Raw genomic sequence first — 112,597 nt, 5'->3', positions numbered from 1 at the left:
TCCTCGCCGAGTCGGCGAAGAGCCTGCGGCGCCTCGCCGACGCGATCGCCGAGCTGCACTTCGAGGGCGGACCGCCCGCCGTGCAGATGTCGTCGCTGGCGCTGGTCGAGGAGATGGGGCGGGCATGAAGTACCTCCTGAGCCACCGCACGCACTACGTGTACGACAAGCCGGTCCGCAACAGCCTCGGCGTCCACCACCTGCGCCCGCGGCAGCTGCCGTGGCAGCAGGTCGCCTCGCACGCCGTCTCCCTCGACCCGCTCCCGGCCGACTTCACGCCCGACGTCGACTATTACGGCAACGCCGTGACGTACTACCACGTGACCGCTCCGCACACCGAGCTCGTCATCGACGCCGCGAGCGAGGTAACCGTCGACACCCCGGTGTACGACCCGGCAGCGCTCGCGATGCCGTGGGAGAGCGTCCGGCCGCTCGAGGATCCCACCCTGCCGGGGGCGTGGGCGGCCGCGGAGTTCGCGCTGGAGTCGCCCCGCGTGACCCACACGGCCGAGGCCGCCGAGTACGCGGCGCAGTCGCTGCATCCGGGCCGTCCCATCGGCGAGGCGGCGACCGACCTCATGCAGCGCATCCACCGCGACTTCGACTACGACACGAAGGCGACCACCGTCACCAGCACGGTGGCCGACGCCATGCGCAAGCGCGCCGGGGTGTGCCAGGACTTCGCGCACGTGGCGCTGGCGTGCCTGCGCAGTCACGGTCTCGCCGCCCGCTACGTCAGCGGGTATCTGGCGACCCAGCCGCCGCCCGGCAAGGAGCGGGTCGTCGGGGCGGATGCCTCGCACGCGTGGCTGGCGGTGTGGCTGCCGGGCTCCGGGGAGTGGCTCGCGATCGACCCCACCAACAACCAGTGGGCGAACGACCGCTACATCACCGTGGCGTGGGGCCGCGACTACGGCGACGTGTCGCCGGTGCGCGGCATCATCTGGTCGAAGGCGAAGAAGTCGACGCTGCGCGTGTCCGTCGACGTCGCTCCGGACGAGAGGCCCTGACGTGCAGGCGTTCCGCTGCCGCGTGTGCGACGCGAAGCTGTTCTTCGAGAACTCGGTGTGCGTCTCATGCGGCACCGCTCTCGGCTACTCGCAGGCCGAGCGCGCGATCGTCCCGGTGGACGACGCCGGGCGCTACGTCGACACGGACGGCCTGGTGTGGCACGTGTGCCGCAACCTCAACCTGTCGGGCTGCACGTGGCTCGCGCGGCTCGAGGGGGGCGCGTGCTTCAGCTGCGCGCTCACGCGGGTGCGTCCCAACGACGCCGACCTCGACGGGCTCGCCAACTTCTTCCCCGCCGAGCGCGCCAAGCGGCATCTGCTGTACGAGCTGGACCGTCTCGGACTCGAGGTACGCGGCAAGGACGACGATCCCGTCGGCGGCCTCGCGTTCGATCTGCTGTCGAGCACGGACGAGCAGGTGACGATCGGCCACGTCGACGGCGTCATCACGATCGACCTCGCCGAGGGCGACGACGCGCACCGCGAGAAGGTGCGCGAGCAGCTCGACGAGCCCTACCGCACGATGCTCGGGCACTTCCGCCACGAGGTCGGCCACTACTTCCAGTGGCAGCTGGTCGTGACGGATGCCGAGACCGCCCGGTTCCGGGAGCTCTTCGGCGACGAGCGCGCCGACTACCAGGCCGCGATCGACCGCCACTACGCCGAGGGCGCTCCGGCGGACTGGAAGACCTCGTACATCTCGACCTACGCCACGATGCATCCGCACGAGGACTTCGCCGAGACGTGGGCGCACCTGCTCCACATCTACGACACGGTCGACTCGGCGGTCTCGCACGGTCTGATCGACGCCGACCGCGTCGCCGGGGCGGCCGACGTGCGCGCGCTCGTGCAGGATGTCTGGATCCCGCTGTCGACCGCTCTCAACGTCATCAACCGGTCGATGGGCAAGGACGACCTGTATCCGTTCGCGATCCCGACCCCCGTCCTCGACAAGCTCGCGTTCGCGGCCTCGCTGCTGCCGGCGCGCGGCTGACTCGGGGGCTCGCCGGCTACAGCCGCGTCACGCGGCGGATGAGGTAGCGGGCGGGCGCCAGGTCCAGGCGGGGCTCGGCGTCGCGGAGTGTCTTGATGCCCGCCAGCGGCGCCACGGCGGGGTCGACGCCCGCGGTCCGCAGCCGGTCGGCCGCCCACGCCACGGCGATCTCGTGGCTGCTGCGGGCCTCGTCGCCGGGGAACAGCTCGTCCAGCGCAGCACGCGGATCGATGTGGTCATCGGAGAGCAGGCGCTGGATGCGGGCCGAGTCCATGATGCGAGCCTAGGGCCGCGTCACAGGGTGCCGACGCCGAGGTTGACGGGACTGTCCACGATGTTGCCGACGATGCCCCGGATGATGCCGGAGCCGTCGCTGCCGCGCAGGCTCTCGTACCAGGCGGCGGTCGCCTCGGCGTCGTACGCGTGCGTCTCGTCGCCGCGCTTGCGCGCGCGCTCCACGAGTTCGCCGGCGCGCTCGGCCCGGATCTTCTCGTAGCGCTTGAGGGTGTCCTCGACGCTGACGGTGTTGGTGGCCACGGCGATGCCGAGCGCGAACGAGTCCTCGAGCGCCGAGCAGGCACCCTGCCCGATGTCGGGTGCGGTGTTGTGCGCGCTGTCGCCGAGGATCGCGACGCGACCGCGGACCCACGTGTGGAACGGGTCGATGTCCCAGATCTCGACGCGGTTGAGCGAGACGGCCGGATCGATGGCGTCGATGAGCGCCTGCACGGCCGGCGCCCACCCGGCGAAGGCCGCCTCGAGCGGCGCCTTGCCGTCGGACCGCTCGTAGGGGAGTCCGTCGGGCTGCGGCACGTCGAACCAGAAGTAGAACCGGCCGTCGGCGACGGGCATGACCGCGGCGCGCTTGCCCTCGGCGACGTGCGTCGTCCACTGGTCGGCGGGGCCGATCGCATCGTCCTGCGCGATGAGGCCGTTGAAGTTCGTGTAGCCCGAGTACGTGCGCTCGATCTTCGGACCGCCCTCCGCGGCCCCGGTGACGTAGTCGCGCGTGATCGAGCGGGCCCCGTCGGCGCCGATGAGCATGTCGGCGGTGTCGGTGGAGCCGTCGGCGAAGGTCGCGGTGACGACGCCGTCCGACTCGGAGACGGCCGTCATCTGCATCCCGAGGTGGATGTCGTCCAGGCCGAAGGTCTCCATGAGCAGCATCTGCAGGTCGGCGCGCGCGACCGGATACGGCTTCTGCCCGGTCATCTCGGTCACCGGCGCCAGGCTGAAGCGGCACATCGTCTCGCCGGTGTGACCGTCGAGGTACGACATGTACGCCATGTCCCCGCCGAGCGCGGCGACCTCGTCGGCCAGGCCCAGCCAGTTGAGGACCTTGACGCCGTTGGACCACAGCGACAGCGCGGCGCCCACGGGCTTGTTCTCGCGCATGCGGTCGTAGATGACGACCTCGTGGCCGAGTCGCCTGAGGGCGATGCCCGCGCTCGTGCCGCCGATGCCGGCGCCGATGACGATGACCTTCATATGTCAGCTCCCTCGGTAGGTGGAGTAGGCGAACGGGCTCAGCAGCAGCGGCACGTGCAGGTGCCGGTCGCCTTCGACGGTGAAGGTGATCGTGACCAGAGGGTAGAACGTCTCCACGCCCCGGGCCTCGAAGTAGGCTCCGGTCCCGAACGTGAGCGCGTACATGCCCGGATCGAGCAGGTCGGGGCCGAGCGCCAGGCGGCCGTCGGCATCCGTGAAGCCCTCGGCGACACTCTCGGCGCCGCCGGAGCGCAGGTGCCGGGCGAGCGAGACGAAGACGTTCTGCGCGGGCAGGCCGATCGAGGCGTCGAGGACGTGGGTGGTGAGGTGGGTCATGCGCTCATCCTTCCGCGAAGGCGCCGCGCAGGCGCAGCATCGCGATCTGGGCGAGCTGGTCGCAGGCTTCGGCGACCTCGCTCTCGTCGTCGTTGCCGAGACGCCTCTCGAGCTCGGTGAGCATCTCGTCGGGCGCGCGGCCGGCCGCGCGGATGAGGAAGACCCGACCGAAGCGCTCTTCGTACGCGCGGTTGCCGGCGGCGATGCGGTCCGCCACCGAGGCGTCGGCGTCCACCATGCTCGCCTGCTCGCTGCGCGACGCGGCGGCCTCGGCGCCGGAGCCGGCGGGCTTCTCGCCGATGCGGGGGTGGTGGGCGAGCGCCGCGTCGAGGTCGGCACGGCCCCACGACGCCGCGAGCATCGCCGCGGCCTCGGCGAGGGCGTCGACCGACGAGTACGGCCGGGCGGCCACGATGGCCTCGACCCACACCGGGATCGCGGCCCAGACCGCCACGACGGCGCGCGCGTCCGCGGCATCCGCTTCGTTGAACTCGTCCAGACGCACGTCGCTCCTCTCGTCCCCGACGCTACCGGTGCTGGGTTGCGCACTCGTTACACGGCGGAAACGGCTGACACCCACCGCCGAGACATGCGTGCGCGATGCTGGGGGCACCGAGGACGAAGGAGCTCCTGTGACGCCTGGGCGCAGCACCGAAGAACGCACCGTCATCCGCGCGCAGCGGACGTGGCTGGACGGCGGCTTCCGCCCGGCCGCGGTCGTGATCGAGGGCGGGATGATCGCCGCCGTCGAACCGGTGGGCGCCCGCATCCCGCGCTATGACCGCGCCGTGATCGTGCCCGACGACGCGGTGCTGCTGCCGGGACTCGTGGATTCCCACGTGCACGTCAACGAGCCCGGGCGCACCGAGTGGGAGGGCTTCCGGTCGGCGACCCTCGCCGCCGCCGCGGGCGGGGTCACCACGATCGTCGACATGCCGCTGAACTCCATCCCCCCGACGACGACGGTCGAGGCCCTCGAGATCAAGAAGGCGGCGGCCGCGGCATCCGCCTACGTCGACGTCGGCTTCTGGGGCGGGGCCGTGCCCGAGAATCTCGGGAACCTCGCGCCGCTGCACGCAGCCGGCGTCTACGGCTTTAAGTGCTTCCTCGCGCCGTCGGGCGTCGACGAGTTCGGCCACCTCGACGGGGCGCAGCTGGAGGCCGCGCTCGAGGAGATCGCAGCGATCGGCTCGCGGCTGATCGTCCACGCCGAGGACCCGGACTTGCTGCACGAGGCGGGTCCCCTCGGGCGCACGTACGACGCGTTCCTGCGTTCGCGGCCGCCCGCCAGCGAGGCATCCGCCATCCACTCCGTCATCGAGGGCGCTCGGCGCACCGGCGCGCGCGCCCACATCCTGCACCTGAGCGACGCCACGTCGCTGCCGGCGATCCGCGAGGCCAAGGCATCCGGCGTGAAGCTGACCGTCGAGACGTGCCCGCACTACCTCACGATCGCCGCCGAGGAGATCCCCGACGGCGCGAGCGAGTTCAAGTGCTGCCCGCCGATCCGCGACGACGCGAACCGCGATCTGCTGTGGGAGGGGGTCCTCGACGGCACGATCGACGCGATCGTCAGCGACCACTCGCCGAGCACGGTCGACCTCAAGCGCTCGGGCGGCGGCGACTTCGGCCTCGCGTGGGGCGGCATCGCGGGGCTCCAGGTGGGGCTGTCGGCGGTGTGGACCGAGGCGCAGTCCCGCGGCATCCCGTTCGAGGCGCTCGTGCCGCTGTTCACGACGGGACCAGCCGGTGTCGCGGGTCTGACGGACGTGGGAACGATCGCGCCCGGAGCCCCCGCGCACCTGGCCGTCTTCGGCCTCGACGACGCGTACCCGATCGACGCGCACGAGCTGCTGCACAAGAACCCCATCACGGCGTACGACCACCGGACCCTCAGCGGCAAGGTCCGCCGCACGTGGCTGCACGGCACGTCGGTGTTCGATGTCACCGAAGGCGGACCCGGCGAGGCGCCGCGGTTCCGCGGCGCAGCCGGGGGCCGCCTGCTGTCGGCCGCGGCGGAGGCGGTCGCATGAGCGCGTCGGCGGCCGCGCCCGAGATGGGCTTGGATGGGGGCATGCGCGCCACGACGTCGATCCTGCAGCCGGGCGAGGGCGACCTGCCCGGCGACCACTACCTGTCCGCCACCCCCGAGACCGTGCTGTGGGGGCGGCTGCCGTGCGAGCAGGACCCGGCGGTGCTGCGCATCGCGCCCGGCGAGACGGTCACGATCGACACTGTCAGCCACGAGGGCATCCTCGAGGACCAGGGCAAGGACCCGCTCGCGTACTTCACGGGGCACGGCGTGGCCGCATCCGACGTGCTCGCCGACGCGATCGAGATCGCCGGAACGCTGTCGCGCGACCCGCAGAACGACGGGCCGCACGTCGTCACCGGGCCGATCCACGTCGCCGGCGCCGAGCCGGGCGATCTGCTGAAGATCACGGTGGAGTCGCTCGCGCCGCGGGTGCCGTACGGCGTCATCTCGAACCGGCACGGCAAGGGCGCCCTCGTGGGCGAGCTGCCCCGCGCCCAGGGCAACGTCAGCGTCTTCTGCCCGGTCGCCGAGCGCGACGGCCGGCTCGTCGGCACGCTGCCCGTCACCGACGGCGGCCCGCGCGTCGTGGAGTTCCCGCTCGCGCCGTTCCTCGGCACGATGGGTCTGGCCGTCGCAGGCGGTGACCGGCCGCACTCGGTGCCGCCCGGCTCGCACGGCGGCAACATCGACATCAACCTGCTCACCGAGGGCGCGGTGCTGTACCTGCCGGTGCAGGTCGCGGGAGCCCTCGCCTACATCGGCGATCCGCACTTCGCACAGGGCGACGGCGAGGTGGCGCTCACCGCGCTCGAGGCGTCGCTGCGCGCGACGCTGCGCTTCGACGTCGTGGCGCGCGAGGAGGCGCTCGCCGAATTCGGCGACGTGCTCGGCCCGCTGGTGCGCACCGACGAGTACCTCGTCCCCACGGGCCTGGACCCCGATCTGAACGAGGCGATGCGCAAGGCCGTGCGCGCCGCGATCGCGCTGATCCGGGCGCGCTGGGGCCTGGACGAGCACCTCGCGTACGCCTACCTGAGCGCCGCGACCGACTTCGACATCTCGCAGGTCGTGGACATCGTGTGCGGCGTGCACGCCCGCATCCGCGAGGCGGACTTCGACGGGGTCGACCGTGGCTGAGGCATCCGCCATCCGGGGCGCCGAAGCCGTGCCCGCCGACCTCCTCGCGGCCTTCACCGCGTACGAGGCGGCGATCGTCGTCAACGACCTCGACCACCTCGACGCGGCGTTCGCGCCCGGTCCCGAGACGATGCGCGGCGACGCCGCGGGCCTACTGGTCGGCCACGAGGCGATCTCGGCCTTCCGCGGCACGCGCGGGGGCGTCCCGCAGCGCGTGATCGAGCGGATCGAGTACCGCGAGCTCGGACCGGATGCCGCGCTGCTGGTGTCGATCTCGCGCTATGCCACCGGCGGCACGGGGCTGCAGACGCAGGTGTGGGAGCATCGCGACGGCGGCTGGCTCATCACCGCCGCGCATGTGACGCCCCGCGCGCAGGCGCTCGACCGGTCGATGTGGCGCACGGTCGGCGATCCGCTCTTCCAGGGAGCGTGGGAGGGGCCGCTCGAGGGCCTGACGGTGGCCGTCAAGGACCTGTTCGCGATCAAGGGCTACCGCATCGGCGCCGGCAACCCGACCTTCCTCGACAGCGTCAAAGCCGAGACGTACACGTCGCCCGCGGTCAGCGACCTGCTGCGCGGCGGGGCGTCGCTGCGCGGCATCGCGCGCACCGACGAGTTCGCGTACTCGATCGCGGGCGACAACGCCCACTACGGCACACCCCCCAACGCCGCGCTCCCCGGAGCGCTGCCCGGCGGCTCGTCGAGCGGGCCGGCGTCCGCCGTCGCGTCGGGCCAGGCCGAGATCGGGCTCGCCACCGACACCGCCGGCTCGGTCCGCGTGCCCGCGTCCTACCAGGGCCTGTGGGGGCTGCGCACGACCCACGACCTCGTGCCCCGGCAGGGGATGCTGCCGCTCGCGCAGTCGTTCGACACGATCGGGTGGCTCACGCGCGACGGCGAGACGTTGCAGCGCGTCGCGGACTGGTGCCTCAGCTACGACGGCTCGGATTCGACCGAGTCGGTGTACGGCGAGTCGGGCCACGACCTGCCGTGGCGGTTCCTCGTGCCCGAAGAGGCGCTCGCCGCCGTCGAGGACGACACCCGCGCGGCGTTCGAGCAGATGCTCGAGGTGCTCGCCGCGCACCCGTCGGGACCCGAGATCGAAACGGTGTCGATCGGCGCCCTCGACGACTGGTTCGTGCCGTTCCGCACCGTGCAGGGAGCGGAGGCGTGGCGCAACAACGGCCCGTGGCTGCGTGAGCACCCGGGTTCGGTGGGTCCGGCCGTCGCGGAGCGCTTCCGCGCCGCGGCCCTGGTCTCCTCCGCCGACGAATCCGCCGCCCGCGCGGCGCTCGCTCCGCTCGCGGAGCGCCTGCACGAGCTCGTCGGCGATGCTCAGCTGCTGCTGCCGACCGTCCCGGGGCCCGCGCCGATGCGCACCAGCGGCGGGGAGAAGGTCGACCGCGTGCGCATGGCGACGCTGCGGATGACCACGCCCGCCGCGGTGGCCGGCGTCCCCGCCCTGTCGGTGCCGCTGCTGACCGTGCCGTCGCAGCTGGGGCCCGCGCCCGTCGGCGTGTGCGCCGTATCGCGCGCCGGCACCGACATCGCCCTCGTCCGCCTCGGCCGCCGCCTCGCGCGCGTGCTGTCCGAGGCGGCGGCCGCTTCCGAAGGAACCTCCGCATGACCCTGCCCGGACCGATCGATCCGCCCGCCCGCCTGCTGATGGGGCCGGGTCCCATCAGCGCCTACCCGAGCGTGCTGAGCGCCATGTCGGCGCCGCTGGTCGGCCAGTACGACCCGTTCATGACGGCGACGATGGCCGAGACGCAGGAGCTGTACCGGGGCGTGTGGTCCACCGCCAACGACGCCACCCTGCTGGTCGACGGCACGAGTCGCGCCGGCATCGAGGCGGCGATCGTGTCTCTCGTGCGCCCGGGCGACCGCGTGCTCGTGCCCGTGTTCGGCCGCTTCGGCCACCTGCTGGCCGAGATCGCCGAGCGCGCGATGGCCGAGGTGCACACGATCGAGGTGGAGTGGGGCCAGGTGTTCCCGGCATCCGCCATCGAAGAGGCGATCGTGCGCGTCAAGCCGCACCTGCTCGCCCTCGTGCAGGGCGACACCTCCACGACGATGAACCAGCCGCTCGACGAGGTCGGGGCGATCTGCGCCAAGCACGGCGTGCTGTTCTACACCGACGCGACCGCGTCGCTCGGAGGCAACGACTTCGAGGCGGATGCCTGGGGGCTCGACGCCGCGACCGCCGGGCTGCAGAAGTGCCTCGGCGGACCGAGCGGATCCTCGCCCATCACCCTGTCGGAGCGCGCGGTCGAGGTGGTGCAGTCGCGCAAGAAGATCGAGGCCGGAATTCGCGAGCCCGGCGACCCGGACGCGCCCGACTTCGTGCGCTCGAACTACTTCGACCTCGGCATGATCCTCGACTACTGGGGTCCGCGTCGCCTGAACCACCACACCGAGGCGACCTCGATGCTGTACGGCGCGCGCGAGTGCGCCCGCGTGCTGCTCGCAGAGGGCCGGGATGCCGTCATCGCGCGCCACCGCATCGCGGGCGAGGCGATGCTCGCCGGCGTGCGCGGTCTCGGCCTCGTCGTCTTCGGTGACGTCGCCCACAAGATGAACAACGTCGTCGCCGTCGAGATCCCCGAGGGTGTGCCGGGCGACGCCGCGCGCGGCGCGATGCTCACTGACTTCGGCATCGAGATCGGCACGTCGTTCGGACCCCTCCACGGCCGCGTGTGGCGCATCGGCACCATGGGCTACAACGCCCGCGAAGACGCCGTGCTCACCACGCTCGCCGCTCTCGAGGCGGTGCTGCGCCGCTACGGGCATGCAGTGCCCGCCGGCGGCGGGGTGGAGGCCGCGACCGACGTCTACCGGAGCGCGTGACGTGACGACGCTCCTCCAGGTCGAACGCGATGCGATCGCGGGTGCCGCGCGCCGCGTCATGGCGCGGTGCGACGAGCTCGCGCGCGTCTCGGCGACGGCGGGCGCGATCGAGCGCGTGTACCTGTCGCCCGAGCACGCGCGCGTCAACCGCCTCGCCGCCGAGTGGATGCGCGAGCTCGGCATGACGACGCGTCAGGACGCCGCCGGCAACCAGCTCGGGCGCCTGCGGGTGAATCCGGCGCCGTCCGGCCGGTCGCCGGGCGAACCCGCCGCGCGCGACGAGGCGCCCGCCCTGCTGCTCGGCTCGCACCTCGACACGGTTCCCGACGCCGGCCGCTACGACGGCATCGTGGGCGTGCTCATGGCCCTCGAGGTGGTGCGGATGCTGCGGGTGCCGGCCCCCGAGGGGACCGGCTTCCGGTCTCCGCTGCCGTTCGCGCTCGAGGTCGTCGCGTTCTCGGACGAGGAGGGCACGCGCTTCGGCAAGGCGCTGCTGGGGTCGTCCGCCGTCGCCGGCGAGTGGGATGACGACTGGTGGGCGCTGACCGACGCCGACGGGACGACGCTGCGCGAGGCCTTCCTGGAGTTCGGCCTCGACCCGGGCCGCGTCGGCGAGGCGGCGCGCCGACCCGACGAGCTCGTCGGATACCTCGAGGCGCATATCGAGCAGGGACCGGAGCTCGACGAGCGGGGCGAGTCGCTCGCGGTCGTCTCCTCCATCGCCAGCGCCCGTCGATTCCAGCTCGTCGTCGAAGGAGAGGCCCGGCACGCCGGCGGCACCCCGTACGACCGCCGGCGCGACGCGCTGCTCGGGGCGAGCGAGGCGGCACTCGCCGTGGAGCGCATATGCCGTTCGGAGCATCACATCATCGGGACGGTCGGCCAGCTCGAGGCGTATCCGGGCGCCGTGAACATCGTGCCGGGCGAGGCACATCTGAGCCTCGACCTGCGCGGGGAGTTCGACGGGGAGCGCGACCGCGTGTGGCAGCAGATCGAGCGCGACCTCGACGAGATCATGGGCCGTCGGGGGCTCCGCTGGCGCGCCCACGAGATCCACAGCGCCCCGGCGGTGTTCTGCGCCCCCCTGCTGCAGGATGCGGTGAGCGTCGGCATCCGCTCCACGACGCCCGACACCGCCGACGATCCGGCCGTGATCTTCAGCCGGGCCGGGCATGACGGCATGGCGATCGGCGCGGTGACGGACGTCGGGATGCTGTTCCTGCGCAACCCCGACGGCATCAGCCACCACCCGGACGAGGCCGTTTCGGCGGGCGATGTCGCGCGCGGCATCCAGGCGCTCGCCGAATCCGTGCTGCAGCTCGCGGCCGACCGGGGCTGATGCGGCGGCCGCCCGCGGCTGTCGCTGCCACGAGGTCGGAGGACGATGTCATGATCGCCGGGTGCACATCGCCTTCTTCCGCAACCTGAACCAGGGTCAGCGCGGACACCCGCGCACCGCCGACCTGATCGCGGCGTTCGCGGCGGCGGGCGTCGGCGATGCCGTGCCGGTGCGGTCGAACGGAACGGTCGTGTTCGACGCCGACGATCCGGTCGGCGTGCTGGCCGACGTCGCGGCGGAGCTGGGTGTGCGGGGCCTGTTCGACGACGTGATCCTCACGCGTCCGCTCGCTTTCGTCGAAGAGGTCGTCGGCCGGTACGGCGCCCTCGCCGATGCCGGCCGCTGGGAGCTGACGCTCTTCGACGCGGCGGGGTCGCCCGCGGACGAAGCGGCCGTCGACGCACAGGCGCGCCGACGGCGCTGCGAGGTCGTGGCCCGCGGGCCCGGGTGGGCGGTCGTGCGCAACGACGCCGACCGGCAGAGCAACGGCACGCCGGCCCTCGAGGCCGTGCTCGGTGTCCCGGCAACCTCCCGCGGCCTGCCGACGCTCACGCGGATCGTGGAGCGCTTCGGCCCGTGAGCGCGCGCGGCGCGGATCTTCGGGTTATCCCCCTGGCGACACCGGCGGAGGCGCCTCTACGGTCGTCGGAGAACCAGGCGTCGGACGGGTGAGAGGAGCGCCGATGGTCGAGGCGGGGCGAACGGGCGCGTTCTCGCGCGTGTACTGGATGAAGCGCCTGATCTACCGCGGCGACCGGCCAGGGCCCGTCGCGCGCGCTCTGAACGCCTTCTGGGCCCGGCAGTACGGGGCGGGGCGCCTGTCGCGCGCGCGGGATGTCACTCTCGAGGTGCGCGGGCGCACGAGCGGCCGGATGCTCCGGTTCCCGGTGGTCCTGGCCGATCTCGACGGCCGGTGGTACCTCGTGTCGATGCTCGGCGAGAACGCGAACTGGGTGCGGAACGTGCGGGCCGGCGACGGCAGCGCGGTGATCCGCCGCGGCGCCGATCACGACGTGACGCTCACCGAGGTTCCCGTCGGCGAGCGTGCGCCGATCCTGCGTCGCTACCTCGATGTCGCGCCGGGTGCGCGTCCGCACATCGCAGCCGACCGCGGGGCGCCGGCGGCGGACTTCGAACGGGTGGCCCCGGACCATCCGGTCTTCCGGGTGGACGGGCTGGATCAGACCGGCTAACGCGCCGCCGGATCGGCGGCGGCCGCAGGCAGGTGCCACCAGGCCGGATGCCCCGCGATGATCGTGCGCGCGAGCGGCTCGATCGACGTGTCCCCGGCGCCCGAACGCAGCCACTGGGCGATCGCGCCGACGGTGCCCGCCGCCGCGTAGGCGACCCACACGGCGCGAGCGCCCGCCGCATCCATGCCGTCCGGGACGGGCGGGACGACATCCGGGTTCGCTGCGAGGTATTCGTCCAGCCGCGTCGCGATCACCCGGTGCAGCACGTCGCGCAGGTGTCCGTCGCGACCGTCGACGAGGGCCGCGCGGTACAGCGGGGCGTGTGCGGCGACGTGCCGGACGAGGTCGATCTCGGCGCGGACGAACTCGTCGGCGGTGCTGCGCGCGGGCGGCTCGATGCCGGCGAGCTCCTCCTCGAGGACGCTCGCGAGCAGGTCCTCGGGGCTCGCCGCGTGACGGTAGAACGTGTCGCGGGTCACGCCCGCCTCGCGTGCGATCTCCGAGACGGTGAGCGCGCCGACCGGCCGAAGCGAGGCCAGGTCGTAGATCGCCCGGCGCAGATTCTCGCGCGTGCGGCGCTGTCTGGCGTCCATGAAGCCATCGTCGCACGGGGAACGCGTTATCCAACAGGTGTCAGATTGATGTAGTCTCGTCGGGTTTGAGCCGACAACGGCGTCATCAAGAGAGGTATAGCCACATGAAGGCAGCAGTGCTCCACGCCCAGGAGGATCTCCGGGTCGAGGACGTGACCGAACCCGCCCCCCAGCGAGGGGAGGTCAAGCTGCGCAACGCCTACGCGGGCATCTGCGGCTCGGACCTCCACGCCTACTTCGACCCGGCCGGCGCCGGGCTGAACCTGGACGAGCCCCACCCGGTGACCGGTTCGCTTCCCCCGCAGATCCTCGGCCACGAGTTCTCGGGCACTGTCGTCGAGGTCGGCGAGGGCGTCGAGAACGTCGAGGTCGGCGACCGCGTCGCGGTGTGGCCGATCTACTTCTGCGGTGAGTGCCCCGCGTGCCGTCGCGGCAGCGCGAACGTGTGCCGCACGATCGGCTTCCACGGCCTGACGTCGCACGGCGGCGGCATGGCCGAGTACACGACGATCTCGGCCGCGAAGCTGCACAAGCTCCCCGAGAACGTCGACCTGAAGATGGGCGCGCTCGTCGAGCCCATGGCCGTCGCGTGGCACGCCGCCGAGCGCACCGGCATCGAGGCGGGTCAGAGCGCGCTCATCGCCGGCGCCGGCCCGATCGGCATCGGCCTGTACTTCGCGCTGCGCGCTCGCGGCGTCGAGAACATCATCGTCTCGGAGCCCAGCGAGGCCCGCCGTCTCGCCATCGCCTCGGTCGGCGCGACGAACATCGTCGACCCCGTGAGCGAGGACCTCGCCGCCCGCGTCGCCGAGGCGACGAACGGCGACGGCGTGGACGTCGCGTTCGACGCCGCCGGTGTGGGAGCCGCCGTCGCGGGCGGCCTCGCCGCACTGACGCCGGGCGGCACGGTGCTCGTCGTCGCGATCCACGAGCGCACGATGGACCTGCACCCCACGCAGCTCGTGCTCGGTGAGACGACCATCACGGGCGCCCTCGGCTACCTGCCCGAGGACTTCGACGCCGTCATCGACGCGATGTCGAAGGGCCTGTACGACGCCGGCGAGACGTGGGTCTCGGAGATCTCGGTGGACGAGGTCCCGCAGGCCATCGACGACCTGCGCTCGGGCAGGCTCATGAAGGTGCTCGTGCGTCACTGACCCGCGCGACCGGCGAACGGCCGGCCGGACACCTGTGCGTCCGGCCGGCCGTTCGCGCATCACGGAGGCGGGAGCCCGGTGCGCATTGCGCCCGCGGGGGTCGAGGGCGCGAGAATACCGAACGTGCCATCCCGATACCCGCGCCGTCGCCTGCGGTCGGCGGGTGCCGCCGCCGTCGTGCTGACGGCGGCGCTGAGCGCGCTCCCGGGATGCTCGGAGTCCTCGGCCGACGCCGACCGCGAACTGCCCACACTGACCCACACGGCCATCCAGCATGTGCTGACGACCAGCGGCGCCGAGGCGCGGGAACTGTCGGGCACGCTCGTCGTCGAGCCGCACGGCTGCCTCACGTGGCGCAGCGTCGACGCCGAGCACGCGACGAACGGATCGTGGATCGTGTGGCCGGATGCGGCCACCCTCGACGCGGACGTGGTGCTGCTGCCGTCCGGACGGCACGTGGGGCAGGGATCGCGGCTGGACGTCACCGCGGCCTACGTCGCGCTGGACCAGCTGCCGGGCGGGGAGGACGAGGCGTCGTACCTCGGCGAGTACGGGCGCGCGTGCGATGCCGATGAGCGCGGGGTGCTGCTGATCCTCGACTTCGCCGACTGACGGTCGGTCAGTCCGTGCCCACGCCTCCGAACGTGCCGCTGGTGAACTCCGTGCCGTCCTCGCCGTCGGAGGAGAGGACATACGACACCGGGTAGCCGTCGACGTCGGCGTCCGCCAGGCGCGGGTCGCTGAGCCGCTCGTCCAGCTCGGCGACGGCGTCGGCGGTGAGGCCCGAGACGTACAGCGTCGGGTTGTGGGGGCTCTCGGTCGCGGCCTCCAGCAGCACCCTGGACTCGGGGTGCTCCAGAGCGATGCGGATCACTTCGCGCACCGCCTCGTCGCTCATGCGCGCCGGCACGTGGACGATCGTCAGGCGATCGTCGGCGGCGAGCAGCGTGTACGTGCCCCCGTCCGCGAACAGCGGCAGCTCGCGCACCGTCGTGAAGACCCACTCCAGGTCCGACATGTCGAGCACCGTGACCGTCGGCCACTCGCCGTCGAGGCTGATGCCGGTGGTGCCCGGAACAGCCGCCACCTCGAACACCTTCGCCAGCAGAGCCGTGAGTTCGTCGTGGTCTGCGGGGTAGACCTCGATCAGCCACTTCGGCGGCGCCGTCACCTCGCCGTCGAGCTGCGAGGCCGGAGGGCCTTCGAGCTCGAGCGTGGCCGTGGTCACGGACGGCGTCGCGGCGGCCACCGCCCGGACGTCGGCGGCGAACTCCAGCACCTCTTCGTCGGTCGTCGCGCCGGCGACCTCGACGACCAGCGACGACGGGCCCTGGGAGCAGTCGACGACCAGTTCGATCGCGCACAGCTCGTCGACGGTCGTCGGCGTCGCCTCCTCCACGGTCTCGGCGCTGTCGCCGCATCCGCTCAGTGCGACCAGCGCGATGCCGGCGACGGCCACGGTGGCGACGGCGCGCGCAAGAAGCGTCGACGGGCGTTCGCGCACGGGTCACCTCCTGGTCTGGGGCCTGTATTCACGGTACCGTCCGGGCGCAGGTGCGGACGCGCGTCACCGCCGCGACCAGGCGTCCGCCTCTGCCCGGAGGGCGCGGGCCTCGTCGATGCGTCCGGCATCCTCGCGCGAGTCCGCGAGCATCGCGGGCACCCAGGCCGTCGCCGCTGTCTGCTGCTCGCGCCGGAGGCGGAGCTCGTCGAGGAGATCCTCGAGCGCAGGCTCATCGAGGTCGCCCTCACGCAGCGAACCCTCGATGTCGGTCCGCCACTCCTCGAGCGACGCCCCTCGGAAGAATCCGGTCCGGTACGGGCGACGGGCCTCGATCGCCCGGGCGAAGGCCGAGACCTTGTCGGGGGAGGTGTAGGGGAACGCGAGCAGCATCGAGGTGCGTGTCGGGATGAACTCGACGTGAGCCCATCCTTGATCCTCCTCGGGGAGACGGGCGTTGACGGCGATGCCCGACGGGGAGGGCGACGAGCCCACGCCGACGATCGTCATCGCCACGGGTCCCACCTGGTCCCAGGGCAGCAGATACTGGCGGATCGGGTGGGCGCCGCCGCGCCAGAACGCGATGCCCTCGCCGTCGGCGACCACCGTCTCGAATGAGCGGACACGTGCGCGCCACCAGGGCTGTGGCGTCGAGGTGAGCCGCCGGAGCAGGTTGCCCGTCGTGATGACGTCTTCGAGGCCGAACCACCCGGTGAGCACGAGAGCCCCGGGGCGATGGGCGAGGATGCCGGCATTGCGCGCGCGGATGATCAAGGCGATGACGATCGACGGGGCGAGGATCAGGTATGCGACCGAGCCGACGATGACAGCAACGAAGGCAGCGAACTCTGCCGGGCCGGCCGGCTCGAAGCCGAGGATGGCGACCCACCCCCAGGAGAGGCCGGCCGTGGCGAGCACCAGCGTGGCCGTCCACAGGACACCGGCGTCCCGGGCGCTCTGCAGCGCATCGGGGGCCGTGACCGCCGAGACGGGCAGGTGATCGTCGATCGTCTCGCCCACTCCGACGTCGCGCGGGCGGAAGGTGGCGAGCCGCTCGAGGCGTCGGAGGTTGAACGCCGCGACGACAGCCAGGAGCGCGAGGGTGACCAGTGCTCCGTAGAGCACGGCCGCGGGTTCGCGACCGAAGATCAGCTGGAGCGCGGCGAAGCCCGCGACGCCCCAGAGATACCCTCCCCGCCACAGATGGGTCAGATATCGCGCCGCGAACGGCGGCATGGGTTCGGCGTCCGGGTCGGTCGTCATGGGTGCTCCTGCGGATCGAGACCCCACGAATCTAGGCGGTCCGGGACCCTGCCCCCGACCGCCTGTGGACAGACCTTGTGCGGCGCCGGTGTGCCGCGCTGCCCGCGGTCGTCCGACGCACCGGAGTGCCCGGACGACCGCGGGTCAGGACCAGCGCGTCACTGCTGCGCCGTGGTCATCGCCATGCGGGCGAGGACGATGTTCTCGGCGATCTGGACGATGTTGTACAGCACGAGCGTGATGATCGTGATGAGGGCGATGGAGGCCCACAGCTCGGTGAACTGCGCCTGCGCGTTGAACTTCAGGATCGAGCCGCCGATGCCGGTGCCCGTCGAGAGCCACTCGGCCAGCAGCGCGCCCGTGACCGCGCCCGGCACCGAGACGCGTGCGGCGGCGAAGACGCTCGGCAGGGCGCCGGGCATGTTCACCTTGCGCATCGTCATCAGGCGGTTTCCGCCGAAGACGTGGACGACGTCGAGGCTCTGCTGGCTGGCACGGTTGAGGCCGAAGAGCACGTTCGCGAGCGCCGGGAACAGCACCACGATCGTGCCGATGACGGCCACCGACGCCGTCGTGCCGCGCCCGGTGATGAGGATGATCACCGGGGCGATGGCGACGAGCGGGATGGTGCGCAGCAGCAGCACGAGCGGCATCACGCCGGCCTCGACCGACCGCGACAGGCTGAACAGGACCGCGAGCACGATCGCGACGATCATGCCCACCACGAACCCGAGCGCCGAGTCGGCGAGCGTCTGGGCGAGCAGCGGCGCCATCTCGGCGCGGTTCTCGGCGGCATCCGGGTCGGTCACGAGGAACTGCCACACGTCGAGCGGGCCCTTCGCGACGAACGGCGAGATGCCGGTGAGGCTGACGACCGCCTGCCACAGCACCAGCAGCACGGCCAGGGTGATCGCGGCGTTGCCGAGCGAGCGCAGCAGCGCCTTGGTCATGGCGCGGCTGCGCTGGCGGCGAAGGCGTGCCTGCGCCTCCTTGGCGGCCTGCACCTCCTCGATCGGCGACGTGATGGGGTTGGCGACCGTGTCGACGCGGGTGATCTGGTTCTGGCTCATCGTGCGGCGCTCCCTGCAACCCACGGGGTGACGAGTCGGATCAGCAGCCCCACCAGCCCGTAGGCGACCAGCGCGAAGACCGCGGTCAGCAGGAACACCGACCAGACGCCCGCCGAATCCAGCTGTCCCTGCAGGCGCACCAGCGTCGGGCCGACGCCGGCGGTGATCGCTCCCAGGTACTCGCCGAGGACGGCGCCGAGGAACGCCGTCGGCACGGCGATCTGCAGGGCGTTGAGGATCGCCGGGAGGGCGGCGATGAGTCGCACCTTGTACAGCTGCGTCCAGGCGCCTCCGCCGTACACGCGCACGACGTCGAGCGAGGCCTTGTCGGCGGACTTGAAGCCCAGGATCGCGCCGACGACGGTCGTGAACACGCACACCAGCGCCGCGAGGAAGATCGCGGTCGCGGACGGATCACCGGGGTTCTTCGCGCCGCCGAGCACGACCACCGAGATGCCACCGACGGCGACGATCGGCAGGCAATAGGTCACCACGGCGATCTGGGTGATGAGGTTCTCGGTCTTCGGGAAGATCAGCACGAACGCCGCGAGGATCAGCGCGATGCCGTTGCCCCACACGTAGCCGATCGCCGCGGCCGTGATCGTGGGCTGGAACACGTTCCAGGCGCCGGCGATGTTGCCGTCGACGAACAGCCACTCGAACACGGCCCACGGCGAGGGGACCGGCGTGTAGCTGGTTCCCTCGCCGGGCTGGAACACGACGAGTGAGAAGATCCACCACAGCGCGATCAGCGACACGCCGCCGATCACGCCGGCGAGCCACGTCGGGACGGAGCGGGCCCGCACGATCAGTTCTCCGCCTCGGAGCGCCCGTCCGTTCCGAACAGCAGCTCGCTGGCCTGATCCACGTACGCGTGGAACTCGGGGGTGCGCATCATGTCGGGCGTGCGCGGGCGCGGCAGATCGATGTCGATGATCTCCTTGATGCGACCCGGTCGCGGCGACATGACCGCGACCCGGTCGGCGAGGAAGATCGCCTCGCTGATGCCGTGGGTCACCAGCAGCGTCGTCGCCGGCTTCTCCGTCCAGATGCGCAGCAGCTCGAGGTTCAGGTTCTGGCGCGTCATGTCGTCGAGCGCGCCGAAGGGCTCGTCGAGCAGCAGCACCGAGGGCTTGAGCACGAGAGCGCGCGCGATCGACGCGCGCTGCCGCATGCCGCCCGACAGCTGCGAGGGCTTGGCGTTCGCGAAGTCGTGCAGGCCCACCAGGTCGATGAGCTCCTGCACGTAGTCCTTGTCGACCTTGCGGCCGGCGACCTCGAAGGGCAGCTCGATGTTCTTGCGGATGCTGCGCCACGGGAGCAGGGCGTGGTCCTGGAAGGCGATGCCCAGCTCGCTGTTCGCGCGCATCTGGTCGGGCGTCTCGCCGTCGACGAGGGCTTCGCCGGTCGTCGGGTGATCCAGGGCGGCGAGGATGCGCAGGATCGTCGACTTGCCGCAGCCCGAAGGGCCGAGCAGGGCCAGGAAGGAGCCCTTGTCGGTGTGCAGGTCGGTGTCCTGCAGCGCGGTCAGGGTCTTGCCGCCGCGGAGCGGGAAGGTCTTGCTGAGGCCGGAGATCTGGATGCCCGTACCACCGGTCGGCGCCGGCGACGAGGTCTCCCCCGTCGCCGGCGCCGTGGTGGCGGCATCCGTGTTGTGGATGTCGGTCATGATCCGTGAACCGTCGGCGATCAGCCCAGGTAGTCGATCAGGTCGGGGTTCTCGGCGTAGATCTCGTCGATGATCGTCGTGTCGAACAGGTCATCGGCCTCGATCTCCCAGCCCGACGCGGCCAGCGACGCGAGGGTCTGCGCCTTCAGGTCGTCCGAGATGGTGAACAGGCCGTTGGCCTCGGTCTCCTCGGTCGAGATCAGCAGCTTCTCGGCTTCGAGCGCGGCCCCGGTCTTGTCGGGGTCGAGGTCGCCGAAGGTGAGGTCGCCGGCGGCGGCCGAGGCGTTGTAGTACTCGATGATGAGGTCGACGCTGTCTTCGGTCGACTCGGTGAAGACGTCCGTCCAGCCCTTGATCTCGGCGATCAGGAAGGCCTTGATCAGCTCGGGGTTCTCGGCCAGGTACTGGTCGGTCACCGTGTAGGTCTCGGCGACGTAGGGCAGGCCGTTCTCGGCGTAGGCGAGGTTGGTGACCTCGTAGCCCGACATCTCGACGGTGATCGACTCGTTGGTGAGGTAGGCCATGAAGCCGTCGACCTCGCCGTTCATGAGCGGCGTCGGGTCGAAGTCGACCGGCACGACCTCGACGTCCGCCTCGTCGATGCCGTTCGCGGCGAGGAGGGCCGCGAACACCGACGCGTTGGAGTCCTGCACGCCGATGCGCTTGCCGATGAGGTCCTCGGGCGTGGCGATGTCGCCGCCGTCCGTGAGCGACAGGATCGTGAAGGGGTTCTTCTGGAACGTCGCGCCGATGATCTTCAGCGGGGCGTCCTGCTCGGCGACCGCGGCGCCGACCGAAGCGGCGTCGCTCAGCGCGAACTGCACGGTGCCCGACAGGAGCTTGGCGACACCGGTGTCGGGGCCGGCGATGCCGACGACGTTCGAGAAGCCGGCCTCCTCGTAGTACCCGTTCTCGTAGGCGTAGAACTCGCCGGCGAACTCCTCGTTCTTGATCCACGAGTACTGCATGGTGACCTCGCCGTACGAAGCCGCTTCGGTCTCGGTGTCGGATGCGGCGCCCGTGTCTCCGCCCGAGCAGGCGGTGAGGACGAGTGCGGAGGCGGCGAATGCCGCAGCGGCGAGCCCGAAACGGGCGCGCCCCTTCAGGTTGCTGTGAATGGCCATCGGGTCTGGCTCCCCCTAGGAAGGACGAAATGTGATCGCCAAGACGCTAGTGGCGCAACGTTTCAGCCCGACGGTCGGCGTGTTTCGGAGATATGACGGGCTCCCGTGACATGGGAACGGATGCCGCGGCGCGCGGCATCCGGTCACCCCTCGTCGTGCCCCTGAGCCAGGCGCCACACGCGCTCGCGCGTGAACGGCTGGCGGAAGGGGCGAGCGCCCAGGGCCCGTGCGATGGCGTTGCCGACCGCGGGCGCGACCGGGTTGTAGGGGGACTCGCTCATCGACTTCGCGCCGAACGGGCCGACGGTGTCGTGCGTCTCGGCGAAGAAGACCTCGGTGTCGGGGATGTCTGCCGACTGCGGCACGCGGTACATGCGGAAGACCGGGTTCGACACGGCTCCCTCGTCGTCCAGGAGGACCTCTTCGTACAGGGCGCCGCCGAGGGCCTGCGCGGCGCCGCCCTCGACCTGCCCGCGGCACTGCGCCGGGTTCATCACGAACCCGGCGTCCGCCGACTGCACCGACTGCAGCACGCGCACGCTGCCCGTGTCGGGATCGACGGCGACGCGCACGGCGTGGACGTTGAACGACGGCGAGCGCTCGGCGGCGTCCGCGCTGCCGTGGGCGACGAAGGGCTCGGCGTCTTCCGTGCCGCCGGACGCGAGGTGATCCCGCAGCGCCGCGCACGCGCGCCCCACGGCCTTGCCCGCGACGACGATGCCGGCCGAGGCGAAGGCCCCCGTGTCGTGGCCGACCAGATCGGTGTCGCTCTGGCGCAGCACGATGCGGTCCGGCGGCGCCTGGAGGACGGTCGCCGCGACCTGCCGCAGGACGGTGCTCGTGCCGTTGCCGAACTCGGCGGTGCCGGCGGCGATCTCGTACACGCCGTCCGGGCGCAGCGTCGCGGTGGCGTCGGCGAAGTGGCCGCCGGGCGCGGCGCCGGCGATCAGGGCGATCGCCATCCCCTCGCCGGTGAGCCAGCCGTCGGGCGCCGCGACGCCGTTCCCCCGCCGCAGGGCGTCCTGCGCGAGGTCGAGGCACTGGTCGAGGCCGTAGCTGCCCCACACCAGATCCTCTTCGGGCTCGTCGTGCACGGTCAGCAGCGGGTCGCCGTCGCGCACGGCGTTGATGCGGCGCAGCTCGAACGGGTCGATGCCGAGGCGCTCGGCGAGCATGTCGAACGCAGACTCGACGCCCAGGATCACCTGCCCGAGCCCGTAGCCGCGGAACGCGCCCGAGGGCACCGTGTTCGTGTACACGACCTCCGCGTCGATGTGCGTGACCGGGCAGCGGTAGACGTTGATCGACTCCGACACGCTGTGGAACAGCACGCCGGCTCCGTGGTTGCCGTAGGCGCCGGTGTTGCTCAGCACGTCGACCTTCATGGCCGTCAGCACGCCGTCGTCGGTCGCGCCGAGGGAGACCTCGACGCGATACGGATGCCGCACGGCGGTGCGCCGGAACTCGTCGGTGCGCGCGAACTCGTACGCCACCGGGCGGCCGGTCTTGAGCACCGCGAGGGTGACGAGGTCCTCGGCGAAGATCTCCTGCTTGCCGCCGAAGCCGCCGCCCACGCGGGCGGCGTGGACGCGGATGCGGTCGGGGGCGAGGTCGAAGACGCGGGCGAGCTCGTCGCGGGTGAGGAAGGGCACCTGCGTGCTGGAGCGGATGACGAGGCGCCCGTCGTCGTCGAGCCACCCGAGGGCGCCGTGCGTCTCGAGCTGGGCATGCGACGCGCGACCCGTGTGCCACGTGCCGGAGACGGTGACCGCGCTCGCGGCGAGGGCGTCGTCGACGTCGCCGCCGCGGCCGGCGTGCATGCTCGCGAGCACGTTGCGGTGCGGCTCGGCGACGCGATCGGCGGGGGTGCGGTCGGGGTGGACGAGCGGGGCGCCCGGCTGCCGCGCCTCGTCGGGATCGAAGACGGCGGGCAGCACGTCGTAGGTCACGTCGAGGAGGGCGACCGCGGCGTCGGCGGCCTCGGCGGACTCGGCCACGACCGCGGCCACCCGCTGCCCGGCGAACCGCACCACGTCATCGAGCACGCGCGTGTCGTCGGGATCGTCGGTGTGACGCTCGTGGCGCGCCGTCGAGAAGCGCGTGGCGGGCGCGTCGAGGTGCGTGAGGACGGCCACGACGCCGGGCATAGCCTCGGCGGCGGCGGTGTCGATCCGGACGATGCGGGCGTGCGCGTGGGGTGAGCCGAGCACCCGGAGCGTGAGCGCCTCGTCCGCGCGATCGGTGTCGAACGTGAACGGCTCGAGCCCCTGCACGACGCGCCGGGCCGGCTCGGGACTGACCGAGCGGCCGATGCCGGCATCCGCGGCATCCGTCGAGGGCGCGGGGCCCGTCTCGCGCACGGGGCCCATGACGGACCGGCGGATCGCGTCGCGGATGGGCCGATAGCCGGTGCACCGGCACAGGTTGCCCTTGAGGCGTCGGTCGAGGTCCTCGACGTCAGCGGCGCCGAACGTCGAGGCGGTCACGCTCATGCCCGGCGTGCAGAACCCGCACTGGAAGCCGAATTCGTCGAGGAGCGCCTGCTGGACCGGATGCAGCTCGTCGCCCGGGGCGAGGCCGGCGGCCGTCGTCACCGAGGCGCCGTCGGCCCGCATGGCCGGAATGATGCACGAATGCACCGGCTCGCCGTCGACGATGACCGCACACGCGCCGCAGTCGCCGGCGTCGCAGCCCTTCTTGACCTCGGTGTGACCGTGCTCGCGCAGGAGCGTGCGCAGGCACTGTCCGGGACGCGGGTCCGCCTCGATCGGGACGCCGTTCACATCGAGCTTCATGACGCCAGCTCCTGCCGGATGCGCTCGGCGAGCACGATGCTCACGCCTCGTCGCCAGTCGGCGGCGCCGAGCGAGTCGGTGTAGTAGCCGGATGCCGCGCCGATCGCGTCGGCGAGGGAGCCCGCGTCGGGGAGTTCGGCGAACCGGAACACGGCCGGACGGTCGACGGCCGCGGTGACGGCGAACACGGCGGCGCCGTCCTCGTCGACCCGGCCCGTGACGACGGCGCCGGAGCGGCCGAGTTCGGCGAGGGCGATCTTGCGCAGCAGCGCACGGGAGCGCAGCGCCGATGCGGGGATCTCGATCGCGCGCAGCACCTCGCCCGGGCCGAGGGCGTTCTCGCCGGCGCCCGTGATGAATTCCGTGACGGGCATATGGGCGACGCCGCCGAACGGCGTCCAGACCTCGGCGACCGCATCGAGCCCGACCGCGAGCGACACCATCGCGGCGGCGGGGAACGCGCGGCAGATGTTGCCGCCGACGGTGGCGGTGTTCCAGATCTTGAACGACGCCAGCAGAGCGTCGGCGGCATCCGGGATCATGCCGACGGCCGACCACCCGGTGGGGACCGGGACGACGGCGCGGTCCTCGGCCCACGCGCGCAGCGCCGCGATCGTGCACGTCGCGCCGATGCGCAGGCCCGCCGCGCTCACCTCGACATCCGGCCAGTCGAGCGTCGTCAGGTCGACGAACCCGGTCGTTCCGGGCTGCGGTTCGCTCATCAGCCACGTGCCGCCGGCCATGACGACCTCTCCCGGGGCGAGCGTCAGGTCGTCGCGTGTGTGCGCGCGGCGGAAGCCGGTGATGCTGGTGATGTCCATGTCAGAGCCGTTCGGCCAGTGTGCGCGATGCGGCGGCGACGTCGCGCGCGAGCGCCGCTTCGTCGGTCGTGACCAGCGTGGCGTCCTCCACGACCGCGCTGCCGCCGACGAACAGGCGCTTGAGCGGCGGAAGGGCGCCGAGACCCAGGGCTGCGACGGGGTCGAGGATGCCGGCGTGCTCGATGCGGTCGACCTCCCACACCGCGATGTCGGCGAGCTTGCCCGCCTCGAGCGAGCCGATCTCGTCCTGCCGGCCGAGGACGCGCGCGCCGCCCATCGTCGCCATCCGCAGGCCGTCGCGCACGCTCATCGAGTCCGAGCCGGTGCGCAGCCGGTTCATCAGGACCGATTCGCGCACCTCGATGCCGAGCTGCCCGGATTCGTTCGACGCGGCGCCGTCCACGCCGAGCCCGACCGGGACCCCGGCATTGAGCAGATCGCGGACGGGCGCGATGCCCGAGGCCAGCCGCGCATTCGACGACGGGCAGTGCGCGACGCCCGTGCCGGTCGCGGCATATCTCTCGATGGCGGGTTCGTCGAGGTGCACGCAGTGCGCCATCCAGACGTCGTCGCCCAGCCACCCGAGATCTTCGAGGTACTGCGTGGGGCTCTTGCCGAAGTGCTCGAGGCAGTACGCGTCCTCCTCGACGGTCTCGGACGCGTGGGTGTGCAGGCGCACGTCGAGGCTGCGCGCGAGCACCGCCGCCTCGCGCAGCAGATCGGCCGTGACCGAGAACGGCGAGCAGGGGGCGATCGCGATGCGCACCATCGCGTCGCGGGACCGGTCGTGGTAACGCTCGACCGCCTCCTGCGACGCCGCGAGGGCGGCGTCCGTCGTCTCGACCGCGAAGTCCGGCGGCAGCCCGCCCTGCGATGCGCCCAGGTCCATCGACCCGCGTGTGGCGTGCAGGCGCACGCCGACCTGCGAGGCCGACTCGACGAGGGCGCCCACGATGTCGCCCGAGCCCTGCGGGAAGATGTAGTGGTGGTCGCCGACGGTCGTGCAGCCCGATCGGGCGAGCACCGCCATCGCGCCCGCGGCGCCGACGCCGGTCAGGCCCGCGTCGATGCGCGACCACAGCGGATACAGGCTGGTCAGCCAGTCGAACAGGATCGCGTCCTGGGCGTAGCCGCGCGTGAGCCACTGGTACAGGTGGTGGTGCGTGTTGATGAGGCCGGGGGTGACGAGGCATCCGGTCGCGTCGACGATCTCGGCCCCGTCGCGGGCATCCGCCGGTGCGGGGCCGTCGCCCACCGCGACGATGTCGCCGTCGTCGATGACCACATGGCCCGAGGCGTACTCGGTGCCGGCGGCGTCGACGGTCGCGATGTGGCCGTTCTCGATGATGGTGCGGGTCATTCGCGGGCTCCTGCGGTGCGGGGGCGGGTGCCCGGCGCCGGTGCGGCGCACGAGGCGGTGTGGCGGCCGGCATCGGCGGCGGCGGGTTCGGCGTCTGGTGTCGTGCGGTCGCCGTCGGGGGAGGACGCTCCGGTGTTCCGGTGAAGCGGTCCGGTGCGCTCGCGCAGCGGCGCGCCGCTGCCGCCGTGCCGGGACGCGACGATCTCGGCGAGGACCGACAGCGCCGTCTCGTCCGGCGAGGTGCCGGCGAGGTCGAGGCCGAGCGGGGAGTGGAGGCGTGCCAGGTCGACGTCGTCGACGCCTGCGGAGCGCAGGAGGTCGGCGCGATGCGCGACCGTGCGGCGCGCGCCCATGGCTCCGACGAACCCGACCGGCATCGACAGAGCCTGGCGCAGCGCCGGGATGTCGAGGCGCTCGTCGTGGGTGAGGACGCAGATCGCCGTGCGCGCGTCGAGCTGGTCGGGGGAGAGGCTCGCGAGGTGCTCGTGGGGAGCGCCGACGACGAGGCGGGCGGCATCCGGGAAGCGTTCGCGGGTGACCAGGGTCTCCCACGCGTCGCACACGGTGACCGAGAAGCCGGCTGCCGAGCCGACGCGGCACAGGGCCGAGGCGTGCTCGCCGGCCCCGAGGATGATCAGGTGCGGGCGCGGCGCATGGGCGATCACCAGCACGTCGGCCCCGTCGTCCGCGCCGGGCAGCGCGATACCCTCGCGCAGCGCCAGCGCGCGGTCGAGGTCGATGCGCGTCGTGCGGTCGCGGCCGGCGCGCAGTCGGCCCAGGTCCAGCGCGCGTCCCGCGTGCGGACCGGTCACGCGCAGTGCGAGGGCGGCGGGGCGGTCGGCGGCGGCGTCCTCGAGCGCGCGCATGACGACGGCGTCGGCGGGGTCGAGCGCCGTCGCGAGCACGTCGACCTGACCGCCGCACGCGAGTCCGGCGGCGTGGGCGTCGGCGTCGCTGAAGCCGAAGCGTGCGGTGTGGCCGCGGCCGGTGGCGAGGGCTGTCAGCGCCAGTGCCACGGCGTCGCTCTCGACGCAGCCGCCCGAGATGGATCCGATGACGGCCCCGTCGGCGGTGACCGCCATCGCGGCGCCGATGCCCCGCGGGGCACTGCGCGCGACGTGCGTGACGGTCACGGTGGCGACGGGGGTTCCCGCCCGCACCAGCGACAGAAGTTCGTTCGCCAGCTCGAGCATGGGATTCACGCTAGACCGGCCATGTTTCGTGCGCACTACGCTGTCGTGACACAGGGCTTCGGGGCGGAGGGCGGCGCATGCGGGCATGCGGACTCGTGCTGGCGGCCGGCGCCGGATCGCGGTTCGGCGGGCCGAAGGGGCTGGCCCGGACGGCTTCCGGCGAGGCGTGGGTCGCGCTGTCGGTGCGGATGCTGCGCGAGGGCGGATGCGACGACGTGCTCGTGGCGGTCGGTGCGCGCGGCGACGAGGTCGCGGGCCTCGTCCCCGGCGGAGCGGCGGTGGTGGCGGTGCCGGAGTGGAGCGACGGGCTGTCGGCGACGGTGCGCGCGGGGATGCGGGCGGCGGCGGACACGGGTGCCGACGTGGTGGTCGTCGTGCCGGTGGACACTCCGGAGCTGCCGGCTTCCGCTGTGGCGCGTGTCGTGGCGGCCGCGCGGGGCGGTGTCGCCGCGGGTGCGGGGTCGGGGGCGGGTGCCGGTGTCGCCGCGGACGCCGCGGGTGCGGGTGCGGCGGCTGGTCCGGGGTCGGGTCCAGGTGAGGTGACTGGTGCGGGTGCGGGCTCGGGCGACGTCGCGGGGTCGCGCGGGGCCCTCGTGCAGGCCCTGTACGGCGGGCGGCCGGGGCACCCGGTGGTCATCGGCGTCGATCATCTGCAGCGTCTGGAGGCGGCGCTGCGCGGGGACCGCGGGGCCGGTGCCTACCTCGCGGAACACGGCGCGCGGCGGATCGAGTGCGGTGACCTGTGGAGCGGCCGCGACGTCGATCGGCGCTGACGAGAGCCCATCCTCTCCTCCCCAGAGCCGGTGTTCGCGAGTTGCCGGAGAAGCCTGTGGAAAACCCTCCTGATCGGGTGTTATGCCGCGCCGCGATGTCGGAGGCCCTCGCCAGAATGGACGCATGGAAGACCTCCTCGCCCGCGCCGAACAGCTCGGTGCCGACCTCCTCGATCTGGTCGAGCAGATCGTCGGCGCCGAGCGACTCGCCGGCGCGAGCGACGACGAGGCGATGCGGTTCGCGGCCGCGGCCGGGCAGGTGCTCCGCGCCGCCGAGGCGCTCGCCACCGGCGGCGTCGACGCGCTCGACCAGCGCTCGAATCCGTATGCCGGTCCCGAGCGGCTGAGCGCGCGGCTCGGGTGCCGTTCGGTGAACGAACTCGTGCAGCGCTCGATGCTGATCGGATCGGCGTCGGCCGGGCGATTCATCTCCGCGGCGCGGGCCGTGCGCCGCGACGTGTCGCCGTCGAGCGGCGAGCGGATGCCGGCGGAGTTCCCGTGCATGCGCGAGGCGCTGATCGACGGCGCTGTGGGCCTGGACGGCACCATGGCGGTCGTGAAGGCGCTCGCGGGCGTGGCCGGCATCGCGGGACGAGAGGCGCAGCGCGCCGCCGACGCAGAACTCGCGGCCTCGGCCCGGGGGTGCGGGCCTGACGACGCGCCGCCGGCGGTGCCCGACGACCTCCGCGCGCAGGCGACGGTGTGGGCGACCTACCTCGATCAGGACGGCTCCGAGCCCGCGGAGGCGCGCGCGATGCGCAAGCGCGGCATCCGGCTCGGGTTCGCGCGCGACGGCGTCGTGCCCATCAGCGGGAATCTGCTGCCCGAGACGGCCGCCCAGTTCCGCTCCATCTGCGACAGCATCGACAACCCGAAGGTCGACGAATCCGAGCTCGCACCGGGCCGGCAGCCGGACGTCGGCGGCGCCGGACCGCGGTTCCGCGTGGTCGAGTCCGGCGATGAGGGAGCGGAGTCCGGCGCGGATGACGATGCCGCGCGAGTGGACGTGCGCACGCGCGAACAGCGGCACCACGACGCGCTCGCGACCGCTCTGACGATCGCCGCGGGTTCCGGCGAGCTGCCGCAGCTGGGCGGGGCGGCCCCCACGCTCGTGGTGTCGGTGCGAGAGGAAGACCTCGAGTCCGGTCGCGGACGCGCCCACCTCGACGGCGAGGAGACGCCGGTGTCGATGGCCGTCGCCCGCCACACGGCGTGCGCGGGGCGGATCCAGCGCGTGGTCTTCGACGACCAGGGGCGCATCCTGTCGCTCGGCATCCTCGACCGCGTCTTCAATCACCACCAGCGGCGCGCGATCGCGGCCCGCGACGGCTCGTGCGTCATCCCGGGGTGCCGCGTGCGCGCGAAGTGGTGCGAGATCCACCACGTCGACGAGTACGCCGACGGCGGCCCGACGCACACCGACAACGGCGTCCTGCTGTGCTGGTTCCACCACCGCACGATCGACAGCGAAGGGTGGCGGGTCCGCATGAACGGGGGAGTGCCCGAGGTGCGCGCCCCCGTCTGGTGGGATCCGGCGCAGCGATGGCGGAGGTCCACGACCTCGCCCACCCGGCTGCGCGATCGGATAGCGCGGGCGCCGTAATGTCGGGCCCCTCGCGGACGCGGGCGTCGCAGCGGGGCGCGGGCGCGGCGACGTGTCCGCATACGATCGTGGGGTGCTGATCCTCGCCGCCGTGCTGCTGCTGGCCAATGCCGTGTTCAACGCTGTCGTGTGGCCGCGCTTCTACCCGCGCATCGCCGCTGATCCGCGTGCTCGCGACGATGAGGGCCGGCGCACGCCGTTCTACACGGTGCACGTCGTGCTGATCTCGGTCGCGCTGGTGCTCGCGGCGGTGTCCGCGGTCGCGGGGGTCGTGATCGTCGTCTCGGCCGTCGCGGGCGGATGAGCGGGCTCGGGCGCCGCGGCGCCGCGAGCATCCGTACCGCGCTACCCACGGATGCGGCCGCCATGGCTCGCGTGCATGTGGACACGTGGCGCGAGGCGTACCGCGGCCTTATGACGGACGAGCTCCTCGATGCCGCGGACTTCGTCGCCCGGCGCGAAGTGCTGTGGACACGGGTGCTCACCGACGACTTTCCCCAGCACCGCGTCGCCGTCGCCGAGTCCGCGGACGGCATCGTCGGCATCGCGATGTCCGGACCGCCGATGGACGACGACACCCCCGCGCAGCGGCAGCTGTACGTGCTGTACGTGTACGCGGCACACCACGGCTCCGGCATCGGCGCGCAGCTGCTGTCGGCCGTCACCGATGTGGGCGAGCCCACCTGCCTGTGGGTCGCCGACCCGAACCCGCGTGCCCAGGCCTTCTACCGGCGCAGCGGCTTCGCGCCGGACGGCGTCGAGCGCATCGGCGACGGCGTGCGGGAGATCCGGATGCTGCGCCCCGAGGCCCGCTGATCGCTGCGGCTATTCGGCGCCGTCGGTCGCCTCGATGATCGCCAGCGTGATGTTCCCCCCGGCGGTCGGTTGCTGCATCCGCATCGTGAGGCCGGCTTCGGCGACCAGCGTCGGAAGCCCGCCCTGCCTCACATAGGCCAGCGCGTGGGCCGCGTGCTCGCGACCGGCGAGCAGCTCCGCCACCGCCGTCACGGCCCGCGTCCACCAGCCGCGCGGGAACCGCAGTCTGCCCGACCCGAAGTCGGTCACCAGCACGCGACCGCCCGGAGCCAGCGCACGCGCCGCTTCGCGCAGCAGCGCCACGGCGTCCTCGCGGGGGATCGAATGCAGCACCAGCGAGATCAGCACGAGGTCGGCGCAGCCGTCCGCGACGGGCAGCCGTGCTCCGTCCGACAGCCGGAGATCGGCATCCGCGCCGAGACGCTCGCGCGCCGCGGCGATCATCGACGGCGAGGTGTCGACCCCGATCACCACGCACCCCACGTCGGCGTACTCGGCCAGAGCCGCCCCCGTGCCGCATCCGATGTCGAGCACCGTCCACTCCGGGTCGGGCGGGCACATCCGATGCGCGATGCGCCGCAGCGGTGCGTTCATCGGCTCGACGAACCGGTCGTACACGCGGGCGCTCCCGCTGTAGGCGTCGTCCGACATGACGTATCGCCTCCTCGACCTCAGACTGCCACGAGGCGCGGCGGCGTGGGCCGCCTCCTGCGCACACAGGCTCCGTCAGGCGGGGATGACGACGTTCAGCGGCTCCTCGCCGGCCAGCATCCGCTCGATCTGCCGGCGCACCAGGCGCGCGATGCGCGGCCGCATCGCCGACGACGCACCGCCGACGTGCGGCGCGATCACGGCGCCGGGCGCCGACCACAGCGGGTGGTCGGCCGGCAGCGGCTCCGGGTCGGTGACATCCAGCGCCGCGCGCAGGCGGCCGCGCTGCAGATGGTCCACCAGGGCGTCGGTGTCGACGAGCGAGCCGCGCCCGACGTTGACCAGCAGCGCGCCGTCGGGCAGCGCCGACAGGAACGCGTCGTCGACGAACCCCCGTGTCGAATCCCCGCCCGGCAGCGACACGATGACGATCTCGGCCGACGGCAGCAGCTCGCCGAGCTCGTCGACGCCGTGGACCGAGACCCCGTCCTCGGTGCGGGCCCGCGACGCGACCGCCGTGACATCGACCTCGAAGCCGGCCAGGCGCGCCGCCACCGCCTTGCCGACGCCGCCGTAGCCGAGCAGCAGCACGCGGCGGTCGGCGAGGCTCTGCGTGAACTGCGCGGCCCAGCGGTGCTCGCCCTGGGCGCGCACGAAGTCCGGGATGCTCCGCTGCGCCGCGAGCGTGAGGGCGACGGCGAGCTCGGCGGTCGAGGCTTCGTGCACCGACGCCGCGTTCGCGAACGTGTGCCCGGGCGGAAGATGCTCCGCGATCCCCTCGTAGCCGATCGACTGACCCTGCACGAGGCGCGTGCGCACCCCGGCGAGGCGGGGCATGATGACCGCCACGCTCATGTACGGCGGGACGACGATGTCGATCTCGGCGCGCGGCGCGGGCCCGTCCATGCCCCACGCGATGACCTCGACGCCGTCCGGCAGCGGCTGCAGATCCGCCGCCAGCTCCTCGTTCGGAACGGACACGACGAGGGGACGGATGCCGGTGCTCACCCGCTCCACGCTACCCGCGCCCCGTGGACGCCGGGCCGAAGCGCGGGAGCGATGAGCCGGAGCGGCTCCTCGCCGACGCACCATTCCGGCGCGCTCCCCGCGTCAGGTCCGTGCTCCCCGCTACGCTCGGCCCGACAGCACCCGACGCGCTCGCAGGAGGCCGACATGCAGGTTCCCGAGATCAACTACTGGGCCGTGATCCTGGCCACCCTCTCGACGATGATCGTCGGCACGATCTGGTACACCCCCAAGGTGTTCGGCACGAAGTGGGCCCAGCTCGCGGGCGTCGACATGAACCGGTCGGGCGCGACGGCGGTCATCCCGATCGTCGTGACGGTCTTCGTGAGCTTCATCTCGGCATGGGTCCTCGCCGGTGCGACCACCATCGCGTGGCACTTCTACGAGGGCAGCTACCTGTGGGCCGCGGTCCTCACGGGGATCATCCTGTGGGCGGGCTTCACCGCCGCGCGATTCATCACCCACGACGCCTTCGAGGGACGCCCGACGAACCTGACGGTCATCAACATCGCGCACGAACTGGTCACGGTCGTCGTGATGGCGATCATCATCGGCGTGTGGCCGCCCGCGGGCACCGTCTGACGCACACCGCCTCGGCGGGCCGAGCAACGGGACGCTACGAGCAGGGGAACCAGTCGGCCGCACTGTTCGCGGCGCGGCGGTAGTCGGCGAAGCGGCCGCGCACGGTCGCGATCGCATCGGCGAGCGGGAAGATCTCGCGCTGCACGAGGTACGCCTCGTCGATCGCCGAGACCGGATGCCACCACACGCCCTCGGCGGTGATGGTCACCTCGGGGATGAGCGAATCGACGGGCAGTTCGATCCCGTCCTCGGCGACGCCCTGACGCGCGACCGCGCGGATGACGCGGTTCTCGTCGCGGATTCCCAGCTCGGCCAGGAAGTCCTTGAACGGCTCCACCTGATGCGTCAGCTCGGCCGGCAGCGTCGCGGCGACCTTCACGTCGAACCCTTCGTCGAGGGCGAGGCGGATGCCGGCCACCGCGCGCTCCCAGGCTCCGTGGCCGCGATGGGAGTCGTGCTGCTCGGGGGTAGGCGAGTCGAGGCTGATCTGCAGGGTGAGGCGATCCCGGTCCATGCGGCGGAGTCGTTCGAGCCGCGCGCCGCGGAACAGCATCCCGTTGGTCAGCAGCGTCGTCGGCAGCCGCTCGGTGCACGATGAGACGAGCTCGTCGATGTCGTTCAGCAGGAACGGCTCTCCGCCCGTGAGGATCAGGTGCTCGACGCCGGCCGGCACCGCCTCGCCGGCGAGGCGCGCGACGTTCTCGGCGCCGAGGGCGCGGCGGGCCGTCTGCGGCGACGAGCTCACGCAGCAGTAGTCGCAGTGCAGGTTGCAGTCGAAGTTGGCGTACATCCACAGACGATGGCCGGGCAGCTGCTCGGGAGCGAGGTCGGCGAGCGGATCCCGCCCCCGGCCGTGCCGCACGACCACCGAGCCGGGCCGCACCTCCACGAGCTCGTTCCCGCTGGCACGGCACCACGCCGCGATCAGATCCGCGTTCGTCGCGACCTCGTCCGGATCGGCCGCTCCCCGCGCCACGTCCAGACTCACCGTCTCGCCGACGGGCGTCTGCGCCAGCCGTTCGATGAGGTCCAGGACGAGGGCGTGGTTCACCATCGGTCAGGGATCCCCTGCTCCTCGACCGCCGAGAACAGTCCCCGGTACCCCTCGAGGTTCGGCGGAACCCACGCGCGCAGACCCTCGAGCTCGAGGATCTCGCGGTGGCGCGGGTCGTCCCAGTCCATCGCGTAGAGATTGCGCAGCCACGCGTCGGCGTCGGCCTGCGAAAGCGACGGCATCGCGGTGAAGGCGCAGTGGCTGTACTCGGGCGACGTCCAGAACGCCTCGATCGCACCCGCCATCACATCGCCGCGCGCGATCGCCTCCCACGTGTTGATGCCGATGGCGGCGGCATCCGCCCGGTCGTCGAGCACGGCACGGAGCGCGTCGAGCTCGCTGCGGCCGGTGTCGCCGTGCTTGCCCACGTCGCTGTCGATGCGGAGCAGCTCGACCGAGCCGTTGCCGAGACCCGCCTCGTGCAGGAACTGCACCGGCAGGATCGCCGCCTGCGCGGAGTCGCGCGACCCGAGGGCCAGCCGGCGCCCCTTCAGCGCCTCGATCCCGGCGAAGCCGCTGCCGGCGCGGGCGACGAACACCGTGCGGAACACCAGGTCGGTGTCGCGCGACGCGAGTGCGCGGCACGCGCCGCCGGTCTGCTTCACGGTGCGGACGTAGGCGAGGTTCGTGTTCCACGCCAGGTCGACGTGGCCGGCGACGAGCCCGTCGACGAGCCGCCCGTAGTTCAGGTACAGCACGACATCGATCGGGGTGTCGGTGTCGGCGAAGTAGTCGCGCATCCCCTCCCAGATCGTCACGACGTTCGGCGTGTACGCGACCGCGCCGATGACGAGCGTGCGGGTCACGCCGCCGCCTCCTCGGCGCCGGACGTGTCGGTCTCGGCGGGCGGGTCGAACAGCGGGCGCCCCGTGATGGCCCGTCCGTAGAACTCGTACAGCGCGTCCGCGGTCGGCGCCATGACGTGTCCGGCCCGCGCATCGCGGAAGTAGCGCTCCAGTTGCAGGTGCTGCGAGAACGCCGCTCCGCCGCACACGCGCATCGCGGCATCCGTGATCCGCAGCGCCGCGTCGTTGCACGCGGCCTTGCTGCCGAGCACGAACAGCGCCGTGTCGTCCTGCGGATCGGCCACGCGCGCCGCCGCCTTCTCGAGGTACGCCGACGCGGACTCGAGCTCGATCGACATCTTCGCCAGCTGGGCGCGGATCGTCGGCAGCGCCGACAGGGTCTGGTCGAGATGCTGCAGCCGGGCGCCCGTCGTGTGCTTGAGGGCGGCGGCGACCGACGCGCGGCTGAGTCCGAGCGACACCGAGGCGTTGCCGAGGTTGAACCACGGCAGCACCACCCCCAGCATGAGGTCGGCGCCCGCGCCGCTGTCGCCGAGCCGCATGCCGTCGTCCAGCGCGACGTCGAACATCATCGGGGTCGACGCATTGCCCCGGAAGCCCAGCCCGGTGAAGCCGCCCGAGATCTCGGCGCCCTCGGTGCCGGAGCGGATGCTGTACAGATCGACGCCGGACCCGTCGGCCGTCTGCGTCCCCATGACGTAGACCTCGGCGTGGCCGGCCGAGGTCACCCAGCTCTTCTTCGCGCTCACCCGCAGCGTGCCGCCCTCGAGCCGCGGGCGCGAGACCGGCGCCCAGAAGTGCGACCGGGAACCCGCCTCCGAGAACGCCAGCGTGCCGAGGGCCCGCCCGGTCGCCATGTCGGCGAGCAGCTCCGGGTCGCCCGACGGCGCCGCCGCCGCCAGGGGGGCGCATGCCGCGAAGTGCATGAGCGTGATCATGGCCGTCGACCCGCAGGCTCCGGCGATCGCGTCCAGCACCGTGATCATGTCCTGCGGACCGCCGCCGAGCCCTCCCACGTCGGGTGGCAGGGTCAGTCCCATCAGCCCGGATTCGCGCAGCGCCGCGATGGCCTCCTCGGGGAACCTCGCGTCGCGATCGACGGCGACGGCGTGCTCGGCGGCGACGGAGATGACGGGCTCCAGACGGTCTTGCAGTTCCATGACAGCGGCCTTTCCGGTCGGACGGGAAGAGATCGACTACGGGTGTTCGGGGTCTTCGGATTCCGCGGGGCGACGAGGGGCGCCGACGGCGAGCAGGCCGATGCCGAGGCCGCCGCAGACCGCCATGAGCGAGGCGTCGCCGCCGAAGAACGCCCCGCCGGCGAGCGTCGCGACCTGGACGACGGCGGCGACCACCAGCAGGGCTCCCGCGACGATGACGAGGAAGCGCAGGTGCCGCCAGGCGGCGAGCATGGCGAGCACGCCCCCGATCAGCAGCACGAGGACGCCGGTCATGCCGCTGCGGATGAAGTTGAGCGTTCCCGGCAGGGCGAGCGCAGCGTAGCCGGCCGCGACGACGGCGCCGGCGCCGAGGGCGAGGGCGGCATGGTCGAGACGGCGGCCGAAGGCGTTCACGATGCCACCGCCAGAACGCGCGCCCACGGGCGGCGGGACTCGAGCCACAGCGGACGCAGCACGCCGTCGACGCCGAACCAGCGCCCGGCGGCGGTGGCGAACAGCGCCAGGTGCGCGAGGAGCATCAGATAGTAGGCCCAATGCCATTCGTGGGGCGCGTGAAGCACCGACAGCGTGATCGCCCCGGTCTGCGCGATGCCGATGAGCGCCCACAGGCGCGTGGCGAGCCCGATGAGCAGGAAGGCGCCGAGACCGCCCTCGACGGCCAGGATGATCCAGCCGAAGAACTCGATCCCCGGGAGGAACACCGTCTCGACGAACCACGAGTAGGGCGGGAAGACCGGATACTCCACGGCCTGGCTCGCCCAGAAGTACAGGCCGTTGTCACTGGCGCGCCCGAAGTCCAGCGGGCGCTTCCACGCGACGTTCTGGATCCACATCAGCGCGACGCCGATGCGGACGATCGCCATCATGGCCTGGGCGGACCGTGCGCGCAGCGGGTCGTGAGCGCCGTCCATACCCCGCCTCCTCGCGTCGTCGACTGGGCCCAGTCAACGACGGGACGCGCGCGAGGGCAAGAGCCCCTGGCTTACGAGGCTGTGACGGAACGCGTGGCGGAACGCGTCAGCGGGTGACGATCAGGCGGCGGCGCCGACGACGGCCTGGACCGCCGACGTGAAGAACCCGAGACCGTCCACGCCCGAGCGCATCGCGGCGGACGTGTCGGGACCGAAGCCCGGCTCGACCGCGTGCTCGGGGTGGGGCATGAGGCCCACGACGTTGCCGCGCTCGTTCGTGAGGCCGGCGATGTCGTCGAGCGAGCCGTTGGGGTTCACGCCCAGGTAGCGGAACGCCACGAGACCCTCGCCCTCGACGCGCTCGAGCGTCTCGACCGAGCAGATGTATCCGCCGTCGGCGTTCTTGAGCGGGATCACGATCTCCTGGCCCTGCTCGAACTCGCTCGTCCAGGCCGTCGACGCGTTCTCGACGCGCAGGCGCTGGTCGCGGCGGATGAACTGCTGGTGGGCGTTGCGGATCAGGCCGCCCGGCAGCAGGTGCGCCTCGACGAGCATCTGGAAGCCGTTGCAGATCCCCAGGATCGGCATGCCCTTGGCCGCGGCGTCCTTGACCTCGGCCATGATCGGCGCGTGCGCGGCGATCGCGCCCGCGCGCAGGTAGTCGCCGTAGCTGAAGCCGCCGGGGAGGACCAGCGCGTCGACGCCGTCGAGGTCGTGCGAGCCGTGCCACAGCGCGACGGGCTCGGCGCCCGCGACGCGGATCGCGCGCTGCGCGTCGACGTCGTCGAGCGAGCCGGGGAAGGTGATGACCCCGATGCGGACGGTCACTCGACCACCTCGATGCCCACGACGTCCTCGATGACCGAGTTCGAGAGCATGTCGTCCGCGATCTTCTTCGCGGCGGCCAGCACCTCGTCGGTGACCTCGCCGTCGACGGTGAGTTCGAAGCGCTTGCCGATGCGCACGGCCGAGAAGTCCTCGATCCCGAGGCGCCCGAGGGCTCCGACGACGGCCTTGCCCTGGGGGTCCAGGAGCTCGGCCTTGGGCATGACGTCGACGACGATGGTGGGCATTGCGCAAGCTCCGTGAGTCGCGGGCAGGGATCAACAAGATTCTAGGCGACCCGGATGCGGATGCCGACGGCGACTGTGATGCAACCGTGACGAAAGTCGTGGGAGCGCTCCCTTGACATTCGTGGGAGCGCTCCCGTAGCGTGTGCTCCACGGCCGTGAGAGCGCTCCCACGGGAGGGTTCACACGGACAGCGAGGTCGGGTCGGCTCGGCCTCGACCTGAAAGACTGACCTTCAATCACACAAAGGAGTGACCGTGCAATCACGCGCCATCCGGCGGGGCTTCGCAGCCGCCGCCGCCTTCTCCGCCACAGCCCTCGTCGTGACCGGATGCGCCGCAGCGACGACCGACGAAGGCTCGACCGGCGACGAGGAGATCACCCTCACCGTCGCGACGTTCAACGACTTCGGCTACACCGACGAGCTGCTCCAGCAGTACATGGACGAGAACCCGAACATCACCGTCGTCCACAACCGTGCGGCCGAGTCCGGCGACGCGCGCGCCAACTTCTTCCAGAAGCTCGGCAAGGGCGGCCTCGCCGACGTCGAGGCGGTCGAGATCGACTGGTTCGCCGAGGCGATGCAGTACTCCGACCTGCTCGCCGAGGCGCCCGACGACGTGAAGGGCCGCTGGCTCGACTGGAAGGAGGCCGCTGCCACCGACGGCGACGGCCGCCTGGTCGGCTTCGGCACCGACATCGGCCCGCAGGGCGTCTGCTACCGCTCCGACCTGTTCGAGGCGGCCGGCCTGGCGAGCGACCGCGAGGGCGTCGCCGCGCTGTTCGACGGCGACTGGGAGAACTTCCTCGACGTCGCCGACGAGTACCGCGAGGCGACCGGCAAGCCGATGATCGACTCGGCGAACTCCGTCCTCCAGGGCATCGTGAACCAGCTGGAGTACACCTACACCGAGCCGGACGGCACCGTCATCGCGACCACGAACCCCGATGTCGCCGACGCGTACAACCTCGTCGTCGAGCGGGCCGTCCCCAACTCGGCGTACTCCGGCCAGTGGTCGGACGACTGGTTCGCCTCGATGGCCAACGGCGAGTTCGCCGCGATGCTGTGCCCGGGCTGGATGCTCGGCGTCATCTCCGGCAGCGCCCCCGACGTCACGGGCTGGGACATCGCGGATGTCTTCCCCAACGGCGGCGGCAACTGGGGCGGGTCGTACCTGACCGTCCCGGCCGACGGCGAGAACGTCGAGGCCGCACTGGCCCTGGCTTCGTGGCTGACCGCGCCCGAGCAGCAGATGCAGGCGTTCGAGAACGCCGGCACCTTCCCGAGCCAGCTCGAGGCGCTCGAGAGCGACGAGCTCGCCGGCGCGACGAACGAGTACTTCAACGACGCTCCGACCGGTGAGATCCTCTCGAGCCGCGCCGCCGCCGTCACCGTCGCGCCCTACAAGGACGCGGACTACTTCAAGTACCACGACGCGCTCCAGAACGCGGTGAACCGTGTCTTCGACGGCCTCGAGGACCAGGAGACCTCCTGGAACACGTGGGTCGCCGAGGTCGAGGCCTTCTGATCCCCCGGGTGCGTGCGGGTCGTCCCGCGATCCGCACGCACCCCGGCCTCGCCTCTTCCCCCATCGAACCGACCGGAGTTCCCGTGACTGCGACCGAAACGCGATCGACGGCGTCACCGACGACGCCCACGCCCCCGAAGGACCGTCCCGTCCGCGTCCTCTCCTTCAGCCAGCGGATGAGCAAGTGGGACCTGAAGTTCTCGCCGTACCTCTACATCTCGCCGTTCTTCATCCTGTTCGCGATCGTCGGGCTCTTCCCGATCTTCTTCACGGCGGTCATCTCGTTCCAGGACTGGGACCTCGTCCGCAACGAGGGCGAGTTCATCGGGTTCGACCAGTACATCTGGATCCTGAACAACCCGCAGTTCTGGACCGCGCTGCGCAACACCTTCAGCATCTTCCTGCTCTCGAGCGTGCCGCAGCTGATCGCCGCGATCTTCATCGCAGCCCTGCTCGACCGCAACATCCGCGCCAAGACCTTCTGGCGCATGAGCGTGCTCATCCCGTTCGTGATGGCACCGGTCGCCGTCGCCCTGATCTTCAGCAACATGTTCGGCGACAACCACGGTCTCGTGAACAACGTCCTCGACAACTGGTTCGGCATCACCATCCCGTGGCACAAGGATCCGTTCTGGAGCCACGTCGCGATCGCGACGATGGTCAACTTCCGCTGGACCGGCTACAACACCCTTATCCTCCTCGCCGCCATGCAGGCGATCCCGCGCGACTACTACGAGGCGGCCACCGTCGACGGCGCCGGCGCCTTCCGCCAGTTCTTCAGCATCACGGTCCCGTCGCTGAAGGCCACCCTGATCTTCGTCATCATCACCTCGACGATCGGCGGCCTGCAGATCTTCGACGAGCCGCGCATGTACGACAACACCGGCGCCGGCGGACCCGCGCAGCAATGGCTGACGATCACGCTGTTCCTCTACAACATCGGCTGGCGCGAATGGAACTTCGGCCGCGCCGCGGCACTCGCCTGGATCCTCTTCCTCATCATCCTCGTCATCGGGCTGATCAACCTCCTGGTCACCCGCACCCTGGTGCGGGACGAGGGCGGCCGCAGTCCGAAGCCCCTCAAGAAGGGACGTGCGTCATGACCGCCCTCGACACCACCGCCGTCGTCACCGAGAACGCGCCGCGCAAGCGTCAGCGCACCGTCCGCATCCGCGGCCGCCGTGCCGGGTTCTGGGTCTATGGGGCCCTCGTGGTCGTGCTCATCGGCTCGGTCTTCCCCTTCTACTGGTCGTTCCTCATCGGCTCGGGCGACGCCTCGACGATCAACGACCCCAACATGTCGTGGTGGCCGGCGGGGAACTTCCTCGACAACGCCGCCGCCGTCGTGAGCGACCCGGCCGTGAACTTCTGGCGGGCGCTGTGGAACTCCATCTACAGCTCGGCGCTCATCGCCGCATCCGTCGTGGCGTTCTCGACGCTCGCGGGCTGGGCCTTCGCCAAGCTCCGCTTCCGCGGCTCCGGTCCTCTCCTGGTGTTCGTCGTGGCCACCATGGCCGTCCCGATGCAGCTCGGCGTCGTGCCGCTGTACATCCTGTTCGCCGACCTCGGCTGGACCGGCAGCATCGGCGCGATCATCGTCCCGGCGCTCGTGACCGCGTTCGGCGTGTTCTGGATGACCCAGTACCTGCGTCAGGCCGTTCCTGACGAGCTGATCGAGGCGGCGCGCGTCGACGGGGCGTCGTCGTTCCGGACCTTCCTGACCGTCGGCGTCGTCGCCGCCCGTCCCGCCGCCGCGATGCTCGGGCTGTTCACGTTCGTGACCGCCTGGAACAACTTCTTCTGGCCCTTCATCGTGCTCGACCGCCAGAACCCGACGCTGCCGGTGGCGCTGTCGCTCCTCCAGTCGAACTACTTCGTCGACTACTCGATCGTCCTCGCGGGAGTCCTCCTGTCGACGATCCCGCTGCTCATCCTGTTCGTCTTCACGGGCAAGCAGCTTGTGAGCGGAATCATGGCGGGAGCGGTCAAGGGATGAGCGAGACCACCACCCTCAGCACGACGAACCACCCCTCTCGAGAGGCCGCTCCCATGACCGCCACCGCCGCGCGAGCCTTCCCGTCCGAGTTCCTCTTCGGGGCCGCCACCGCCGCCTTCCAGATCGAGGGCGCCGCGAACGAGGACGGACGCACCGACTCCATCTGGGACGCGTTCTGCCGCGTGCCGGGAGCGGTCATCAACGCCGACAACGGCGACGTCGCGTGCGACCACTACCACCGCTACCGCGACGACGTGGCGCTGATGAAGGACATGGGTCTGCAGACCTACCGCTTCTCGACGTCGTGGTCGCGCGTGCGGCCGGACGGCGGGGCGCTGAACCCGGCGGGCGTCGACTTCTACAAGCGTCTGGTCGACGAGCTGCTGGGCGCCGGCATCCTGCCGTGGCTCACGCTCTATCACTGGGACCTGCCGCAGGCCCTGCAGGAGCGGGGCGGCTGGACCAACCGTGACACGGCAGACCTCTTCACCGAGTACGCCCTCGACATGCACGACGCCCTCGGCGACCGCGTGAACGTGTGGACGACGCTCAACGAGCCGTGGTGCTCGTCGTTCCTCAGCTACACCGCCGGCATCCACGCCCCCGGGCACTTCAGTGTGAAGGAGGGTGCGCTCGCCGCGCACCACCTGATGCTCGGGCACGGGCAGGCGGTGCGCGAGCTGCGGGCCCGCGACGAGTCGCTCAACCTCGGCATCACGCTGAACCTCACCGTCGCCGACCCCGTCGACGCCGACAGCCCCGACGACGTCGATGCCGCGCGCCGCATCGACGGTCAGTTCAACCGGTGGTTCCTCGACCCGATCTTCCGCGGCGAGTACCCCGCGGATGTGGTCGACGACATCCGCGCGATCGGCTCCGCCGGCGCCGAGGCGATGGACGCGCTCGCCGCCGCGACGCGTCCCGGCGACCTCGCGGCGATCTCGACCCCGTTCGACTCGCTCGGCGTGAACTACTACCACGGCGAACTCGTCGGAGCTACGGCTCCGCTCACGCCGCCCGACGGGGGCCAGGCGCCGACCGACCGTCAGACCGGTTCGCCCTTCCCGTCCTGGGAGCGCATCCACTGGCACGACCGCGGTCTGTCGCGCACCGCCATGCACTGGGAGGTGCAGCCCGAGGGCCTCACGCGCCTGCTCGAGCGCGTGTCGGACGACTACGCCGCACCGGCCGACGTCACCCTGTACGTCACCGAGAACGGCGCGGCCTACGACGACGAGGTCGTCGGCGTGGACGGCACCAAGCGCGTGCACGACGACGAGCGCCGCTCGTTCCTCCGCGCGCACCTGGGCGCGGTCCTCGACGCGATCGAGGCGGGCGTGGACGTGCGCGGATACTTCTACTGGTCGCTACTGGACAACTTCGAGTGGGCGTGGGGCTACGAGAAGCGGTTCGGCATCGTCCGCGTCGACTACGACACGCAGGAGCGCACGCTCAAGGACTCCGGCCGGGAGTACCGTCGCGTCATCGAGGCGCGCGCACTCGACGCCACCACGGACGCGCCCGTACGGTAGGCACAGAAAGGCAGGTCGCCATGAGCACGCAGGCGATGCGCGGAACGGTCACCATCGAGGAGGTCGCCGCTGCGGCGGGAGTCTCGAGGTCGACGGTGTCGCGCGTCGTCAACGGCTCGACGGCCGTCAGTCCCGAGGCGCTCGAGTCGGTGAACCGCGCGATCGCGGAGCTGAACTACGTGCCCAACCGGGCGGCGCGGTCGCTGGCGAGCCGGCAGACCCACGCCATCGCGCTGGTCGTGCCCGAGGACACCACACGGTTCTTCGGCGACCCGTTCTTCGCCGCGATCGTGTCGGGCATCAACTCCCGCATCAGCAAGTCCGACTACGTGCTCAACCTGTTCATCGCGAACGACGACCCCGGTGACAAGACGACCAGCTACCTGCGCAGCGGCGCCGTCGACGGCGCGATCGTCGTCTCGCACCACACCAGCGACACGTTCATCGACCGGATCGCGGCGGTCGTGCCGGTCGTCTACGGCGGCCGTCCCGTCCGCGAGCGCGAGCGCGACTACTACGTCGACGTCGACAACGCCCGCGGGGCGCGCGTGGCCACCGAGTTCCTCATCTCGCGCGGCCACACCCGCATCGGCACCATCACCGGACCCCTCGACATGCCCGCGGGCGTGGACCGGCTCGACGGGTTCCGGGCGGCGCTCGCCGATCACGGCCTCACCGCGGCCGCGGTCGAGGACGGCAACTTCACCGCCGCCGACGGGGCCGACGCCATGCGCCGCATCCTCGAGACCGGCGACGTGCCCGACGCGCTCTTCATCGCCAGCGACCTCATGGCGCGCGGTGCGATGAACGTGCTCGCCGGAGCGGGTCTGAAGGTGCCCGACGACGTCGCGATCATCGGCTTCGACGACTCGCCCGTCGCCACGAGCGTGACGCCGCCGCTGACCACGATGCGCCAGCCGTCGTTCGAGCAGGGCGAGGAGATGGCCGGCATCCTGCTCGACATCCTCGCCGGTCGCAGCCCGCGCCACGTGACGGTGCTGGACACGGAGCTGGTCGTCCGCGCGTCGGTCTAGCTCCCCTCGTCCCCCGCCGCCCCGCCCTCATCGCGGCGAGTCCACATCGTTTCGCCGAGTCGATACGTTCTGCGCCGTCGATGACGTATGCGGTCGGCGAGTGCATGTGCACTGGGCGGAACGGATGCGGCGGCTGCGCGGCATCCGAGGAAGGGAGAGGGCTACTGCGGGTCGCCGCCCATCGCGCCGACCGCGGGGATGGGGCCGCCGTCGTCGGCGCCGGTCCTGCGCCAGCGGGCGATGGCGTTGCCCAGGTGGTAGATCAGCAGCGCGGCCGCAGCGCCGATGACGATCGCGCCGAGCTGGAAGTCGCCCCACTGCATCGTGAACCCGGCGATCGCGATCACGAGCGCGACGGCGCCGGTGTACTGGTTGACCGGGCGTGAGAAGTCGACGCGGTTGTCGACCCAGATCTTGATGCCGATGATGCCGATGAGCCCGTACAGCGCGGTCGTCACCCCGCCGAGGACGCCCGGCGGGATGGAGTTGAACAGCGCCCCTATCTTCGGCGACAGGCTCAGCAGGATCGCAGTGGCCCCCGCGACCCAGTACGCCGCCGTCGAGTACACGCGCGTGGCCGCCATGACGCCGATGTTCTCGCCGTACGTCGTCGTGCCGGATCCGCCGAACATGCCGGCGAGGGTCGTCGCGGCGCCGTCGGCGATGAGGGCCCGCCCCGTCTGCCGGTTGACCGAGCGCGTGGTCATCGCGGCGACGCCGCGCACGTGGCCGACGTTCTCGGCGACGAGCACGAGCACGACCGGCAGGAACATCGCGATCACCGACCACGTGCCGGGCGAGGCGAAGTCGGCCACCCGGAACTCGGGCAGGCCGATCCACGCCGCCTCGTCCACGGCGCTGTAGTCGATCTCGCCCGCGATCGCCGCGACGACGTAGCCGACGAGCACGCCGAGGAAGATGGAGATGCGCCCGAGGAACCCGCGGAACAGCACGCTGAAGAGCACCACCGCGACGAGCGTGATCGTGGCCGTGAGCGGCTGCTGCTCGAAGTTCGTCCACGCCACCGGCGCCAGGTTGAACCCGATGAGCGCCACGATGGCCCCCGCGACCACCGGCGGCATGAGCCGGTCGATCCAGCCCATGCCGGCGAACTGGACGATGAATCCGACGGCGGCCAGCAGGATGCCGACCGCGGCGATGCCGGCGAGGGCCGACCCCATGCCCTGCGAGGCCGTCGCCGCCGTCACCGGGGCGATGAACGCGAACGACGACCCGAGGTAGCTCGGCAGCTTGTTGCGGGTGATCACCAGGAACAGCAGCGTCCCGACGCCCGAGAACAGCAGCGTCGTCGACACCGGGAAGCCGGTGAGCACCGGCACGAGGAACGTGGCGCCGAACATCGCGATGACGTGCTGCACGCCGACCGCGATCGTCGCGCCCCAGTTCAGCCGCTCGTCCGGGGCGACCACCTTGCCCGGTTCGACGGTGCGCCCGTTGCCGTGAAGGTTCCAGATGGGCATGGCGACTCCCTCGGATGCTTGTGACGCTGGTCACCCTAGCGCCGCCGATCCCGGCGACCGCGGCGACTGTCCGCGCACGCGTCGACTGCGCGGGCCCCCGGCATCCGTCATCGCTTCGTCACCGGTGCGCCGCGATCGGCGGGGGAGGATGGAAGACATGAAGCGAGGAACGATCGTCGGACTGGTGGTGGCGGGCGTCGTCGTCCTGGGCGTGGGAGTCGGCGCGGCCGTCGCCCTCGGGGGAGGGGCGGCCGGCGAAGCGGCCTCCGAGCCCACGACGACCGTTGCGGCGACGCCGACCGTCGTGGCCGAGCCGGAGCCCGAGCCGACCGAGACCGAGGCGGCGGAGCCGGCCGAGGACGACGCGAGCGAAGCGGATGCGGTCACCCCCGGCGCCTACGTCGAGTACAGCGAAGCCGCGCTCGCGTCGGCCGAGGGCACGCGCGTGCTGTTCTTCCACGCCACGTGGTGCCCGAAGTGCCGGTCGCTCGAAGCCAGCATCCTCGAAGAAGGGGTGCCCGACGGCGTCACGATCCTCAAGGTCGACTACGACTCGAACAACGCGCTGCGCCAGCGGTACGACGTGCGCCAGCAGACGACGGTCGTGGCCCTCGACGAAGACGGCGAGGCGACCGCGTCGTTCGTCGCCTACGACGATCCGTCGGTCGGCGCGGCACTGGCCGGTGTCGGCCTCGGCGGCTGATGCTCGCGCTCACCTTCGTCTCGTTCGCCGCCGGAGTCCTCACCGTCCTCGCGCCCTGCGTGCTGCCGCTGCTCCCGGTGATCGTCGGCGGCACGGCGGCCCGAGCGGACGCCGACGCGGGCGTCGCCGAGCGGCGCTGGTTCCGCCCGCTCGTGATCGCGGCGGCGCTCGCGGCATCCGTCGTCGCCTTCACGTTGCTGCTCAAGGCCACGAGCGCGCTGCTGGGCGTGCCGGCGTGGGTGTGGCAGACGGTCTCGGGCGTCATCGTCGCGGTGCTGGGCCTCACGATGCTCTTCCCCGGTCTGTGGGAGCGGGTCACCGTCGCCGCCGGCTGGCAGGCGGGCGGCGGACGTCTGCTCGACCGCGGCTACCGGCGCGGCGGGCTCACCGGCGACATCGCGCTGGGCGCCGCGCTCGGCCCCGCGTTCAGCAGCTGCTCGCCGACGTACGCGCTCATCGTCGCGACGGTGCTGCCGGCGACCTTCGCCGCCGGAGTCGTATACGTCTCGGCGTATGCGATCGGGCTCGCCCTGGCGCTGCTGGGGATCGCGCTCGCCGGAACGGCGCTCGTGCGGAAGCTCGGGTGGCTCGCCGACCCGCACGGGATCTTCCGCCGGGTCATGGGCGGGCTGCTCGTGGTCGTGGGCCTCGGCATCGCGCTGGGCTGGGACCGGGCGCTGCAGACGTGGATCCTCGACCAGGGCTGGTACGAGCCGATCGAGAACCTCGAGAAGATGCTGCTGGGTTGACACGGCGGGGCGGCGAGCGTACCGAACGGCGGGGATGCTGCCCGCCACGCCGGGCATCGCCGCTTCGCCGCGGCGTGTCGACGCGAATCCCCGCCGTTCGTGACGGCGTGGGGCGCCGGGTCAGCCGGTCAGCAGCCCGATGAGCTCGCGGTAGCGGGCGGCGGTGCGGTCGACGATCTCGGCGGGGAGCGCCGGCGGCGTGCCCTGCTTGTCCCAGTGCGCCGCCAGCCAGTCGCGCACGATCTGCTTGTCGAAGCTCGCCATGCGCTCCTTCGGCGTCCTGCCGGCGCGCCATGCCTCGGCGTCCCAGTAGCGCGACGAATCGCTCGTGAGCACCTCGTCGGCGAGGGTCATGACGCCGTCGGCGTCCAGCCCGAACTCGAACTTCGTGTCGGCGAGGATGAGCCCCTTCGCCTCGGCGATCGCGGCCGCGCGCGCGTAGATCTCGAGCGACAGGTCGCGCAGCTCGGTCGCGCGCTCCGCGCCGACCAGGCCGACCGACTGCTCGAACGTGATGTTCTCGTCGTGCTCGCCCATCGGCGCCTTGTAGGCGGGCGTGTAGATCGGCTCCGGCAGCCGGTCGCCGTCGGTGAGGCCCTCCGGCAGCGCGATGCCGCACACGGTCTGCGACTGCTGGTACTCCGCCCAGCCCGATCCGGTGAGATACCCGCGCACGACGCATTCGATCGGCTGCATGTCGAGCTTCTTCACGACCATCGCGCGCCCGGCGACCGCGGCCGGAGGCGTCGCGCCGGGCACGAGGTGGTTCGGGATCGGCCGTCCGCCGTCGGCGCCGGCGAGCTGATCGAACCACCAGAGGCTCAGCGTCGTCAGCAGCGCCCCCTTGTCGGTGATGCCGGGCTCGAGCACGTGGTCGAACGCGCTCACGCGGTCGCTCGCCACGACGAGCATCCCCTCGCCGTCCGCGCTCGGCTCGTAGAGGTCGCGCACCTTGCCCGAGTAGACGTGGCGCCAGCCGGGGAGATCGAGCGGGGACGAGGATGCTGCGGAGTCCGTCACCCGCCCATTATCGCTCCCACGCCGGCGCGTACGAGGGCTGGTAGACCGTCAGCGGCTCCATTCCGGGCACCTCGACCTCGATGCCGCGCCCGTACTCCTGCTCCCACACCTCTCCTGCGAAGCGCGCGCCGCGCGCGGCGAGGGCGGCCATCGTGGCATCCAGGTCGTCGCACGTGAGCGACACGACGTGGCGCTGGGCCACCGGCTCGTCGCGGCCGGGCCAGGTGCGCGGGTGGGCGCCGAGCTCGCTCGGACCGGTCGCGAAGATCAGCCAGCCCGGCGAGGTCTCGATGAACGACAGCTCCAGCACATCGCGGAAGAACGCGCGCGTCGCCGCCGGGTCGTCGCTGTACAGCAGGGTGTGGCTTCCGGTGATCATGGGCTCACGCTACGCCGGGCCACCGGCATCCGCCCCTGCGCGATCGGCCGGGGTCGGCCAGGATGGTCCCATGAGCCGCATCCGCATCCGCGACTTCCACGACGACGACCTCGACGAGGTCGTGCGACTGTGGGGGGAGTCCACACGCGACCCCGATGCCGTCGTGTACTCGCTCGCCGAGGTCATCGCGTCGTGCCACGAGGACCACGCGGTGGTCGCCGTGAACGACGACCGTCTCGTGGGCGTCATCGTCGGACGCGCCGCCCACGCGCAGGGATGGATCGTGTTCTTCTCCATCGCGCCCGAGGTGCCGGCCGAGCACGTCGGCGGGTCGCTGCTGGACGCCCTCGAGCGGCGCATGGCCCCTCTCGGCCTCGGCAAGCTGTCGGTCCTCGTCGCCGAGGACGACACGCCCCTGGTCGCCCTCACCGCGAACGGCTTCGAGCAGCGGCATCCGCTGCGCTACCTCGAGCGGCAGATGCCGGTGCAGCGCCGCGAGCTCGACCTGCTCAAGGAGGTGGGCGGCCGCATCCTGCCGCGTCACCTGTGGGAGAACGTCAGCGGCATGCGCGAAGAGAAGCGCCTGCTCGAAGAGCGCCTCGTGACGCCGCTGGCCGACCCCGACCTCGCCGACCGCTTCGGCGTCGTGCCGCCCAAGGCCGTCATGCTCTTCGGCCCGCCCGGAACCGGCAAGACGACCTTCGCCAAGGCCGTCGCGTCGCGGCTGGACTGGCCGTTCGTCGAGCTGTTCCCCTCGCGCCTCGCCGACGGCGGCGCCGGTCTCGCGGGCGCCCTGCGGCAGACGTTCGAGGTGATCGGCGACCTCGAGCACGCCGTCGTCTTCATCGACGAGGTCGAGGAGATCGCGTCGCGCCGCCGCGGCGACCCGCCGTCGCCGACGCAGGGCGTCACCAACGAGCTGCTCAAGCTCGTCGCCGAGTTCCGCGAGCACGAGGGGCGCCTGCTCATCTGCGCGACGAACTTCGTGCGCTCGCTCGACGCGGCGTTCCTGCGCCACGGCCGCTTCGACTACGTGCTGCCGATCGGCCTGCCGGATTCAGCTGCGCGCCGGGCGATCTGGACACGCTACGTTCCCGTCGACGTGGCGGAGCGGATCGACCTCGACGCGCTCGTCGCCGCGAGCGAGGGACTCACGCCCGCCGACATCGAGTACGCGTCGCGGCGCGCGTCTCAGGCGGCGCTCGCCGACGCGCTCGCCGACGACGGCTCGGCGGACGAGCTCACGACCGACCGCTACCTCGAGGCGCTCGGCGCGACGCGCGCGACCGTCTCGCCCGAGGCGATCAGCGACTTCCTCGAGGACATCGACTCGTTCGCGCGGCTGTAGCCCGCCGCCGGCGCGGCGCGTCAGTGCTCGACGACGCGCGCGGCGATGTCGGTGCGGTACTGCCCGCCCTCGAGCCCGATCCGGCTGAGCGCCCGGTACGCGCGTCCCCGCGCCTCGGCGAACGTCGTCCCGAGCCCGACGACGTTCAGCACGCGTCCGCCGGTCGCGACGAGTCCGTCGGCGGACTCGGCGGTGGCGGCGTGTGCGAGGTGGACGCCGTCGACGGCCGCCGCTTCCTCGAGCCCCGTGAGCGCGCGGCCCGTGAGCGGCTTCACCGGATACCCCTCGCTCGCGAGCACGACCGTCACCGCGACCGCCTCGGCGAATCCGGGCCGGTCGAAGTCCTCGAGATGACCGGATGCCGCCGCCAGCAGCAGCTCCGACAGCGGGTCGACCAGACGCGGCAGCACGACCTGCGTCTCGGGGTCGCCGAAGCGCGCGTTGAACTCGATGACCTTCACGCCCTGCTCGGTGAGGATGAGGCCGGCGTACAGCAGGCCGATGAAGGGCGTCCCCTCGGCATCCAGCCGGCGGATGACGGGCTCGGCGACGTCGCGCGTGACCAGATCCACGAACGCGTCCTCGCCCCCGAAGCGCTCGAGCAGCCACGGCAGCGGGGAGTACGCGCCCATGCCGCCGGTGTTGGGGCCCGAGTCGCCGTCGCCGAGGCGCTTGAAGTCCTGCGCGGGGCTGAGCGGGAGCACCCGGTCGCCGTCGCTCAGGAAGAACAGCGACACCTCGGGGCCGTCGAGGAACTCCTCGACCAGCACCGAGCCGGTCGCCAGATACGTCTCGGCGTGGGCGATCGCGGCGGCGCGGTCGTCGGTGACGATGACGCCCTTGCCGGCGGCGAGCCCGTCGGCCTTGACCACGTGCGGCGCCCCGAGCTCGTCGAGCGCGGCCTCCACCTCGGAGCGGGTGTGGGCGCGCACCGCGCGGCCGGTGGGAACCCCGGCGGCCTCCATGATGCGCTTGGCGAACGCCTTCGAGCCCTCGAGCTGCGCCGCCGCCTTGCCGGGGCCGAACACGGGGATGCCGCGCTCGCGCAGCGCGTCGGCGACGCCGGCCACGAGCGGTGCCTCGGGGCCGATGACGACCAGGTCCACGGCCTGCGCGTTCGCGAAGCCGGTGACGGCGGCCGGATCGTTCGGATCGAGCTCGACGAGCGTCGCGTCGCGGGCGATGCCGGCGTTGCCGGGAGCCGCGAGGATCTCGTGCTCCGTCTCCTCCGAGCGGAGGGCCAGGATGATGGCGTGCTCGCGCGCGCCCGAGCCGAGGACCAGGATCTTCACCCTTTCAGCCTAGTCAGCGGAGCGCGTCGCGACAGGTGTGCACGAACGCAGGAAGAATCGTGCGACACGCGGTTCGTGCGGCGCAGATCGGGCGTTCGCCCTGAATTCGTGCACGCGGACTACCGTGGTCCCGTGCCCCGCAGGATCTCCACCGACGACGGACGCGTCGCCCTCGACGCGGTGCGCGCGGCATCCGCCGACGGAGCGACGCCGGCGCGCGCGGCGCACGCGACCGCCGTCCGCTACCTGCTCCAGCTGCTGGCCGAGAAGGCGCCGGGCCACAGCGTCGAGGTGCGCGTGCCGCCCTTCGGCGCCGTCCAGGTGATCGAGGGCCCCCGGCACACGCGCGGGACTCCGCCGAACGTCGTCGAGACCGACGCGGCGACGTGGATCGCGCTGGCGCTCGGGAACGAGGAATGGGCGGATGCCGCCGCCGCCGGCCGCATCGCCGCCAGCGGCACCCGCGCCGACGTGTCGCACCTGCTGCCGCTGCGCCCCTGAGACCCCGACCGGCGACAGGGCATCCCCGCGGTGGGAGAATCGGACCATGGCACGCGCAGCCGCCGCCGCGGACTCGCCCGACGAGGACGACCACATCGTCGACGATGAGGTCGTGTCGGTCGTCGTGCGCCGATCGCCCCGCTACGGGCGGTTCCTCGGGATCGGCATCGCCGGCGGTCTGATCGTCGCCGGCATCCTCACCGCGATCGAGGCGGTGACCGGGGACCCGGGCGGGCCGCTGACGACCGGGGCCTCGGGCTTCCTCCGCGTGTTCGGTGCGCTCGCGGCCGTGTGCGTGGGCGCCGGCCTGCTGATCATGGGCGTCCTCGCGATCGTGCTCGACCGCCTCGTGGGGCGCCGGACCCGGCCCGAGACCGCCGAGCGGGCCACCGTGCTCACCGACGACCTCGTCTCGCCGGTGAGCGACGACCCCCCGAAATGGGTCGGCGACCCGGACGTCGATCCCGACGCCCCCGCCGGACGGCCCGGCACGACGCCCGGGGGATAATGGACCGATGCCCGAAGCACCCGAGACCCCCGAGCGCCCGTCGACGCCGCCCGCGAACACGCGGGTCGAGACCGTCCGCGTCCGGCGCGCGCCGAAGATCTCGGTCTTCCTGCTGTCGGGTGCGGCCCTCGGCATCATCGCCGCGATGATCCTCACGTTCGCGTTCGGCGGCACCGGCGACGTCAGCCCCAACACGGGCCTGGAGTACTCCCCGTCGCAGGTCTTCGGCTTCCTCGCTCTCATCGGCATCGCCGTGGGCCTCGTCGTCGGCGGCGCTGTGGCGCTCGTGCTCGACCGCATCTCGCTGCGCCGCGCGCGCGAGGTCGCCGTCGATCACGAATCGGTGCATCCCGAGGACTGATCCGGCGCCCCGAGCGGCCGGGTCCTACGCCAGCTCGGCGATGATCGGATGGATCGCCGCGTCGAACGCGGCGACGTCGCCGCGCAGCCCGTCGGTGACCGCGACGGTGAGCGATCCGATCCACCACACGCCGCGCTGGGCGAGGGGCAGCACCTGAACGTTCAGCTCGAACGAGTGGGCGCGGCGGCCCACCTGCCGCTCATGCTCGGCGATCGCGCTCGCGTAGGCCCGGTACGCCGTTCCCGTGCCGGCGTCGTGGGCGTAGCGAGCGTGCGTGGACTGCGCGAAGGCGACCGCTTCGGCCGCCAGCGGCGCCATGGCGGCCTGCAGACGGTCGGCCCCCGTGATGGGCAGCGCCACGAGCGTCTCGAATCCGTCGACGAGCTCGAGGGGCACCGGCGACGGATGGGCCTGCGGCTCGACCGTCATGGCCCAGTACTCGCGCCACTGCCGCTCGAGGGTCTCCTGCTCGCGCTCGCCGCGCGAGACCTCGCGCCCGCGGATGCCGCGCAGCTGCGGCAGTTCGTCGGGGGAGCGGATGCCGAGCACCTGGCGCACGTAGAGCGCGACCAGCACCGGTTGGCTCGCATCCTCGCGGATCAGCCATTCGGGTGTCCCAGCCCCGCCCATGCGGCCATTGTAGGGGCGACCCGCCGCGATCGGGCCGCACTGCCGGGCTCGGCGGATTGCCAGGCGTGTCGCCGGTAGGCTGGAGGCGTGGGCTCCCCTTCTCGTGACGCCTCTGCGAACCCCTATGCCGAAGCCGGTGTCGATACGGCCGCCGGCGACCTCGCCGTCGAACTGATGAAGTCGGCCGTGCGCAAGACACACGGACCCGAGGTCCTCGGCGGTGTGGGCGGATTCGCCGGGCTCTTCGACGCCGGCGCACTGCGCGCGTACGACAAGCCGCTGCTGGCCTCCTCGACCGACGGCGTCGGGACGAAGGTCGCGATCGCGCAGGCGATCGACAAGCACGACACGATCGGCCAGGACCTGGTCGGCATGGTCGTCGACGACATCGTCGTGGTGGGCGCGAAGCCCCTCTTCATGACGGACTACATCGCGTGCGGCAAGGTCTTCCCCGAGCGCATCGCCGACATCGTCCGCGGCATCGCCGAGGGCTGCTCGGCCACCGGCACGGCCCTCGTCGGCGGCGAGACCGCCGAGCACCCCGGACTCCTCGGCATCAACGACTACGACGTCGCGGGCGCCGCGACCGGCGTCGTGGAGGCCTCGAAGGTCCTCGGCGCCGAACGCGTCCGGTCCGGCGACGTCGTGCTCGCGCTCGCCTCGAGCGGACCGCACTCGAACGGCTACTCGCTCATCCGCCACATCGTCGCAGGCTCCGGCATCGCCTACGGCGACAACGCCGCCGACCTCGGCGCGACGTGGGGCGAGGCGCTGCTCGAGCCCACGCGCCTGTACACCAGCCCGCTGCTGCGCCTCATCGCTCAGCTCGGCGACGGCGTGCACAGCCTCAGCCACGTCACCGGGGGCGGCATCGCCGCGAACCTCGCGCGCGTGCTGCCGCAGGGCACGTGGGTCGAGGTCGACCGGTCGACGTGGTCCCCCTCCCCGGTCTTCCGCGTCCTCGCGGACCTCGGCGGCCTCGACCTCGCGGCCACCGAGGGCACCTGGAACCTCGGCATCGGCTTCCTCGCGGTCGTCGCAGCCGACAAGGCGGCGGCCGCGGCATCCGCTCTCATCGAAGACGGCATCGCGACCTGGCAGGTCGGCGTCGTCTCAGACGGCACGCGTCCGGCCGGCGACTTCGAACAGGGCGCGAAGGGCGTGGACGGCGGAGCCGTGCGCCTGGTCGGCACGTACGCGGACGGAGCGAGCTAACACCCCATGTGCGGAATCGTCGGGATGGTCGGGCGCGGCCCGGTGAACCAGGAGATCTACGACTCGCTGCTGCTGCTGCAGCACCGCGGCCAGGACTCGACGGGCATCGCCACGGCCGAGCCGAGCGGCGTCTTCCATGTCCACAAGGCCAAGGGCCAGGTGCGAGAGGGCTTCCGCACGCGCGACATGCGTGCCCTGCTCGGCAACCTGGGTCTCGGCCACGTGCGCTACGCGACCAAGGGCACCGCCTCGAGCGAAGAGGAGGCGCAGCCCTTCTACGTCAACGCCCCGTACGGCATCGTGCTGGTCCACAACGGCAACCTCACGAACACGCGCGAGCTCACCGAGGAGCTCTTCACGAAGGACCGCCGGCACCTCAACACCAGCTCCGACACCGAGCTGCTGGTCAACATCCTCGCCAACGAGCTGCAGTCGGCGATCTCGGGCCTCGAGCTCGACCCCGCGCAGGTGTTCCAGGCCGTGACCCGCGTGCACGAGCGGGCCGAGGGCTCGTACGCCGCCATCGCCCTCATCGCCGGCTACGGCCTGCTGGCGTTCCGCGACCCGTACGGCATCCGTCCCCTCATCCTCGGGACGCGCAAGAATCCCGACGGCACCTACGAGTGGGTCGTCACGAGCGAGTCCCTCGTGCTCGAGAACGGCGAGTTCGAGGTCGTCCGCGACGTCGACCCGGGCGAAGCGGTCTTCATCGACCTCGACGGTCACCTGCACACGCAGCAGTGCGTCCCCGACCCGAAGCTCGTGCCGTGCTCGTTCGAGTACGTCTACCTCGCTCGCCCCGACTCGGTCATGAACGGCATCTCGGTCTACGAGGCGCGCCTGCGCATGGGCGACCGGCTCGCCGACACGATCGCGAAGTACACCCCGCGCGACAAGATCGACGTGGTCATGCCGATCCCGGACTCGTCGCGTCCGGCGGCGATGCAGGTGGCACGAAAGCTCGGCATCGAGTACCGCGAGGGCTTCTACAAGAACCGCTACGTGGGCCGGACGTTCATCATGCCCGGCCAGGCGGTGCGCAAGAAGAGCGTGCGCCAGAAGCTCAACGCGATGTCGAGCGAGTTCAAGGGCAAGAATGTGCTGCTCATCGACGACTCCATCGTGCGCGGCACGACGTCGAAGGAGATCATCCAGATGGCGCGGGATGCCGGCGCCACGAGCGTCACGTTCGCCTCGGCGGCGCCGCCCGTGCGGTACCCCCACGTGTACGGCATCAACATGCCGTCGCGGCACGAGCTCGTCGCCCACGGCCGCACGATCCCCGAGATCGCCGAGGAGCTGGGCGCCGACTACATGGTGTACCAGGAGGTCGAGGATCTGAAGGCCGCGATCCTCGAGGGCTCGGACGTCGAGGATCTCGACATGAGCTGCTTCGACGGCCGCTATGTCACCGGAACGGTCACCGAGGAGTACCTCTCCTGGGTGGAGGGCACGCAGGAGTCCTGACGCTCACAGCCCCTCGTGGAACTCCTCGATGAGGCTGTCGACGACCGCCTCCATCGCCGCGGTGTGATCCGATCCGGCAGCCTCTGCGCCCGCCACCGTCGCCCGCTGTCGCGTCGCCGACGTGCCGGAGGACGCGATCGCGGCGATGCGTTCGAGCTCGTCGCGGCATCCCAGGGCGTCGGCGTCCTCGCCGATGAGCTCGATGAGCTCCTCCATGAGAGGCGGGAACGGCTTGATCGTCCCCGCTCCGAAGTCGATCATGCCCTCGGAGACGCCGTAGCGCTGGGCGCGCCAGCGGTTCTCGCCCACGAGGAACCGCCCGTAGGTGCGCCATCGCTGATTCTGCGTGCGCAGGCGCCACAGCATCCGCAGGATCGCCTGCGTCGTCGCGGCGAGGGTGAGTGCGTCCTCCAGCCGCGGTGAGACGTCCATGATGCGCGTCTCGAGCGTGGGATAGGAGTGCGAGGGGCGGATGTCCCACCAGATCTTGGACGTGTTCTCGATGATGCCGAGATCGACCAGCACCGCGACGGAGCGCTGGTACTCCGCCCAGCTGGAGTAGTCGGGCGGAAGCCCCGTGCGCGGCAGGTTGTCGAACACGGACACGCGGTAGGACGCCATGCCGGTGTCCTCGCCCTGCCAGAACGGCGACGATGTCGACAGCGCCAGCAGGTGGGGGAGGAAGTAGGACATCTGGCGCATCAGGTCGATGCGCAGCGCGTCGTCGCCGATCCCGACGTGAACGTGATTGCCGCAGATGAGGAGGCGCCGGGCGACACCGGCCAGGTCGCGCTCGAGGCCGTCGTAGCGGTCTTTGCGGGTGTGGTGCTCGCGCTTCCAGTCGGCGAACGGATGGCACGCGGCGGCGATCGGCGACAGGCCGTGGCGCGCGGCGTGCTCCGACACGGTGGCGCGAAGGCGCTTCAGATCCTCGCGGGCCTCGGCGATGTCGCCGCACACGCGCGTGCCGATCTCGACCTGGCACTGCTTGAACTCGGGGCTGACCTGGTCCTGAAGAGCGGCCTGCAGGCCCTCCAGGTACCCCTCGGGGGCGACGGCCAGCGCGCGGGACTCCCGGTCGACGAGGAGGTACTCCTCCTCGATGCCGATGGTGAACTCGGGCTGATGCACGTGGTTCCTTCCGTCGGCCCCATCTCACCCGACGAACGTGCTCGGGGGCAAGGCCGAAGGGCCCGGCCGCGTGTCCCCGGACGGATCCGCGGGCGCCGATTCACAGGTGGTTCGCGACCTGCGGTGCTACCGTCGCGCCATGACGCTCGAAGCGGTGCGACCCGTCGATCAGGCCACGGCCCCGGGAGCCCTCGAGCGTGCGGTGCGCGCCGAGATCGTCGAGGCCGAAGACCCCGAACGCCGTGTTCGCCGGACCATGCGCCGCATGCGCGCGTGGGTGGCGGAGCATCCCCGGCTCGAGTTCGCGTACCGCGCCGGCGTCGGAGCCGTCGGAACCGCCATGGTCGTCGGCGGACTCATCCTCGTGCCGCTGCCCGGGCCGGGCTGGCTGATCGTGTTCCTGGGGCTGGCCGTGATGGGCACGGAGTTCCACTGGGCGCGCCGCGTCGCGGCATGGCTCAAGAGCCTGCTCGACCGGTTCTGGGTGTGGTGGCGCGCCCGGCGCACACGAAAAGCCGCCGCGAAGGCGGCGGCTGATCAGGTGAGGATGTCGGGAGGGCGCTAGGCCCTTTCCAGTTCGTCCTCGTCTTCGTCGTCGTACTGGTCGGCCCACTTGTCGACGTATTCCTCGTCGTTGTGGTGACCGAGCTCACGCTCCAGCGCCGCGTAGTTGACGCTGTACGTGTCGTACTTCAGTTCACGGGCGATCTTGGTGTGCTTCGCCTTCTGACGGCCACGCCCCATGCGAGACCCCCTCATTTCACCAATCGCGGGCTGTGCGCGGGCTTTCCGCTGCTGACACCCGGGCATTCACGAATCCGGTATCGCACCGGCAAGAGTAGCATTCAGGATACCACGGTGCTTCGGCGCCCCGGCGGTGCCGCGATCGACCCCCGTGGCGATGATGCGGGAGGGCGAGGACACATGGCGGACGAGGCATACGGTGTCGATCAGGTCGACGCGGACGACGCCACCACCCGGGGCGCGGTGGTCGCGGGCGTCGTCCCCGGTCAGTCGGCACGGGTCCTCAAAGAGGCGGTGCGCTACGCGCGGCTCCTCGGCGCCCCGCTGCTGGTCGTCCACGTCGACGTGACGCGCTTCGTCACGTACGAGGACCCGGACGGCTATGTGCACTCCGCCCCCATCGACGTCAACATCGCCTCGGGCGAGAGCGATCTCGCCGAGGTGCGCGAGGCCGCGGACGAGCTTCTTCACGGCACCGAACTGACCTGGAGCATCCGTCAGCTCGTCGGCGACCCCGCCCTGGCGCTGAAGCATCTCGGCGAGAAGATCGACGCGAAGCTGTTCGTCCTCGGCACGCGCAAGCACGGCTTCGGCGAGTCTCTGCGCGAGTTCTTCACCGGCTCCGTCGCGGCGCGGCTGGCCCATCGCCAGCATCGGCCGATCCTCGTCATCCCGCTGGGCGAGCCCGTGCCGGACGACGAGGACCCCTGGTCGGGCTGACTCAGCCGCGCAGCGCGCGCGTGACGTCGCGGGCGATGCGGTCGAGGTCGCCGACGAGCTCGTCGACCATGGTGTCGGCCAGCTGCCCGCCCTGCGACACGAACGTGCGCAGGTCGCTGCGAACGCGCACGCGGAAGTCGTTGACCGCCGCGTCCGCGCGATGCAGCTGCTCGCGGCTGCGCACGCGCGGGTCGTCGCCCGGCTCCTCGCGGGGCGCGTCCGCGCGCTCCTGGCGCGTCGCCGACGCGAGGTCGGCGCGCAGGCTCTTCATCGCCTCGCGCACGCTTCCGCGCACCTCGTCCGCGATGAGGCGCACCGAGTCGGCGAGCCCGTCCTCGATGTCCTCGAGCTCACCCGAGCGCGCCTCGACTTCGGCGCGGCCCGCTTCGGTGATCGCGTAGACGGTCTTGCGGCCGTCGACGGTCTTGGACACCAGTCCTTCCTCCTCGAGCTTGGCCAGCCGCGGGTAGACGGTGCCGGCGCTCGGGGTGTAGGTGCCGCCGGTGCGATCGGAGAGGGCCTGCATGATGTCGTAGCCGTGCCGCGGCCCCTCGTCGAGGAGGTTCAGCAGGTACAGCCGCAGGTCGCCGTGGGAGAAGACCGGGGCCATCATCGGTCCTCCCCTCCGGAGGCCGCCGACGACGCGTCGCCGGTGGCGGAGGCGGTGGGCTCGGCAGGACGCCGCAGCACGGTCAGGTCGCCCGAGACGGAGTTCAGCCGGACGTCGGCGAACGAGCCGCTGAGCTCGCCGGTGGAGCCGGCGTAGCTCGACATGGCGGAGGTCGAGCGGACCACGCCGTCGATCTGCAGGCGTCCGCTGACGCTGCGGGCGACGTAGTTGGCCGCGAGGCCCTCGTCCATGCGGATCGTGATGTCTCCGCCGACGGTGTTGACACCGACCGAGTGGACCGGACCGGTCGCATCGATGAGCACGGATCCGGAGACGGTGTCGGCGGTCGCCTTGCCGACCTCACCCGTGACGGCGACGTCGCCCGAGACGCTGTTGGCGTTGACGGCGCCGACCAGGCCGCGGGCCTGCACGTCGCCCGACACGGCGTTGGCGATGAGGTCGCCGGTGAGACCGTCGACGAGCACGTCGCCCGACACGGTGTTGACGCGGGCGTCGGTCGTCAGGCCCGAGACCAGGGCTCCGGCCGACACCACGCCGAGGTTCAGGGCGACCGACCGGGGGACCGCGACGCTGATCTCGGCCTTCGGGCCGCCGGCGCCGAAGTTGCGGAACACCTCGAGGAAGTTGTCCCAGCGCAGCTGGGGGTGGTCGATCTCGACGGCGTCACCGGTGACCTCGATGCGGAGGTCCTTGACCGTGACGCTGTGGACCTCGATCCGCGCGTCGGGTTCGTCGTGGGCGATGACGTCGATCTGGCCGCCGACGAGGCCCACCTTGAGGGTGCTGATGGTTTCGAGGTCGATCACCCGGGTCTCGCCCGGGTGGACGATCCACTTCTCGAGGGTCATGTCGTTCTCCTTGCGTGAGGGAAATCTGTTCGCGATATATCGCGTCTTCAGACTAACACGATATATCGCGAGTTGCCAGGGCCGATGCGGGAACTCCCCTTGACCTTGACGCGACGTCAACCTCTACCGTGAGTCAGGACGAAGGGAGGAACGCCATGGAATGGTCGATCCAGCAGGTCGCGCAGCTGACCGGCACGACGAGCCGGACGCTGCGCCACTACGACGACATCGGCCTCCTCCCGCCGGCGCGCATCGGCTCGAACGGCTATCGCCACTACGACGAGGCCGCCCTCGTCCGCCTGCAGCGCATCCTGCTGCTGCGCGAACTCGGGCTCGGGCTCGGCCAGATCGCCGAGATCGTCGACCGCGAGACCGACGAGCAGGCGGCGCTCGAGCATCACCTCGCGTGGCTCGGGCAGGAGCGCACGCGGCTGGAGCGCCGCATCGCCGCCGTGAAGACCACCATCGACGCGCTGAGAGGAGGTGAACGACTGATGGCAGAGAAGATGTTCGACGGATTCGACCACACGCAGTACAAGGACGAGGTCGAGCAGCGCTGGGGGAAGGACGCCTACGCCGACAGCGACCGCTGGTGGCGCGGCCAGAGCGCATCCGACAAAGACGCGTTCATGCAGCGCAGCGCTCAGCTGCAGCGCGACTGGATCGCCGTGGCCGAGAGCGGCGCCGCGCCCGACAGCGACGAGGCCCTCGCGGTCGCCGAGCACCACGTCGCGTGGCTGACCGGGATTCCGGGGACGCCCGCCGCGTCCGGCGATCCCGACATGCTGAAGGCCTACGTGACCGGACTCGGCGACATGTACGTCGCCGACCCGCGCTTCGCGGCGAACTACGCCACGAGTGCCGGCGGCACCCACGGCGCCGAGTTCGTACGCGACGCGCTCGCCGTCTACGCGGCCGAGCGGCTGTGACGCCGGACGAGGACGAAAGAGAGCGGATGCCGCAGGCCCCCCGGCCGCGGCATCCGCTTTCTGGTCTTTCGGGCGTCGGTCAGCGCCGGCTGCCGGTGATGACTCTGAACAGCAGCACGATGAGCGCGATGATGCCGGCGATCAGGGCGACCCACAGCAGCCAGCTGAGAGCCTCGCCGAGCCCTCCGACGATGGCGAGGACGACGGCGACGACGATGATGATGATCAGGGCGAGGTTCATGCGGATGTCTCCTTCTCTCGCCGGCGCGGGTTCGGCGCCGGATGCCTTGTGAGCACGGGGAACACTCTGGCACCGCACCCGGCTGCGGGCGGTGGGGCTTGACGCGCGTGATGCGCCGGTGCTACCGCCGCCGTCGCGCGACAGCCGGGCCGGCACGGGTCGAGTCGCCGGCGGCGGTGCCGGTACCGTGGCCCCCATGCCGCAGCCCGTCGACGCCCGCACGCTCGGGCTCGTCGTCGCCGGCGGCGCCGTGGGCGTGCTCGCGCGCGCCGCGATCGTCGCCCCCGTGATCCACACGCCCGCGGAGGTGTGGGTGACGTTCGCCGTCAACGTCGCGGGGTCGCTCATGCTGGGCGTCGTCGTGGGCTTCCTCGGCGACCGCAGCGCGTCGCTGCGCGCGTTCCTCGGCACCGGCGCCCTCGGCGGGTTCACCACCTACAGCGCGTTCGCGGTCGCCTCCGCCCAGCTGCTCACGACACCGTGGATCGGGCTGGCGCTGATGGCCGCGTCGCTCGTGGCGGGCGTCATCGCCGCCCTGATGGGGCTGTTCATCGGCCGACGGCTCGTCGACGCACCCGGCGAGGTCGAGCGCGCGGAGGACGCCGAGTGAACGTCCCGCAGCTGCTCCTGATCGCGCTCGCGGGCGGCGTCGGCGCGGGCCTGCGGTACAGCCTCGACCGGTGGCTGACGCGCGTCCCGGGCGCCTTCCCGCGCGGCATCCTCATCATCAACGTCTCGGGCTCGCTCGTGCTGGGGCTCCTCACGGGACTGGGCACCGCGGTGCTGCCGACCGGCGCGCTGGAGGTGATCGGCGTCGGCCTGCTGGGCGGCTACACGACGTTCAGCACGGTGTGCGTCGAGACGGTGCTGCTCGCGCAGCGGCGACGCCGCCGTGACGCCGTGCTGAACCTCTTCGGCACGGTCGCGCTCGCGGTCGTGGCCGCCGGCGTGGGCCTCTCGACCGGACTGTGGATCGCCGGTCTCGCGGACTGAGCTGTCCGCAGATCGCCCGCGGGCCGACCCCCGACGGCACCGTGAAATACTGAAGGCCCGATGCACGCGCGTTTTCGCGCCCGGGCACACACAGCACAAACCGACTCCCGAAGGCGTCCCGTGTCCAAACTCGCCGTCCTGAGCCTGAAGAACCGCGCGCTGATCGCGCTCGTGACGATCGTCGCCGCCGTGTTCGGCGGGATCGCGCTGAACAGCCTCAAGCAGGAACTGATCCCCTCGATCGAGTTCCCCGCGCTCATCGTGGTCTCCACCTACCCCGGCGCATCGCCCGAGGTCGTCAACACCGACGTCTCGACGCCGATCGAGGCGGCCATCCAGGCGGTCCCCGGGCTCGCGGGGTCGACCGCCACCAGCACGACCAACGCCTCGATCGTGCAGGCCGAATTCGACTACGGCACGAACCTGGGCACGGCCGAGCAGAAGATGACGCAGGCGATCAACCGCCTGGATCTGCCCGACGGCGTGGAGCCGACGGTGATCACGGCGAGCATCGACGACTTCCCGGTGATCCAGATCGCCGTCACCGGCTACGACGACGCCGACACGATCCAGGCGCAGCTCGAGTCCAGCGTGGTTCCCGAACTCGAGGACGTCGACGGCGTCAACGCGGCAGAGATCGTCGGCGGAATCGGCCAGCGCGTCACGATCACCCCCGACCAGGAGGCCCTCGCCGAGGCGGGGTACAGCCAGACCGCGATCACCGACGCCCTCGACCAGAACGGCGTGCTGTTCCCCGGCGGCAGCGTCACCGAGGACGACGAGACCCTCACGGTGCAGACCGGCGCCAAGGTGACCAGCGTCGACGAACTGGCCGACCTCCCGCTCGTTCCGACGGATGCCGCCCAGCTGGCGGCGGGGGCGACCACGATCGGCGACGTCGCGGACGTCGAGCTCGACAAGGACCCCGTCACCACCATCTCGCGCGTGAACGGCGAGCCGGCGCTGACGATCGCGGTCACCAAGCTCCCCGCGGCCAACACCGTCGACGTCTCCAACGGCGTCGCGGCGCTCCTGCCCGACCTCGAGGAGGGCCTCGGCGGCGCCGAGTTCACCATCGTGTTCGACCAGGCCCCGTACATCGAGCAGTCGATCGAGACGCTCGCGGTCGAGGGCATGCTCGGGCTCGCGTTCGCCGTGCTGGTGATCCTGCTGTTCCTGCTGTCGGTGCGCGCGACCCTCGTGACGGCGATCTCGATCCCGACGAGCGTGCTCATCACCTTCATCGGCATCCAGACCTTCGGCTACTCGCTCAACATCCTGACGCTCGGGGCTCTGACGATCTCGATCGGACGCGTCGTGGACGACTCGATCGTCGTGATCGAGAACATCAAGCGCCACTACGTGGGCGACGCCGACAAGATGAAGTCGGTCCTGCGCGGCGTCGGCGAGGTCGCCACCGCGATCTCGTCGTCGACCATCACCACCGTGGCGGTGTTCCTGCCGATCGCCTTCGTCAGCGACATCACCGGCGAGCTCTTCCGCCCGTTCGCGCTGACCGTCACGATCGCGATGCTCGCGTCGCTGCTGGTCGCGCTCACGATCGTCCCGGTGCTGGCGTACTGGTTCCTCAAGCCCGGCAAGCCCCTTCTGAACGAGGCGGGCGAGCAGGTCGACCCCGAGGACCCCGCGGCGCCGCCGTCGTTCCTGCAGAAGGGCTACCTGCCCGTGCTGCGCTGGACGCTGCGCCACTCGTGGATCACGCTCATCCTCGCGGTCCTGGTGCTGGCGGGAACCGTGGCCGCGGCGCCGTTCATGAAGACGAACTTCCTCGGCGACTCGGGGCAGAACACCTTCACGATGACCCAGGACATCGGCGCGGCGCCGAGCCTCGAGGCCGAGGAGGCCGCCGCCGAGCGCGTCGAGGAGGTCCTGCTGGACATCGACGGCATCGAGACCGTCCAGGCCTCGATCGGCACGAGCGGCTCCGCTCTCGCGGACGCCTTCTCGGGCGGCGGCAGCGGCATCACCTACTCGATCACGACCGCCGAGGACGTCGATCAGGTGGCCCTGCGCGACGAGGTCATCGCGGCCATGGCCGACCTCGACGACGCCGGTGAGATCACCGTGTCGGCCTCGGGCGGCGGCTTCGGGTCCAGCGACATCGAGATCGGCGTGACCGCGCCCGACTCGTCCACGCTGCAGGAGGCGACCGACGTCGTCGTCGAGACCGTCACCGGATCCGAGGGCGTCGCACAGGTCTCGAGCAACCTCTCCGCGTCGCTGCCGTACATCGCCGTCACCGTCGACCGCGAGGAGGCCGCGTCGCGCGGCCTGTCGGAGGTCGCGGTCGGAGCCCTGGTGTCGAACACGATGCGGCCCCAGTCCGTCGGCGCCGTCGAGATCGACGACACCGCGCTGACGGTGTACCTCGCGGCATCCGAGACGCCCGTGAGCCTCGACGAGCTGCGCGAGCTGACGATCCCGACCGCGACCGGCCCCGTCGAGCTGCAGGACGTGGCGACGGTCGAGGTCGCCGAGGGCCCCACGTCGATCACGACCGAGCGCGGACAGCGAACCGCGACCGTCGCGGTCACGCCTTCGACCGACGACCTCACGGCCGCCACCGCCGCCGTCGACGAGGCCCTCACCGACATCGACCTGCCCGAGGGCGCGCGCGCGAGCCTGGGAGGTGTCGTGTCGCAGCAGCAGGACGCGTTCTCGCAGCTGGGGCTCGCGCTGCTGGCGGCCATCCTCATCGTGTACGTCGTGATGGTCGCGACCTTCAAGTCGCTGCGCCAGCCGCTGCTGCTGCTGATCTCGGTGCCCTTCGCGGCGACCGGCGCGATCCTGCTGCAGATCGTCACCGGCGTCCCGCTCGGCGTCGCCTCGCTCATCGGCGTGCTGATGCTCATCGGCATCGTCGTGACGAATGCCATCGTCCTCGTGGACCTCGTGAACCAGTACCGCGAGAAGGGGCTGTCGGCCCACGACGCGACGATCGCCGGCGGCGCGCGCAGACTCCGCCCGATCCTCATGACGGCGCTCGCCACGATCTTCGCGCTCACGCCCATGGCCCTCGGGATCACCGGACACGGCGGGTTCATCTCGCAGCCGCTGGCGATCGTGGTCATCGGCGGACTGGTGTCCTCGACCGTGCTGACGCTCCTCGTGCTGCCGACGCTCTACAACCTCGTCGAGGGGGCGAAGGAGCGCCGGCAGGCTCGTCGCGCGGCGAAGGCCGGCACCGCGGACTCGCCGGAGCTCGAGGGCGCGACCGCCCAGGACGGCCCCGTCGAGGCGGATGGCGCCGAGCCCGTGTTCGAGACCCGTCGCGAGCGTCGCCTGGCGGCCGCGGCCGCCGCCACCGCCGCCGTGGGAACGGTCGCGGTCGCGACCGCGGAGGACGTCGAGGTGCCGACGATCGAGGAGGCGCCCGACATCGAGGTGCCCGCCGACCAGCCCGCTCCCGAGGGCGCCGCCGACGTCGTGGACGGAGGCGCGATCCCGGCGGCCGATGGGCCCGGTCCCGAGGCGGGCGACGACGACACCGACGCGGCGGAGGCGCCGGAGGACGAGCCCGCAGGCGACGCCGTCGACGGCGGCGACGCCGAGGGGGCGGATGCGGTCGAGACGCCCGCCGACGAGACCGACGAGTCTGGAATCGAAGCCGTCGAGGGCGGCGACGCCGGTGAGTCCGAGGCCGAAGCCGACGAGCCCGCCCCGCGCCGGCTGCCGGGCGCGGACAGGCTGACTCCCGGCACCTATGCCCCGAGCGCGTACACGCCGTCGAGTATGGAGCCGGAGCCGGACGAGGGCGCTGCTGTCGAAGGCGAATCCGAAACCGACGCGGATGCCGTCGGCGATGCCGATGCGGATGCCGATGGCAACGCCGACGACGTGTCCGAGCCCGCGGCGGATGCCGAGGTCGAGCAGGCCGAGGATGAGGGCGCGTCCGAGGACGAGGGCGCATCCGACGATGAGGGCGCGCGCGACGGCGAGAACGGCGAGGACGCCCCCGAAGGGGCCGGCGACGTCGCTCCCGGACCGGACGAGTCCGACGACGTCCCGGGTGACGACGAGGAGCGCTGAGCCGCGGCGTCAGGCCGCGAGACGTCGCGGCCGCTGCAGCCACGGCCGCAGCATGCGCGTCACGGCCGGGAGGACGAGGTACGTCATCAGCGGGGTGAGCAGGAGCGTCGAGATCAGCACGCGCACGACGAGCGGAAGCGCCTCGAACCCGGGGACGTAGCCGAGCAGCCACGACGCCAGCAGGTTCACCGGGAAGAACCCGAGCCAGATCGTCACCGCCTGCTTCCAGCGCGGTGGCGCGGCCGGAATGGGCTGCCGCACGGGCGATGTGGCGGTCTCATCCGAGCCCGGGCGCGTCTCGACGTCGAGGGCGAAGGGCGCGTCGAACCACCCCTCGATGCCGGTGCGCCGCTCGACCCTCACCTCGCGGGCGAACGCCCGCCCCGACTCGAGCCACCACGATCGCTGCGGCGATCCCTCCCAGGCCTCCAGAGTGGCGATGTCGCGGAAGCGGTACAGCATGTACCAGAGGTCGCTGGCCTCTCCGGCGCGGACCCAGCCCGAGCCGAGGAAGCCGTCGAAGCCCGAAGCGAGGTCGGTGCCGGCCTGCATCCAGCTCGTCGCCTCGACGGTGCGGGCCGGGTCGACGCGTCGCTCGATGGCGACGGTGATGGGATGCGGGGACTCGGGCTCTGCCATGCATCCATTGTCGGCGCTGCCGGGGTGAGGACCGCACGAGCGCCGGCGCCGTGGGTGGTGCGGTTGAACACGCCGATCCAGCACGCCACCGTGGCGAACGCGATGGCCTCGTACGCCGCGAGGTTGACCACTCCGGTGATCAGCGCCGTCATCCCGCCCGCGAGGACGGCCACGCCGACGCCGGTGACGGCACGGAACCGCCGCGCGACCCCGCGCATCCCGAGCGCCGAGACGACCAGTGCGAGGAACGACAGGGCCAGGCCCATGGCGGCGAGGTCGTGCATGGCGGGCGAGACGGGGATGGGCACCAGCCCCACCATCGTCATGTGCGCACCCGCCGACACGATCGAGGTGCGGATGCCGCGCGAGGCCCACACGCCGACCGACTCGGGCAGGTCGGCGCGCAGCAGCATCCCGTACATCGCCAGCAGCATCCCCGCGCCGATCACGGTCGTGTTGAACAGGCGTCCCGAGAAGTCGGCGTGGGTTCCCAGCTCGGAGAAATGCAGCCGCCACCAGAACGGGTCGCTCGTGGTGAGCACCGCCACGAGGACGCCGAAGGCCAGGCTGCTGATGGCGAGCGTGAACGAGCGGTGCGAGAGCGGGCGCCGCGTGCGCGTCGCGCGCTTCCGGGGCACGTCGACGGCGCGACGGGCGATGGCGGGCGGAACCTGGATGCTGATCGTCGACGTTGTCATCGTTGTTCCGCGGGGTCGACGGCTCGCTCCGCACGAGACCGTCCGGCACGGAATCCCGAAGCGAGCGTCGTCGACACCCGCAGGTTCCCCCCTTGCTGACGGCTCTGTGACGGCGCTCGTACCGGGAGCATCGTATCCTCGCCGGGCGACGCAGGCGATCTGCCGACTCTCAGGATCTGCCGATAATCTGGATCGTCGGCTCAGGACGCCGCGTCGTACGGGCGCGGAGATTTGTGAGTCCAGGGGGCCGATGGTGAGCGCCGATCGGCGCGCATGAACCATCACAGGAATGGCCCCCGGCCGACGGTTGTCCGGGCTGTCCGGGCGTGCGCTCGGACGCTGTTCTCGTGCCAGAGAACCCGAGAAGGACGCACCCGTGCCCAAGAACAAGAAGCCCGCGGGCGGCCGAGCCGCCAAGAACTTCGAGCCGCGCTACGCCGCGAAGACCTCCTATCAGGACCGCAAGCGCCGCCCCGGCGAATCGTCGGCGGGCAAGGCGGGCTCGAAGAGCCCGAACCATCGCGGCTATCGCGCCGAGCAGGCCGAGAGCGCTCCGAAGCGTCGCTGGAGCGCCCAGGAGAAGGCCGGCCGCGACGAGGCGCGCGCCATCCGCAGTCAGGACCGGGCGCGCCGCGACGACCGTGGCCGGTACGAGGATCGTCCGCGCCGGGATGACCGTGCCCGGTACGAGGACCGCCCGCGTCGCGACGACCGTCCGCGTCAGGACGAGCGCCGGTACGAGGATCGCGCGCGTCGCGACGACCGTCCGCGTCGCGATGAGCGTCCGCGGTACGAGGATCGTCCGCGCCGGGATGACCGTGGCCGCTACGAGGACCGCCCGCGCCGGGACGACCGTCCGCGTCAGGACGAGCGCCGGTACGAGGATCGCGCGCGTCGCGACGACCGTCCGCGTCGCGATGAGCGTCCGCGGTACGAGGATCGTCCGCGCCGGGACGACCGTGGCCGCTACGAGGATCGCGCTCGTCGCGATGAGCGTCCGCGCCGCGACGACCGCCCCCGCCGCGGCGACGGGCCGAGCCGCGCCGACTGGACCGCGAAGCCCGGCGCGACGCGCGCGCACGACGAGCACGTCGACGTCGTGCACGAGCGTCTGCAGGCCCGGGCGATCCAGGCCGACGAGGTCTCGGGCACGACGTTCGCCGACCTCGGGCTGGGACAGAACATCGTCCGCACGCTCGCGGACATGGGCGCCGAGACGCCGTTCCCGATCCAGGCGGCGACCGTCGGCCCGATCCTCGACGGCGCCGACGTGCTCGCCCGCGGCCGCACCGGCTCGGGCAAGACCATCGCGTTCGGCGCCCCGCTGGTGGAGTCGATCCTGCGCGCACAGGCCGGCAAGAAGCGCGAGTTCGGCCGCGCTCCCCGTGCCCTGATCCTCGCGCCCACCCGCGAGCTCGCACTCCAGATCGACCGCACGATCCAGCCGATCGCGCGCAGCGTCGGCCTGTTCACGACGCAGATCTACGGCGGCGTCCCGCAGGCGCGCCAGGTCGGCGCTCTGAAGAAGGGCGTGGACATCGTCATCGGCACCCCCGGCCGCATCGAGGATCTGCACGAGCAGGGCAAGCTCGACCTGTCCGAGATCCGCGTCGCGGTGCTCGACGAGGCCGACCACATGTGCGAGCTCGGATTCCTCGAGCCGGTGCAGCGGATCCTGCGCCTGACCGAGGACGGCAGCCAGAAGCTGCTGTTCTCGGCGACGCTCGACCGCGAGGTCGCGGCTCTCGTCGACGAGTTCCTCGTGGAGCCGGCCGTCTACGAGGTCGCCGGCGAGGACCAGGATTCCGGCACGATCGATCACCGCGTTCTCGTGATCGACCACCGTCAGAAGCCCGACATCCTCACCTCGCTCGTCGATCGCGAGGGCAAGACCCTCGTCTTCGCGCGGACGCGGGCGTACGCCGAGATGCTGTCGGAGCAGTTCGAGGATGCCGGCGTCCCGGCCCTCGCACTCCACGGCGACCTCAACCAGGCCAAGCGCACGCGCAACCTCGAGAAGCTCACGAGCGGAAAGGTGCGGGTGCTCGTTGCGACCGACGTCGCCGCACGCGGCATCCACGTCGACGACATCGACCTGGTCGTGCAGGCCGACGCGCCCGACGAGTACAAGACGTACCTGCATCGCTCCGGCCGGACCGGCCGTGCCGGTCGCGCCGGGACCGTCGTGACGCTCGTGACGCGCCAGCGCCGGCGCCGCATGGCCGAGCTGCTCGACCGCGCCGAGATCGACGCGCCGTTCGAGGATGCCGCGGTCGGCGACGACGTGCTCGAGGAGCTCAGCGGGCGTCAGGTCGACCCGACCGCGGGCTGAACCCCGCCCGGTGCCGTTCAGCGCCGGGCGGCATCCGCCTGCTCGGTGAGGGGAGCGAGCTTCGCCTCGTCCGCGCCGAGCCCGCGCAGCCGGTCGCGGACGGCTCGGGCGGCGCGGGCGTAGGGCTCGTCGCTGTCGTGCAGCAGCGAGCGCGTGTTGGCGGCGGCGAGCACCGAGGTCACCTCGAACGCGACCTGGGCCGGGTCGGTCATGTCGGGCAGCTCGGGCGCCGCGTGCGCCAGGGACGCCGCCAGGTACGACTCCCACGTGTCGAGGGCGGCCATCACGGCGTCTCGGACCGGGCCGGGCTTCGAGTCGAACTCGGCGGATGCCGCAGAGAAGAAGCATCCGCCCGCGAAGATGCGCCCGCGCGAGTAGTCGATCCAGCCGGTCACGAGCGCGACGACGCGGTCGAGTCCCCGTGGCGTGCGTTCGCGCACCGCGTCGATCACCTCTCGCGTGAACACCGCCTGCGCCGCGTCGATCACCGAGAGCTGCAGTCCCTGCTTCGACCCGAACAGCGTTGCTACGCCGCTCTTGCTCTGACCCGACGCTTCGGCGAGGCGGCCGATCGACAGGCCGTCGAGGCCCTCGACGCTGGCGAGGTCGAGCGCGTGGGAGAGGACCACCCGCCGGGTCTCGTCGCCGCGGGCGCGCCGTCCGTCGATCAGCTCTTGCGCCATGACGCCATTGTACGTACGATCGTTCGTATTAGAAAGGACGCACGATCGTTCGTACAGTTTGGAGTCATCATGAACGCCACCCTCCAGGCCGTGCGGGGCACGCTGGCCTCGGCATCGGCCGTGTCGCCGGCCTTCGCCGCGCAGCTGGCGCTTCCCCTCTTCATGCATGTCGGGCGGCGGATGCCGGTCCTCGATTCCGACGCGCCGACGATGCAGCGCGCGCGGCTCTGGGAGGCCGCGATCCCCGGCATCCGCGGCCGCGGTGCGCGGGTCCACGTGCACGAGTGGGGTGACGGCGCCGACGTGGTGCTGCTGGTGCACGGCTGGCAGGGCCGTGCGAGCCAGTTCGCCCCGCTCGTGCGGGAGCTCCTCGCCGAGCGGTTCCGCGTCGTCGCCGTCGACATGCCCGCCCACGGCGACGCGCCCGGTCGCGCGACCTCGCTCGTCGACTGGCTCGACGCGATCCGCGCGGTGCAGGCCCGTCACGGTGCCCTGCACGGTCTGGTCGGACACTCCCTCGGGGGTCTCGCGACGCTCGTCGCGGCGGCCGAGGGTGTGCAGGTCCGGCGCGTCGTGACCGCATCGGCGCCGGCCGACGCCGCGGCGGTGTTCGACGTGTTCGCGGACCGCCTGGGGATGGACGAGCAGGCGGATGCCGCGATGCGCGACCTGTTCGCCCGCCGGTACTTCCCGGGGCAGGACCCGATCGCCCGTCTGTCGGCCGTCGCCCACCCGCTGCGTTCGCCGGTGCGCACCCTCGTCGCCCACGACGCAGGCGACCGGGTGATCCCGCACAGCGAGGCGCTGCGCGTGCGGTCGGCGCTTCCCGGTGCCGCGGTGCTCGACACCGACGGCGGCTGGCACGCGCGCCTCGTGCGGTCGGACGCCTTCCTCGACGCGGCCGTCGCGCATCTGGTCGCGCCCGACGCGGTGGGGACGAAGGTCGTGCTCGACGAGGCGCCGACGGGGCGAGGCCGCTGAAGCGGTCGGCAGCGGGTTCGGGGTCATCGTCGACCGGCGCCCGCTTCCCGGGCCCGGTCAGTCCCGAGAGCGGTCCTCACGGTCGATGCGGGTCAGCGCGACCACCTGGCCGGGATCGGGCATGAGGGTCGTCCGGTGGAAGTCCGCGAGGAATCCCGGAGCGACCGCGTCCCAGTGCCGAGCGCCCGTGAGGGCCGTGTCGAGATACGACCGCGGGACGACTCCGGGGTCCTCCGGCGCGGCGCGGTAGCGCGCGCTGCCGACGAAGGCGACGACGTCGCGCTCGAACATGCGCCCGTCGGCATACGCCGAGACGTCCGCATGGACCGCGACCTCGTCGTAGCGGAGCTCGCGACGGCGCAGGCGAGCGAGCCTCGCATCGTCGACCGGAATGCAGATGCCGTTGACGCGTGACCCGGGCGCGGGCGGAAGATCGCAGAACCGCACGATCTCGGGTCGTTCGCCGGAGACGTCGCGGTACTCCTTGTCGGGCTCGGAGCCGTCGTTGGGGAACGCGACGGAGAAGGTGCGCTCGCGGTCACCGCACCATGCGGGAACGCAGTCTGCGGGGTCGATCCCCGGCAGCGTGGCGGCCAGGGATGCGGGGCTCAGCAGCGAGGCGTAGGCGAAGACGTACATCGGGGACTCCCGTCCCATCGTCCCACGCCCACGCCCACGCCCACGCCCACGCCCACGCGCTCGCCGGCGGCGGCCGCTGCGGACGCCGGTCAGAACAGCATCGCCGGCGCGCCACCGCCCGCCGCCCGTCCGCGCGATGTCGTGACGATGCGGGAGCGGGCGGCCTCCGAGGCCGATGACGGCCGCGCGCGGCGAGGCGCGTCGTCCTCCTCCCGTCCGTCGAGACCGTGCACGCGCAGGAGCGGCCGCACGCGCTTGGCGAGCCAGGAGCGGTACGCCTTCGAGGCGTTCGCCGCAGCGCCCGGGTACAGCCCGCGATACGACGAGACGAGCTCGGGCCGGTGGGTCTCGAGCCATTGGAAGAACCACTGTTTGGCGCCTGGCCGGAGGTGGAGCGGCCCGTAGACCACGCGGACCGCACCGGACTCCTTGATGCGCGTGAGGGCGTGGTCGATGTGCGGGATGGAGTCGGTCAGGTGCGGCATGATCGGCATCAGGAAAACCGTCACGCCGAACCCCGCTTCGGTCGCCGCGCGCACCGTCTCGAGTCGCGCGGCAGCGCTCGGCGTCCCCGGCTCGACGAGCTTCTGCAGGTCGTCGTCGAACACCGCGATCGACATCGCGAGTGAGACGTCGACGGCGGAGGCCGCATCCCGCAGCAGCGGCAGGTCGCGCCGGAGCAGCGTGCCCTTCGTGAGGACCGAGAAGGGCGTGCCCGACTCGGCCAGGGCGCCGACGATGCCCGGCATGAGACGGTATCGGCCCTCGGCGCGCTGGTACGGATCGGTGTTGGTGCCGAGGGCGACGTGCTCGCGCTGCCAGCTGCCGCGCGCGAGCTCCTTGCGCAGCACGTCCTCGATGTTCGTCTTGACGATGATCTGGGTGTCGAAGTCTCGCCCGGCGTCGAGTTCGAGGTACTCGTGGGTTCCCCGGGCGAAACAGTAAGAACACGAATGAGTGCATCCCCGGTACGGGTTAATCGTCCAGTCGAAGGGCATCGCGGACGAGCCGGGCACGTGGTTCAGCGCGGACTTGCACAGGACCTCGTGGAACGTCACGTCGGCGAACTCGGGTGTGGTGACCGAGCGCACGAGGGCGTTGAGTTGCTCCAGGCCCGGGAGCGCGGCGGCATCCGTCGTCCCGAGCTGCTGTCCCTGCCAACGCATGCTCACAGTCGAACATAGAAACGAATGTTCGTCAACAGAAGGCGGCGCTCTATCGAACGCTCCGATCCGACACCCCGCCCCGGCCGGTCGCGATTCCGCGCCGGGCCGGGGACAATGGCCGTGTGACGGACCCCCGACCCGCCGCGAGCCCGACGACGCGCCGCGCAGCACGCGCGGACGCGCTGCTGGACGTGACCGCGTCGCCGGTCCGCCATGCGCGAGCCCGCCGTGCGTCGCGCATCGCCGCGGGGTTCGCCGCCTTCGTGGCGCTGACGCTCGTCGTCGGCACCGGCGCGGCCGTCGCGGCGGCGCTCACCGGCCCGGCGCTCGCCGCCGACGTGCGCCTGGGCGACGAAGCCGGGGACGAGCCGCTGCCGCTCCCCGAGGTCGTTCAGGCGATCCCCGTCCCCTCGATGACCGGCGAGGCCGCCACGGGCGACATCTGCGCGCTCGACGGGGTCGCAGACGCGCTCGCCGCCGGCGACGACGTGGCCGCGATCGAGCGCGCGGGCGGGGGAGAGGCGTTCCGCGCCGCCGTCGTCTCCGGAGGTGCGGCGTGCATCCGGCTGGATGACGCCGCGCGCCTGTGGGTCGTGGTGAACAAGCATCGTCCGTACGACCCGATCGACTACCGCCCGGCGTCGCTCGCCCTCCCGGGCGACGTCCGCAGTCTCGAGGGAGGAGCGCTGCGAGCGGATGCCGCGGCCGCCCTCGACGCGATGGTCGCCGAAGCCCGTGTGGACGGCGTCGGCGAGATCGCCCTGCAGAGCGGGTTCCGGTCGTACCAGACGCAGCAGGGCTCGTACGGGCGTCAGGTGTCGGCCCGCGGCGTCGACGGCGCGGATCTGGTCAGCGCGCGTCCCGGGTACAGCGAGCACCAGTCGGGGCTGGCCGCCGACGTCGTCGCGTGCGACGGATGGTGCGGAACGATCGACGACCTCGCCGCGACCGCGCAGGGGGACTGGATCGTCGACAACGCGTGGCGCTACGGCTGGATCGTGCGCTACGAGCAGGGGCGCACCGACGTCACCGGGTACGTGCCCGAGCCGTGGCACCTGCGCTACGTCGGGCCGCAGCTGGCTCAGGCGTACCATGACGGCGGCTGGACCACGCTCGAGGAGTTCTTCGGACTGCCCGCGGCACCCCACTACGACGGCTGACAGCAACCGTCCAGCCCGAAACTGAGTACCATGGTTCACGGGATTGAATGCCATCGCATTCTCCGCGAAGACTCGAGGATGAGAGGACGGCGCACATGGAGCGCGATATCTACGACGAGGACCACGAGGCGTTCCGCGACGTCGTCAAGGAGTTCATCAAGCGCTACGCCGGTGAGGACAAGCGCAAGCAGTGGGATGCCGACGGCGAGGTCGACCGTGCGACCATGCTCGCCGCGGGAGAGGCCGGCATCATCGGCCTGTCGGTGCCCGAGGAGTTCGGCGGCGCCGGCATGCTGCAGGACTACCGCTTCCGCTCGATCGTGCTCGAAGAGGTCATCGGCGCCGGCCAGGGCTCGCTCGCGGGCGCCCTCGGCATCCAGGACGACCTCGCCGTCCCGTACATCGCCCACATGGGCACGCAGGCGCAGAAGCAGAAGTGGCTCCCGGGCATGGCGACCGGCGAGATCCTCGGCGCCCTCGCGATGACAGAGCCCGGCACCGGGTCGGACCTGCGCGGCATCAAGACGACAGCCAAGAAGGTCGAGGGCGGCTACATCGTCAACGGCGCGAAGACGTTCATCTCGTCGGGCAAGACCGCCGACATGGTCGTGACCTTCGTCAAGACCGGCGAGGGCAACCGGCCCGACGCCTTCAGCCTCCTCATCCTCGAGGACGGCATGGAGGGCTTCGACCACGGCAAGAAGCTCGACAAGATGGGCTTCCACGGCTGGGACACCGCCGAGCTGTCGTTCAGTGACGTGTTCGTGCCCGAGGAGAACCTGATCGGCGGCAAGGAGGGCCTCGGCTTCATCCAGCTCATGATGAACCTGCCCCTCGAGCGCCTGTCGATCGGCGTCGCCGCCGCGGCCGCCGGTGAGGCCGCCTTCGCGTGGACCCGCGACTACACCCTGAGCCGCGAGGCGTTCGGCCAGCCGATCGCCGGCTTCCAGAACACGCGCTTCAAGCTCGCCGACATGGCCACGACCGTCGACGTCATGTGGGCCTACATCGACCGCGCGATGATGCTCTACAAGGACGCCAAGCTCACGGCCGAGGAGGCCGCGAAGGTCAAGTTCTGGGCGACCGACCGCGAGTGGGAGCTGCTCGACATGGGCGTCCAGCTGCACGGCGGCTACGGCTACATCACCGAGTACCCGATCGCCCGCGCGTTCCTCGACGCCCGCGTCCACCGCATCTACGGCGGCACGAACGAGATCATGCGCGACATCGTCAGCCGCGAGATCGTCAAGGGCAAGTAGCGCACGACACCGCGGATGCCGCGACGCGCGACCCGCAGGGGCCGCGGGTCGCGGCATCCGTCGTCTCGGCCCTCAGCCCAGTCCCCAGGGGAACAGGGCCCAGAAGATCGCCGCGGACGCCGCGACGAACGCGACGGTGAAGACCGTGTCCCGCGCACGCCACGGCACGAGGTGCCGCTCGGTGCGGTCCCGGTGCGCGCCGAAGGCGCGGGCGTCCATCGCGAGCGCCACGCGCTCCGCGTGCCGGATGGCGCCGGCGAGCAGCGGGATCACGTATCCGGACCACCGGGCGATCGCCGCGAACGGCCCGCGACCGCCGTGCGCGGCGCGCACGCGGTGCGCCTGCCGGATGACGTCGAGCTCGTGCCCGAAGCGCGGCACGAAGCGCAGCGCGGCCAGCGCCGTGTAGCCGATCCGGTACGGGACCCGCAGCTGCTGCACACTCGCGCGCACGAGGTCGGGGCCCGTCGTCGACAGTCCGACGATGAGGGCCAGCGAGGCGATCGCCGCGATGCGCAGACCGGTCGCCAGCCCCACCGCCAGCGCCCCGCCGTACATCGTCCAGCCGCCGAGCTGCCACACCACGATCGACTGGTCGACCCGCGAGGCATCCGTCCAGATGGAGAAGCCCAGGCCGATCACCACGGCCGCCAGCGGAACGGCGACCAGCACCGCGACGACCCGGCGGGTCACGCTCGCCCCGACGAGCACGACGGCGTAGCTCAGCGCGATGAACGCCAGCGGTGTCGCGAGGTCGCGCACCACCACCAGCAGCAGCATCGCCGGCAGTGGTGCCGCCAGCTTCGCGATGGGGCTCAGGCGGTGCAGGAACCGCACCGGCGACGCGGCGACGCGCTCGGCGTACGGGTCGATGCCCGAATGCGTCGCCTGCACCGACAGGACGGGTCCGCCGCCGGTCACGATCCCGCCTCCGCGCCGACCGGACCGGGCAGATCGGCGAGCCGCGCGATGCCCGCGAGCTCGGGGTGGCGGGCGAGGCCGCGCAGCGCTCGCCGCAGGGGCGGCGGACGCAGGCCCGCGCGTTCGACCAGCTCGTCGTCGGCGAACACCTCGGCCGTCGGCCCCGCGCGCAGCATCCGCCCCTCCGCGAGGACGACCGTGCGATCGGCGTGCTCGGTGACGAGCTGCATGTCGTGGGTCACGATGAGGATGGTCGTGCCGTCGGCGTTGAGGCGGCGCAGCAGCCCCAGCAGCTCGTCGGCGCGCGCACGGTCCTGACCGAAGGTCGGCTCGTCGAGGGCCAGCAGCGTCGCCCCCGCGACGAGCGCCGTGCCGACCGACAGCCGGCGCTTCTCGCCCCCCGAGAGCAGGAACGGATGCGTCTGGGCCCGCTCCTCGAGCCCGAAGCGGCCGAGCAGATCGGCGACGCGCTCCTGCACCTCCGGCTCGGGCACGCGGCGCAGCCGCAGGCCGTGGGCGAGCTCGTCGAACACCGTGTGCGAGACGAACTGGTGCTCGGGGTTCTGGAAGACGAATCCGATGCGCGAGGACAGCGTGCGGGCGTCGGCGCGGTGGACGTCGAGCCCGTCGACGACGACGGTGCCCCGGGGAGGGCGGCGGACGCCGGCGATCGCCTGCAGCAGGGTGGTCTTGCCGGCGCCGTTGGCTCCCACGATCGCGACGAACTCGCCGGCGTGCACGCTCAGGTCGATGGATTCGAGCACGCGTCGCCGCGAGCGGTCGACGGTGAGGCCGGTGACGCTGATGAGCGGGGCGTCATCGCGCTGACGCCCGTTCGGCGTCTCCGGCTCCGCCCGGGGCGCCGAATGGTCGGCCCGGGACCCCGTCGGCTCCGCCCGGGAGCCCGCGCGGTCACTCGTCGACGCGGGCGGCACCGGGTGCGGCGGCTGCTGCGCCTCGAGCGAGGCCCGCAGCTCCGCCGGCGTCAACGGCAGCGGGTCGAGACCGTACCCGGCGCGGCGCAGGCGCAGCGCCGCGAGCGCCGAGGTCGGCAGCCACACGCCCAGCGCGTGGAGTCGCTCGGCATCCGCGCGCAGCACCGCGTCGACCGTTCCGTCCTCGACGACGCGTCCGCTCGCGTCGAGGACGAGGACCCGGTCCACGAGCCCGATCGCGGCGTCCAGATTGTGCTCGACGAGCACGATGGCGCGGTCCGTCCCGGCGACCACGTCGGCCAGCGCCGCGTACACGTCCTCGATGCCGCGCGGATCGAGATTCGCCGTCGGCTCGTCGAGCACCAGGACGGGCGAGCCCATCGCCAGGGCGCACGCGATCGCGAGGCGCTGGCGCCCGCCGCCGGAGAGCCGGTCGGGGTTCTCGTCGCGCCGCTCCCACAGGCCGACGCGGCGCAGCGCGTCCTCGCTGCGGGCGAGTACGTCGGGCACCGGCAGCCGCAGGTTCTCTGGTCCGAACGCGACCTCGTCGAGGAGGGTGCCGGTCACCAGCTGCGCGTCGGGGTCCTGGAAGACCATCGCGACGTGCGTGCTGAGCTCGGCGACGGTCGTGGCCGAGGTGTCGCGGCCCGCGACCTCGACGGTGCCCGTGACCTCGGCCGGAATCGCGTGGGGGATCAGCCCGTTCAGCGCCAGGGTCAGCGTCGACTTGCCGCATCCGCTCGGTCCGAGGACGAGCACGACCTCGCCGGGCGAGAGGACGAACGAGACGGATGCCGGGAGCGGCCGTGACCGGCCCTCGTGGGTGATCGCGACGTCGTGCGCGCGGATCAGCGGCGCGTCGACCGGTGTCGCCGCCGTGGGAGAGTCGCGCTCGGGTGCGGCCACGAATCCACGGTAGCCGAAGCGCCGCGGCGCGGGACGAGCGTCCGGTGCGGCGCGGGCGTCACGCGCGCCGCGCGACCCCCGCGCGGCGCAGACCGGCGCCGATGCCGAGGCCCGCCGCCGTCCACAGGACCGGGCCGAGCAGGAACAGGGCGACGTAGACGATCTGCCCCCAGACCGGGAAGCGCGACACGTCCGCGGCGAACCAGATCGCGGCGGCGATGACGGCGCCGATGATGATCGCCGACAGGAAGAACCGCCACGGCTCCCACTTGCGATAGCGGCCGAGCGCCGCGATGCCCTCCTGCAGTCCGCCGATCAGCAGCGCGGTGCCGATGTACCGCGGAATCCACACCGGCACGAACGCGGCGCCGACGAGCGCCGCGATGAGGTGCGTGAGCAGCGCGACCCACGGCCGGCGCAGGAGTTCCTGCGCGATCACGCCGGGCAGGACATGGATGCCGAGCACGAGGCCGTAGAGCAGCGGCACGGCCGCCGAGACCACGCCGCCGAGGGCGCCGGCGCCGGCCTGGAGCGCACCCGTCGCGACCCCGATCGCCGCGCAGATGAGCAGAGTGCTCGTTGAGAAACGGGACCTTTGCGCCATGCGCTCAATGTTATCTTCGCCCGTCACAAGAAATTCACAATCGCCTATTTTCTGGACACATGCTGTGAGTTAGGTTTGCTTTCATTGTGCGTCCCCAGAACGCATTGTTGTTGCACATCCCCCGGCATGGAGGCCATACATGGGTCGAAATTCGGTACGTGCAGCCGCGGTCGTCACACTCGCCGCGCTGTTCGCCGGAACCGCTTCTGCCAGCTTCGGAGCTGCTCCCGAGGGGGTGAACACACCCATCCCCGTCGACGCAGCCGACGGTCACTACATCGTCGTCCTGAAGGACGCGCCGCTCGCCGGCTACGAGGGCGGCGAGGCGGGCATCGCGCCGACCAAGCCCGGAAAGGGCAAGCAGCTCGACGCGTCGTCGACGAACTCGAAGAAGTACATCGCGCACCTCAAGAACGAGCAGCGCAAGCTCGCCGATGACGTCGGCGCCGATGTGTCGGTCGGCTACCAGATCACCCTGAACGGCTTCAGCGCCGATCTGACCGGCGAGCAGGTGGCCGAACTCCGCGCCGACAAGAACGTGCTCGGCGTCTACGCGGACGAGATCCGCCACCCCGACGCCGTGCCGTCCACCGAGTTCCTCGGTCTCGGCGCCTTCCCCGACGGGACCGGCGGCGTGTGGGACGAGGTCGGCGGAACGGACGCGGCCGGTGAGGGCGTCGTCGTCGGTGTGATCGACACCGGCATCTCGGCCGAGAACCCCTCCTTCGCGGGCGACAAGCTCAAGAAGAAGGCCGGCTCGGAGCCCTACATCGACGGCACCGAGATCGTGTTCGACAAGGCCGACGGCGGCCAGTTCCGCTCCGAGCTGATCGTCGGGCAGAAGTGGAGGAAGACCGACTACTCCACGAAGATCATCGGCGCCCGCTACTTCTCCAGCGGCGCCGCAGCGGCCGGCTTCGACTTCTCGTACGACTTCCTGTCGCCGCTGGACGCCGACGGCCACGGCTCGCACACCGCGAGCACGGCGGCCGGCAACTTCGGCGTCGACGCGAGCGTCGAGGGGATCGACTTCGGTCAGATCTCCGGTGTCGCCCCGGCCGCCAAGGTCGCCGCGTACAAGGCGTGCTACGTCGGACCCGACGTGTTCTCGACGGCCGACGACATCTGCGCGCTCAGCGACCTGCTGAACGCGATCGACCAGGCGGTCGCCGACGGCGTCGACGTGATCAACTACTCGATCGGCGGCGGCTCGGCCACGACTGTGCTCGGTCCGGACGACATCTCGTTCTTCTACGCGGCCCTCGCGGGCGTGTTCGTCTCGACGAGTGCGGGCAACTCCGGCCCGGACTACGCCACGGCCGACCACGCATCGCCGTGGTACATGACGGTCGCGGCCTCGACGATCCCCACCTACGAGGGAACCGTCGAGTGGAACGACGAGAAGGCCGCCGGCGCGTCGGTGACGGTGCCGTTCGGCGAGTCGATCACCGCTGACGCGGTCTACGCCGGTGACATCCCCGCCGCCGGCGCCGATGAGACCGAGGCCGCGATGTGCTTCGAAGGCACCATCGACCCGGCCCAGGCCGCGGGCAAGATCGTGGTCTGCGACCGCGGCGTCATCGCCCGTGTGGCGAAGTCGGCGACCGTCGAGGCGGCGGGCGGCATCGGCATGGTGCTCGTGAACGTCACGCCGGGTTCGCTCGACAACGACTTCCACTCGGTGCCGACGGTGCACATCGCCGACACGTACCGCGATGCGCTCCTCGGCTACGTCGCCGGCAACCCGGATGCGGTGCTCACGCTGGTCGGCGAGAACACCACGGGTGTCGTGACGCCCACGCCGCAGATCGCGGGCTTCTCGAGCCGCGGCCCGATGCTCGCCGACGGCAGCGATGTCATCAAGCCCGATGTCACCGCCCCCGGCGTCGCGATCCTCGCGGCCGAGCACGACACGAAGAGCAACAAGGCGACGTGGGGCTTCAAGTCCGGCACCTCGATGTCGTCGCCGCATGTCGCCGGCCTCGGCGCGCTCTACCTCGGTGAGCGTCCGCTGGCGTCGCCGAGCGAGGTCAAGTCCGCGCTCATGACGACGGCGTACAACTCGGTGAACGCAGACGGTTCGGAGAACACCGATCCGTTCGCGCAGGGCGCCGGCCACGTCGACCCCACGAAGTACTTCGAGCCGGGTCTGCTGTACCTGAGCGCGGGTTACGACTGGGCGCAGTACCTGCAGGGTCTCGGCCTGGCGGACTTCGGCGTGGAGCCGATCGACGCCAGCGACCTGAACCTGGCCTCCATCGGCATCGGTGCACTCGCCGGCCCGCAGACGGTCACGCGCACCGTGACCGCGACGCAGGCGGGGACGTTCACCGCTGCGGTGGATCTGCCCGGCATCGACGCGGTCGTGGAGCCCAGCACGCTGGAGTTCGCCGCCGCGGGCGAGTCGAAGTCGTTCACGATCAGCTTCGAGAACGACACGGCCGCGGTCGAGGCCTGGAGCACCGGGTTCCTCACGTGGACGTCCGGCGCGACCGAGGTGCGATCGCCGATCGCCATCTACCCGGTCACGGCGGATGCGCCGGAGTGGGTCGACGGCACCGGCACCGACGGGTCGGTCGAGATCGAGATCACCCCGGGTGTCAGCGGCTCGCTCGACCTCAACCTCGCCGGCCTCGCGCCGGAGGAGCTGCTGGTCGCCGGCGACGAGACCACCGGTGCCGCGGACGGCGGCTACAGCTACTACGTTGTCGAGGTCCCGGAGGGCACCGACCTCGCCCGCTGGGCCATCGACTCCGCGGACGACAGCGGATCCGACATGGATCTGTTCGTCTACCGCGTGGTCGGGCCGGAGGACTGGGGCTACTACGAGATGTGGTACTCGGCGAGCGGCTCGGCCGACGAGGCCGTGCAGCTGGTCACGCCGACGGCGGGAACCTACCTGATCGAGGCGCACGTGTACTCGTACGAGGCCCCGTTCACGTGGGATCTCACCTCGGGCATCGTCAGCGGCGCGGGCGTGGGCGACCTCACCGCGACGCCGAACCCGCTCCCCGTGGAAAAGGGTATGCCGACGAACTACGGCCTGTCGTGGACGGGCCTGAACTCGGGCAGTTACCTCGGTGTCGTCCAGTACGGCGACTCCGACGTGCGCACCGTGGTCTCGGTCGACGTGCCGTAGTCCCGCACACGAGGGAGGGCGCTCGGGCTTCGGCCCGGGCGCCCTCTTCGTGTCTGATGCCGGATCAGATGCGCCGGCGGCGGCGCGTGAGGCGCACCGCCGGCATCGGCGGCGCCGGAATGCGCTCGTCGCCGTGCGCGACGACACGGCCGAACCGGTCGCCTCCGGCCTCCCATGCCTCGCGCGCCGCGACGATCTCGTCGTGCGAGCGCGCCACGAAGTTCCACCACATGACGATCTCGTCGGCGAACGGCTCGCCGCCCAGCAGGAACAGCGTCGCGGCCTCGTCGCTCTCCAGCAGGATCCCTTCGCGCGAGCGCCCGAGATAGAGCAGGTCGGCGCCGATGCCGGCGCGGTCCTCGGCATCCGTCCCGATCACGCGCGCGTCGCCCGCGACGCCGAGCAGCGCGTGATCCCAGTCGGGACGAAGCGGCACGCGCACGCGCGCACCGGCGGGGATGTGCAGCTCGGCCCCGACGATCGGGGTGTGCATCGTGGCGGGGGAGCGGATGCCGCCGAGCTCGCCGACCACGACGATCGCGTCACCGGGCGCGCCCGCCTCGGCCGCGAGCGGCAGCACCGGCAGGTTCTCGTGCCGCTCGAAGTCCGCCGCGCCGTTCCGGCGCGATTCGGGCAGGGCGACCCACAGCTGCAGGGCGTCGAGGGGGACGGCGTCATCCCCGACCGAGTACTCGGAGTGGGCGATGCCGGCGCCGCTGGTCATGATGTTCAGGGCTCCCCGCTGCACGATCACGTCGCTGCCGAGCGAGTCCCGGTGGCGCACCTCGCCGACGAACGGCCACGTCACCGTCTGCAGGCCGACGTGCGGATGCGGCTCGACGCGCATCCTCGCGACCTGGGGTCCGAACCGATCGAGGAAGCACCACGCGCCGACGAGCGGCAGGTCGCGCTGGGGCAGCGCGCGCCGCACCGACATCGCCCGGACCCCGCCGAGCGGCACCTCCCGCGCCTCGAGCAGCACGCTCCGCGGGCCGTCGCACTCGGCGGCGGCCTCGAGGGATTCGGCGCTGTCGGCGTCCAGCCTGGTCATGCCGCACCTCCGGTCTCTCGGGATCACGCTACGCCGGTGCGAGGGGGACGACTCCGCGCCGAGGCCGCGAGCGGAGCGGATCGGGCGCACACGCTGGTGAGGACTCCCGGCGAGGGTGTAGCTTTCGCACAGAGTCGGCGCGCTCTGGGGTCGTCGATCCGGATTCGAAGGGGAATCATGAACAAGCGCGTCATCTCGCTCATCGCGGCCTTCGCACTGGGGGTGGCGGCGCTCGCCGCGGCGCCGCCCGCGATGGCCGGCTCAGCCGGCGTCTCGAAGGTCGCCTTCGGCGACTCCGAGGCGTCCGGCACGGGCAACTTCGCCTACGTCGACAAGGACTGCAAGCGGTCGAGGTTCTCGTATCCGCTCATCCTCCGCATGGAGTCCTATGCGTGCTCGGGCGCGACGACCGCAGACCTCGCAGGCGCGGGCGGCCAGATCGACGCGGCCATCGCCGAAGGCAAGCTCGGGGCTGCGACGAAGTACGTCACGATCACGGCGGGCGTCAACGACCTGGCGTGGCAGGACACGCTGCTGACGTGCTACGCGGACCCCGACCCGACCCTGCCGGGCGGTCCGTGCCAGGTCGCGCTCGGGATCGCCGCCGGACAGCTGCCGGGCGTGGCCGCGGGTCTGGCTGGGGCGATCGCGAAGATCAGGGTCGCGGCGCCCGGCGCCAAGATCCTCGTGACCGGCTATCCCCTGCTGTTCGGCAAGCTCGGGAGCTCGTGCTCCATCGGCGCCCTCGGCGGCCAGAAGGTCACCATCACACCGACGGTCAAGGTGCTGGCCAACGATGCGGTGACCTCGCTCAACGCGGTCATCGAGAACGTCACGAACCCGCTGGACGCCGCGGATCGCGTCGAGTACGTCGATGTCGCGGCGGCGTTCGCCGGCCACTCCCTGTGCGACACGCGCACGCCGTGGCTCCACGGCGTGATCGGGCTGCCGGTGCTCTACGACTCGAGCCTGCACATCAACGTCGCCGGCCAGTACGCGCTCGCCGCGGCGGTGTGGCGCCAGCGCTGACCGTGCGGTTGCACGCGGGGCCCCGGCGTCACGGCGACGCCGGGGCCCCGCCGCCGTCGACGTCGTCGCGGGCCCACAGCGGCCACATGACCTCGAGCCCCGGGACCTTGTTCTTGCGCAGCCATCGGCGCAGCGCCGGACAGGTCGGCTCCACGGTGTCGCCGCGTGCCGCGGCATCCGCCATCGCGCCCTCGAAGAGGTCGCCTGAGAGGCCCCGCCCGCGATACGCGTGGTCGATCTCGGTGTGGGGGAAGATGAGACGCCCCTTCGGGCCGGGCAGGAACTCGGTGTAGCCGCCCATGACATCGCCCACGAAGATCTCGTAGCGGCGGGCCTCGTCGTTGCGAACGACCGTGCGGGTCTCGTCGATGTCCGTCATGTGCTCCTCCTCGTGCGTCCAACGTAGCGGCGCGAAGGCGGTGGAGGGCGGACCAATGGCCCTGTCCCCGGTATCGACGCCGGTCTAGCGTGAGCCCCGGAGAAAGGGGGCTGACATGGCCGAACGGGTGACCTACGTCGAGCGCGCGGCACCGTGGGGATTCTTCTTCCTGCTGGCGTACATCGGCGCTGCGATCTACTTCATCTCGATCACCGACGGCGGGTTCTGGGACGTCATCCTGGGGCTGCTCCAGGCGTGCGTGTGGCCGGTGTACCTCATCTACTACGGGCTGCTCGCGCTCGGCGTCGCCTGAGCCGCCCGTGAGATCGGGCGATCGACCGCGCGTTCGGGCGCGGCCGGTGCTCGAGCCTGCCGATCGCCGGGCCCGGCGGCATCCGTCCCGGCGACAGGGCAGAATCGAAGGATGCCGTCGCCGCTGCTCGAACTCATCCCGACCGGTGCCGAACCCGACGACGTCTACCTCGGATTCGTCGAATGGGCGGGCGAGCAGGGGCTGACGCTGTACCCCGCGCAGGACGAGGCGATCATCGAGATCGTCTCGGGCGCGAACGTGGTCCTGTCCACGCCGACGGGCACCGGCAAGTCCCTGGTGGCGGTCGCCGCCCACGCCGCCGCCCTCGCGCGCGGCGGGGTCACCTTCTACACGGCGCCCATCAAGGCCCTCGTGAGCGAGAAGTTCTTCGCCCTCGTCGACGTCTTCGGTGCCGACAACGTCGGCATGGTCACCGGCGACTCGTCGGTGAACGCCGACGCCCCGATCATCTGCTGCACTGCCGAGATCCTGGCGAACCTGGCACTCCGCGAGGGGGCGGATGCCGACATCGACCAGGTCGTGATGGACGAGTTCCACTACTACGGCGATCCCGACCGCGGCTGGGCGTGGCAGATCCCGCTGCTGCTCCTGCCCAAGGCGCAGTTCGTGCTGATGTCGGCCACCCTCGGCGACGTCACCGACATCGCCGAGGACCTGAAGCGCCGCACCGGACGCGAGACCGCGTTCGTGACGGGCGTCGAGCGGCCCGTGCCGCTGCACTTCTCCTACGAGCGGCGTCCGATCCACGAGGTCGTCCAGAGCCTCCTAGACGAGCGCGAGGCGCCCGTCTACATCGTCCACTTCTCGCAGGCGGCCGCGATGGAGCGGGCGCAGGCGCTGTCCAGCATCCGCCTCGTCACGCGCGAGCAGCGGGACGCGATCGCCGAGGCGATCGGCGGGTTCCGGTTCACCACGGCGTTCGGCCGCACGCTGTCGCGGTACGTGCGCGCCGGCATCGGCGTGCACCACGCCGGCATGCTGCCGCGCTACCGGCGCCTCGTCGAGACCCTCGCCCAGCGCGGGCTGCTCAAGGTCATCTGCGGCACCGACACCCTGGGCGTCGGCATCAACGTGCCGATCCGCACGGTGCTCATCACGGCGCTGTCGAAGTACGACGGCACGCGGATGCGGCAGCTCAGCGCCCGCGAGTTCCACCAGGTCGCCGGCCGTGCCGGCCGCGCCGGCTTCGACACGTACGGGAACGTCGTCGTGATGGCCCCGGAGTGGGAGATCGAGAACGAAGCGGCGCTGCGCAAGGCGGGCGACGACCCCGCCAAGCGCAAGAAGATCGTGCGCAAGAAGGCCCCGAGCGGGGTCGTCAACTGGGGCATGGGCTCGTTCGAACGGCTCGTCGAGGCGCAGCCCGAGCCGCTCACTCCGCACCTCGAGCTCACCGCCGCGATGCTCATCAACGTCATCGGGCGCGGAGGCGACGCGTTCTCGAACGTGCGGTCGCTCGTGTTCGACAACCACCAGCCGCGCGCCGAGAAGTACGCGCTCGCGCGGCGCGCGCTGGCGATCTTCCGCACGCTCGTGGCCGCGGGCGTGGTGGAGTCGACCGCTGACGGCATCCGTCTCACCGTCGACCTGCAGCCGAATTTCGCGCTCAACCAGCCGCTGTCGCCGTTCGCGCTCGCCGCGATCGAGCTGCTCGACCCCGAGGACACCCCGGGCGCCGCCGGCACCGGCCACTACGCACTCGACGTCGTGAGCGTCATCGAGGCGACCCTCGACGATCCGCGCGCGATCCTGTCGCAGCAGGAGTTCAAGGCCCGCGGCGAGGCGGTCGCCGCCATGAAGCAGGAGGGCCTCGATTACGACGAGCGCATGGAGGCGCTCGAGGAGATCACCTACCCCAAGCCGCTCGAGGAGCTGCTCTCGCAGGCGTACGAGGTGTTCGCATCGAGCCAGCCGTGGGTGCGCGACTTCGAGCTGTCGCCGAAGTCGGTCGTGCGCGACATGTTCGAGCGGGCGATGTCGTTCGCCGAGCTGGTGTCGTGGTACCAGCTCGCCCGCAGCGAGGGCCTCGTGCTGCGGTACCTCAGCGACGCGTACCGCGCGATCCGGCAGACCGTCCCCGCCGAGGCGCAGACGAACGAGCTCGTCGACGTCATCGAGTGGCTGGGCGAGCTCGTGCGCCAGGTCGACTCGAGCCTCGTGGACGAGTGGTCGTCGCTGGTGAACCCCGCCGACGAGCCGGAGGCCGTCGTGGTGCCGCCGGCGCCGCCGTCGGTGCTGACGAACCGGCGTGCCTTCCTGGTACTCGTGCGCAACGAGCTGTTCCGTCGCGTGCAGTTGGCCGCGCTCCAGCGCGACGAGGAACTGGTCGAGCTGGACCCCGACGTCGACTGGCCCGCTGCGCTGGACCGGTACTTCGAGGACCACGACGAGATCCTCACGGGCGGGCCGGCGCGCTCGCCGCGGCTCGTCGAGGTGGACGAGACGGATGCCGCGGCATCCGATCTGTGGCGCGTGGAGCAGACGATCGACGACCCCGCCGGCGACCACGACTGGCGCATCCGCGGCGAGGTGGACCTGGCGGCCTCCGAAGAGGCCGGCACCGCGGTCGTGCGGGTCACCGAGGTGCTGCGACTGGAGGGTCCGGGCCGCGCTGCGGTGTCGGCGGACGGGTGAGAATGGGCGGCATGACGACGTACCTGGCGTTCCTTCGTGCGATCAATCTCGGACCGACGCGGAAGTTCCCCAAGGACGACATCCGCCGGGTCGTCGAGGATGCCGGGTTCGAGGGCGTCGAAACGCACATCAACACCGGCAACGTCCGCTTCGACACCGGGATGCGGTCGCGGTCGCGGATCGAGGAGAAGCTCGAGGCGGCGTTCCTCGCCGACCGCGGGTTCGACGTGCCGACGGTCGCGTTCACGACGGACGAGTTCGCCCGGGTCGCCGCCGAGGCCGCCGAGCTGAGCGCCGACCGTCCGGGACTCGTGCGCCACTATGTCTACTTGCTCAAGGACGAGCTGCCGGCGGAGCGCGTCGCCGAGGTCGAGGCGAAGCGATCGGATGTCGGTGAGATGGTGGTGCGCGGGCGAGCCGCCCATGCCCTCATGGGCGAGGGCTATCAGGGCGGTCAGGTCGATCCGCTCGGCGCGGCTCCGCTCCTCGGCGTTGCGACGAACCGCAATCTCAACGTGGTGACGGCGATCGCCGCGAAGTGGTGCTGATTCGGTCCGATCTCGGACCGCCGCAGGTCTGAAACGGCGGGGATTTCGGTGACACGCGGGGTGCGGATGCCGGAGCGCGGCGGGTCGCGGATGATCCCCGCCGTTCGTGACGCGCCGGTCCGGGTCCGTGGTGGCAGATCCACCCCACGGGCGAGCCGGGCGGGACTACCGTGAGGGCGTGGACATCAACGATCCGCTCCCGGACCACCCGGCACCGGACAATCCGCGCGGCAAGCTCGTGCTTCTGCGCCACGGCGAGACCGCGTGGTCGAAGGCGGGCAAGCACACCGGCCTCACCGACGTCCCGCTGACGGCTCGTGGCGAGGAGCTCGCGCGCGGGGCCGGCGACCTCGTGAGCGACTACGACTTCTCGCTCGTGCTCAGCTCGCCGCTGGAGCGTGCCCGCCGCACCGCCGAACTGGCGGGACTCGACGCCCAGATCGATCCGCTGCTCGTCGAGTGGGACTACGGGGGCTACGAGGGGCGCACGACGAAGGAGATCCGACGCGAGCTCGGCTACAACTGGACGACCTTCACCCACGGGGTGATCCGCGGCGACACGCCCGGTGAGACGGTGGAAGAGGTCGCCGCGCGCGCATCGCGCGTCCTCACCCGCGTGCTTCCGGCGATGGTCGACGGCGACGTGGCGCTCGTCGCGCACGGGCATCTGCTGCGGATCCTGACCGCCGTCTTCCTCCGGCAGGCTCCGCGCTTCGGCGCCATGATCACCCTCGACGCGGGGTCGGTCTCGGTGCTCGGCTTCTACCGCGAGCAGCCGGCGATCCTGGCGTGGAACCACGGGCCCGAGCTCCCGCTCGTGCCGTCCGAGTCCTGACCGACTCCTCCCCAGGGCGGATGCCGCGGGCAGCCGTCCACAGCGGCCGGCGGCGTCGGACGCCCGGGCTACAGTGGGGCGGGTGACCAGCCCGTCGGATCCGTACGCAGACATCGCGTGGGACCCGGACGCCTATGCGCCGCCGGACGACGCCTACGCCCCGCCGCCCGACGACTGGGCGCCGCCGCCCGACGGCTTCCTGCCCCCGCCGGATCCCGGTGACGCCTTCGCCGCGCCCGCCGACACCGCCGGTCCGAGCCGCGACTTCACCCGCGCGAAGCCCGCCGACGTCCTGCACGAGGTGTACGGGTACGACACGTTCCGCGGCGACCAGGCCGCGATCGTCGACCATGTGATCGCCGGTGGCGACGCCGTCGTCCTGATGCCGACCGGCGGCGGCAAGAGCGTCTGCTACCAGGTGCCGGCCCTCGTGCGTCCGGGCACCGGCCTCGTGGTGAGCCCGCTCATCGCCCTCATGCACGACCAGGTCGACGCGCTCGTGGCCAACGGCGTGCGCGCCGCCTACCTCAACTCGACGCAGCTGCCGGGCGAGCGGCAGGCGGTCGAGCGGGCCTACCTCGCGGGCGAGCTCGACCTGCTCTACGTCGCTCCCGAGCGGCTGAACACCGAGCCGATGCTGCGCTTCCTCGAGAAGGGGCGCCTCAGCGTCATCGCGATCGACGAGGCGCACTGCGTGAGCCAGTGGGGACACGACTTCCGCCCCGACTACCTGGCGCTCGGCGACCTCGCCGATCGCTTCGCAGGCGTGCCCCGCCTCGCCCTCACGGCGACGGCCACGCCGGCGACCCACCAGGAGATCACCGAGCGGCTGCGGATGCCGAAGGCCGAGCACTTCGTCTCGAGCTTCGACCGGCCCAACATCCAGTACCGCATCGAGGCGAAGTCCGATCCGCGGCGCCAGCTCGCGGCCTTCATCACGGCGCAGCCGGCGGGTTCCGCCGGCATCGTCTACGCCCTGAGCCGCAAGTCGGTCGAGCAGACCGCCCAGTACCTCCAGACCCAGGGCCTCGACGCGCTGCCGTACCACGCGGGTCTCGACGCCGCGGTGCGGGCCAAGAACCAGTCGCGCTTCCTCCGCGAGGACGGCGTCGTCATGGTCGCCACGATCGCGTTCGGCATGGGGATCGACAAGCCCGACGTCCGCTTCGTCGCGCACATCGACCTGCCGAAGTCGGTCGAGGGCTACTACCAGGAGACCGGCCGCGCCGGCCGTGACGGCGAGCCGTCGGTGGCGTGGATGGCCTACGGCCTCGGTGACGTCGTGCAGCAGCGGCGCATGATCGACCAGTCGCCGGGCGACCGCGGCTACAAGATCCGGCTCGGCCAGCATCTCGACGCGATGCTCGCGCTGTGCGAGACGGTCGGATGCCGCCGCCAGAACCTGCTCGGCTACTTCGGTGAACAGTCCGAGCCGTGCGGCAACTGCGACACGTGCCTCGAGGCGCCCGAGACGTGGGACGGTCTCGTTCCCGCGCAGAAGCTGCTGTCGACGATCGTGCGCCTGCAGCGCGAGCGCGGCCAGTCGTTCGGCGCCGGGCACCTCATCGACATCCTGCGCGGCGCCTCGACCGACCGCATCCGCCAGCAGAGCCACGACACCCTGTCGACCTACGGCCTCGGCGCCGACCTGTCGGAGCAGGACTGGCGCAGCGTCGTGCGGCAGCTGCTGGCCCGCGGCATCCTCGTCGCCCGCGGCGAGTACGGCACGCTCGCCCTCGGCGAGCCCGCCTCCGGCGTGCTGCGCGGCGAAACCCCGGTGCCGCTGCGCCGCGACGTCCTCGGTCGCACCGGCGGCGCGCCGCGCCAGCGCAAGGTCTCGGCGTCGGAGTCGCTCGCCGAGGGCGACCGCGGGCTCTTCGAGGCGCTGCGGGAGTGGCGCGCCGGCGTCGCCAAAGAACTCGGAGTGCCCGCCTACATCGTGTTCGGCGACGCGACACTGCGCGCGCTCGCCGAACACCGGCCCGAGAGCCTCGGCGACCTCGACGGCATCACCGGCATCGGCGCCAAGAAACGCGAGGCCTACGGCGAGGCCGTGCTCGAGGTGGTGTCGGCCGCGGGCTGACGTCAGTCTTCGCTGGGATCGGCGCCTCGACGCGTCGGCCTACGCCCCGGCCTCGATCGCCTGCTTGAAGGCGGCGAGCATCTTGTCGAGATCCTCGTCGCCGTTCCAGACGACCGCGTCCGCGGCTTGGGCGAGCGCGCGCGGCCTGTCGGCCAGCGCACCCGACAGCGTCAGCTTCGTGCCGGTGCCCTCCGGCTCGAGTCCGTACGTCCACGTCAGGCCGGACGACGTGTGGTCCACGATCCGCTCGTTCGGAACGTACTCTTCGCGCGTCGTCCGCGGATGGAACCGGAGCAGCATGAAGCGCACCTCCCATTCCCACGTCGATCCCACGCCGTCGTCCGGCGCCATCGTCGTCGTGGCGAGGCGATGGTGCGACTCGCCTTCGACAGCGGCCATGGCAGCGGCGAAGCTCCGGGGATCCTTCACGTGATCGAACACCCGCTCGACAGGTGCATCGACGTGAACGCCGCGCGCGTGGGTGATCGTCGTCATGATCTGCCTTCTCTCTCGGTCGGTTCAGGGATCGGGGGTGGCTGCGTGTGCGCCGCCACCCCCGATCACGCTGGTTCGCGCCGGCCTACGGCAGAGCCTCGATCGACTCCTTGTAGGTCGCCAGCATCTTGTCGAGATCCTCCTCGCCATCCCAGGCGATGCTGTCCTCGATCTTGGCCAGACCCGGCACCGGGTTCGTCACGTCGCCGCGCAGGCCGAGCTTCGTGCCCGACCCGTCCATCGCGACGGTGTACGTCCACGTCACGCCGGTGGTCGTGTGGTCCACGATCTTCACGTTCGGGACGAACTCCTCGCGGGTCGTCGTGCTGTGGAAGGGGATCAGAAGGATCTTGCTCTTCCACTCGTAGATCGAGCCCACGCCATCGTCCGGCGCCATCGAGATCTTCGTGATGAGGCCGTCCATGTCGGGGTCTGCCCCGTGCATGGCCTCGTAGAAGTTCTCGGGGTGCTTGATGTAGTCGAAGACGCGCTCGACGGGAGCGTCGATGTGCACGTCGCGACTGTGAGTGACCGTTGTCATCGCTATCAACCGCCTTTCGTTCGGTTCCCAACCGATCGCCGACGGCGTCACCACCTGCGGACCCACCCGCAGGTCCCTCGATTCCAGGCTAGGCGCGCGCCGCGGGGTGTCGAGTGCCATACGTCCCGCCGTGTCCGGTCGCGCGCAGCGGATTCCCGCGGGTGCCGCGCCCCTGTCCACAGGACGCGGGCGCGGACTCGGGTGGCCCGGCCCGTCCCGATAGTGTTCCCTGGTGAGCTGGGGCGACGGAGTCGAGAGTCGGGGCGTGGTCTACACCCTCGACGATCCGTCGGGGACGGGCCCGGCGATGGCGGGTGCGACAGCCCCCGTCACCTACCAGGGCACCTTCGCTCCGCGTCGGCGTCGCCGGCGGGGGCCGATCCTGTGGTCCGTCTTCGGCGCCCTCGTCCTGGCCGGAGCGGTCGCGGCCGGCCTCGTCCACTTCGACGCGAGCAGGTCGTACGACGCCGCGCTCGAGCGGGTCGAGACGGCGGCCGTCGCCTACTCCGTCGCCGCGACGGATGCCGGTGAGGCGATCGACGACGGGACGGTGGCCGCGGACGCCGCAACCTCGATCGTGGCTGCCGCCGTGGACCCGCTCGTGGCGGCCGAAGCGCGAGCGGGCTTCGCCGAGGCGGGTGCGACGCTAACGTCCGCGGTCGCATCCGCACAGCAGGTGGCCGCGGCCGAGCTCCCCTCGTCGATCGGGGAGCGGCCCGTGTGGACGTGGGAGCTGCTGGCGGCCGTGCCGGTCCTCGAGGACGACGCCGAAGCGCTCTCGGCGCAGGCCGCCGAACTCGGCACGGCCACGGTCGACATCGAGGTTTCGCTGGCCGCGCTCACCGACAGCGGTCAGACGCTGGTCTCCACCGTCGAGGCGGCCGCGACCGCGCTGGAGGCGTCGAACGTCTCGGCGCGGGCGATCGTCGTGCTCGACTTCCGCGACGCCGCCGACTTCGCCTCGTCGCGGGACCGGATCAGCACGGGAGCGGTGCTGGCGTTCGAGCGCTACGCCGCCGCGGCGGAGAACCTCCGCGCGTCGGCGAAGAGCGAGCTGGCCGAGAAGGCCGGCCCGCTGCGGGAGACCCGACTGGAGATCGAGGAGTACGCGCGCTCGATCGCAGGCGGGGTCGTGCTCGACTTCGACTGGGCGCCCCTCGTCAACGGTCTCGGCGGCGTGTACGGCATGAGCGGCACCGCCACCTGGAACACCGTGCGCGGCGGATTCTCCACGATCACGCTGTCGGACTCCGTCGCCGAGAACTGGCCGTCCGCCGATGCGGTGGCCCTCGTCGCCCACGAGGTCGGACATTCGATCACCTCGAAGTGCAGCGATCTGTTCGACTCCGAGGATGCCGACGCCAACGAGGAGTGGGCGACGGCGTGGGCGATCAGCATGGGTCACACCGCCGAGGGCAACGGCGTGCAGGCCTACGGCTACCCGTCGCAGGAGATGATCGACGTCGCCGCCACCTGCCGCTGACGCGGATGTGTCACGAACGGCGGGGATCCCCGCCGAAACGCCGCATCGAGAGGCTCGGGGCGAGCGTGTCGTCCCGGATCCCCGCCGTTCCGGACATCGAGGGTCCGTGCGGTGAGCGCGACGAGGCAAGCTGGAGGCATGCGCGAACTCGACGAGGTCGCACCCGGGGTGCTGGTGGCCACCAGCCGCGAGCAGCAGACCACCTCCACCGTGCTCGTCGCGGGCGGCGACGCGCTGCTGATCGATCCGTCCTGGACGCCCGACGAGCTGGACGGGCTCGCCGCAGAGCTGCAGTCCCGCGGTATCCGGGTCGTCGGCGGATTCTCGACGCACGCCCATCACGACCACCTGCTGTGGCACCCGGGCTTCGGCAGCGTGCCGAGGTGGGCGTCGCCCGCCGCCGCTCGCCAGGCGCGCCGGGAGCGCCAGACCGCCATCGCCGCGCTGGGACCCGGCTTTCCGGATCGGCTCGTCGACCTCGTGGGGCTCGTGCGGCCCGTCGGCGCGGAGCTGCCGCGCGCCTCCGTTCCCCGGGGGTTCCATCCGCGCCTGATCATCCACGACGGTCACGCCCCGGGGCATACCGCGCTGTGGCTGCCCGAGCAGCGGGTGCTGATCGCGGGGGACATGCTCAGCGACGTGGAGCTGCCGCTGCCGTTCGAGCCCGACGACATCCCGTCGTATCTCGAGGGCCTCGATCTGCTGGCGGATGCCGCCGCCCGCGCCGCCGTGGTGATCCCGGGGCACGGCAGCCCCGGTCCCGACGCCCTCGCCCGCCTCGAGGCCGACCGGGCCTACCTGGACGACGTGCTGAACGCGAGGCCGTCATCCGACCCCCGACTCGGGAACCCCGGCATGGACGACGTCGACGAGAGCGTGCGCCGGATCGCGGCCGGCCGGCGGAGGACGTAGGGCCTAGCCCGTCGTGCGTCCCGCGCGGCGGGCCGTCTGTCGCCCGGGGCGACGACACCCGTAGGCTGAGGATCGGACGACGACGTCCGGAAGGGTTCGAGGATGAGTCCGAGCAACATCGAGATCGCGCAGGCGGCGCACCTGCATCCCATCACCGAGATCGCCGAGGGACTCGGCATTCCGGACGAGAGCATCGAGCCGTACGGCCGGCACAAGGCCAAGGTCGCGCTCGATTACCTCGCCGGAATCACCGACCGCCCGCGCGGCAAGCTCGTGCTCGTCACGGCCGTCTCGCCGACCCCGGCGGGCGAGGGCAAGACGACCACCACGGTGGGCCTGGGCGATGCCCTGAACCGCGTCGGCGAACGCGCCATGATCTGCCTGCGCGAGCCCGCCCTCGGGCCGGTGTTCGGCATGAAAGGCGGCGCCGCCGGCGGCGGTCATGCGCAGGTCGTGCCGATGGAGGACATCAACCTGCACTTCACCGGAGACTTCGCCGCGATCGGCGTCGCGACGAATCTGCTCGCGGCGCTCATCGACAACCACATCCACCACGGCAACGAGCTCGGCATCGATCTGCGGCGCGTGACGTGGCGGCGCGTGCTGGACGTCAACGACCGGGCGCTGCGCGATGTCGCGATCGGCCTGGGCGGACCGGGCAACGGCTACCCGCGAGAGAGCGGGTTCGACATCGTCGTTGCCAGCGAGGTCATGGCGGTGTTCTGCCTCGCGACGGACCTCGCCGACCTCAAGGAGCGGCTCGGCGAGATCGTCGTCGGGTACACGCGCGACCGGCATCCGGTGCGGGCGCGAGACCTCGACGCGCACGGCTCGATGACGGCGGTTCTGCGCGACGCGCTCGCGCCCAATCTCGTGCAGACGCTCGAGCACACGCCCGCGTTCGTCCACGGCGGGCCGTTCGCGAACATCGCGCACGGCTGCAACTCCCTCATCGCGACCTCGTCGGCGCTGCACCTGGCCGACTACGTCGTCACCGAGGCGGGCTTCGGCGCCGACCTCGGGGCCGAGAAGTTCGTCGACATCCTGTGCCGCGAGTCGGGACTGCGCCCCGACGCCGCCGTCATCGTCGCGACGGTCCGGGCGATGAAGTACCACGGCGGCGTCAACGTCCCGGATCTGGCCGACGAGAACATCGCGGCGGTCCGCAAAGGCTGCGCCAACGTGCGCCGCCACCTCACGACGGTGCGCGAGACGTTCGGGATCCCGGCGGTCGTCGCCATCAACCATCGCGCGGAGGACACGGATGCCGAGGTCGCGGCGCTCGTGGACGAAGTGGCGGCCGCGGGCGGGCGCGCCGTCGTGGCGCGGCACTTCGCCGAAGGCGGCGCGGGCGCGGAGGAGCTCGCGCGCGCCGTGGTGGAGCTGTGCGACGAGCCGAGCGAGCTGAGCTTCACGTATCCCGACGAGGCGCCGCTGTGGGACAAGATGCGGGCGATCGCGACGCGCGTGTACGGCGCATCCGACATCACGGCTCCGACCTCGGTCCGAAACCAGATCCGGCGGCTGCAGGAGGACGGCTACGGCGGCCTGCCCGTGTGCGTGGCGAAGACCCAGTACTCCTTCTCGACGGATGCGAAGCTGCGCGGCGCCCCGTCGGGCCACGTCGTCGACATCCGCGAGGTCCGGCTGTCGGCCGGGGCCGGGTTCGTCGTGATGATCTGCGGCGACATCATGACCATGCCGGGTCTGCCCGCGGTGCCGGCGGCGGCCTCGATCGACGTCGACGAGGACGGGCGCATCGTCGGGCTGTTCTGAGGGCCGAGGCCGGGGAACCGGGCCGCGGCCGCGGTGCTGCGGTCGGCATCCGGACGGCCCCGGGTCGTCCTGCTCACTCCGCGCCGAGGTCGAGCACCCAGTTGTTGTACGTGACGTCCTGCCCCCGCCACGGCCCCGACGACGTGCCCCGCAGCTCGAACCCGGCGCGCCGGCACATCGCGTTCGACGCCGCGTTCGCCGGCCACGGGAAGGCCACCAGCAGCCGGCGGTCACCGGCTGCGGTGACCCGCTCCACGAGGTGCCGCAGCGCCTCGGTCGCCACGCCGCGTCCCTGCCACGCCGGCTCGACGCTCCATCCGGCCTCGTAGGCGGGCTCGCCGTCGAACTCGATCGGCCAGTAGCCGATGCCGCCGACGGTGTGCCCGTCCACGTCGATGCGGAACATGTGCGATGCGCCCGTCTCGCGGTCGCGCAGGTAGCGCTCGTGCCGCGCGCGCACCTGTTCGTCGGTCTCGGGGCCGCCGAGGTGCCGCGTCATCTCCGGGGTGTTGGCGCGCTCGAGCACGCCCAGATCGTGCGGGCTCCAGGGGACGAGCGACACCTCCATGCGCCCATCCTGCGCGGGCAGTCCGTGCTCGGCAACCGCCCAGCCGCCGAGCGCCTGTCGGGAACGCACAACACGCCCGGCGAACGCGTCGCCGCGCAGTTGTGCATCCCACACAACCGCTTTGGAACGATGTTGTGGGAGTCCTACCTTCAGAACGACTTCCCCGTCCATCACAGCGAAAGGTGATGTGCATGACCGACGCCGCCGTCCGTTCCCCGAAGCCGTCCACGAGCAAGCGCACGCCCGCCGGCGGCGCTCCCGTCGCCCCGCATACCGCGGAAGAGGCATCCGAGCCCCGCATCGACCGCGATGCGGTCACCGACCTGCTCCTCGGCACGTGGGCCGAGACCCGCCGCGAAGCGCGCGAGATGGTCAAGGACCCGGCCTTCTGGCGCGTCGAGGGGATGCCGATGCCCGAGCACCGCGAGCGCGTGCTGGCACAGCTGCGCCTGCTCGTCGAGAACGGCGCGTCGGGACGCGCGTACCCCGTGGAGTACGGCGGCAAGAACAACAACGGTGCGAACCTCGCCGGCTTCCAGGAGGTCGTCCTCGCCGACCCGAGCCTGCAGATCAAGTCGGGTGTGCAGTGGGGCCTGTTCGGCTCGGCCATCCAGCAGCTGGGTACGAAGAAGCACCACGACGCCTGGCTGCGCGACGTCATGACGCTCGATCTTCCCGGAGCGTTCGCCATGACCGAGACCGGGCACGGATCGGATGTCGCCGCCATCGGCACGACCGCGACGTACGACCCCGAGACCGAGGAGTTCGTCATCCACACCCCGTTCCGGGGCGCCTGGAAGGACTACCTCGGCAACGCCGCTCTGCACGGAAAGGCGGCGACGGTGTTCGCGCAGCTGATCACCGGCGGCGTCAACTACGGCGTGCACTGCTTCTTCGTGCCGCTGCGCGACGACGAGGGGAACTTCCTCCCCGGCATCGGCGGCGAAGACGACGGCGTCAAGGGCGGGCTCAACGGCATCGACAACGGCCGCCTGCACTTCGACCACGTCCGCGTGCCGCGCTTCAATATGCTCGACCGCTACGGGCAGGTCGCCGCCGACGGGACCTACACGTCCGAGATCGACAGCCCCGGCCGCCGCTTCTTCACGATGCTCGGCGCTCTCGTGCAGGGCCGCGTGTCGCTCGACGGCGCCGCGACCACCGGCACCGCGCTGGCGCTGCACATCGCGACCACCTACGCCAACCAGCGCCGCCAGTTCGACTCGGGCGCCGGCACCGATGAGGTCGTGCTGCTGGACTACGGCAAGCACCAGCGGCGCCTGCTGCCCCTGATCGCCCAGAACTACGCGCAGTTCTTCGCGCACGACGAGCTGCTGCGCAAGTTCGACGGCGTCTTCAGCGGCGAGCACGACACGCCTCAGGAGCGCGAGGACCTCGAGACCCTCGCGGCCGCGCTCAAGCCCCTGTCGACGTGGAACGCGCTGTCGACCATCCAGGAGTGCCGCGAGGCGTGCGGCGGTGCCGGCTTCCTCGCCGAGAACCGTCTGGTGGGCCTGCACCAGGACCTCGACGTGTACGTCACCTTCGAAGGCGACAACAACGTGCTGCTGCAGCTGGTCGGCAAGCGCCTGCTCAGCGACTACGCCAAGCAGTTCAAGGGGGCGGATGCCGCCAAGCTCGCCCGCTTCGCCGTCGGGCAGACCGCGGGCAAGGTCTTCCACGGCGCCGGGCTGCGCCAGCTCGGCCAGGCCGTCGCCGACTTCGGCTCGACCGCCCGCTCGGTCGAGCTGGGCCTGCGCGCCGACCAGCAGCACGAGCTGCTCGCCGGCCGCGTCGAGCAGATGGTCGCCGACGTCGCCGCCGCTCTGCGACCGGCATCCAAGCTCGATGCCGCCGAGGCCGCCGCGCTGTTCAACGCGCACCAGGCCGAGCTCATCGAGGCCGCTCGCGCCCACGGTGAGCTGCTGCAGTGGGAGGCCTTCTCGGACGGCGTCAACGCCGTGCAGGACGAGGGCACGAAGCGCGTGCTGACGTGGCTGCGCGACCTGTTCGGGCTGCACCTGATCGAGAAGCACCTCGCGTGGCACCTGATCAACGGGCGCCTGTCGACGCAGCGCGCGGCATCCGTCTCGCGCTACATCGACCGCCTGTGCCTGCGGCTGCGTCCGCACGCGCAGGACCTCGTCGACGCCTACGGCTTCGCGCCCGAGCACGTGCGCGCCCCCATCGCGTCGGGCGCCGAGCAGGCCCGTCAGGACGAGGCGCGCGCGTACTACGACGCGCTCGCGGCCTCGGGCGACGCTCCCGTGTCGGAGAAGTCGCTCAAGAAGAAGAAGTAGCGCTCAGGCGATCTTCTCGCCGCAGAGGCCGCACACGCCGCTCGCCGCGACCTCGACGAAGCAGTTCGGGCACACCGCCCGGGGCTTCTCGGGGGCTGGCGTCCGGCGCGGTGCGGCGGTGCGGCGCTCGGCGGCCGGGCGCGATGCCGACCGGGAGCGGCCCGTGCTCGCCGCGGTGACCGTCGGAGCCGGCGGCGCGGCGACCGCGGGCCGGTGCTCGAGGCAGTAGAAGCGCACGTAGCCGTCGTGGTTCTTGGGGTGGCGGTGCTTGACCGCCCACAGCTCGGTGCGCGGCCGGGGATCCGCACCCGTGCCGCAGATGAAGCAGTTGGCGTCCTCGCCCGGCATGACCTCCGACAGCAGCGTCGGGGTCTCGAACGGGAGGGAGCTGCGCCAATCCGACGACGAGACGATCTTCATGGCGGTGCTCCTTCTGGCCCGCGGGGGAATCGGGCCTCTTCTACGTTAGGCGACGCGGGTGAACAGCGGGTGCCGGTCCGGGGGGGGGGGGGCGATGTCGGGCGCTGCGTCTACGCTGGCGGAGATGAGCGCCGATGTGATCGCGGGCCCCGACGGCACCGACCGGTGCGCGTGGGTCGGCGACGATGCCGAGTACCGCCGGTACCACGACGAGGAGTGGGGACGACCCCTGCACGGCGACCGCGCGCTGTTCGAGAAGATGAGCCTCGAGGGGTTCCAGGCCGGGCTGTCGTGGATCACGATCCTGCGCAAGCGCCCGCGGTTCCGCGACGTCTTCGACGGATTCGACCCCGGGGCGGTGGCCGGATACGGCGACGAGGACGTCGAACGGCTGATGGCGGATGCCGGCATCGTGCGCAATCGCGCGAAGATCGAGGCGACCATCTCCAACGCGCGGATCGTCGTCGACATGGACGCCGGTGAGCTGGACGCGCTGCTGTGGTCGTTCGCACCGGCATCCGCACGCCCGCGCCCGGCGTCGTTCGCGGACGTACCGGCGACGACCGCCGAATCGGATGCCCTGAGCAAGGCGCTGAAGAAGCGGGGCTTCCGCTTCGTCGGCTCGACGACGATGTACGCGCTCATGCAGTCCGCGGGGATGGTCGACGACCATGTCGCCGGCTGCTGGCGGGCGCGCTGAGCGAGCATGATCCGACAAGCGCGGTGTCGCCGGCGTGCGCGAGACTGAGCAGGCACGAATCGAGCAAGGAGCACCGCATGCCCGAGGCCACCGTCGGCCCCATCGCCGACTCGCACGAGGTCATCCGCGTCGTCGGCGCCCGCGTGAACAACCTGAAGGACGTCTCGGTCGAGATCCCCAAGCGCCGACTCACCGTCTTCACCGGGGTCAGCGGGTCGGGCAAGTCCTCGCTCGTGTTCGACACGATCGCGGCGGAGTCGCAGCGCCTCATCAACGAGACCTACTCGACGTTCGTGCAGCAGTTCATGGGCTCGCTCGCGCGGCCCGAGGTCGACGCGCTCGAGAACCTCAGCCCCGCGATCCTCGTCGACCAGGAGCGCATGGGCGCGAACGCCCGCTCGACGGTCGGCACCGTCACCGACGTCCACGCGATGCTCCGGATGCTGTTCAGCCGGCTCGGTCAGCCCCATATCGGCTCGCCGCAGGCGTTCTCGTTCAACGTTCCGTCGGTGAGCGGGTCGGGGGCGATCACGCTTGCGAGCGGCAAGAAGGAGAAGCGGTCGTTCTCGGTCACCGGCGGCATGTGCCCGAGATGCGAGGGGCTCGGCGAGGTCAGCGACATCGACCTGGACGAGCTTTTCGACCGCACGAAGTCCCTCGCGGACGGCGCCATCACGATCCCCGGCTACACCGCCGACGGCTGGATGGTGAAGGCGTACACCGAGTCGGGCTTCGTCGACCCCGCCACACCCATCGCCCAGTACACCGAGCAGGAGCTCGCGGACTTCCTCTACAAGGAGCCGACGAAGGTCAAGGTCGCCGGCATCAACATGACCTACGAGGGGCTCGTCCCCAAGATCACGAAGTCGATGCTGCAGAAGGACCGCGACGCGCTGCAGCCGCACATCCGCGCGTTCGTCGAGCGGGCCGTGAAGTTCACCGCGTGCCCGGACTGCGACGGCACGCGCCTGAGCGAGGCGGCGCGCTCGACGAAGATCGGCGGCGTCAGCATCGCGGATGCCGCGAAGATGCAGATCACCGACCTCGCCGCGTGGCTGCGCACCGTGGACGACCCGTCGGTTGCTCCGCTCGTGGCGGGCCTGCAGCAGACGATCGACTCCTTTGTCGAGATCGGGCTCGGCTATCTGTCGCTCGACCGGTCCAGCGGCACGCTGTCGGGCGGCGAGGCGCAGCGGACCAAGATGATCCGTCACCTCGGGTCGAGCCTCACCGACATCACCTACGTGTTCGACGAGCCGACCGCGGGGCTGCATCCGCACGACATCGAGCGCATGAACGAGCTGCTCGTGCGCCTGCGCGACAAGGGCAACACGGTGCTCGTGGTCGAGCACAAGCCCGAGGTGATCCGCATCGCCGACCACGTCGTCGACCTGGGGCCGGGGGCGGGCTCCGCGGGCGGTGAGATCACGTTCGAGGGCGATGTCGCGGGCCTCACGGCATCCGACACCGCCACCGGGCGCCACTTCGGCCACCGCGCGCGGCTGAAGCCCGATGTGCGCGCGCCGAAGAGCGCGATCGAGATCCGCGGCGCCGCGCAGCACAACCTGAAGGACGTCGACGTCGACCTGCCGCTCGGTGTGCTCACGGTCGTCACGGGGGTCGCCGGCTCGGGCAAGTCCTCGCTCATCCACGGAAACGTGCTGGGCACCGACGGCGTCGTGGTCGTCGACCAGTCCCAGATCAAGGGCTCGCGACGCAGCAATCCGGCCACCTACACGGGCCTGCTCGATGTCATCCGGTCGGCCTTCGCGAAGGCGAACGGCGTCAAGCCGGCCCTGTTCAGCGCCAACTCGCAGGGCGCGTGCCCGGTCTGCAAGGGGCTCGGCGTCATCATCACCGAACTCGGCTTCACCTCGACCGTCGAGACGACGTGCGAGATCTGCGAGGGCTCCGGCTTCTCCGACGAGGTGCTCGAGTACACGCTGAACGACCGCAACATCCACGAGGTCATGCAGATGTCGGTGGCCGAGGCATCCGACTTCTTCGCGTCGTCCAAGCCGGCGCGCGCGATCCTCGACCGCCTCGTCGACGTCGGGCTGGCGTACATCAAGCTCGGGCAGGCGCTGAGCACGCTGTCGGGCGGCGAGCGGCAGCGGCTCAAGCTCGCCATCTCGATGGCCAAGAAGGGGGCGGTCTACGTCCTCGACGAGCCGACGACGGGCCTGCATCTCGCCGACGTCGACAACCTGCTCGGGATGCTCGACCGCCTCGTCGACGCCGGCAACAGCGTCATCGTCATCGAGCACCACCAGGCCGTGATGGCGCACGCCGACTGGATCATCGACCTCGGGCCGGGGGCCGGCCACGACGGCGGCACGGTGGTGTTCGAGGGGACGCCGTCAGACCTCGTCGCCGACGCCGACACGCTCACGGCGCGGCACCTGCGCGAGTACGTCGGCGGCTGATCCCGCCGGCCCGGTCGACGCTCCTATGGATGTCAAGCGGGGTGTTCGAGGAGTCGGTAGAGGTCCCGGGCGATGTAGCGCTTGAGGCAGCGGATGATCTCGCGGCGTGATCGTCCTTGGCTGGTGCGGCGGTCGGCGTAGGCGCGAGTGCGCTCGTCGTAGCGCAGCCTCGATAGCGCGATCACGTGCAGGGCCCGGTTGAGTTGCCTGTCGCCGTGGCGGTTGAGTCGGTGTCGATGGGTGACTTGACCGCTGGTCGCCGGGATCGGGGCGACGCCGCCGAGCATCGCGAATGCGGCTTCGGAGTGGATGCGGCCGGGATGTGACCATGCGCAGAGGACTGTTGCGGCGACGATCGGTCCGATCCCGGGCTGGTCGAGCAGGTCGGGGCGCATCGTTCGGACGATGCGGAGGATCTCCTTCTCGTGTGCTGCGGCCTCGGCAGTGAGCTCGAGTGCGCGGCGCGCCAGAGATCGCAGCACGGTGACCGTGGTGCGGGTCTCCAGGTCCCAGGACGGGCTCAGCCGCAGCTTCGCGGCGGTGCGAAGCATCGCGGGCAGCTTCATGCCCCGGAACTTGACCCGGATCGGCTCGGGTGCGGCGATGACGAGACTGAAGACCTGTCGCTGCGCATCGGTAGATGACGCGACCGCGGAGCGGCGGGCCGCGAGCAGTACCGACAGTGCCTGGCGGTCGCCTGGGGAACGTGGTGTTCCGAGCCGGGGCCGGGACAGCGCCTCGCGCGCGGCGCGGATCGCGTCCAAAGGGTCGGATTTCGCCCCGTGGCGGCGCTGCGCGCGTTCGGGTCGATCCAGCTCGACGACCACCTCTCTTGACCGCTCGAGGTGACGGGCGAGACCGGCGCCGTGCCCACCGGTCCCTTCGATCGCCCAGGCCCGCAGCGTGCTGTGCTCGTCGGCGAAATCGACCAGCTCTGCGTATCCGGTCGCGGTCGCGTCGACGGTGAGCTGGGCGATCACCCCGCCCGTGCCGGCATCGACGATCGCGGCGGTGTGGGTGAGGACGTGCGTATCGACGCCGATGACGACGTCGAGCAGATCGGTCAGACTGTTCATGCGTTCTTCTCCTTGCCAGGACGGGACGTGGATCCCGGTCCGGGTTGGAGAATCGGCAGGACTGTGACGGGACACGAAGAGCGCGCCAACGCTCGACGGTCAAGCTCCTGATCAGGCCAGTCACTCCACTCGGGCCGGGGCCGGCGACCCCGAGCGGACAAGTCGCGCGAAAGGCACGAAGCCAGTCAGGCCAAGGGTCACGCTCGAAGCCACCGACCACAGCCCAGCACCGTCAGGCTGCGAACGCCATCCTCACAGTCAGGCCTCGGGCTCGGCGTCGACCAGGTGGGCGGCGCCGTGGTTGATGACCTTCACCATCACGCCGCGCCGCTGGAGCGCGGCCAGCGTGCGCGTCTCCTCGTCGGTGTCGCGGCCGAGGGCGTGGACGTTCGCCACGGCGAGCACGTCACCGCGGGTCAGGGTGCCGAACAGTCGCACGAGGCGGTCCTCCCACGACTCCAGCGTCTCGGGGGCCGGATGCCGGAACCCCTCGATCGGCACGCCGAACCGCGTCAGCGCGTCGCGCTGGGCGACGATCGACGGCATGTCCTCACGCGAGACGACGAGTCCGACCAGGCGCGAGCCGGCCGGGCGGGCGAGCCACCAGTTGCGGTCGGACTGCAGCTCGGTGAAGCACTCCGGGCACGCGGCGGCCGTATGCGGGTGCGCCGCGGCCACGGCATCCGTCGTCCCTGCGCTGTCGGTCATATTCGCTCCCTCGTCGCTCCCATTCTCGCGCATCGCGCGAGCGCTCACGCGCGGGTCCCGGCACGGGTCAGAGCACGCCGAGGGCGGCGACCGCGTCGCGCTCGGCGGCGAGCTCGGCCACCGACACCTCGAAGCGGGCGCGGGCGCGCTCGTCCATCGCGAGTCCCTCGACCACGCGGTAGCCCGAGCCGTCCGAGGTCGCCGGGAACGAGCACACGAGGCCCTCCGGCACGCCGTACTCGCCTTGCGAGGGCAGGGCGACCGAGGTCCAGCCGTCCTCGGGAGCGCGGCCCAGCATCCAGTCGCGCACGTGGTCGATGGTCGCGTTCGCCGCGGATGCGACGGACGACGAGCCGCGCACCTCGATGATCTCGGCGCCTCGGCGCGCGACGCGCGGCACGAAGTCCTCGTCGAGCCACGCGGTCGCAGCCCCCTCGGAGCCGAGCCGCTCGGTGAGCGCGTCCATCACGGGGCGGCCGGCCACGGTCGCGTGGGCGACGTCGGGGAACTGGGTCGCGGAGTGATTGCCCCAGATCGCCACGTCGCGGATGTCTGCGGCCTCCGCGTCGAGCATCGCCGTCAGCTGCCCGACGGCGCGGTTGTGGTCGAGCCGCGTGAGCGCCGTGAAGCGGCCGGCGGGGATGTCGGGGGCCGATGCCGCGGCGATCAGCGCGTTCGTGTTCGCCGGGTTGCCCACCACGACGGCGCGCACATCGTCGGCGGCGTGGGCCTGGATCGCAGCGCCCTGCGGGCCGAAGATGCCGGCGTTGGCGGCGAGCAGGTCGGCGCGCTCCATGCCCGGGCCGCGGGGACGCGACCCGACGAGCAGCGCGATGCTGCAGCCGTCGAAGGCCGTTCCCGGGTCGTCGGTGATCTCGACGTCCCGGAGCAGCGGGAAGGCGCAGTCCTGCAGCTCGAGCGCCGCGCCCTCGGCCGAGCGCATGCCCTGCGGGATCTCCAGCAGCCGCAGGCGTACGGGGCGATCGCCCAGCATGTCTCCGGCCGCGATGCGGAACAGCAGCGCGTACCCGATCTGGCCGCCGGCCCCGGTGATGGTCACGGTGAGTGGTGCCCGGTCCATGGCCACGAGCCTAGACCCGCTCCGCCGCAGGCGGTGAACGGGGTCGCCCGAGCGCCTGAGCGGTGGATCGCCGCACGCAGAGTAGCGTGTGGGAATGACGTTCGAGACGAACGCCTGCGTCGGGGGGTCGAGGGCACGGCGCCGAAGTGCACGTGTCGCAGCCTGCGTCGCGCGAGGCATTCCGGGGGGAAGCCTGTGAATCCACAGCTCGAAGAGATCCTGTATCCGCCGATCGAGCCGTACGAGACCGGTGAGCTGCTGGTCGGCGACGGCCACCGGATGTACTGGGAGCAGTGCGGCAATCCCGAGGGCAAGCCCGTGGTGTTCCTCCACGGCGGCCCCGGGGCGGGCTGCTCGCCGTGGCACCGGCGCTTCTTCGACCCCGAGAAGTACCGCATCATCCTGTTCGATCAGCGCGGATGCGGACGCTCGACGCCCCACATGAGTCAGCCCGAGGCGGACCTGCGCCACATCACGACGTGGCATCTGGTCGCCGACATGGAGCTGCTGCGCCGCAACTTCGGCATCGACACGTGGCAGGTGTTCGGCGGATCGTGGGGGAGCGCGCTCGCGCTCGCGTATTCCCAGTCGCACCCGGACGCGGTGAGCGAGATCGTGCTGCGCGGCATCTTCACGCTGCGCCGCCACGAGCTGGAGTGGTTCTACGAGGGCGGCGCGTCGGCGATCTTCCCCGACCTGTGGGAGGACTACATCGCCCCGATCCCGGTGCTCGAGCGCAACCGCATGATCGAGGCGTACCACCGTCGGCTCGGCGACCCCGACCCGGCCGTGCACGTCCCGGCGGCCGTCGCCTGGACGCGGTGGGAGGCCGCGACCCTCACGCTGCTGCCCGACGAGGAGCTCGTGGCGGGCATGACGGAGGATGCCGCCGCGACGGCGTTCGCGCGCATCGAGAACCATTTCTTCGTGCACGGCGGGTGGTTCGAGCCCGATCAGCTCGTGAACGGGGCGACGGCGCTGAAGGAGATCCCCGGCGTCATCGTCCAGGGCCGCTACGACGTGTGCACGCCCATGATGACGGCGTGGGACCTGCACCGCGCGTGGCCCGAGGCGGAGTTCGTCGTGGTGCCGGATGCCTCGCACGCGGCATCCGAGCCCGGCATCGCCCGCGCCCTGCGCGAGGCCACCGACCGCTTCGCCGCCGACTGACGCGCGCCCCGATCGCCCCGAGACGCGGGGCATCCGCTGAGACCCGGGGCACCCGCTGAGACACGGCGGATTCGGGGCGGGTCTCGACGAGAATCCGTGGTCTCAGGGAGAAACCCGTGCCTCGCCGTGCGGGGCGGATCGCCGGGACAGCGGATGCACAGCCGCGCGCTGATAGCCTGGAGTCACTGGCAGCGCTCCGACGCGCTTCTTGCGTCGTAGAACGCTTCCCTCGCCGCCGTCCACGGACGAAGCCGGCTGACATCTTTCGCACGGCGATCCGCAGTCGAGATCCGACGCGGCACCGAACAGGGCACCCGTGTGCCCGGAGACATATGACCGACATCACCTTCGGCGCGCTCGGCGTGCCCCAGACCCTCGTCGACGTCCTCGCGGCCGAGGGCAAGACCACCCCCTTCCCGATCCAGGCCGACACGCTGCCCGACACCCTCGCCGGCCGCGACGTGCTCGGCCGCGGCAAGACCGGCTCCGGCAAGACCCTGGCTTTCTCGCTCCCGCTCGCCGCGCGTCTGGCCGGCGACGGCGCCTCGAAGCGAGGCCGCCGCCCCCGCGGCCTCGTCCTCGCCCCCACGCGCGAGCTCGCGACCCAGATCAACGCCACGCTCGAGCCCCTCGCGCGCGCCGCGGGCCTGGTCACCACCACGATCTTCGGCGGCGTCAACCAGAACCGCCAGGTGCAGGCGCTCAGCGCCGGCGTCGACATCGTCGTCGCCACCCCCGGGCGCCTCGAGGACCTCAAGGGCCAGGGCCACCTGCGCCTGGACGCCGTCGAGATCACCGTCATCGACGAGGCCGACCACATGGCCGACCTCGGGTTCCTCCCGGTCGTCACCCGCATCCTCTCCGCCACTCCGGCAGGCGGCCAGCGGCTGCTGTTCAGCGCGACGCTCGACAACGGCGTCGACAAGCTGGTGAAGCGCTTCCTGCGCGACGAGGTCATGCACTCGGTCGACGAGGCCACGTCGCACGTCGCCGCGATGACCCACCACGTCTTCACGGTCGTCGACACCGACGCGAAGAAGGAGCTCGTGCGCACGCTCGCGTCGGGCACCGGCCGTCGCATCCTGTTCATGCGCACGAAGCACCAGGCCAAGAAGCTCGCCCAGCAGCTCACGGCGCGCGGCATCCCGTCGGTCGACCTGCACGGGAACCTGTCGCAGAACGCGCGCGACCGCAACCTCGCGGCGTTCTCGGCCGGGACCGCGAAGGTGCTCGTCGCCACGGACGTCGCCGCGCGCGGCGTGCACGTCGACGAGGTCGAGCTCGTCGTCCACGTCGACCCGCCCATGGAGCACAAGGCGTACCTGCACCGCTCGGGCCGCACCGCACGCGCCGGCGCCGAGGGCTCGGTCGTGACGATCGTGCTTCCCGAGCAGCGCCGCGACGTCTCGCAGCTGCTGCGCAAGGCCGCGATCACCGCGACGCCGGTCGCCGTCGATGCCTCGTCCGCCGAGGTCACGACCCTCGTCGGCGAGGTCGCCGCCTACGTCGCGCCCGCCCCGAAGGTCGCGGCGCAGCCCGGTCAGAGCCAGGGTGCGAACGCGCAGCGCAAGCGCGCCGCCCGCGAGGCCCGTCAGGGCCAGGGCGGCGGCAACGGGAAGGCGAAGCGCCAGGGCCAGGGGCAGACCCGCGGCCGGCGCCCGGCCGAGGGCCAGCCCGCAGCCGGCCGCGCGCACGGCGCGTCCCGCTCCGCCGCCGCTCCCGCCTTCTCGACGTCGACGCCCGCGCCGGCGCAGGCTCAGCCGGGCCGCCGCACCAACCGTCGCGCGAGCCGCGGCACCGCGGCTCCCGGCGCCCGCTAGTCCTCAGACGCCCGCGCGCACGCCCCGGATCAGGTCGGCAGCCACTTCGCCGACCAGGATGGCGGGCGCGTGCGTGTGTCCGCGGATGATCGTCGGGAACACCGACGCGTCGGCCACGCGCAGCCCGTCCACGCCGCGCACGCGCAGCTCGGGATCGACGACGGATGCCGCATCCGACCCCATCCGCGCCGTGCCGCACGGGTGGTAGAGGGTGTGCGCGTGGCGGTGCAGCGCGACCCGCGCGCGCTCGTCGGGAGTCATCGCTTCCGCGCCGTCGGGCTGGATCCAGCCGTCCGCGGTGACGGCGCCGAGCGCGTCGGTGGCGATGAGCCGATCGCACACCGCGAGCCCCGCCAGCAGCGTCCGCTCGTCGAGGCCGTCGGGGTCGGTGAGGTACGCCGGGTCGATCACGGGGGCGCGCAGCGGGTCGGCCGAGGCGAGACGGATGCTGCCGCGACTGCGCGGCCGAAGCAGGATCGCCCCGACGGTCACGCCTTCGCCGGGCGTCGGCACGAGCCCCTCGCCGACGTACGGCACGGGCGCGAAGATGATCTCGATGTCGGGGAGACCGGCCGCCGCTCCGGCGGAGTCGGCGACCTCGGTGCGCACGAACCCGTACGCCTCGGCGACGTTCGAGGTCAGCATCCCGGTCCGGCGCGCGAGGTACCGGGCGAGCTCGGGCAGACGCTCGGCACCGTAGAGCGTGCCGCCGGTCGCCTCGGGGGCGAGACCGGCGACGAGGTGGTCCTGCAGGTTTGCGCCGACCTCGGCGGAATCCGCGACGACATCGATGCCGTGCTCGGCGAGGTCGTCCTCGGGGCCGATGCCCGAGAGCATCAGCAGCTGCGGGGTGTTCACCGCTCCGCCGCACAGGACGACCTCGCGGCGGGCGAGCGCGTGCCGGGGGATCCCGTCGATCTCGACGTACACGCCGGTCGCGCGGCCGTCCCGGAACGTCACGCGGCGGACGTGCGCTCCGGTGACGACCCGCAGATTCGGCCGCCGGCGGGCCGGCCGCACGTAGGCGTCGGCTGTCGACGCGCGCGCACCGCGGTGCTGCGTGAGCATCGTCTGCGAGAACCCCTGACCGTTCGGCAGGTTCGCCGGCGTGACCGGGTACCCCAGCTCGGCCGCGGCCGCGAGGAACGCGCGGGTGTGCGGTCGCGGGTCGCGTGCGGTCTCGACCGGTTGTGCGCCGTCGGTGCCGTGCGTGTCGTCGGCGGGGGCGTCGGTGCGCTCGATGCGGCGGAAGTACGGGACCAGTGCGTCCCACGACCACGCGGGGCCCGCGGCGTCCGCCCATTCGTCGTAGTCCGCGGCGAACCCCCGCACCCACATCATCGCGTTCAGCGACGACGATCCGCCGAGGGTCTTGCCGCGCGGCCAGAAGACCGACCGCCCCTCGAGGTGCGGCTGCGGCACGGTGTCGTAGTTCCAGTCGTACGCACCGCGGAACAGCTTCGAGAACGCCGCGGGGATGTGCAGCTCGGGCTTGGTGTCTGGGCCGCCTGCCTCGAGCAGCAGCACCGTGACCGCCGGGTCCTCCGAGAGTCGCGCCGCCAGCGCCGCGCCGGCCGAGCCCGCGCCGACCACGATGTAGTCGGCGGTGAGGGCGTCGCCGGCCCGCCGCCTCACGCGCGCATCGCCTTCGCGAGCGTCCGGGCCAGGCCCGGCAGGCTGCCGAAGGCGTGGTAGCGCGTCAGCCCTTCGCACACCTCGGCGCCGGTGCGCGACGTGACGAACCAGGGCGGTGTCGGCAGGATCGTGAAGACCCCCGTGCCGACCGACCGCGGGAACGGGCGGAACGGTCCTCGCGCCACCGAGCGTTCGACGCGGTCGAGCAGCAGCGCGTTGTGGACGACGCCGATGCCGCTCGACACGTCCTGGATCGTGCCGCCGGGGTAGCCGCCCCACGTCAGCCCCGCGGTGGTGAAGTTGAACGCGGTCCACGTGTTGATCGCGATGTCGCCGTAGCGGAGGTCCGCGACGGCCCGCTCGAAGCCGTCGCCGAGCGCCGCCTCGGTCGCGGGGTCGATGATGATGTTCGCGCCGAGCGTGCCGGCGAGCCGGTCGTTGGCGTGGGCGACCGCGGCGTCCAGGAACTCCTGCCCGAGGCCCGGGACCTCGACGATCCCGATCACGGGCGCGAACTGCTCGACGGTTTCGACGGCGGTCGGGTCCGAGCCCAGCGGGACCTCGACGAGTGCGCGCGTGCGGCGCGCGAACCACTCCGCATCGGGGTGCGCGTCCTCGAACGCGCGCATGCGCTCGTCGCTGCGCGGGTACCAGACCGGTCGCTCGGGGGTCGCCGCGTACGCGGCGCGCAGCGCCTCGACGAATGCGTCGCGCTGCGGCCAGTCCGCGCTGATGAGCACGACCTGACCCGCGATGCAGTTGTGGCCGGAATTGACCAGGCGCATCGTGGCGACGTGCTCGGCCTGGTACGCGATGTCGGCGTCGGACCACTCGCCCGGAACGACGATCATCGGCGAGACGCCGCCGAGTTCGGCTGAGATCGGGATCTTCAGGCGCGGGTCGTCCGCCGCGCGCCGCGCCGCTGCGTCATCGCCCGTGCCCCACACGATCGCGTCGAACGTCGCCGCCGAGCCGGTGATGTGCACGTGGGCGAAGTCCTCGTGCGCCGTGAGGTACTCGCCGACGTCGGCGCCGCCGGTGACCACGCGCAGGAAGCCGGGACCGATCAGGGGAGCGAGCGCGCGCTCGAACACCGGCACCAGGTCGTCCTGGGTCGGGTTCACCTTCAGCAGCGAGACGCGGTTGTGGGCGAACAGCTCGTAGAGCACATCGGCGACGGGGATCGACGAGATGTTGCCGGCGCCGAGGACGAGTCCGACCCCGCCCGAGACGTCCGGGGCGAGCTGGCCGAGGCCCGCCTCGCGCCGCGCGTCGTCGGCGGTGACGCCCGGCTCGAACCACACTTCGCCGGTGAATCCCGAGAGCAGGAACCGGTCGGCGCCCGTCAGCGGGAACGTCTGTGCGCGCACACGCCCGCCGGGCGCGGCGTCGACGCGGATGCCGTCCAGCGTGCTGCGGCCGGCGGCGAGCCGGTCCATCGCCGCGGTCATGCCGTCCACCAGCGTGATCGCGTGGTACGGGCCGCCCAGCCACTCCTCGCCGCGGTGCGGGTGCCCCGGCTCCAGGCCCTTCGACGTCGATGCGACGTCGGCCCAGTCGTCGATGGCGGAGGCCATGGCGGCGCGGATGCTGCGCAGCAGGCGCGCCCGCTGGGCGAGGGTGAGCGCCGCCCACGCGCGCGCCCCCTCGTGGAGGTCGGCGATGGCGGCGTCGAGCTTCGCGAACGCGCGCGCGTCATCGGTGCGGTCGCGGCCTCGTCGCGCGGGTTCGGGCATCGAGCGCTCTCCTTCGGGCGGGGACGCTGACAGTGTACGTCGGGTTGCCGGACGCGGTCTCAGTCGGCGTGCGACTCGATGTCGTGCCGGCGCAGCCCGTAGCGGGCGAGCGTCACGAGGCTCACCGCGATGAGGATCGAGGGCGCGACGCTGAAGCTCACGATGATGCCGGTCACCGCGGCCTCGGGCTGGGTCACGGTGGCGCCGGCCGTCGACGACACGTACCCCGTCACGGCGAGGATGACCGACAGGGCCGCCGCGCCCAGGGCGAAGCCGACGGTCTCGCCCGCGGTCCACAGCCCGCTGAACGCGCCGGCCTGGCCGGGCCCGTTGGCGCGCTCGTCGTGCGAGATGACGTCGGGGAGCATGGCCATCGGCAGCGACTGCATGCCGGCGTACGCGATGCCGGCGATGCCGACCGGGATGTAGATCCAGGCTCCCGGGGCCCACGCGACACCGGCGATGGACAGGGCGGCGACGGCGAACACGACACTCGCGACGGCGAAGGCGCGCTCCTTGCCGACACGGCGGGCGACCGCGCCCCACGCGGGGGCGGCCAGCAGTGCGGGGGCGATGAGGGCGACGAAGAGCAGTTCGACGGCGGCCTCGGAGTGCAGGACCCACGTGGCGACGTACTGCGCTCCGGCGAGCATCAGGCCGGTCGCGAGCGCCTGCAGCACGAAAGTGGCCAGCAGCGCGCGGAACGGGCGGCTGCGGCGGAGGGCGCGGATGCCGGACGCGTAGTGCTCGCGGATGCCGATGCCGGCCTTCGATCGCGGGACGTCCTCGGGGGCGGGCGCCGGCGTGACCGGATCGACGGACGCGGCGACGGGCCGCCGCGCGACCGTCGTGGCGACCAGCATCCCGACGGCGATGACGGCTCCGGCGACGATCCCCATCACGAGGTAGCCGAGGACCGGATCGTCGGTGATGCGGCGCAGCGCCGGGCCTCCGGCTCCGAACGCCAGGATCGCGAACGTCAGCACCACGACGCGCCACGACAGCAGGCGCGTGCGCTCGTCGTAGCTGCGCGTCATCTCCGCGGGCAGGGCGATGTAGGGCACCTGGAAGAGGCTGTACGCCGTCGCGGTCAGCGTGAACGACACCAGCACCCAGACAGCGCCGACGACGGGTCCCAGCGCCGACGGTACGGCGAACGTGAGGGCGAAGAACACCGGCAGCGCGACGGCGCCGACGAGCATCAGCCGGCGACGCGTGCCGTGCCGGGCGAGGTCGCGGTCGGTGAGGGCGCCGATCACCGGGTCGATCAGGACGTCCCAGATCTTGGCGGCGGCGATGACCGCACCCGCCGCGAGGGCGGCGACGCCGAGCGAGTCGGTGAGGTAGTAGGCCAGCACCAGGCCGG

General features: G+C 71.7%; 107 protein-coding genes and 2 pseudogenes (2 of these 109 cut by a window edge). 55 read left to right on the top strand and 54 right to left on the bottom strand.

Annotated features, from left to right (window positions below; translation table 11 throughout):
• The 3 genes in view from HD594_RS02375 to HD594_RS02365 are tightly spaced (at most 1 nt apart) and all read left to right on the top strand, a layout consistent with a single transcriptional unit that may run on beyond the window.
• Nucleotides 1–128, top strand: partial view of a circularly permuted type 2 ATP-grasp protein gene (locus tag HD594_RS02375; protein WP_184749408.1) — the 3' portion only. It extends 2,371 nt beyond the left edge of the window; the window shows 128 of its 2,499 coding nt (coding positions 2,372–2,499); its start codon lies off the left edge, out of view; it ends in the stop codon at nucleotides 126–128.
• A complete protein-coding gene (locus HD594_RS02370; RefSeq protein ID WP_184749407.1) occupies nucleotides 125–1,009 on the top strand; it encodes a transglutaminase family protein in 885 nt (294 codons plus the stop codon). The genes HD594_RS02375 and HD594_RS02370 overlap by 4 nt, the downstream gene beginning before the upstream one ends.
• A 1-nt stretch (nucleotide 1,010) precedes the next feature.
• Nucleotides 1,011–2,003: a zinc-binding metallopeptidase family protein gene (locus HD594_RS02365; protein WP_184749406.1), complete on the top strand. Its 993-nt coding sequence runs from the start codon at nucleotides 1,011–1,013 to the stop codon at nucleotides 2,001–2,003.
• A 16-nt stretch (nucleotides 2,004–2,019) separates the two neighbouring features.
• Here the strand turns inward: HD594_RS02365 and HD594_RS02360 are convergent, their stop codons facing one another.
• Genes HD594_RS02360 through uraD form a run of 4 tightly spaced genes read right to left on the bottom strand, consistent with a single transcriptional unit; the run spans nucleotide 2,020 to nucleotide 4,332 of the window.
• Nucleotides 2,020–2,277, bottom strand: coding sequence for a hypothetical protein (locus tag HD594_RS02360; protein WP_184749405.1), 258 nt, complete (start codon nucleotides 2,275–2,277; stop codon nucleotides 2,020–2,022).
• A 20-nt stretch (nucleotides 2,278–2,297) separates the two neighbouring features.
• A complete protein-coding gene (hpxO, locus tag HD594_RS02355) occupies nucleotides 2,298–3,491 on the bottom strand; it encodes an FAD-dependent urate hydroxylase HpxO (RefSeq protein WP_184749404.1) in 1,194 nt (397 codons plus the stop codon).
• A 3-nt stretch (nucleotides 3,492–3,494) separates the two neighbouring features.
• On the bottom strand, nucleotides 3,495–3,827 hold the full coding sequence (gene uraH, locus HD594_RS02350) for a hydroxyisourate hydrolase (protein WP_184749403.1): 333 nt from the start codon (nucleotides 3,825–3,827) through the stop codon (nucleotides 3,495–3,497).
• A gap of 4 nt (nucleotides 3,828–3,831) precedes the next feature.
• On the bottom strand, nucleotides 3,832–4,332 hold the full coding sequence (gene uraD, locus HD594_RS02345; protein ID WP_184749402.1) for a 2-oxo-4-hydroxy-4-carboxy-5-ureidoimidazoline decarboxylase: 501 nt from the start codon (nucleotides 4,330–4,332) through the stop codon (nucleotides 3,832–3,834).
• A 127-nt stretch (nucleotides 4,333–4,459) separates the two neighbouring features.
• On the opposite strand from uraD, the gene allB reads away from it, so the two are divergent.
• The 7 genes from allB (at nucleotide 4,460) to HD594_RS02310 (ending at nucleotide 12,378) form a co-directional block, all read left to right on the top strand.
• On the top strand, nucleotides 4,460–5,860 hold the full coding sequence (gene allB / locus HD594_RS02340; RefSeq protein ID WP_271171277.1) for an allantoinase AllB: 1,401 nt from the start codon (nucleotides 4,460–4,462) through the stop codon (nucleotides 5,858–5,860).
• A 41-nt stretch (nucleotides 5,861–5,901) separates the two neighbouring features.
• Complete coding sequence (locus HD594_RS02335; RefSeq protein ID WP_184749400.1) at nucleotides 5,902–6,999, top strand: acetamidase/formamidase family protein; 1,098 nt, start codon at nucleotides 5,902–5,904, stop codon at nucleotides 6,997–6,999.
• Nucleotides 6,992–8,626, top strand: a complete 1,635-nt coding sequence (locus tag HD594_RS02330; RefSeq protein ID WP_271171276.1) for an AtzH-like domain-containing protein — start codon at nucleotides 6,992–6,994, stop codon at nucleotides 8,624–8,626. Before HD594_RS02335 ends, HD594_RS02330 begins: the two co-directional genes overlap by 8 nt.
• Nucleotides 8,623–9,846, top strand: coding sequence for a pyridoxal-phosphate-dependent aminotransferase family protein (locus HD594_RS02325; RefSeq protein ID WP_246413834.1), 1,224 nt, complete (start codon nucleotides 8,623–8,625; stop codon nucleotides 9,844–9,846). The genes HD594_RS02330 and HD594_RS02325 overlap by 4 nt, the downstream gene beginning before the upstream one ends.
• Before the next feature lie 58 nt (nucleotides 9,847–9,904).
• Nucleotides 9,905–11,185, top strand: a complete 1,281-nt coding sequence (locus HD594_RS02320) for a M20 family metallo-hydrolase (RefSeq protein ID WP_246414175.1) — start codon at nucleotides 9,905–9,907, stop codon at nucleotides 11,183–11,185.
• 61 nt (nucleotides 11,186–11,246) lie between these two features.
• On the top strand, nucleotides 11,247–11,765 hold the full coding sequence (locus HD594_RS02315) for a DUF1697 domain-containing protein (protein WP_184749398.1): 519 nt from the start codon (nucleotides 11,247–11,249) through the stop codon (nucleotides 11,763–11,765).
• A gap of 103 nt (nucleotides 11,766–11,868) precedes the next feature.
• Nucleotides 11,869–12,378, top strand: a complete 510-nt coding sequence (locus HD594_RS02310) for a nitroreductase/quinone reductase family protein (protein WP_221446531.1) — start codon at nucleotides 11,869–11,871, stop codon at nucleotides 12,376–12,378.
• Here the strand turns inward: HD594_RS02310 and HD594_RS02305 are convergent.
• The gene (locus HD594_RS02305) at nucleotides 12,375–12,971 is read right to left on the bottom strand and encodes a TetR/AcrR family transcriptional regulator (protein WP_184749397.1); all 597 of its coding nucleotides are present in this window, start codon (nucleotides 12,969–12,971) and stop codon (nucleotides 12,375–12,377) included. The genes HD594_RS02310 and HD594_RS02305 overlap by 4 nt on opposite strands.
• 104 nt (nucleotides 12,972–13,075) lie before the next feature.
• On the opposite strand from HD594_RS02305, the gene HD594_RS02300 reads away from it, so the two are divergent.
• Together HD594_RS02300 and HD594_RS02295 are read left to right on the top strand one after the other, a co-directional pair.
• Nucleotides 13,076–14,128, top strand: coding sequence for a 2,3-butanediol dehydrogenase (locus HD594_RS02300; protein ID WP_184749396.1), 1,053 nt, complete (start codon nucleotides 13,076–13,078; stop codon nucleotides 14,126–14,128).
• 123 nt (nucleotides 14,129–14,251) lie between these two features.
• Nucleotides 14,252–14,740, top strand: coding sequence for a hypothetical protein (locus HD594_RS02295; protein ID WP_184749395.1), 489 nt, complete (start codon nucleotides 14,252–14,254; stop codon nucleotides 14,738–14,740).
• Between the two features lie 7 nt (nucleotides 14,741–14,747).
• Here HD594_RS02295 and HD594_RS02290 read toward each other — a convergent pair whose 3' ends face one another.
• The 10 genes from HD594_RS02290 to HD594_RS02245 all read right to left on the bottom strand — a co-directional run bounded on the left by HD594_RS02290 (nucleotide 14,748) and on the right by HD594_RS02245 (nucleotide 26,924).
• A complete protein-coding gene (locus HD594_RS02290) occupies nucleotides 14,748–15,632 on the bottom strand; it encodes a hypothetical protein (RefSeq protein ID WP_184749394.1) in 885 nt (294 codons plus the stop codon).
• 63 nt (nucleotides 15,633–15,695) lie between these two features.
• Complete coding sequence (locus tag HD594_RS02285; protein WP_184749393.1) at nucleotides 15,696–16,892, bottom strand: hypothetical protein; 1,197 nt, start codon at nucleotides 16,890–16,892, stop codon at nucleotides 15,696–15,698.
• A gap of 158 nt (nucleotides 16,893–17,050) precedes the next feature.
• Complete coding sequence (locus tag HD594_RS02280; RefSeq protein WP_184749392.1) at nucleotides 17,051–17,962, bottom strand: ABC transporter permease; 912 nt, start codon at nucleotides 17,960–17,962, stop codon at nucleotides 17,051–17,053.
• On the bottom strand, nucleotides 17,959–18,768 hold the full coding sequence (locus tag HD594_RS02275; RefSeq protein ID WP_271171274.1) for an ABC transporter permease: 810 nt from the start codon (nucleotides 18,766–18,768) through the stop codon (nucleotides 17,959–17,961). The genes HD594_RS02280 and HD594_RS02275 overlap by 4 nt, the downstream gene beginning before the upstream one ends.
• A gap of 2 nt (nucleotides 18,769–18,770) precedes the next feature.
• Nucleotides 18,771–19,631 carry an ABC transporter ATP-binding protein gene (locus tag HD594_RS02270; protein ID WP_221446530.1) on the bottom strand — a complete coding sequence of 287 codons (861 nt, stop codon included), beginning with the start codon at nucleotides 19,629–19,631 and terminating at the stop codon, nucleotides 18,771–18,773.
• A gap of 20 nt (nucleotides 19,632–19,651) precedes the next feature.
• Nucleotides 19,652–20,755: an ABC transporter substrate-binding protein gene (locus HD594_RS02265; protein WP_184749391.1), complete on the bottom strand. Its 1,104-nt coding sequence runs from the start codon at nucleotides 20,753–20,755 to the stop codon at nucleotides 19,652–19,654.
• A gap of 143 nt (nucleotides 20,756–20,898) precedes the next feature.
• Nucleotides 20,899–23,550, bottom strand: a complete 2,652-nt coding sequence (locus tag HD594_RS02260; protein WP_184749390.1) for a molybdopterin-dependent oxidoreductase — start codon at nucleotides 23,548–23,550, stop codon at nucleotides 20,899–20,901.
• Entirely contained in the window at nucleotides 23,547–24,371 is an 825-nt protein-coding gene (locus tag HD594_RS02255; RefSeq protein WP_184749389.1) for an FAD binding domain-containing protein, read from the bottom strand. The genes HD594_RS02260 and HD594_RS02255 overlap by 4 nt, the downstream gene beginning before the upstream one ends.
• A gap of 1 nt (nucleotide 24,372) precedes the next feature.
• On the bottom strand, nucleotides 24,373–25,731 hold the full coding sequence (locus tag HD594_RS02250; RefSeq protein WP_184749388.1) for an 8-oxoguanine deaminase: 1,359 nt from the start codon (nucleotides 25,729–25,731) through the stop codon (nucleotides 24,373–24,375).
• Nucleotides 25,728–26,924 (bottom strand): XdhC family protein, encoded by a 1,197-nt coding sequence (locus HD594_RS02245; RefSeq protein ID WP_184749387.1) that lies wholly within the window; start codon nucleotides 26,922–26,924, stop codon nucleotides 25,728–25,730. Before HD594_RS02245 ends, HD594_RS02250 begins: the two co-directional genes overlap by 4 nt.
• A 77-nt stretch (nucleotides 26,925–27,001) precedes the next feature.
• On the opposite strand from HD594_RS02245, the gene HD594_RS02240 reads away from it, so the two are divergent.
• From HD594_RS02240 to HD594_RS02225, 4 genes are all read left to right on the top strand, one after another.
• Nucleotides 27,002–27,697, top strand: coding sequence for a nucleotidyltransferase family protein (locus tag HD594_RS02240; RefSeq protein ID WP_184749386.1), 696 nt, complete (start codon nucleotides 27,002–27,004; stop codon nucleotides 27,695–27,697).
• Between the two features lie 124 nt (nucleotides 27,698–27,821).
• Nucleotides 27,822–29,300, top strand: a complete 1,479-nt coding sequence (locus tag HD594_RS02235; protein ID WP_184749385.1) for an HNH endonuclease signature motif containing protein — start codon at nucleotides 27,822–27,824, stop codon at nucleotides 29,298–29,300.
• 73 nt (nucleotides 29,301–29,373) lie between these two features.
• Nucleotides 29,374–29,604, top strand: a complete 231-nt coding sequence (locus tag HD594_RS02230; protein ID WP_184749384.1) for an SCO4848 family membrane protein — start codon at nucleotides 29,374–29,376, stop codon at nucleotides 29,602–29,604.
• A 62-nt stretch (nucleotides 29,605–29,666) separates the two neighbouring features.
• Nucleotides 29,667–30,116: a GNAT family N-acetyltransferase gene (locus HD594_RS02225; RefSeq protein WP_184749383.1), complete on the top strand. Its 450-nt coding sequence runs from the start codon at nucleotides 29,667–29,669 to the stop codon at nucleotides 30,114–30,116.
• Between the two features lie 9 nt (nucleotides 30,117–30,125).
• On the opposite strand, the gene HD594_RS02220 is transcribed toward HD594_RS02225, so the two are convergent.
• Together HD594_RS02220 and HD594_RS02215 are read right to left on the bottom strand one after the other, a co-directional pair.
• Nucleotides 30,126–30,767 carry a class I SAM-dependent methyltransferase gene (locus HD594_RS02220; protein ID WP_184749382.1) on the bottom strand — a complete coding sequence of 214 codons (642 nt, stop codon included), beginning with the start codon at nucleotides 30,765–30,767 and terminating at the stop codon, nucleotides 30,126–30,128.
• A gap of 75 nt (nucleotides 30,768–30,842) precedes the next feature.
• Nucleotides 30,843–31,775 carry a 2-hydroxyacid dehydrogenase gene (locus HD594_RS02215; protein WP_271171273.1) on the bottom strand — a complete coding sequence of 311 codons (933 nt, stop codon included), beginning with the start codon at nucleotides 31,773–31,775 and terminating at the stop codon, nucleotides 30,843–30,845.
• Nucleotides 31,776–31,940: 165 nt separating this feature from the next.
• On the opposite strand from HD594_RS02215, the gene HD594_RS02210 reads away from it, so the two are divergent.
• On the top strand, nucleotides 31,941–32,375 hold the full coding sequence (locus tag HD594_RS02210; RefSeq protein ID WP_184749381.1) for a DUF1761 domain-containing protein: 435 nt from the start codon (nucleotides 31,941–31,943) through the stop codon (nucleotides 32,373–32,375).
• 34 nt (nucleotides 32,376–32,409) lie between these two features.
• Here HD594_RS02210 and HD594_RS02205 read toward each other — a convergent pair whose 3' ends face one another.
• From HD594_RS02205 to purS, 7 genes are all read right to left on the bottom strand, one after another.
• Complete coding sequence (locus tag HD594_RS02205) at nucleotides 32,410–33,429, bottom strand: Rv1681 family radical SAM protein (RefSeq protein ID WP_184749380.1); 1,020 nt, start codon at nucleotides 33,427–33,429, stop codon at nucleotides 32,410–32,412.
• Nucleotides 33,423–34,235, bottom strand: coding sequence for an Rv1680 family SBP-like protein (locus tag HD594_RS02200; protein ID WP_184749379.1), 813 nt, complete (start codon nucleotides 34,233–34,235; stop codon nucleotides 33,423–33,425). The genes HD594_RS02205 and HD594_RS02200 overlap by 7 nt, the downstream gene beginning before the upstream one ends.
• Nucleotides 34,232–35,395: an Rv1679 family acyl-CoA dehydrogenase gene (gene fadE16, locus HD594_RS02195; protein WP_184749378.1), complete on the bottom strand. Its 1,164-nt coding sequence runs from the start codon at nucleotides 35,393–35,395 to the stop codon at nucleotides 34,232–34,234. The genes HD594_RS02200 and fadE16 overlap by 4 nt, the downstream gene beginning before the upstream one ends.
• 36 nt (nucleotides 35,396–35,431) lie before the next feature.
• The gene (locus tag HD594_RS02190; protein ID WP_184749377.1) at nucleotides 35,432–35,809 is read right to left on the bottom strand and encodes an Rv1678 family membrane protein; all 378 of its coding nucleotides are present in this window, start codon (nucleotides 35,807–35,809) and stop codon (nucleotides 35,432–35,434) included.
• Nucleotides 35,806–36,327, bottom strand: a complete 522-nt coding sequence (locus HD594_RS02185) for a DoxX family protein (protein ID WP_221446527.1) — start codon at nucleotides 36,325–36,327, stop codon at nucleotides 35,806–35,808. The genes HD594_RS02190 and HD594_RS02185 overlap by 4 nt, the downstream gene beginning before the upstream one ends.
• Nucleotides 36,328–36,447: 120 nt before the next feature.
• Entirely contained in the window at nucleotides 36,448–37,155 is a 708-nt protein-coding gene (gene purQ / locus HD594_RS02180; RefSeq protein ID WP_184749376.1) for a phosphoribosylformylglycinamidine synthase subunit PurQ, read from the bottom strand.
• Nucleotides 37,152–37,400 (bottom strand): phosphoribosylformylglycinamidine synthase subunit PurS, encoded by a 249-nt coding sequence (gene purS / locus HD594_RS02175; protein WP_184749375.1) that lies wholly within the window; start codon nucleotides 37,398–37,400, stop codon nucleotides 37,152–37,154. Before purS ends, purQ begins: the two co-directional genes overlap by 4 nt.
• Before the next feature lie 254 nt (nucleotides 37,401–37,654).
• Between purS and HD594_RS02170 the strand changes: the two genes are divergently transcribed.
• The 5 genes from HD594_RS02170 to HD594_RS02150 all read left to right on the top strand — a co-directional run bounded on the left by HD594_RS02170 (nucleotide 37,655) and on the right by HD594_RS02150 (nucleotide 43,488).
• Nucleotides 37,655–38,926 (top strand): ABC transporter substrate-binding protein, encoded by a 1,272-nt coding sequence (locus HD594_RS02170; RefSeq protein WP_184749374.1) that lies wholly within the window; start codon nucleotides 37,655–37,657, stop codon nucleotides 38,924–38,926.
• Between the two features lie 83 nt (nucleotides 38,927–39,009).
• On the top strand, nucleotides 39,010–40,029 hold the full coding sequence (locus HD594_RS02165) for a carbohydrate ABC transporter permease (RefSeq protein WP_373877201.1): 1,020 nt from the start codon (nucleotides 39,010–39,012) through the stop codon (nucleotides 40,027–40,029).
• A complete protein-coding gene (locus tag HD594_RS02160; RefSeq protein ID WP_184749373.1) occupies nucleotides 40,026–40,922 on the top strand; it encodes a carbohydrate ABC transporter permease in 897 nt (298 codons plus the stop codon). The genes HD594_RS02165 and HD594_RS02160 overlap by 4 nt, the downstream gene beginning before the upstream one ends.
• 53 nt (nucleotides 40,923–40,975) lie before the next feature.
• A complete protein-coding gene (locus HD594_RS02155) occupies nucleotides 40,976–42,454 on the top strand; it encodes a GH1 family beta-glucosidase (RefSeq protein ID WP_184752443.1) in 1,479 nt (492 codons plus the stop codon).
• A gap of 20 nt (nucleotides 42,455–42,474) precedes the next feature.
• Nucleotides 42,475–43,488 (top strand): LacI family DNA-binding transcriptional regulator, encoded by a 1,014-nt coding sequence (locus HD594_RS02150; protein WP_184749372.1) that lies wholly within the window; start codon nucleotides 42,475–42,477, stop codon nucleotides 43,486–43,488.
• A 161-nt stretch (nucleotides 43,489–43,649) separates the two neighbouring features.
• Here the strand turns inward: HD594_RS02150 and HD594_RS02145 are convergent, their stop codons facing one another.
• On the bottom strand, nucleotides 43,650–44,969 hold the full coding sequence (locus HD594_RS02145; protein WP_184749371.1) for a uracil-xanthine permease family protein: 1,320 nt from the start codon (nucleotides 44,967–44,969) through the stop codon (nucleotides 43,650–43,652).
• 157 nt (nucleotides 44,970–45,126) lie between these two features.
• Here HD594_RS02145 and HD594_RS02140 point away from each other — a divergent pair, with 157 nt between their 5' ends.
• A complete protein-coding gene (locus HD594_RS02140) occupies nucleotides 45,127–45,672 on the top strand; it encodes a thioredoxin family protein (protein ID WP_184749370.1) in 546 nt (181 codons plus the stop codon).
• Entirely contained in the window at nucleotides 45,672–46,421 is a 750-nt protein-coding gene (locus HD594_RS02135; protein WP_184749369.1) for a cytochrome c biogenesis CcdA family protein, read from the top strand. Before HD594_RS02140 ends, HD594_RS02135 begins: the two co-directional genes overlap by 1 nt.
• A 120-nt stretch (nucleotides 46,422–46,541) precedes the next feature.
• On the opposite strand, the gene HD594_RS02130 is transcribed toward HD594_RS02135, so the two are convergent.
• Together HD594_RS02130 and HD594_RS02125 are read right to left on the bottom strand one after the other, a co-directional pair.
• The gene (locus HD594_RS02130; protein WP_184749368.1) at nucleotides 46,542–47,441 is read right to left on the bottom strand and encodes a phosphoribosylaminoimidazolesuccinocarboxamide synthase; all 900 of its coding nucleotides are present in this window, start codon (nucleotides 47,439–47,441) and stop codon (nucleotides 46,542–46,544) included.
• A gap of 7 nt (nucleotides 47,442–47,448) precedes the next feature.
• Nucleotides 47,449–47,820, bottom strand: coding sequence for a VOC family protein (locus HD594_RS02125; RefSeq protein ID WP_184749367.1), 372 nt, complete (start codon nucleotides 47,818–47,820; stop codon nucleotides 47,449–47,451).
• 70 nt (nucleotides 47,821–47,890) lie between these two features.
• On the opposite strand from HD594_RS02125, the gene HD594_RS02120 reads away from it, so the two are divergent.
• A complete protein-coding gene (locus tag HD594_RS02120; protein WP_184749366.1) occupies nucleotides 47,891–49,168 on the top strand; it encodes an ATP-binding protein in 1,278 nt (425 codons plus the stop codon).
• 20 nt (nucleotides 49,169–49,188) lie between these two features.
• Here HD594_RS02120 and purD read toward each other — a convergent pair whose 3' ends face one another.
• The gene (gene purD / locus HD594_RS02115; RefSeq protein WP_184749365.1) at nucleotides 49,189–50,460 is read right to left on the bottom strand and encodes a phosphoribosylamine--glycine ligase; all 1,272 of its coding nucleotides are present in this window, start codon (nucleotides 50,458–50,460) and stop codon (nucleotides 49,189–49,191) included.
• A gap of 132 nt (nucleotides 50,461–50,592) precedes the next feature.
• Here purD and HD594_RS02110 point away from each other — a divergent pair, with 132 nt between their 5' ends.
• From HD594_RS02110 to HD594_RS02100, 3 genes are read left to right on the top strand one after another with little or no spacing between them, the layout of a single operon-like run.
• Nucleotides 50,593–50,961 carry a sterol carrier family protein gene (locus tag HD594_RS02110; protein WP_184749364.1) on the top strand — a complete coding sequence of 123 codons (369 nt, stop codon included), beginning with the start codon at nucleotides 50,593–50,595 and terminating at the stop codon, nucleotides 50,959–50,961.
• A gap of 46 nt (nucleotides 50,962–51,007) precedes the next feature.
• Complete coding sequence (locus HD594_RS02105; RefSeq protein WP_184749363.1) at nucleotides 51,008–51,469, top strand: hypothetical protein; 462 nt, start codon at nucleotides 51,008–51,010, stop codon at nucleotides 51,467–51,469.
• Between the two features lie 7 nt (nucleotides 51,470–51,476).
• A complete protein-coding gene (locus tag HD594_RS02100) occupies nucleotides 51,477–51,830 on the top strand; it encodes a potassium transporter Trk (protein ID WP_184749362.1) in 354 nt (117 codons plus the stop codon).
• A 24-nt stretch (nucleotides 51,831–51,854) separates the two neighbouring features.
• Here the strand turns inward: HD594_RS02100 and HD594_RS02095 are convergent, their stop codons facing one another.
• Nucleotides 51,855–52,460, bottom strand: coding sequence for a zinc-binding alcohol dehydrogenase (locus HD594_RS02095; protein ID WP_184749361.1), 606 nt, complete (start codon nucleotides 52,458–52,460; stop codon nucleotides 51,855–51,857).
• Between the two features lie 87 nt (nucleotides 52,461–52,547).
• On the opposite strand from HD594_RS02095, the gene purM reads away from it, so the two are divergent.
• Together purM and purF are read left to right on the top strand one after the other, a co-directional pair.
• Entirely contained in the window at nucleotides 52,548–53,675 is a 1,128-nt protein-coding gene (gene purM, locus HD594_RS02090; protein WP_184749360.1) for a phosphoribosylformylglycinamidine cyclo-ligase, read from the top strand.
• A 6-nt stretch (nucleotides 53,676–53,681) separates the two neighbouring features.
• Nucleotides 53,682–55,142 carry an amidophosphoribosyltransferase gene (gene purF / locus HD594_RS02085; protein WP_184749359.1) on the top strand — a complete coding sequence of 487 codons (1,461 nt, stop codon included), beginning with the start codon at nucleotides 53,682–53,684 and terminating at the stop codon, nucleotides 55,140–55,142.
• A 3-nt stretch (nucleotides 55,143–55,145) separates the two neighbouring features.
• On the opposite strand, the gene HD594_RS02080 is transcribed toward purF, so the two are convergent.
• On the bottom strand, nucleotides 55,146–56,273 hold the full coding sequence (locus HD594_RS02080; RefSeq protein WP_184749358.1) for a carboxylate-amine ligase: 1,128 nt from the start codon (nucleotides 56,271–56,273) through the stop codon (nucleotides 55,146–55,148).
• Between the two features lie 139 nt (nucleotides 56,274–56,412).
• On the opposite strand from HD594_RS02080, the gene HD594_RS02075 reads away from it, so the two are divergent.
• Nucleotides 56,413–56,838, top strand: coding sequence for a TIGR02611 family protein (locus tag HD594_RS02075; RefSeq protein ID WP_246413831.1), 426 nt, complete (start codon nucleotides 56,413–56,415; stop codon nucleotides 56,836–56,838).
• On the opposite strand, the gene HD594_RS02070 is transcribed toward HD594_RS02075, so the two are convergent.
• Complete coding sequence (locus HD594_RS02070) at nucleotides 56,835–57,017, bottom strand: DUF3073 family protein (protein ID WP_184749357.1); 183 nt, start codon at nucleotides 57,015–57,017, stop codon at nucleotides 56,835–56,837. The two genes, HD594_RS02075 and HD594_RS02070, sit on opposite strands and share 4 nt — an antisense overlap.
• A gap of 180 nt (nucleotides 57,018–57,197) precedes the next feature.
• Here HD594_RS02070 and HD594_RS02065 point away from each other — a divergent pair, with 180 nt between their 5' ends.
• Complete coding sequence (locus HD594_RS02065) at nucleotides 57,198–57,737, top strand: universal stress protein (protein WP_184749356.1); 540 nt, start codon at nucleotides 57,198–57,200, stop codon at nucleotides 57,735–57,737.
• Between the two features lies 1 nt (nucleotide 57,738).
• On the opposite strand, the gene HD594_RS02060 is transcribed toward HD594_RS02065, so the two are convergent.
• Nucleotides 57,739–58,347: a PadR family transcriptional regulator gene (locus tag HD594_RS02060; protein WP_184752439.1), complete on the bottom strand. Its 609-nt coding sequence runs from the start codon at nucleotides 58,345–58,347 to the stop codon at nucleotides 57,739–57,741.
• Nucleotides 58,347–59,216, bottom strand: a complete 870-nt coding sequence (locus HD594_RS02055; RefSeq protein ID WP_184749355.1) for a DUF4097 family beta strand repeat-containing protein — start codon at nucleotides 59,214–59,216, stop codon at nucleotides 58,347–58,349. The genes HD594_RS02060 and HD594_RS02055 overlap by 1 nt, the downstream gene beginning before the upstream one ends.
• Before the next feature lie 155 nt (nucleotides 59,217–59,371).
• On the opposite strand from HD594_RS02055, the gene HD594_RS02050 reads away from it, so the two are divergent.
• Nucleotides 59,372–60,145: a MerR family transcriptional regulator gene (locus HD594_RS02050; protein ID WP_184749354.1), complete on the top strand. Its 774-nt coding sequence runs from the start codon at nucleotides 59,372–59,374 to the stop codon at nucleotides 60,143–60,145.
• A gap of 79 nt (nucleotides 60,146–60,224) precedes the next feature.
• On the opposite strand, the gene HD594_RS02045 is transcribed toward HD594_RS02050, so the two are convergent.
• Nucleotides 60,225–60,386: a hypothetical protein gene (locus tag HD594_RS02045; RefSeq protein ID WP_184749353.1), complete on the bottom strand. Its 162-nt coding sequence runs from the start codon at nucleotides 60,384–60,386 to the stop codon at nucleotides 60,225–60,227.
• A 196-nt stretch (nucleotides 60,387–60,582) separates the two neighbouring features.
• On the opposite strand from HD594_RS02045, the gene HD594_RS02040 reads away from it, so the two are divergent.
• From HD594_RS02040 to HD594_RS02030, 3 genes and pseudogenes are all read left to right on the top strand, one after another.
• Nucleotides 60,583–60,996 (top strand): fluoride efflux transporter FluC, encoded by a 414-nt coding sequence (locus HD594_RS02040; protein WP_184749352.1) that lies wholly within the window; start codon nucleotides 60,583–60,585, stop codon nucleotides 60,994–60,996.
• Nucleotides 60,993–61,379 carry a fluoride efflux transporter FluC gene (locus HD594_RS02035; RefSeq protein ID WP_184749351.1) on the top strand — a complete coding sequence of 129 codons (387 nt, stop codon included), beginning with the start codon at nucleotides 60,993–60,995 and terminating at the stop codon, nucleotides 61,377–61,379. Before HD594_RS02040 ends, HD594_RS02035 begins: the two co-directional genes overlap by 4 nt.
• A 120-nt stretch (nucleotides 61,380–61,499) precedes the next feature.
• A pseudogene (locus tag HD594_RS02030) lies at nucleotides 61,500–64,658 on the top strand (efflux RND transporter permease subunit); the annotation flags it as partial.
• A 780-nt stretch (nucleotides 64,659–65,438) separates the two neighbouring features.
• Here the strand turns inward: HD594_RS02030 and HD594_RS02025 are convergent.
• Nucleotides 65,439–66,068 carry an antibiotic biosynthesis monooxygenase gene (locus HD594_RS02025; RefSeq protein ID WP_184749349.1) on the bottom strand — a complete coding sequence of 210 codons (630 nt, stop codon included), beginning with the start codon at nucleotides 66,066–66,068 and terminating at the stop codon, nucleotides 65,439–65,441.
• Nucleotides 66,069–66,193: 125 nt separating this feature from the next.
• Nucleotides 66,194–66,766 (bottom strand): annotated as a pseudogene (locus HD594_RS17895) (hypothetical protein); the annotation flags it as partial.
• A gap of 376 nt (nucleotides 66,767–67,142) precedes the next feature.
• Here HD594_RS17895 and HD594_RS02015 point away from each other — a divergent pair.
• Nucleotides 67,143–69,098, top strand: coding sequence for a DEAD/DEAH box helicase (locus HD594_RS02015; protein WP_184749347.1), 1,956 nt, complete (start codon nucleotides 67,143–67,145; stop codon nucleotides 69,096–69,098).
• Nucleotides 69,099–69,115: 17 nt separating this feature from the next.
• Here HD594_RS02015 and HD594_RS02010 read toward each other — a convergent pair whose 3' ends face one another.
• A complete protein-coding gene (locus tag HD594_RS02010) occupies nucleotides 69,116–69,781 on the bottom strand; it encodes a TetR/AcrR family transcriptional regulator (protein ID WP_184749346.1) in 666 nt (221 codons plus the stop codon).
• 69 nt (nucleotides 69,782–69,850) lie between these two features.
• Between HD594_RS02010 and HD594_RS02005 the strand changes: the two genes are divergently transcribed.
• Complete coding sequence (locus HD594_RS02005; RefSeq protein ID WP_184749345.1) at nucleotides 69,851–70,762, top strand: alpha/beta fold hydrolase; 912 nt, start codon at nucleotides 69,851–69,853, stop codon at nucleotides 70,760–70,762.
• A 57-nt stretch (nucleotides 70,763–70,819) separates the two neighbouring features.
• Here HD594_RS02005 and HD594_RS02000 read toward each other — a convergent pair whose 3' ends face one another.
• Nucleotides 70,820–71,419, bottom strand: a complete 600-nt coding sequence (locus HD594_RS02000) for a hypothetical protein (RefSeq protein ID WP_184749344.1) — start codon at nucleotides 71,417–71,419, stop codon at nucleotides 70,820–70,822.
• A gap of 71 nt (nucleotides 71,420–71,490) precedes the next feature.
• Nucleotides 71,491–72,567: an Rv2578c family radical SAM protein gene (locus HD594_RS01995; RefSeq protein ID WP_184749343.1), complete on the bottom strand. Its 1,077-nt coding sequence runs from the start codon at nucleotides 72,565–72,567 to the stop codon at nucleotides 71,491–71,493.
• A gap of 122 nt (nucleotides 72,568–72,689) precedes the next feature.
• Here HD594_RS01995 and HD594_RS17610 point away from each other — a divergent pair, with 122 nt between their 5' ends.
• A complete protein-coding gene (locus HD594_RS17610) occupies nucleotides 72,690–73,727 on the top strand; it encodes a M15 family metallopeptidase (protein WP_184749342.1) in 1,038 nt (345 codons plus the stop codon).
• A 95-nt stretch (nucleotides 73,728–73,822) separates the two neighbouring features.
• On the top strand, nucleotides 73,823–74,986 hold the full coding sequence (locus HD594_RS01985; RefSeq protein ID WP_184749341.1) for an acyl-CoA dehydrogenase family protein: 1,164 nt from the start codon (nucleotides 73,823–73,825) through the stop codon (nucleotides 74,984–74,986).
• A gap of 72 nt (nucleotides 74,987–75,058) precedes the next feature.
• On the opposite strand, the gene HD594_RS01980 is transcribed toward HD594_RS01985, so the two are convergent.
• Genes HD594_RS01980 through HD594_RS01970 form a run of 3 tightly spaced genes read right to left on the bottom strand, consistent with a single transcriptional unit; the run spans nucleotide 75,059 to nucleotide 78,352 of the window.
• Entirely contained in the window at nucleotides 75,059–75,907 is an 849-nt protein-coding gene (locus HD594_RS01980; RefSeq protein ID WP_184749340.1) for an energy-coupling factor transporter transmembrane component T family protein, read from the bottom strand.
• Entirely contained in the window at nucleotides 75,904–77,748 is a 1,845-nt protein-coding gene (locus tag HD594_RS01975; RefSeq protein WP_184749339.1) for an ABC transporter ATP-binding protein, read from the bottom strand. The genes HD594_RS01980 and HD594_RS01975 overlap by 4 nt, the downstream gene beginning before the upstream one ends.
• A 58-nt stretch (nucleotides 77,749–77,806) precedes the next feature.
• Nucleotides 77,807–78,352, bottom strand: coding sequence for an ECF transporter S component (locus tag HD594_RS01970; protein ID WP_184749338.1), 546 nt, complete (start codon nucleotides 78,350–78,352; stop codon nucleotides 77,807–77,809).
• Between the two features lie 235 nt (nucleotides 78,353–78,587).
• Between HD594_RS01970 and HD594_RS01965 the strand changes: the two genes are divergently transcribed.
• The gene (locus HD594_RS01965; RefSeq protein ID WP_184749337.1) at nucleotides 78,588–81,491 is read left to right on the top strand and encodes a S8 family serine peptidase; all 2,904 of its coding nucleotides are present in this window, start codon (nucleotides 78,588–78,590) and stop codon (nucleotides 81,489–81,491) included.
• Between the two features lie 64 nt (nucleotides 81,492–81,555).
• Here the strand turns inward: HD594_RS01965 and HD594_RS01960 are convergent, their stop codons facing one another.
• On the bottom strand, nucleotides 81,556–82,542 hold the full coding sequence (locus HD594_RS01960; RefSeq protein ID WP_184749336.1) for a pirin family protein: 987 nt from the start codon (nucleotides 82,540–82,542) through the stop codon (nucleotides 81,556–81,558).
• A gap of 177 nt (nucleotides 82,543–82,719) precedes the next feature.
• Between HD594_RS01960 and HD594_RS01955 the strand changes: the two genes are divergently transcribed.
• Nucleotides 82,720–83,571, top strand: coding sequence for an SGNH/GDSL hydrolase family protein (locus tag HD594_RS01955; protein ID WP_184749335.1), 852 nt, complete (start codon nucleotides 82,720–82,722; stop codon nucleotides 83,569–83,571).
• A 28-nt stretch (nucleotides 83,572–83,599) separates the two neighbouring features.
• On the opposite strand, the gene HD594_RS01950 is transcribed toward HD594_RS01955, so the two are convergent.
• Nucleotides 83,600–83,950, bottom strand: a complete 351-nt coding sequence (locus HD594_RS01950) for a GNAT family N-acetyltransferase (protein ID WP_184749334.1) — start codon at nucleotides 83,948–83,950, stop codon at nucleotides 83,600–83,602.
• A 115-nt stretch (nucleotides 83,951–84,065) separates the two neighbouring features.
• Here HD594_RS01950 and HD594_RS01945 point away from each other — a divergent pair, with 115 nt between their 5' ends.
• From HD594_RS01945 to recQ, 5 genes are all read left to right on the top strand, one after another.
• On the top strand, nucleotides 84,066–84,263 hold the full coding sequence (locus HD594_RS01945) for a hypothetical protein (RefSeq protein ID WP_184749333.1): 198 nt from the start codon (nucleotides 84,066–84,068) through the stop codon (nucleotides 84,261–84,263).
• A gap of 111 nt (nucleotides 84,264–84,374) precedes the next feature.
• Entirely contained in the window at nucleotides 84,375–86,918 is a 2,544-nt protein-coding gene (locus HD594_RS01940) for a DEAD/DEAH box helicase (RefSeq protein ID WP_184749332.1), read from the top strand.
• Between the two features lie 11 nt (nucleotides 86,919–86,929).
• Nucleotides 86,930–87,466 carry a DUF1697 domain-containing protein gene (locus HD594_RS01935; protein ID WP_184749331.1) on the top strand — a complete coding sequence of 179 codons (537 nt, stop codon included), beginning with the start codon at nucleotides 86,930–86,932 and terminating at the stop codon, nucleotides 87,464–87,466.
• A 178-nt stretch (nucleotides 87,467–87,644) separates the two neighbouring features.
• Nucleotides 87,645–88,301 (top strand): histidine phosphatase family protein, encoded by a 657-nt coding sequence (locus HD594_RS01930; RefSeq protein WP_271171272.1) that lies wholly within the window; start codon nucleotides 87,645–87,647, stop codon nucleotides 88,299–88,301.
• An 82-nt stretch (nucleotides 88,302–88,383) separates the two neighbouring features.
• Nucleotides 88,384–90,384 (top strand): DNA helicase RecQ, encoded by a 2,001-nt coding sequence (gene recQ / locus HD594_RS01925; protein ID WP_271171271.1) that lies wholly within the window; start codon nucleotides 88,384–88,386, stop codon nucleotides 90,382–90,384.
• 39 nt (nucleotides 90,385–90,423) lie between these two features.
• On the opposite strand, the gene HD594_RS01920 is transcribed toward recQ, so the two are convergent.
• Together HD594_RS01920 and HD594_RS01915 are read right to left on the bottom strand one after the other, a co-directional pair.
• Complete coding sequence (locus HD594_RS01920) at nucleotides 90,424–90,879, bottom strand: SRPBCC family protein (protein ID WP_184749330.1); 456 nt, start codon at nucleotides 90,877–90,879, stop codon at nucleotides 90,424–90,426.
• A gap of 85 nt (nucleotides 90,880–90,964) precedes the next feature.
• Nucleotides 90,965–91,393, bottom strand: coding sequence for an SRPBCC family protein (locus HD594_RS01915; RefSeq protein WP_184749329.1), 429 nt, complete (start codon nucleotides 91,391–91,393; stop codon nucleotides 90,965–90,967).
• Between the two features lie 259 nt (nucleotides 91,394–91,652).
• On the opposite strand from HD594_RS01915, the gene HD594_RS01910 reads away from it, so the two are divergent.
• From HD594_RS01910 to HD594_RS01900, 3 genes are all read left to right on the top strand, one after another.
• Nucleotides 91,653–92,903: a hypothetical protein gene (locus tag HD594_RS01910; protein WP_184749328.1), complete on the top strand. Its 1,251-nt coding sequence runs from the start codon at nucleotides 91,653–91,655 to the stop codon at nucleotides 92,901–92,903.
• A gap of 138 nt (nucleotides 92,904–93,041) precedes the next feature.
• Nucleotides 93,042–93,815 carry an MBL fold metallo-hydrolase gene (locus tag HD594_RS01905; RefSeq protein WP_184749327.1) on the top strand — a complete coding sequence of 258 codons (774 nt, stop codon included), beginning with the start codon at nucleotides 93,042–93,044 and terminating at the stop codon, nucleotides 93,813–93,815.
• Between the two features lie 102 nt (nucleotides 93,816–93,917).
• On the top strand, nucleotides 93,918–95,591 hold the full coding sequence (locus HD594_RS01900) for a formate--tetrahydrofolate ligase (protein ID WP_184749326.1): 1,674 nt from the start codon (nucleotides 93,918–93,920) through the stop codon (nucleotides 95,589–95,591).
• 73 nt (nucleotides 95,592–95,664) lie between these two features.
• Here HD594_RS01900 and HD594_RS01895 read toward each other — a convergent pair whose 3' ends face one another.
• Nucleotides 95,665–96,159 (bottom strand): GNAT family N-acetyltransferase, encoded by a 495-nt coding sequence (locus tag HD594_RS01895; RefSeq protein ID WP_184749325.1) that lies wholly within the window; start codon nucleotides 96,157–96,159, stop codon nucleotides 95,665–95,667.
• Between the two features lie 191 nt (nucleotides 96,160–96,350).
• Here HD594_RS01895 and HD594_RS01890 point away from each other — a divergent pair, with 191 nt between their 5' ends.
• Nucleotides 96,351–98,459: an acyl-CoA dehydrogenase family protein gene (locus HD594_RS01890; RefSeq protein ID WP_184749324.1), complete on the top strand. Its 2,109-nt coding sequence runs from the start codon at nucleotides 96,351–96,353 to the stop codon at nucleotides 98,457–98,459.
• A gap of 3 nt (nucleotides 98,460–98,462) precedes the next feature.
• Here the strand turns inward: HD594_RS01890 and HD594_RS01885 are convergent, their stop codons facing one another.
• Nucleotides 98,463–98,879 carry a glucose-6-phosphate dehydrogenase gene (locus HD594_RS01885; RefSeq protein WP_184749323.1) on the bottom strand — a complete coding sequence of 139 codons (417 nt, stop codon included), beginning with the start codon at nucleotides 98,877–98,879 and terminating at the stop codon, nucleotides 98,463–98,465.
• Between the two features lie 124 nt (nucleotides 98,880–99,003).
• On the opposite strand from HD594_RS01885, the gene HD594_RS01880 reads away from it, so the two are divergent.
• Both HD594_RS01880 and HD594_RS01875 read left to right on the top strand, forming a co-directional pair.
• Nucleotides 99,004–99,579, top strand: a complete 576-nt coding sequence (locus HD594_RS01880) for a DNA-3-methyladenine glycosylase I (RefSeq protein ID WP_184749322.1) — start codon at nucleotides 99,004–99,006, stop codon at nucleotides 99,577–99,579.
• 77 nt (nucleotides 99,580–99,656) lie between these two features.
• Nucleotides 99,657–102,005, top strand: a complete 2,349-nt coding sequence (locus HD594_RS01875) for an ATP-binding cassette domain-containing protein (protein WP_184749321.1) — start codon at nucleotides 99,657–99,659, stop codon at nucleotides 102,003–102,005.
• A 32-nt stretch (nucleotides 102,006–102,037) separates the two neighbouring features.
• Here the strand turns inward: HD594_RS01875 and HD594_RS01870 are convergent, their stop codons facing one another.
• The 3 genes from HD594_RS01870 to HD594_RS01860 form a co-directional block, all read right to left on the bottom strand.
• Nucleotides 102,038–103,081 carry an IS110 family RNA-guided transposase gene (locus HD594_RS01870; RefSeq protein ID WP_184749320.1) on the bottom strand — a complete coding sequence of 348 codons (1,044 nt, stop codon included), beginning with the start codon at nucleotides 103,079–103,081 and terminating at the stop codon, nucleotides 102,038–102,040.
• Between the two features lie 258 nt (nucleotides 103,082–103,339).
• Nucleotides 103,340–103,789 carry a recombinase family protein gene (locus tag HD594_RS01865; protein WP_184749319.1) on the bottom strand — a complete coding sequence of 150 codons (450 nt, stop codon included), beginning with the start codon at nucleotides 103,787–103,789 and terminating at the stop codon, nucleotides 103,340–103,342.
• A 67-nt stretch (nucleotides 103,790–103,856) separates the two neighbouring features.
• Nucleotides 103,857–104,870, bottom strand: coding sequence for a malate dehydrogenase (locus HD594_RS01860; protein ID WP_184749318.1), 1,014 nt, complete (start codon nucleotides 104,868–104,870; stop codon nucleotides 103,857–103,859).
• A 195-nt stretch (nucleotides 104,871–105,065) separates the two neighbouring features.
• Between HD594_RS01860 and pip the strand changes: the two genes are divergently transcribed.
• Both pip and HD594_RS01850 read left to right on the top strand, forming a co-directional pair.
• Nucleotides 105,066–106,040 (top strand): prolyl aminopeptidase, encoded by a 975-nt coding sequence (pip, locus tag HD594_RS01855; protein ID WP_184749317.1) that lies wholly within the window; start codon nucleotides 105,066–105,068, stop codon nucleotides 106,038–106,040.
• Between the two features lie 332 nt (nucleotides 106,041–106,372).
• Nucleotides 106,373–107,860: a DEAD/DEAH box helicase gene (locus tag HD594_RS01850; protein ID WP_184749316.1), complete on the top strand. Its 1,488-nt coding sequence runs from the start codon at nucleotides 106,373–106,375 to the stop codon at nucleotides 107,858–107,860.
• Nucleotides 107,861–107,863: 3 nt separating this feature from the next.
• Here HD594_RS01850 and HD594_RS01845 read toward each other — a convergent pair whose 3' ends face one another.
• The 3 genes in view from HD594_RS01845 to HD594_RS01835 are tightly spaced (at most 59 nt apart) and all read right to left on the bottom strand, a layout consistent with a single transcriptional unit that may run on beyond the window.
• Entirely contained in the window at nucleotides 107,864–109,495 is a 1,632-nt protein-coding gene (locus HD594_RS01845) for a GMC family oxidoreductase (RefSeq protein WP_184749315.1), read from the bottom strand.
• A complete protein-coding gene (locus tag HD594_RS01840; RefSeq protein WP_184749314.1) occupies nucleotides 109,492–111,231 on the bottom strand; it encodes an aldehyde dehydrogenase family protein in 1,740 nt (579 codons plus the stop codon). Before HD594_RS01840 ends, HD594_RS01845 begins: the two co-directional genes overlap by 4 nt.
• Nucleotides 111,232–111,290: 59 nt before the next feature.
• A protein-coding gene (locus tag HD594_RS01835; protein ID WP_184749313.1) for an MFS transporter crosses the window boundary here: on the bottom strand, nucleotides 111,291–112,597 show its 3' portion. 130 nt of this gene lie beyond the right edge of the window; 1,307 of the gene's 1,437 nt are visible here — the last part of the coding sequence; its start codon lies off the right edge, out of view; the stop codon is at nucleotides 111,291–111,293.

It is taken from the genome of Microbacterium thalassium, assembly GCF_014208045.1.
Lineage (GTDB): Bacteria > Actinomycetota > Actinomycetes > Actinomycetales > Microbacteriaceae > Microbacterium > Microbacterium thalassium.
This window is presented reverse-complemented; position numbering and strand designations above follow the sequence as displayed.

Bases quoted from the DNA above. Each gene is read 5' to 3' on its own strand.
- HD594_RS02120 (WP_184749366.1), top strand. From the start codon at position 47,891: ATGAGCCGCATCCGCATCCGCGACTTCCACGACGACGACCTCGACGAG.
- HD594_RS01955 (WP_184749335.1), top strand. From the start codon at position 82,720: ATGAACAAGCGCGTCATCTCGCTCATCGCGGCCTTCGCACTGGGGGTG.
- HD594_RS02220 (WP_184749382.1), bottom strand. From the start codon at position 30,767: ATGTCGGACGACGCCTACAGCGGGAGCGCCCGCGTGTACGACCGGTTC.
- HD594_RS02300 (WP_184749396.1), top strand. From the start codon at position 13,076: ATGAAGGCAGCAGTGCTCCACGCCCAGGAGGATCTCCGGGTCGAGGAC.
- HD594_RS01880 (WP_184749322.1), top strand. From the start codon at position 99,004: ATGAGCGCCGATGTGATCGCGGGCCCCGACGGCACCGACCGGTGCGCG.
- HD594_RS01865 (WP_184749319.1), bottom strand. From the start codon at position 103,789: ATGACCGACAGCGCAGGGACGACGGATGCCGTGGCCGCGGCGCACCCG.
- HD594_RS02070 (WP_184749357.1), bottom strand. From the start codon at position 57,017: ATGGGGCGTGGCCGTCAGAAGGCGAAGCACACCAAGATCGCCCGTGAA.
- HD594_RS02010 (WP_184749346.1), bottom strand. From the start codon at position 69,781: ATGGCGCAAGAGCTGATCGACGGACGGCGCGCCCGCGGCGACGAGACC.
- HD594_RS02270 (WP_221446530.1), bottom strand. From the start codon at position 19,631: ATGACCGACATCCACAACACGGATGCCGCCACCACGGCGCCGGCGACG.
- fadE16 (WP_184749378.1), bottom strand. From the start codon at position 35,395: ATGGAACTGCAAGACCGTCTGGAGCCCGTCATCTCCGTCGCCGCCGAG.
- HD594_RS01860 (WP_184749318.1), bottom strand. From the start codon at position 104,870: ATGGACCGGGCACCACTCACCGTGACCATCACCGGGGCCGGCGGCCAG.
- HD594_RS02260 (WP_184749390.1), bottom strand. From the start codon at position 23,550: ATGAAGCTCGATGTGAACGGCGTCCCGATCGAGGCGGACCCGCGTCCC.
- HD594_RS02000 (WP_184749344.1), bottom strand. From the start codon at position 71,419: ATGGGACGGGAGTCCCCGATGTACGTCTTCGCCTACGCCTCGCTGCTG.
- HD594_RS02360 (WP_184749405.1), bottom strand. From the start codon at position 2,277: ATGGACTCGGCCCGCATCCAGCGCCTGCTCTCCGATGACCACATCGAT.
- HD594_RS02100 (WP_184749362.1), top strand. From the start codon at position 51,477: ATGCCCGAAGCACCCGAGACCCCCGAGCGCCCGTCGACGCCGCCCGCG.
- HD594_RS02135 (WP_184749369.1), top strand. From the start codon at position 45,672: ATGCTCGCGCTCACCTTCGTCTCGTTCGCCGCCGGAGTCCTCACCGTC.
- HD594_RS02125 (WP_184749367.1), bottom strand. From the start codon at position 47,820: ATGATCACCGGAAGCCACACCCTGCTGTACAGCGACGACCCGGCGGCG.
- HD594_RS02240 (WP_184749386.1), top strand. From the start codon at position 27,002: ATGCGGGCATGCGGACTCGTGCTGGCGGCCGGCGCCGGATCGCGGTTC.
- purS (WP_184749375.1), bottom strand. From the start codon at position 37,400: ATGCCCACCATCGTCGTCGACGTCATGCCCAAGGCCGAGCTCCTGGAC.
- uraH (WP_184749403.1), bottom strand. From the start codon at position 3,827: ATGACCCACCTCACCACCCACGTCCTCGACGCCTCGATCGGCCTGCCC.
- HD594_RS01895 (WP_184749325.1), bottom strand. From the start codon at position 96,159: ATGGAGGTGTCGCTCGTCCCCTGGAGCCCGCACGATCTGGGCGTGCTC.
- HD594_RS01920 (WP_184749330.1), bottom strand. From the start codon at position 90,879: ATGACGACGATCACCCACGCGCGCGGCGTTCACGTCGATGCACCTGTC.
- HD594_RS02045 (WP_184749353.1), bottom strand. From the start codon at position 60,386: ATGAACCTCGCCCTGATCATCATCATCGTCGTCGCCGTCGTCCTCGCC.
- HD594_RS01885 (WP_184749323.1), bottom strand. From the start codon at position 98,879: ATGAAGATCGTCTCGTCGTCGGATTGGCGCAGCTCCCTCCCGTTCGAG.
- HD594_RS02160 (WP_184749373.1), top strand. From the start codon at position 40,026: ATGACCGCCCTCGACACCACCGCCGTCGTCACCGAGAACGCGCCGCGC.
- HD594_RS01945 (WP_184749333.1), top strand. From the start codon at position 84,066: ATGGCCGAACGGGTGACCTACGTCGAGCGCGCGGCACCGTGGGGATTC.
- HD594_RS02145 (WP_184749371.1), bottom strand. From the start codon at position 44,969: ATGCCCATCTGGAACCTTCACGGCAACGGGCGCACCGTCGAACCGGGC.
- HD594_RS02205 (WP_184749380.1), bottom strand. From the start codon at position 33,429: ATGGTGAACCACGCCCTCGTCCTGGACCTCATCGAACGGCTGGCGCAG.
- hpxO (WP_184749404.1), bottom strand. From the start codon at position 3,491: ATGAAGGTCATCGTCATCGGCGCCGGCATCGGCGGCACGAGCGCGGGC.
- HD594_RS01935 (WP_184749331.1), top strand. From the start codon at position 86,930: ATGACGACGTACCTGGCGTTCCTTCGTGCGATCAATCTCGGACCGACG.
- HD594_RS02050 (WP_184749354.1), top strand. From the start codon at position 59,372: ATGGAATGGTCGATCCAGCAGGTCGCGCAGCTGACCGGCACGACGAGC.
- HD594_RS01870 (WP_184749320.1), bottom strand. From the start codon at position 103,081: ATGAACAGTCTGACCGATCTGCTCGACGTCGTCATCGGCGTCGATACG.
- HD594_RS02025 (WP_184749349.1), bottom strand. From the start codon at position 66,068: ATGGCAGAGCCCGAGTCCCCGCATCCCATCACCGTCGCCATCGAGCGA.
- HD594_RS02155 (WP_184752443.1), top strand. From the start codon at position 40,976: ATGACCGCCACCGCCGCGCGAGCCTTCCCGTCCGAGTTCCTCTTCGGG.
- HD594_RS02040 (WP_184749352.1), top strand. From the start codon at position 60,583: ATGCCGCAGCCCGTCGACGCCCGCACGCTCGGGCTCGTCGTCGCCGGC.
- HD594_RS02285 (WP_184749393.1), bottom strand. From the start codon at position 16,892: ATGACGACCGACCCGGACGCCGAACCCATGCCGCCGTTCGCGGCGCGA.
- HD594_RS02095 (WP_184749361.1), bottom strand. From the start codon at position 52,460: ATGGGCGGGGCTGGGACACCCGAATGGCTGATCCGCGAGGATGCGAGC.
- HD594_RS02265 (WP_184749391.1), bottom strand. From the start codon at position 20,755: ATGGCCATTCACAGCAACCTGAAGGGGCGCGCCCGTTTCGGGCTCGCC.
- HD594_RS01940 (WP_184749332.1), top strand. From the start codon at position 84,375: ATGCCGTCGCCGCTGCTCGAACTCATCCCGACCGGTGCCGAACCCGAC.
- HD594_RS01995 (WP_184749343.1), bottom strand. From the start codon at position 72,567: ATGCGTTGGCAGGGACAGCAGCTCGGGACGACGGATGCCGCCGCGCTC.
- HD594_RS02005 (WP_184749345.1), top strand. From the start codon at position 69,851: ATGAACGCCACCCTCCAGGCCGTGCGGGGCACGCTGGCCTCGGCATCG.
- HD594_RS02280 (WP_184749392.1), bottom strand. From the start codon at position 17,962: ATGAGCCAGAACCAGATCACCCGCGTCGACACGGTCGCCAACCCCATC.
- HD594_RS02105 (WP_184749363.1), top strand. From the start codon at position 51,008: ATGGCACGCGCAGCCGCCGCCGCGGACTCGCCCGACGAGGACGACCAC.
- HD594_RS01950 (WP_184749334.1), bottom strand. From the start codon at position 83,950: ATGACGGACATCGACGAGACCCGCACGGTCGTTCGCAACGACGAGGCC.
- HD594_RS02235 (WP_184749385.1), top strand. From the start codon at position 27,822: ATGGAAGACCTCCTCGCCCGCGCCGAACAGCTCGGTGCCGACCTCCTC.
- HD594_RS02325 (WP_246413834.1), top strand. From the start codon at position 8,623: ATGACCCTGCCCGGACCGATCGATCCGCCCGCCCGCCTGCTGATGGGG.
- HD594_RS02150 (WP_184749372.1), top strand. From the start codon at position 42,475: ATGAGCACGCAGGCGATGCGCGGAACGGTCACCATCGAGGAGGTCGCC.
- HD594_RS01890 (WP_184749324.1), top strand. From the start codon at position 96,351: ATGACCGACGCCGCCGTCCGTTCCCCGAAGCCGTCCACGAGCAAGCGC.
- HD594_RS02185 (WP_221446527.1), bottom strand. From the start codon at position 36,327: ATGGACGGCGCTCACGACCCGCTGCGCGCACGGTCCGCCCAGGCCATG.
- HD594_RS01960 (WP_184749336.1), bottom strand. From the start codon at position 82,542: ATGACCAGGCTGGACGCCGACAGCGCCGAATCCCTCGAGGCCGCCGCC.
- HD594_RS01850 (WP_184749316.1), top strand. From the start codon at position 106,373: ATGACCGACATCACCTTCGGCGCGCTCGGCGTGCCCCAGACCCTCGTC.
- HD594_RS01875 (WP_184749321.1), top strand. From the start codon at position 99,657: ATGCCCGAGGCCACCGTCGGCCCCATCGCCGACTCGCACGAGGTCATC.
- HD594_RS02335 (WP_184749400.1), top strand. From the start codon at position 5,902: ATGCGCGCCACGACGTCGATCCTGCAGCCGGGCGAGGGCGACCTGCCC.
- HD594_RS02140 (WP_184749370.1), top strand. From the start codon at position 45,127: ATGAAGCGAGGAACGATCGTCGGACTGGTGGTGGCGGGCGTCGTCGTC.
- HD594_RS01905 (WP_184749327.1), top strand. From the start codon at position 93,042: ATGCGCGAACTCGACGAGGTCGCACCCGGGGTGCTGGTGGCCACCAGC.
- HD594_RS02060 (WP_184752439.1), bottom strand. From the start codon at position 58,347: ATGGCCCCGGTCTTCTCCCACGGCGACCTGCGGCTGTACCTGCTGAAC.
- HD594_RS01900 (WP_184749326.1), top strand. From the start codon at position 93,918: ATGAGTCCGAGCAACATCGAGATCGCGCAGGCGGCGCACCTGCATCCC.
- HD594_RS02310 (WP_221446531.1), top strand. From the start codon at position 11,869: ATGGTCGAGGCGGGGCGAACGGGCGCGTTCTCGCGCGTGTACTGGATG.
- HD594_RS02305 (WP_184749397.1), bottom strand. From the start codon at position 12,971: ATGGACGCCAGACAGCGCCGCACGCGCGAGAATCTGCGCCGGGCGATC.
- HD594_RS02245 (WP_184749387.1), bottom strand. From the start codon at position 26,924: ATGCTCGAGCTGGCGAACGAACTTCTGTCGCTGGTGCGGGCGGGAACC.
- HD594_RS02370 (WP_184749407.1), top strand. From the start codon at position 125: ATGAAGTACCTCCTGAGCCACCGCACGCACTACGTGTACGACAAGCCG.
- HD594_RS01840 (WP_184749314.1), bottom strand. From the start codon at position 111,231: ATGCCCGAACCCGCGCGACGAGGCCGCGACCGCACCGATGACGCGCGC.
- HD594_RS02055 (WP_184749355.1), bottom strand. From the start codon at position 59,216: ATGACCCTCGAGAAGTGGATCGTCCACCCGGGCGAGACCCGGGTGATC.
- HD594_RS01985 (WP_184749341.1), top strand. From the start codon at position 73,823: ATGGAGCGCGATATCTACGACGAGGACCACGAGGCGTTCCGCGACGTC.
- HD594_RS02250 (WP_184749388.1), bottom strand. From the start codon at position 25,731: ATGACCCGCACCATCATCGAGAACGGCCACATCGCGACCGTCGACGCC.
- HD594_RS02255 (WP_184749389.1), bottom strand. From the start codon at position 24,371: ATGGACATCACCAGCATCACCGGCTTCCGCCGCGCGCACACACGCGAC.
- HD594_RS02065 (WP_184749356.1), top strand. From the start codon at position 57,198: ATGGCGGACGAGGCATACGGTGTCGATCAGGTCGACGCGGACGACGCC.
- HD594_RS02225 (WP_184749383.1), top strand. From the start codon at position 29,667: ATGGCTCGCGTGCATGTGGACACGTGGCGCGAGGCGTACCGCGGCCTT.
- HD594_RS01970 (WP_184749338.1), bottom strand. From the start codon at position 78,352: ATGGCGCAAAGGTCCCGTTTCTCAACGAGCACTCTGCTCATCTGCGCG.
- HD594_RS02320 (WP_246414175.1), top strand. From the start codon at position 9,905: ATGGCGCGGTGCGACGAGCTCGCGCGCGTCTCGGCGACGGCGGGCGCG.
- HD594_RS02075 (WP_246413831.1), top strand. From the start codon at position 56,413: ATGACGCTCGAAGCGGTGCGACCCGTCGATCAGGCCACGGCCCCGGGA.
- HD594_RS02210 (WP_184749381.1), top strand. From the start codon at position 31,941: ATGCAGGTTCCCGAGATCAACTACTGGGCCGTGATCCTGGCCACCCTC.
- purF (WP_184749359.1), top strand. From the start codon at position 53,682: ATGTGCGGAATCGTCGGGATGGTCGGGCGCGGCCCGGTGAACCAGGAG.